Annotated in this window: 120 protein-coding genes (1 of these 120 running past the window's edge); 47 read left to right on the top strand and 73 right to left on the bottom strand. The window is 63.3% G+C overall.

Annotation, left to right across the window (positions count from 1 at the left end; translation table 11 throughout):
• From crcB (NLN62_RS03535) to NLN62_RS03560, 6 genes are all read left to right on the top strand, one after another.
• Positions 1–19, top strand: the final stretch of a protein-coding gene (gene crcB, locus NLN62_RS03535) for a fluoride efflux transporter CrcB (protein WP_027526526.1). 371 nt of this gene lie to the left of the window's left edge; the window shows 19 of its 390 coding nt (coding positions 372–390); its start codon lies beyond the left edge, outside the window; its stop codon occupies positions 17–19.
• 5 nt (positions 20–24) lie between these two features.
• Positions 25–453 (top strand): fluoride efflux transporter CrcB, encoded by a 429-nt coding sequence (gene crcB, locus NLN62_RS03540; protein ID WP_027526525.1) that lies wholly within the window; start codon positions 25–27, stop codon positions 451–453.
• Between the two features lie 2 nt (positions 454–455).
• Complete coding sequence (locus tag NLN62_RS03545) at positions 456–797, top strand: DUF190 domain-containing protein (RefSeq protein WP_027526524.1); 342 nt, start codon at positions 456–458, stop codon at positions 795–797.
• 40 nt (positions 798–837) lie between these two features.
• Positions 838–1,143 (top strand): ATP-dependent Clp protease adapter ClpS, encoded by a 306-nt coding sequence (gene clpS, locus NLN62_RS03550; protein ID WP_027526523.1) that lies wholly within the window; start codon positions 838–840, stop codon positions 1,141–1,143.
• An 85-nt stretch (positions 1,144–1,228) separates the two neighbouring features.
• The gene (locus NLN62_RS03555) at positions 1,229–1,999 is read left to right on the top strand and encodes a hypothetical protein (RefSeq protein ID WP_027526522.1); all 771 of its coding nucleotides are present in this window, start codon (positions 1,229–1,231) and stop codon (positions 1,997–1,999) included.
• A 248-nt stretch (positions 2,000–2,247) separates the two neighbouring features.
• Entirely contained in the window at positions 2,248–3,726 is a 1,479-nt protein-coding gene (locus NLN62_RS03560; protein WP_254107405.1) for an FAD-dependent monooxygenase, read from the top strand.
• 80 nt (positions 3,727–3,806) lie between these two features.
• On the opposite strand, the gene NLN62_RS03565 is transcribed toward NLN62_RS03560, so the two are convergent.
• On the bottom strand, positions 3,807–4,988 hold the full coding sequence (locus NLN62_RS03565) for a radical SAM protein (RefSeq protein ID WP_254107407.1): 1,182 nt from the start codon (positions 4,986–4,988) through the stop codon (positions 3,807–3,809).
• A gap of 181 nt (positions 4,989–5,169) precedes the next feature.
• Here NLN62_RS03565 and NLN62_RS03570 point away from each other — a divergent pair, with 181 nt between their 5' ends.
• Positions 5,170–5,445 (top strand): hypothetical protein, encoded by a 276-nt coding sequence (locus tag NLN62_RS03570; protein ID WP_156944672.1) that lies wholly within the window; start codon positions 5,170–5,172, stop codon positions 5,443–5,445.
• 34 nt (positions 5,446–5,479) lie between these two features.
• On the opposite strand, the gene NLN62_RS03575 is transcribed toward NLN62_RS03570, so the two are convergent.
• From NLN62_RS03575 to fabI, 7 genes are all read right to left on the bottom strand, one after another.
• Positions 5,480–5,836: an N-acetyltransferase gene (locus NLN62_RS03575; protein WP_245288180.1), complete on the bottom strand. Its 357-nt coding sequence runs from the start codon at positions 5,834–5,836 to the stop codon at positions 5,480–5,482.
• Between the two features lie 371 nt (positions 5,837–6,207).
• Positions 6,208–6,396 carry a hypothetical protein gene (locus NLN62_RS03580; RefSeq protein ID WP_254107408.1) on the bottom strand — a complete coding sequence of 63 codons (189 nt, stop codon included), beginning with the start codon at positions 6,394–6,396 and terminating at the stop codon, positions 6,208–6,210.
• 72 nt (positions 6,397–6,468) lie between these two features.
• Positions 6,469–6,672, bottom strand: a complete 204-nt coding sequence (locus NLN62_RS03585; protein ID WP_254107409.1) for a hypothetical protein — start codon at positions 6,670–6,672, stop codon at positions 6,469–6,471.
• Between the two features lie 190 nt (positions 6,673–6,862).
• Positions 6,863–8,059 (bottom strand): adenylate/guanylate cyclase domain-containing protein, encoded by a 1,197-nt coding sequence (locus NLN62_RS03590; RefSeq protein ID WP_027524407.1) that lies wholly within the window; start codon positions 8,057–8,059, stop codon positions 6,863–6,865.
• A gap of 230 nt (positions 8,060–8,289) precedes the next feature.
• The gene (aroC, locus tag NLN62_RS03595; protein WP_027524406.1) at positions 8,290–9,378 is read right to left on the bottom strand and encodes a chorismate synthase; all 1,089 of its coding nucleotides are present in this window, start codon (positions 9,376–9,378) and stop codon (positions 8,290–8,292) included.
• A 219-nt stretch (positions 9,379–9,597) separates the two neighbouring features.
• A complete protein-coding gene (locus NLN62_RS03600; protein ID WP_027524405.1) occupies positions 9,598–10,197 on the bottom strand; it encodes a histidine phosphatase family protein in 600 nt (199 codons plus the stop codon).
• Positions 10,198–10,210: 13 nt separating this feature from the next.
• A complete protein-coding gene (fabI, locus tag NLN62_RS03605) occupies positions 10,211–11,026 on the bottom strand; it encodes an enoyl-ACP reductase FabI (protein WP_254096997.1) in 816 nt (271 codons plus the stop codon).
• Positions 11,027–11,200: 174 nt separating this feature from the next.
• Between fabI and NLN62_RS03610 the strand changes: the two genes are divergently transcribed.
• Positions 11,201–11,689 carry a sigma-70 family RNA polymerase sigma factor gene (locus NLN62_RS03610; RefSeq protein ID WP_027524403.1) on the top strand — a complete coding sequence of 163 codons (489 nt, stop codon included), beginning with the start codon at positions 11,201–11,203 and terminating at the stop codon, positions 11,687–11,689.
• A 118-nt stretch (positions 11,690–11,807) separates the two neighbouring features.
• On the top strand, positions 11,808–12,578 hold the full coding sequence (locus NLN62_RS03615; RefSeq protein WP_027524402.1) for an anti-sigma factor: 771 nt from the start codon (positions 11,808–11,810) through the stop codon (positions 12,576–12,578).
• A 341-nt stretch (positions 12,579–12,919) separates the two neighbouring features.
• On the opposite strand, the gene NLN62_RS03620 is transcribed toward NLN62_RS03615, so the two are convergent.
• Both NLN62_RS03620 and NLN62_RS03625 read right to left on the bottom strand, forming a co-directional pair.
• On the bottom strand, positions 12,920–13,870 hold the full coding sequence (locus NLN62_RS03620) for a DnaJ C-terminal domain-containing protein (protein WP_027524401.1): 951 nt from the start codon (positions 13,868–13,870) through the stop codon (positions 12,920–12,922).
• Positions 13,871–13,982: 112 nt separating this feature from the next.
• Positions 13,983–14,396, bottom strand: a complete 414-nt coding sequence (locus NLN62_RS03625; protein ID WP_027524400.1) for an RT0821/Lpp0805 family surface protein — start codon at positions 14,394–14,396, stop codon at positions 13,983–13,985.
• 113 nt (positions 14,397–14,509) lie between these two features.
• Between NLN62_RS03625 and pdxH the strand changes: the two genes are divergently transcribed.
• From pdxH to NLN62_RS03640, 3 genes are read left to right on the top strand one after another with little or no spacing between them, the layout of a single operon-like run.
• Complete coding sequence (gene pdxH / locus NLN62_RS03630; RefSeq protein ID WP_027524399.1) at positions 14,510–15,151, top strand: pyridoxamine 5'-phosphate oxidase; 642 nt, start codon at positions 14,510–14,512, stop codon at positions 15,149–15,151.
• Between the two features lie 14 nt (positions 15,152–15,165).
• Complete coding sequence (locus NLN62_RS03635; protein ID WP_027524398.1) at positions 15,166–15,918, top strand: SDR family NAD(P)-dependent oxidoreductase; 753 nt, start codon at positions 15,166–15,168, stop codon at positions 15,916–15,918.
• A gap of 23 nt (positions 15,919–15,941) precedes the next feature.
• Positions 15,942–16,712 (top strand): class I SAM-dependent methyltransferase, encoded by a 771-nt coding sequence (locus NLN62_RS03640; protein ID WP_254107410.1) that lies wholly within the window; start codon positions 15,942–15,944, stop codon positions 16,710–16,712.
• A gap of 250 nt (positions 16,713–16,962) precedes the next feature.
• On the opposite strand, the gene NLN62_RS03645 is transcribed toward NLN62_RS03640, so the two are convergent.
• Positions 16,963–17,181 carry a hypothetical protein gene (locus NLN62_RS03645; protein ID WP_084801504.1) on the bottom strand — a complete coding sequence of 73 codons (219 nt, stop codon included), beginning with the start codon at positions 17,179–17,181 and terminating at the stop codon, positions 16,963–16,965.
• Between the two features lie 188 nt (positions 17,182–17,369).
• Positions 17,370–18,347, bottom strand: a complete 978-nt coding sequence (locus NLN62_RS03650) for a magnesium transporter CorA family protein (protein WP_027524396.1) — start codon at positions 18,345–18,347, stop codon at positions 17,370–17,372.
• A gap of 345 nt (positions 18,348–18,692) precedes the next feature.
• On the opposite strand from NLN62_RS03650, the gene NLN62_RS03655 reads away from it, so the two are divergent.
• On the top strand, positions 18,693–19,376 hold the full coding sequence (locus NLN62_RS03655) for a L,D-transpeptidase (protein WP_027524395.1): 684 nt from the start codon (positions 18,693–18,695) through the stop codon (positions 19,374–19,376).
• A gap of 34 nt (positions 19,377–19,410) precedes the next feature.
• On the opposite strand, the gene NLN62_RS03660 is transcribed toward NLN62_RS03655, so the two are convergent.
• Positions 19,411–20,502: an extensin family protein gene (locus NLN62_RS03660; protein ID WP_254107412.1), complete on the bottom strand. Its 1,092-nt coding sequence runs from the start codon at positions 20,500–20,502 to the stop codon at positions 19,411–19,413.
• Between the two features lie 64 nt (positions 20,503–20,566).
• On the opposite strand from NLN62_RS03660, the gene NLN62_RS03665 reads away from it, so the two are divergent.
• Positions 20,567–22,195 carry a fatty-acid--CoA ligase gene (locus tag NLN62_RS03665; protein ID WP_254107413.1) on the top strand — a complete coding sequence of 543 codons (1,629 nt, stop codon included), beginning with the start codon at positions 20,567–20,569 and terminating at the stop codon, positions 22,193–22,195.
• Positions 22,196–22,362: 167 nt separating this feature from the next.
• Here the strand turns inward: NLN62_RS03665 and NLN62_RS03670 are convergent, their stop codons facing one another.
• Positions 22,363–23,322 (bottom strand): hypothetical protein, encoded by a 960-nt coding sequence (locus tag NLN62_RS03670; RefSeq protein WP_254107415.1) that lies wholly within the window; start codon positions 23,320–23,322, stop codon positions 22,363–22,365.
• Between the two features lie 604 nt (positions 23,323–23,926).
• Positions 23,927–24,193: a hypothetical protein gene (locus tag NLN62_RS03675; protein WP_254107416.1), complete on the bottom strand. Its 267-nt coding sequence runs from the start codon at positions 24,191–24,193 to the stop codon at positions 23,927–23,929.
• 172 nt (positions 24,194–24,365) lie between these two features.
• On the opposite strand from NLN62_RS03675, the gene NLN62_RS03680 reads away from it, so the two are divergent.
• Complete coding sequence (locus NLN62_RS03680) at positions 24,366–25,220, top strand: DUF1499 domain-containing protein (RefSeq protein ID WP_254107417.1); 855 nt, start codon at positions 24,366–24,368, stop codon at positions 25,218–25,220.
• A gap of 123 nt (positions 25,221–25,343) precedes the next feature.
• Here NLN62_RS03680 and NLN62_RS03685 read toward each other — a convergent pair whose 3' ends face one another.
• From NLN62_RS03685 to NLN62_RS03700, 4 genes are all read right to left on the bottom strand, one after another.
• The gene (locus NLN62_RS03685) at positions 25,344–26,267 is read right to left on the bottom strand and encodes an MBL fold metallo-hydrolase (RefSeq protein ID WP_254107419.1); all 924 of its coding nucleotides are present in this window, start codon (positions 26,265–26,267) and stop codon (positions 25,344–25,346) included.
• Positions 26,268–26,332: 65 nt separating this feature from the next.
• The gene (locus tag NLN62_RS03690; RefSeq protein ID WP_027524388.1) at positions 26,333–27,547 is read right to left on the bottom strand and encodes an acyl-CoA dehydrogenase; all 1,215 of its coding nucleotides are present in this window, start codon (positions 27,545–27,547) and stop codon (positions 26,333–26,335) included.
• 123 nt (positions 27,548–27,670) lie between these two features.
• A complete protein-coding gene (gene ribB, locus NLN62_RS03695) occupies positions 27,671–28,747 on the bottom strand; it encodes a 3,4-dihydroxy-2-butanone-4-phosphate synthase (RefSeq protein ID WP_027524387.1) in 1,077 nt (358 codons plus the stop codon).
• Positions 28,748–28,917: 170 nt separating this feature from the next.
• The gene (locus NLN62_RS03700) at positions 28,918–30,642 is read right to left on the bottom strand and encodes a cation:proton antiporter (protein ID WP_027524386.1); all 1,725 of its coding nucleotides are present in this window, start codon (positions 30,640–30,642) and stop codon (positions 28,918–28,920) included.
• A 67-nt stretch (positions 30,643–30,709) separates the two neighbouring features.
• Between NLN62_RS03700 and NLN62_RS03705 the strand changes: the two genes are divergently transcribed.
• Positions 30,710–31,243: a DUF3124 domain-containing protein gene (locus NLN62_RS03705; RefSeq protein ID WP_198031798.1), complete on the top strand. Its 534-nt coding sequence runs from the start codon at positions 30,710–30,712 to the stop codon at positions 31,241–31,243.
• Between the two features lie 53 nt (positions 31,244–31,296).
• A complete protein-coding gene (locus NLN62_RS03710) occupies positions 31,297–32,532 on the top strand; it encodes a PLP-dependent aminotransferase family protein (RefSeq protein WP_027524384.1) in 1,236 nt (411 codons plus the stop codon).
• A 38-nt stretch (positions 32,533–32,570) separates the two neighbouring features.
• On the opposite strand, the gene hpaD is transcribed toward NLN62_RS03710, so the two are convergent.
• Together hpaD and NLN62_RS03720 are read right to left on the bottom strand one after the other, a co-directional pair.
• Positions 32,571–33,425: a 3,4-dihydroxyphenylacetate 2,3-dioxygenase gene (gene hpaD / locus NLN62_RS03715; protein ID WP_254107421.1), complete on the bottom strand. Its 855-nt coding sequence runs from the start codon at positions 33,423–33,425 to the stop codon at positions 32,571–32,573.
• Between the two features lie 18 nt (positions 33,426–33,443).
• A complete protein-coding gene (locus NLN62_RS03720) occupies positions 33,444–33,716 on the bottom strand; it encodes a helix-turn-helix domain-containing protein (protein WP_027524382.1) in 273 nt (90 codons plus the stop codon).
• Positions 33,717–33,874: 158 nt separating this feature from the next.
• Between NLN62_RS03720 and NLN62_RS03725 the strand changes: the two genes are divergently transcribed.
• Positions 33,875–34,336, top strand: coding sequence for a hypothetical protein (locus NLN62_RS03725; protein ID WP_254107422.1), 462 nt, complete (start codon positions 33,875–33,877; stop codon positions 34,334–34,336).
• Positions 34,337–34,443: 107 nt separating this feature from the next.
• Positions 34,444–34,668: a hypothetical protein gene (locus NLN62_RS03730; RefSeq protein WP_027524380.1), complete on the top strand. Its 225-nt coding sequence runs from the start codon at positions 34,444–34,446 to the stop codon at positions 34,666–34,668.
• A 162-nt stretch (positions 34,669–34,830) separates the two neighbouring features.
• Here the strand turns inward: NLN62_RS03730 and NLN62_RS03735 are convergent, their stop codons facing one another.
• The 13 genes from NLN62_RS03735 to NLN62_RS03795 all read right to left on the bottom strand — a co-directional run bounded on the left by NLN62_RS03735 (position 34,831) and on the right by NLN62_RS03795 (position 47,981).
• A complete protein-coding gene (locus NLN62_RS03735; RefSeq protein WP_254107423.1) occupies positions 34,831–35,664 on the bottom strand; it encodes an aldo/keto reductase in 834 nt (277 codons plus the stop codon).
• Between the two features lie 205 nt (positions 35,665–35,869).
• On the bottom strand, positions 35,870–37,444 hold the full coding sequence (locus NLN62_RS03740; RefSeq protein WP_254107424.1) for an alkaline phosphatase: 1,575 nt from the start codon (positions 37,442–37,444) through the stop codon (positions 35,870–35,872).
• A 212-nt stretch (positions 37,445–37,656) separates the two neighbouring features.
• A complete protein-coding gene (locus NLN62_RS03745) occupies positions 37,657–38,067 on the bottom strand; it encodes a hypothetical protein (RefSeq protein ID WP_254107425.1) in 411 nt (136 codons plus the stop codon).
• A 135-nt stretch (positions 38,068–38,202) separates the two neighbouring features.
• Positions 38,203–39,642: a M20/M25/M40 family metallo-hydrolase gene (locus tag NLN62_RS03750; protein WP_254107426.1), complete on the bottom strand. Its 1,440-nt coding sequence runs from the start codon at positions 39,640–39,642 to the stop codon at positions 38,203–38,205.
• Positions 39,643–39,738: 96 nt separating this feature from the next.
• Complete coding sequence (locus NLN62_RS03755) at positions 39,739–40,233, bottom strand: RidA family protein (RefSeq protein WP_254107427.1); 495 nt, start codon at positions 40,231–40,233, stop codon at positions 39,739–39,741.
• 23 nt (positions 40,234–40,256) lie between these two features.
• The gene (locus NLN62_RS03760) at positions 40,257–40,679 is read right to left on the bottom strand and encodes a cytochrome c (protein WP_063621730.1); all 423 of its coding nucleotides are present in this window, start codon (positions 40,677–40,679) and stop codon (positions 40,257–40,259) included.
• Positions 40,679–42,274 carry an NAD(P)/FAD-dependent oxidoreductase gene (locus NLN62_RS03765; protein ID WP_254107428.1) on the bottom strand — a complete coding sequence of 532 codons (1,596 nt, stop codon included), beginning with the start codon at positions 42,272–42,274 and terminating at the stop codon, positions 40,679–40,681. Before NLN62_RS03765 ends, NLN62_RS03760 begins: the two co-directional genes overlap by 1 nt.
• A 149-nt stretch (positions 42,275–42,423) precedes the next feature.
• Positions 42,424–43,425 carry a nitronate monooxygenase family protein gene (locus NLN62_RS03770; RefSeq protein WP_027524372.1) on the bottom strand — a complete coding sequence of 334 codons (1,002 nt, stop codon included), beginning with the start codon at positions 43,423–43,425 and terminating at the stop codon, positions 42,424–42,426.
• A 59-nt stretch (positions 43,426–43,484) separates the two neighbouring features.
• On the bottom strand, positions 43,485–44,222 hold the full coding sequence (locus NLN62_RS03775) for an SDR family oxidoreductase (protein ID WP_254107429.1): 738 nt from the start codon (positions 44,220–44,222) through the stop codon (positions 43,485–43,487).
• 210 nt (positions 44,223–44,432) lie between these two features.
• Positions 44,433–46,052: a DHA2 family efflux MFS transporter permease subunit gene (locus NLN62_RS03780; protein ID WP_254107430.1), complete on the bottom strand. Its 1,620-nt coding sequence runs from the start codon at positions 46,050–46,052 to the stop codon at positions 44,433–44,435.
• Positions 46,049–47,077 carry an HlyD family secretion protein gene (locus NLN62_RS03785; protein WP_371933096.1) on the bottom strand — a complete coding sequence of 343 codons (1,029 nt, stop codon included), beginning with the start codon at positions 47,075–47,077 and terminating at the stop codon, positions 46,049–46,051. Before NLN62_RS03785 ends, NLN62_RS03780 begins: the two co-directional genes overlap by 4 nt.
• A 352-nt stretch (positions 47,078–47,429) precedes the next feature.
• Entirely contained in the window at positions 47,430–47,588 is a 159-nt protein-coding gene (locus NLN62_RS03790) for a hypothetical protein (RefSeq protein ID WP_254107432.1), read from the bottom strand.
• A 33-nt stretch (positions 47,589–47,621) separates the two neighbouring features.
• Positions 47,622–47,981, bottom strand: coding sequence for a PRC-barrel domain-containing protein (locus tag NLN62_RS03795; protein ID WP_254107433.1), 360 nt, complete (start codon positions 47,979–47,981; stop codon positions 47,622–47,624).
• A 185-nt stretch (positions 47,982–48,166) separates the two neighbouring features.
• On the opposite strand from NLN62_RS03795, the gene NLN62_RS03800 reads away from it, so the two are divergent.
• From NLN62_RS03800 to NLN62_RS03815, 4 genes are all read left to right on the top strand, one after another.
• Complete coding sequence (locus tag NLN62_RS03800; protein ID WP_027524368.1) at positions 48,167–48,394, top strand: hypothetical protein; 228 nt, start codon at positions 48,167–48,169, stop codon at positions 48,392–48,394.
• A 74-nt stretch (positions 48,395–48,468) separates the two neighbouring features.
• On the top strand, positions 48,469–49,038 hold the full coding sequence (locus tag NLN62_RS03805) for a phosphatase PAP2 family protein (protein WP_254107434.1): 570 nt from the start codon (positions 48,469–48,471) through the stop codon (positions 49,036–49,038).
• Positions 49,035–49,382 (top strand): DUF3147 family protein, encoded by a 348-nt coding sequence (locus tag NLN62_RS03810; protein ID WP_254107435.1) that lies wholly within the window; start codon positions 49,035–49,037, stop codon positions 49,380–49,382. The genes NLN62_RS03805 and NLN62_RS03810 overlap by 4 nt, the downstream gene beginning before the upstream one ends.
• Positions 49,382–49,855, top strand: a complete 474-nt coding sequence (locus NLN62_RS03815) for a DUF3147 family protein (protein ID WP_254113331.1) — start codon at positions 49,382–49,384, stop codon at positions 49,853–49,855. Before NLN62_RS03810 ends, NLN62_RS03815 begins: the two co-directional genes overlap by 1 nt.
• On the opposite strand, the gene NLN62_RS03820 is transcribed toward NLN62_RS03815, so the two are convergent.
• The gene (locus NLN62_RS03820) at positions 49,844–50,041 is read right to left on the bottom strand and encodes a hypothetical protein (protein WP_254107436.1); all 198 of its coding nucleotides are present in this window, start codon (positions 50,039–50,041) and stop codon (positions 49,844–49,846) included. The two genes, NLN62_RS03815 and NLN62_RS03820, sit on opposite strands and share 12 nt — an antisense overlap.
• A 332-nt stretch (positions 50,042–50,373) precedes the next feature.
• Here NLN62_RS03820 and NLN62_RS03825 point away from each other — a divergent pair, with 332 nt between their 5' ends.
• Positions 50,374–50,622 (top strand): hypothetical protein, encoded by a 249-nt coding sequence (locus tag NLN62_RS03825; protein WP_027524365.1) that lies wholly within the window; start codon positions 50,374–50,376, stop codon positions 50,620–50,622.
• A 141-nt stretch (positions 50,623–50,763) separates the two neighbouring features.
• On the opposite strand, the gene NLN62_RS03830 is transcribed toward NLN62_RS03825, so the two are convergent.
• From NLN62_RS03830 to NLN62_RS03835, 3 genes are all read right to left on the bottom strand, one after another.
• Positions 50,764–50,970, bottom strand: a complete 207-nt coding sequence (locus tag NLN62_RS03830; protein ID WP_027524364.1) for a hypothetical protein — start codon at positions 50,968–50,970, stop codon at positions 50,764–50,766.
• Positions 50,971–51,066: 96 nt separating this feature from the next.
• On the bottom strand, positions 51,067–51,201 hold the full coding sequence (locus tag NLN62_RS52885) for a hypothetical protein (RefSeq protein WP_256375292.1): 135 nt from the start codon (positions 51,199–51,201) through the stop codon (positions 51,067–51,069).
• A 121-nt stretch (positions 51,202–51,322) separates the two neighbouring features.
• A complete protein-coding gene (locus NLN62_RS03835; RefSeq protein ID WP_027524363.1) occupies positions 51,323–51,520 on the bottom strand; it encodes a hypothetical protein in 198 nt (65 codons plus the stop codon).
• A gap of 95 nt (positions 51,521–51,615) precedes the next feature.
• On the opposite strand from NLN62_RS03835, the gene NLN62_RS03840 reads away from it, so the two are divergent.
• Positions 51,616–52,140 carry a DUF4142 domain-containing protein gene (locus NLN62_RS03840; protein ID WP_254107437.1) on the top strand — a complete coding sequence of 175 codons (525 nt, stop codon included), beginning with the start codon at positions 51,616–51,618 and terminating at the stop codon, positions 52,138–52,140.
• A 4-nt stretch (positions 52,141–52,144) separates the two neighbouring features.
• Here the strand turns inward: NLN62_RS03840 and NLN62_RS03845 are convergent, their stop codons facing one another.
• Complete coding sequence (locus NLN62_RS03845) at positions 52,145–52,435, bottom strand: hypothetical protein (protein WP_254107438.1); 291 nt, start codon at positions 52,433–52,435, stop codon at positions 52,145–52,147.
• Between the two features lie 285 nt (positions 52,436–52,720).
• Here NLN62_RS03845 and NLN62_RS03850 point away from each other — a divergent pair, with 285 nt between their 5' ends.
• Positions 52,721–59,008, top strand: a complete 6,288-nt coding sequence (locus NLN62_RS03850) for a HAMP domain-containing protein (protein WP_254107439.1) — start codon at positions 52,721–52,723, stop codon at positions 59,006–59,008.
• A gap of 13 nt (positions 59,009–59,021) precedes the next feature.
• Positions 59,022–60,509 carry an HWE histidine kinase domain-containing protein gene (locus tag NLN62_RS03855; RefSeq protein ID WP_027524359.1) on the top strand — a complete coding sequence of 496 codons (1,488 nt, stop codon included), beginning with the start codon at positions 59,022–59,024 and terminating at the stop codon, positions 60,507–60,509.
• Here the strand turns inward: NLN62_RS03855 and NLN62_RS03860 are convergent.
• Complete coding sequence (locus tag NLN62_RS03860) at positions 60,506–60,727, bottom strand: hypothetical protein (RefSeq protein WP_254107440.1); 222 nt, start codon at positions 60,725–60,727, stop codon at positions 60,506–60,508. The two genes, NLN62_RS03855 and NLN62_RS03860, sit on opposite strands and share 4 nt — an antisense overlap.
• Positions 60,728–60,887: 160 nt before the next feature.
• Between NLN62_RS03860 and NLN62_RS03865 the strand changes: the two genes are divergently transcribed.
• Positions 60,888–61,145, top strand: a complete 258-nt coding sequence (locus tag NLN62_RS03865; protein WP_027524357.1) for a hypothetical protein — start codon at positions 60,888–60,890, stop codon at positions 61,143–61,145.
• Between the two features lie 96 nt (positions 61,146–61,241).
• The gene (locus NLN62_RS03870) at positions 61,242–61,469 is read left to right on the top strand and encodes a hypothetical protein (RefSeq protein ID WP_027524356.1); all 228 of its coding nucleotides are present in this window, start codon (positions 61,242–61,244) and stop codon (positions 61,467–61,469) included.
• Between the two features lie 73 nt (positions 61,470–61,542).
• Here NLN62_RS03870 and NLN62_RS03875 read toward each other — a convergent pair whose 3' ends face one another.
• From NLN62_RS03875 to NLN62_RS03885, 3 genes are read right to left on the bottom strand one after another with little or no spacing between them, the layout of a single operon-like run.
• Positions 61,543–61,743 (bottom strand): hypothetical protein, encoded by a 201-nt coding sequence (locus NLN62_RS03875; RefSeq protein ID WP_027524355.1) that lies wholly within the window; start codon positions 61,741–61,743, stop codon positions 61,543–61,545.
• A 35-nt stretch (positions 61,744–61,778) separates the two neighbouring features.
• Positions 61,779–62,003, bottom strand: coding sequence for a hypothetical protein (locus NLN62_RS03880; protein ID WP_254107441.1), 225 nt, complete (start codon positions 62,001–62,003; stop codon positions 61,779–61,781).
• Between the two features lie 15 nt (positions 62,004–62,018).
• A complete protein-coding gene (locus NLN62_RS03885; protein ID WP_027524353.1) occupies positions 62,019–62,258 on the bottom strand; it encodes a hypothetical protein in 240 nt (79 codons plus the stop codon).
• A 115-nt stretch (positions 62,259–62,373) separates the two neighbouring features.
• Here NLN62_RS03885 and NLN62_RS03890 point away from each other — a divergent pair, with 115 nt between their 5' ends.
• Entirely contained in the window at positions 62,374–62,568 is a 195-nt protein-coding gene (locus NLN62_RS03890; RefSeq protein ID WP_027524352.1) for a DUF3072 domain-containing protein, read from the top strand.
• A gap of 9 nt (positions 62,569–62,577) precedes the next feature.
• Here the strand turns inward: NLN62_RS03890 and NLN62_RS03895 are convergent, their stop codons facing one another.
• Positions 62,578–62,781 (bottom strand): hypothetical protein, encoded by a 204-nt coding sequence (locus tag NLN62_RS03895; RefSeq protein WP_254107442.1) that lies wholly within the window; start codon positions 62,779–62,781, stop codon positions 62,578–62,580.
• Positions 62,782–63,069: 288 nt separating this feature from the next.
• On the opposite strand from NLN62_RS03895, the gene NLN62_RS03900 reads away from it, so the two are divergent.
• Positions 63,070–63,324 (top strand): DUF6496 domain-containing protein, encoded by a 255-nt coding sequence (locus tag NLN62_RS03900; RefSeq protein ID WP_254107443.1) that lies wholly within the window; start codon positions 63,070–63,072, stop codon positions 63,322–63,324.
• 58 nt (positions 63,325–63,382) lie between these two features.
• On the opposite strand, the gene NLN62_RS03905 is transcribed toward NLN62_RS03900, so the two are convergent.
• Complete coding sequence (locus tag NLN62_RS03905) at positions 63,383–63,745, bottom strand: hypothetical protein (RefSeq protein WP_035663003.1); 363 nt, start codon at positions 63,743–63,745, stop codon at positions 63,383–63,385.
• A 337-nt stretch (positions 63,746–64,082) separates the two neighbouring features.
• Here NLN62_RS03905 and NLN62_RS03910 point away from each other — a divergent pair, with 337 nt between their 5' ends.
• A complete protein-coding gene (locus tag NLN62_RS03910) occupies positions 64,083–64,361 on the top strand; it encodes a hypothetical protein (RefSeq protein ID WP_084801502.1) in 279 nt (92 codons plus the stop codon).
• A gap of 69 nt (positions 64,362–64,430) precedes the next feature.
• Here NLN62_RS03910 and NLN62_RS03915 read toward each other — a convergent pair whose 3' ends face one another.
• The gene (locus NLN62_RS03915; protein WP_254107444.1) at positions 64,431–65,993 is read right to left on the bottom strand and encodes a Do family serine endopeptidase; all 1,563 of its coding nucleotides are present in this window, start codon (positions 65,991–65,993) and stop codon (positions 64,431–64,433) included.
• 203 nt (positions 65,994–66,196) lie between these two features.
• Here NLN62_RS03915 and NLN62_RS03920 point away from each other — a divergent pair, with 203 nt between their 5' ends.
• On the top strand, positions 66,197–67,033 hold the full coding sequence (locus NLN62_RS03920; RefSeq protein WP_027524349.1) for a universal stress protein: 837 nt from the start codon (positions 66,197–66,199) through the stop codon (positions 67,031–67,033).
• A gap of 15 nt (positions 67,034–67,048) precedes the next feature.
• Here NLN62_RS03920 and NLN62_RS03925 read toward each other — a convergent pair whose 3' ends face one another.
• From NLN62_RS03925 to NLN62_RS03970, 10 genes are all read right to left on the bottom strand, one after another.
• Positions 67,049–67,261 (bottom strand): hypothetical protein, encoded by a 213-nt coding sequence (locus tag NLN62_RS03925; RefSeq protein ID WP_254107445.1) that lies wholly within the window; start codon positions 67,259–67,261, stop codon positions 67,049–67,051.
• A 490-nt stretch (positions 67,262–67,751) separates the two neighbouring features.
• A complete protein-coding gene (rpe, locus tag NLN62_RS03930) occupies positions 67,752–68,489 on the bottom strand; it encodes a ribulose-phosphate 3-epimerase (protein ID WP_027524347.1) in 738 nt (245 codons plus the stop codon).
• On the bottom strand, positions 68,486–69,412 hold the full coding sequence (gene cbbX / locus NLN62_RS03935; RefSeq protein ID WP_027524346.1) for a CbbX protein: 927 nt from the start codon (positions 69,410–69,412) through the stop codon (positions 68,486–68,488). The genes rpe and cbbX overlap by 4 nt, the downstream gene beginning before the upstream one ends.
• 100 nt (positions 69,413–69,512) lie before the next feature.
• Complete coding sequence (locus NLN62_RS03940; protein ID WP_254107447.1) at positions 69,513–69,920, bottom strand: ribulose bisphosphate carboxylase small subunit; 408 nt, start codon at positions 69,918–69,920, stop codon at positions 69,513–69,515.
• Positions 69,921–69,931: 11 nt separating this feature from the next.
• Positions 69,932–71,392 (bottom strand): form I ribulose bisphosphate carboxylase large subunit, encoded by a 1,461-nt coding sequence (locus tag NLN62_RS03945; protein ID WP_027524344.1) that lies wholly within the window; start codon positions 71,390–71,392, stop codon positions 69,932–69,934.
• A 36-nt stretch (positions 71,393–71,428) separates the two neighbouring features.
• Positions 71,429–72,514, bottom strand: a complete 1,086-nt coding sequence (fba, locus tag NLN62_RS03950) for a class II fructose-bisphosphate aldolase (protein ID WP_254107449.1) — start codon at positions 72,512–72,514, stop codon at positions 71,429–71,431.
• Positions 72,515–72,545: 31 nt separating this feature from the next.
• A complete protein-coding gene (gap, locus tag NLN62_RS03955; protein ID WP_254107451.1) occupies positions 72,546–73,553 on the bottom strand; it encodes a type I glyceraldehyde-3-phosphate dehydrogenase in 1,008 nt (335 codons plus the stop codon).
• The gene (gene tkt, locus NLN62_RS03960; protein WP_254107453.1) at positions 73,550–75,580 is read right to left on the bottom strand and encodes a transketolase; all 2,031 of its coding nucleotides are present in this window, start codon (positions 75,578–75,580) and stop codon (positions 73,550–73,552) included. The genes gap and tkt overlap by 4 nt, the downstream gene beginning before the upstream one ends.
• Positions 75,581–75,611: 31 nt before the next feature.
• Complete coding sequence (locus NLN62_RS03965; protein ID WP_027524340.1) at positions 75,612–76,487, bottom strand: phosphoribulokinase; 876 nt, start codon at positions 76,485–76,487, stop codon at positions 75,612–75,614.
• A 12-nt stretch (positions 76,488–76,499) separates the two neighbouring features.
• Positions 76,500–77,534 (bottom strand): class 1 fructose-bisphosphatase, encoded by a 1,035-nt coding sequence (locus NLN62_RS03970; protein ID WP_027524339.1) that lies wholly within the window; start codon positions 77,532–77,534, stop codon positions 76,500–76,502.
• 119 nt (positions 77,535–77,653) lie between these two features.
• On the opposite strand from NLN62_RS03970, the gene NLN62_RS03975 reads away from it, so the two are divergent.
• Both NLN62_RS03975 and NLN62_RS03980 read left to right on the top strand, forming a co-directional pair.
• The gene (locus NLN62_RS03975) at positions 77,654–78,625 is read left to right on the top strand and encodes a LysR family transcriptional regulator (protein ID WP_254107455.1); all 972 of its coding nucleotides are present in this window, start codon (positions 77,654–77,656) and stop codon (positions 78,623–78,625) included.
• Between the two features lie 448 nt (positions 78,626–79,073).
• Positions 79,074–80,357: a glycosyltransferase family 87 protein gene (locus NLN62_RS03980; protein ID WP_254107457.1), complete on the top strand. Its 1,284-nt coding sequence runs from the start codon at positions 79,074–79,076 to the stop codon at positions 80,355–80,357.
• Between the two features lie 165 nt (positions 80,358–80,522).
• Here the strand turns inward: NLN62_RS03980 and NLN62_RS03985 are convergent, their stop codons facing one another.
• From NLN62_RS03985 to NLN62_RS04015, 7 genes are all read right to left on the bottom strand, one after another.
• Complete coding sequence (locus tag NLN62_RS03985) at positions 80,523–80,939, bottom strand: DUF4118 domain-containing protein (protein WP_254107459.1); 417 nt, start codon at positions 80,937–80,939, stop codon at positions 80,523–80,525.
• Positions 80,940–81,096: 157 nt separating this feature from the next.
• A complete protein-coding gene (locus NLN62_RS03990; RefSeq protein ID WP_156944446.1) occupies positions 81,097–82,368 on the bottom strand; it encodes an MFS transporter in 1,272 nt (423 codons plus the stop codon).
• A 316-nt stretch (positions 82,369–82,684) separates the two neighbouring features.
• A complete protein-coding gene (locus tag NLN62_RS03995; RefSeq protein WP_254107461.1) occupies positions 82,685–84,043 on the bottom strand; it encodes a sigma-54 dependent transcriptional regulator in 1,359 nt (452 codons plus the stop codon).
• Entirely contained in the window at positions 84,040–85,839 is a 1,800-nt protein-coding gene (locus tag NLN62_RS04000; protein ID WP_254107463.1) for an ATP-binding protein, read from the bottom strand. The genes NLN62_RS03995 and NLN62_RS04000 overlap by 4 nt, the downstream gene beginning before the upstream one ends.
• Positions 85,840–86,035: 196 nt before the next feature.
• Complete coding sequence (locus tag NLN62_RS04005) at positions 86,036–86,257, bottom strand: hypothetical protein (protein WP_254107464.1); 222 nt, start codon at positions 86,255–86,257, stop codon at positions 86,036–86,038.
• A 123-nt stretch (positions 86,258–86,380) separates the two neighbouring features.
• A complete protein-coding gene (locus NLN62_RS04010) occupies positions 86,381–87,577 on the bottom strand; it encodes an MFS transporter (RefSeq protein ID WP_254107465.1) in 1,197 nt (398 codons plus the stop codon).
• Positions 87,578–87,626: 49 nt separating this feature from the next.
• A complete protein-coding gene (locus NLN62_RS04015) occupies positions 87,627–88,181 on the bottom strand; it encodes a TetR/AcrR family transcriptional regulator (RefSeq protein ID WP_254107466.1) in 555 nt (184 codons plus the stop codon).
• A gap of 206 nt (positions 88,182–88,387) precedes the next feature.
• Between NLN62_RS04015 and NLN62_RS04020 the strand changes: the two genes are divergently transcribed.
• From NLN62_RS04020 to NLN62_RS04030, 3 genes are all read left to right on the top strand, one after another.
• Complete coding sequence (locus tag NLN62_RS04020) at positions 88,388–89,404, top strand: TRAP transporter substrate-binding protein (RefSeq protein WP_254107467.1); 1,017 nt, start codon at positions 88,388–88,390, stop codon at positions 89,402–89,404.
• A 260-nt stretch (positions 89,405–89,664) separates the two neighbouring features.
• Entirely contained in the window at positions 89,665–89,976 is a 312-nt protein-coding gene (locus NLN62_RS04025) for a hypothetical protein (protein WP_254107468.1), read from the top strand.
• A 159-nt stretch (positions 89,977–90,135) separates the two neighbouring features.
• Positions 90,136–90,432 carry a hypothetical protein gene (locus NLN62_RS04030; protein WP_254107469.1) on the top strand — a complete coding sequence of 99 codons (297 nt, stop codon included), beginning with the start codon at positions 90,136–90,138 and terminating at the stop codon, positions 90,430–90,432.
• Positions 90,433–91,055: 623 nt separating this feature from the next.
• Here the strand turns inward: NLN62_RS04030 and NLN62_RS04035 are convergent.
• Positions 91,056–91,505, bottom strand: a complete 450-nt coding sequence (locus tag NLN62_RS04035) for a hypothetical protein (RefSeq protein WP_245288241.1) — start codon at positions 91,503–91,505, stop codon at positions 91,056–91,058.
• A gap of 1,505 nt (positions 91,506–93,010) precedes the next feature.
• Between NLN62_RS04035 and NLN62_RS04040 the strand changes: the two genes are divergently transcribed.
• Complete coding sequence (locus NLN62_RS04040; RefSeq protein WP_254107471.1) at positions 93,011–93,346, top strand: GYD domain-containing protein; 336 nt, start codon at positions 93,011–93,013, stop codon at positions 93,344–93,346.
• A gap of 1,831 nt (positions 93,347–95,177) precedes the next feature.
• Here NLN62_RS04040 and NLN62_RS04045 read toward each other — a convergent pair.
• Both NLN62_RS04045 and NLN62_RS04050 read right to left on the bottom strand, forming a co-directional pair.
• Complete coding sequence (locus NLN62_RS04045; RefSeq protein WP_254113332.1) at positions 95,178–95,804, bottom strand: phytochelatin synthase family protein; 627 nt, start codon at positions 95,802–95,804, stop codon at positions 95,178–95,180.
• Positions 95,805–95,947: 143 nt separating this feature from the next.
• The gene (locus NLN62_RS04050) at positions 95,948–97,720 is read right to left on the bottom strand and encodes an adenylate/guanylate cyclase domain-containing protein (protein ID WP_254107473.1); all 1,773 of its coding nucleotides are present in this window, start codon (positions 97,718–97,720) and stop codon (positions 95,948–95,950) included.
• Positions 97,721–98,112: 392 nt separating this feature from the next.
• Between NLN62_RS04050 and NLN62_RS04060 the strand changes: the two genes are divergently transcribed.
• The 5 genes from NLN62_RS04060 to NLN62_RS04080 all read left to right on the top strand — a co-directional run bounded on the left by NLN62_RS04060 (position 98,113) and on the right by NLN62_RS04080 (position 101,346).
• On the top strand, positions 98,113–98,529 hold the full coding sequence (locus NLN62_RS04060; RefSeq protein ID WP_254107475.1) for a hypothetical protein: 417 nt from the start codon (positions 98,113–98,115) through the stop codon (positions 98,527–98,529).
• A 686-nt stretch (positions 98,530–99,215) separates the two neighbouring features.
• Positions 99,216–99,779, top strand: a complete 564-nt coding sequence (locus tag NLN62_RS04065; protein ID WP_254107477.1) for a hemerythrin domain-containing protein — start codon at positions 99,216–99,218, stop codon at positions 99,777–99,779.
• A gap of 151 nt (positions 99,780–99,930) precedes the next feature.
• Positions 99,931–100,221 (top strand): hypothetical protein, encoded by a 291-nt coding sequence (locus tag NLN62_RS04070; protein ID WP_254107479.1) that lies wholly within the window; start codon positions 99,931–99,933, stop codon positions 100,219–100,221.
• A 112-nt stretch (positions 100,222–100,333) separates the two neighbouring features.
• The gene (locus NLN62_RS04075) at positions 100,334–100,915 is read left to right on the top strand and encodes an Hsp20/alpha crystallin family protein (RefSeq protein WP_254107480.1); all 582 of its coding nucleotides are present in this window, start codon (positions 100,334–100,336) and stop codon (positions 100,913–100,915) included.
• A gap of 191 nt (positions 100,916–101,106) precedes the next feature.
• Positions 101,107–101,346 carry a hypothetical protein gene (locus tag NLN62_RS04080; protein WP_254107481.1) on the top strand — a complete coding sequence of 80 codons (240 nt, stop codon included), beginning with the start codon at positions 101,107–101,109 and terminating at the stop codon, positions 101,344–101,346.
• A 172-nt stretch (positions 101,347–101,518) separates the two neighbouring features.
• Here the strand turns inward: NLN62_RS04080 and NLN62_RS04085 are convergent, their stop codons facing one another.
• The 4 genes from NLN62_RS04085 to NLN62_RS04100 are packed head-to-tail and all read right to left on the bottom strand — an operon-like array spanning position 101,519 to position 107,725.
• The gene (locus NLN62_RS04085; RefSeq protein ID WP_254107482.1) at positions 101,519–104,665 is read right to left on the bottom strand and encodes an efflux RND transporter permease subunit; all 3,147 of its coding nucleotides are present in this window, start codon (positions 104,663–104,665) and stop codon (positions 101,519–101,521) included.
• On the bottom strand, positions 104,662–105,735 hold the full coding sequence (locus tag NLN62_RS04090; RefSeq protein ID WP_254107483.1) for an efflux RND transporter periplasmic adaptor subunit: 1,074 nt from the start codon (positions 105,733–105,735) through the stop codon (positions 104,662–104,664). The genes NLN62_RS04085 and NLN62_RS04090 overlap by 4 nt, the downstream gene beginning before the upstream one ends.
• Positions 105,735–106,856 carry an efflux RND transporter periplasmic adaptor subunit gene (locus NLN62_RS04095; RefSeq protein WP_371932910.1) on the bottom strand — a complete coding sequence of 374 codons (1,122 nt, stop codon included), beginning with the start codon at positions 106,854–106,856 and terminating at the stop codon, positions 105,735–105,737. The genes NLN62_RS04090 and NLN62_RS04095 overlap by 1 nt, the downstream gene beginning before the upstream one ends.
• Positions 106,853–107,725, bottom strand: coding sequence for a sensor histidine kinase (locus tag NLN62_RS04100; protein WP_254107485.1), 873 nt, complete (start codon positions 107,723–107,725; stop codon positions 106,853–106,855). Before NLN62_RS04100 ends, NLN62_RS04095 begins: the two co-directional genes overlap by 4 nt.
• Positions 107,726–107,932: 207 nt before the next feature.
• Between NLN62_RS04100 and NLN62_RS04105 the strand changes: the two genes are divergently transcribed.
• The gene (locus tag NLN62_RS04105; protein ID WP_254107486.1) at positions 107,933–108,595 is read left to right on the top strand and encodes a TetR/AcrR family transcriptional regulator; all 663 of its coding nucleotides are present in this window, start codon (positions 107,933–107,935) and stop codon (positions 108,593–108,595) included.
• A 13-nt stretch (positions 108,596–108,608) separates the two neighbouring features.
• Here the strand turns inward: NLN62_RS04105 and NLN62_RS04110 are convergent, their stop codons facing one another.
• The 3 genes from NLN62_RS04110 to NLN62_RS04120 all read right to left on the bottom strand — a co-directional run bounded on the left by NLN62_RS04110 (position 108,609) and on the right by NLN62_RS04120 (position 110,064).
• Positions 108,609–109,265: a TetR/AcrR family transcriptional regulator gene (locus NLN62_RS04110; RefSeq protein ID WP_256576079.1), complete on the bottom strand. Its 657-nt coding sequence runs from the start codon at positions 109,263–109,265 to the stop codon at positions 108,609–108,611.
• A gap of 11 nt (positions 109,266–109,276) precedes the next feature.
• Positions 109,277–109,705: a hypothetical protein gene (locus tag NLN62_RS04115; protein WP_254107488.1), complete on the bottom strand. Its 429-nt coding sequence runs from the start codon at positions 109,703–109,705 to the stop codon at positions 109,277–109,279.
• 101 nt (positions 109,706–109,806) lie between these two features.
• Entirely contained in the window at positions 109,807–110,064 is a 258-nt protein-coding gene (locus tag NLN62_RS04120) for a hypothetical protein (RefSeq protein ID WP_254107489.1), read from the bottom strand.
• Between the two features lie 174 nt (positions 110,065–110,238).
• Between NLN62_RS04120 and NLN62_RS04125 the strand changes: the two genes are divergently transcribed.
• Positions 110,239–110,445 (top strand): hypothetical protein, encoded by a 207-nt coding sequence (locus tag NLN62_RS04125; RefSeq protein WP_254107490.1) that lies wholly within the window; start codon positions 110,239–110,241, stop codon positions 110,443–110,445.
• Positions 110,442–110,600: a hypothetical protein gene (locus tag NLN62_RS04130; protein ID WP_254107491.1), complete on the top strand. Its 159-nt coding sequence runs from the start codon at positions 110,442–110,444 to the stop codon at positions 110,598–110,600. The genes NLN62_RS04125 and NLN62_RS04130 overlap by 4 nt, the downstream gene beginning before the upstream one ends.
• Positions 110,601–110,744 lie beyond the last annotated feature (144 nt).

Here is a 110,744-nt window from a genome sequence, read left to right on the forward strand (position 1 = left end):
GGACAGGCTCGGAGGCTAGAGGCGATGACCACCCTCACCTCCAAGGACCGCTGGCGCACTGCGGTGCTTTACGCCTGGGTCGCCGCCGGCAGCATCATCGGCGGGCTCGCGCGCTATTTCGTCGGTCTCCTGCTCGACACCGGCCCCGGCTTTCCCTTCGCGACGCTGTTCATCAACGCCACGGGATCCCTGATCATCGGCTTCTATGCGACGCTCACCGGCCCCGACGGCCGCGTGCTGGCGCGCCCTGAGCACCGGCAGTTCGTGATGACCGGCTTCTGCGGCGGCTACACCACCTTCTCGACCTTCAGCCTCGAGACGTTCCGCCTGTTCCATGGCGGCATGAAGTATACCGCGCTGGCCTACATCGCCACCTCGCTCATCTGCTGGCTGGTGTCGGTCTGGCTCGGCCATATGATGGCCGGCCGCTACAACCGCTTGAAAAGGAGCTGATCATGCAGATTCCCCATCAGGCAGTCCTGCTCCGCATCTTCATCGGCGAGAACGATCATTTCGACGGCAAGCCGCTCTATGAAGCGATCGTGATGAGCGCGCGCGAACGGCACCTTGCGGGCGCTACCGTGCTGCGCGGCCCGATGGGATACGGCAAATCGAGCCGGCTGCACACCTCGAAAATCCTGCGCCTCTCGGAGGATCTGCCGCTGGTGATCGAGATCGTCGACAGCGAGGACAACATCAACGCATTCCTGCCCATCCTGGATGGCATGATGTCGAGCGGGCTGATCACCTTGGAGAAGGTGCAGGTCCTCCAATATGGTGAGAAGGCCGCGCCCTAAGCGCCCGCGGCTGGAACCCCAGACGTTCCTCGGAGGCGGAATGAACGACACCGTCACCAAGCCTAAACCTAAGACGAAGACCAAGGTCGAGCGGCCGCGGCTACACAAGGTGATCCTGCTCAACGACGACTTCACGCCGCGCGATTTCGTCACCCTGGTGCTGAAGGCCGAATTCCGCATGACCGCGGATCAGGCGTACAAGGTCATGATCACTGCGCACAAGCTGGGCGCCTGCGTGGTCGCCGTCTTCACCAAGGACGTCGCCGAGACCAAGGCGACGCGCGCCACCGACGCCGGCCGCGCCAAGGGCTATCCGCTGCTGTTCACTACCGAGCCCGAGGAATAGAGCGCGCCAGTCTGCCGCACGCATTTGCGTCAATTTTACCGATCGGCGCTACCACAGGTTCAATCTCCTGTGGCAGCACCATGCGATGACAATCGCACTGCGCAAGCAACTCGAGCTCCGGCCCGCCCGCCCCGAGACCTCGTTCGGCCCCTTCAAGCTTCTGCATGCCCTGCCCTGGCTGATCCTGGCGGCCGCCATGCGGGTGATCGCGTTCGGCGGCGGCCCTGCGGCGCTGCCGGCGACGATCGTTTCCGACTTGTCGGTGCTGCTGGCCTTCTTTGCGACAGCGCAGCGCTCGATCGAATCCGCCGGCGGTAAATCCTCCCTCGGCGAGCTGACGATGGGTGAGCAGTTCAAGCTCTCTTTCGCGATCTTCTGGCGGATCACGCTCCTGATGATCGCCGTGTCCATCGGCACCGAGGCAATCGGCTATGGCGCATGGTCGCGGCACCTGATGGCCGGGCTCGACGGCATGGCTTTCGACCAGTTCACCCACGTCGGACGGTTCTGGAGCGCATTGATCGCCACACTGGTGCTCCTCATCATCGTCCATGCCGAACGCAACGACGGCGAGATCGCGCTGTTTGCCGCGATTGCCGAGTTCGCGCGGCGTGGGCTGTGGCTCGGAGCCGCCGTGATCGTGCTCGGCGTGGTCAACATCGCACTTTTCTATGGGCAGGAGCTGGTTCGCAGCGCGATCTGGAATTTCTGGCAGACCTCGTCAGCGAGCCAGTTCATCAAGAACCTGATCTATTTCGTCTTCATCTTCAGCTTCGCCATGCTGCGGCTATGGATCACCCTGACGATCCTGACACTCGGCTTGAAGCAGTCGCATATACATAGGGATCGCAGTTAGTTGCAGCGCCCAGTTAAAGGTGCGCGATAATCTGAAGCGCACCGATTAGCGCCCGGACCCAGGCCTGACGGCCGAGGGGCAGAAAGACGCCTCGATAACGATCCGGGAAAAACCGCTCTGTCGCGGACGGACGGAGGACGGCAACACCGCTCCTCCCAGCTTGATATGTAGCTTGCAAGGGGCTTGCTTCAAGACCCCGACCATCCCGTAGAACCGCCGACCCAAGACCAAATCTACGGGAGCACGGAATGACTGAATTGCTGTCGACCAGGCATGCGGTGATGATCGTCGGAGCAGGCCCGACGGGATTGATGCTGGGCGGCGAGTTGGCGTTGGCGGGTATCGACGTCGCCATCGTCGAGCGGCGGGTCAGCCAGGACCTCATCGGCTCGCGCGCGGGCGGATTGCATGCACGCACCATTGAGGTGCTCGATCAACGCGGACTGGCCGACCGGTTCCTTGCACAGGGCCAGGTGGCGCAAATTGCGGGCTTCGCCTGGATCCGACTGGACATCAGCGACTTTCCGAGCCGACACCCCTACGGGCTCGCGCTGCAGCAAAACCAGATCGAGCGCATCCTCGCCGACTGGGTCGATGAAATGGAGGTACCGATCTATCGCGGACGCGAGGTGACTGACATCTCGCAAGACGAGACCGGCGTCGACGTCGCGCTCGCCGATGGTTGTTCGCTGCGGGCGGATTATCTCGTCGGGTGCGACGGCGGACGCAGCGCGATCCGGAAGAGTGCCGGCATCGATTTCCCCGGCTGGGACCCGACGATCAGTTGCCTGCTCGCCGAGATCGAGACAGCCAAAGAGCCGCAATGGGGCCTTCGCCGCGATGACAGGGGCATCCATGGCCTCTCTCGCCTGGAGAACGGCACGGTGCGCGTTATGGTAACCGAACGGCACGTCGGACAAACGGCTGAGCCCACGCTGCGCGATCTCAGCGAGGCGCTCATCGCGGTCTATGGCACCGACTACGGAATCCACAATCCCACCTCGATCTCCAGATTCACGGACATGACGCGGCAGGCGTCATCCTACCGGAGCGGACGGGTCCTGCTGGCCGGCGATGCCGCACATGTCCATCCGCCGATGGGTGGACAGGGCCTCCAGATCGGCGTGCAGGACGCGGTGAATCTGGGATGGAAGCTTGCCCAGGTGATGAACGGCACCTCCCCGGAAACTCTCCTCGACACCTATCATTCCGAACGCCACCCGGTCGCCGCGCGCGTCCTGCACAACACGATGGCGCAGACCGCGCTGCTCCGCCACGACGACCGCATCGAGGCGTTGCGCGAGGTCGTGTCCGGGCTGCTCGGTATGGACGAGCCGCGCAAGCGGGTCGCCGCGATGATGTCGGGTCTCGACGTTCGCTACGATCTCGGCGAGGGACATCCGCTGCTCGGACGCCGTATGCCCGATCTCGATCTCGTTACAGCGAGGGGTCCGCTACGGGTCTTCGGTCTTCTGCACGATGCACGACCGGTTCTGCTCAATTTCGGTGAGCCCATCGGCCTCGACATCGCGCCGTGGCGCGATCGAGTTCAGACGATCGATGCAAGGTGCGCCGCGACTTGGGAGCTTCCGGTGATCGGCGCTGTAGCGGCGCCCGACGCCGCACTGGTTCGGCCTGACGGCCATGTGGCGTGGGTGGGCGACCGGACGCGGTCAGGGCTCGCCGACGCGCTCACCACATGGTTCGGACCGCCCGCTGCGGCGTAGTGTGGGCTTCCGTGTCCCAAAGCGCGATGACCAGGCAATCACGCACTTTCCAACTCTGCTCTCACGGTTCGCGCGGTCCGTTAGGTGCCTGCCAACGTGTCGCGCACATTGATGCGGCCGCCGTCCGGCTTGCTGACATAGAGATGGCCCTCCAGTACCGACTGCATGTTCTCAAACATCGCATAGAGATCGTCGCAATAGACCGACGGATTGTCGTAGCCGTTCTTCCTGGAGAAACGATGCGGAAGATAACCTCCTCCGCAGGCGTTCATGAACTTGCATTGGCGACACTTCGCGCAAAGATTGATTGACGCATCGCGCGCGGCTTTCCAGCGAGGCTCATTCCTGACCTCGTCGATCGCATGATCGAAGATGTTGAACTTGGTGTTGGTGAAGCCGTCGCCTGCAATCCGCAGCACATCGTGGGCCTCCACGGTGCCATCGGTCATGACGGTGCAAAGCTCGACGGGTTTGTGGCCCACGCCCTCGGTCGGCGAATTGTTGCCGAGCAGGGCCGTAATCATGTCGGAAACGATGCGGATATTGGTCGTCGGCCTCGTGCGATTTGCCTCCAGCCACAGTTCGAATAGGCCCTTGTAGAACGCCGCAATGGACGGTGGCCTCTCATCCAGCGTCGCATCGGGGATCATGATATCGTAGTTGGAGATTCCACACGCGGCGAAAAAATCGGCGTATTGCTGCGGCGCGTAAGCGGGATTGCAGACTGCCAGGGCAATGACGCCGATGTCGCGCGATACCAGCATGCGCGCGGCACGTTCCACGGCGGCATGGGTGCCCGTACCCTGAAACGTCCTGCGATGGAGGTCGTGAATATGTGCCGGCCCGTCCAGGCTGATCGCAACCGAAATGTTGCGGGCCTCGAAGCAGGCCAGCCATTCGTCATCGATCAACACGCCGTTGGTCGTGACCGCGATGGGTATGTCGCAGCCAGTCCGTGATGAAATGCCTTCGCAGGCCTCGGCAAAGCGGTGGAAGTTCTCGACGCCCCACAGCAACGGCTCGCCGCCGTGCAGAATGATGGGAAAATCGACGAGGGAGTATCTGACGACGTGCTCCTTGATGCGTTGCAGCAATCGATGCTGCACGTCAGGGCTCATCAGCTTGGGCTTGCTATAAACGGACGCGTCGCGGAACCAGTAACAATAGGAGCAGTCGATATTGCATCTCGTTGCGACCTTGACCAGCAACTGCGTGATCGGCTGATCCTCGAAGGCGGCACAATCTGAACTGTCAGCCGACATGCCGATACCGCGACGGGCTTGGAGGAACTACCTAGTACCCTCGAACAAATCCCCCTCGGCGGAACGCGCCCACGCCGGGAGCGTATCCCCCTCTGCGAAAGGCGCCAGCATTTGGCCCTTTGGCAAAACCTCCTCGTCTGAAAGCAGCCTGGGTCACTACGGGTTCGCCGGAGACAACGCCTTGCTCCGCACCCTGCCCGCGCAGATCGTTCAGCAATGCGCCGATGCCCTGATGATCGCTCTGAATTGTTGCGCCTGGCCCATGCAGCTGTATGAGGCTCGCCAAAACCTTCAGGGTCGTAATCGGCATGGCCGTGCTCCTCTTTTCGCGACGCAGTGCAGGATCGAACGAAAGGCCGGCATATCGGACCGGCTGAGCAACGACAAACAGTATACCTTTCCTGCTGCAACGGCAATGTGTCGAGGCGGGCGGCCGGACTTCTCTGAAACAGACTGAGTACGCGTCCTAAGCCACCACCACCGGCGCTTCCTCAGCCTGCCCTCAAACGCGCTGCGGCTTCGGGCCAATGGACGCGCAGGACAGTCTTTCCGCCCGCAGCGGGAATTCTGGAACTGTGCTTCTCTACGACGCGGCCACCAAGCCGTTCATAGAAACGAACGCCGCCTATGTTCGCCTCGAAGACCCACAAGTGCAATCCGGCGCCAGTCGCCATTGACGAGAGTTGAGCGGCGGCGGCACGAAAGAGCTGCTCACCTATTCCTTGACCGCGAGCCTGCGGGCGAACGTGAAGATTGCCTATCAGACTTCCCCAAACAGGATCGACATCACAATAGCTACCGACAAAGGCCTGCACGCGCCCGGCCAGGTCACAGGCAACGTTGATCAACTGCGTTGCGGAACGATCGCGCAGCCGTTTCGACCAGACCGCGAGCCGGTCGGCTTCGATGCCGCCGCTCAGAAATTTCGGCGCAAGGTCGGCATACGCGTCACGCCAGTTTGAGACGTGAATCGCAGCGATGCGCGCAGCGTCCTCCTACAGCGGCTCTCGGACGTCAAGCTGATCCCGGATCATTCGAAGACGCGCCTGTGGGCGACTTGGCCGACCAGGGTGCTCACGCCTAACGGGGATTGATCCAGTCCCTGTCGCGCCGCCGGCAGTGGGCGTGCGGGCAGAAGTGCGCGCAAAAAAACCCACCACGGGAGCAGCCCGGGCGGGCATTCCCGATGGCGGGGGGCTTTATTGCAAACCGAAGTCTGTTAGTGCGATTGGAAACCCAAGTTTGTTAGACCACCATTGATCAGGTTCACAGCGTCACCGCCGACAGCCACAGCGGCCTGCACGGGAGCGTTGATCTGTGTGATGACCTGGGGGGCTACGGTGATAGGTCCGATAAAATCGCCGCCAGACACCGCCTCGACTTCCATCTCCGTCAGTTCACGGATCATGACTTGCCTCCTTAGGAGAAAAGCCCGCACACCCCTCGGGAGCAGCCCGTGGAGTGTGCGGGCATTGCCGACTTAGCTGATGGATCCAGCCTGGACCCCGGTGTTCGACTGAGGGCCGGCCACCTGGACAACGGAGCCGCCGATAGCAACACCGGTCTGGTTGAGCGAGTTGTTCTGAAGAAGAGTCTGGGTCAACGTCGGGATCGAGATCGAAGCAACGTTGACAGTACCGCCAGCCACCGCCTCGAGGTCCGTATCGATGAGTTCACGCATCATGATGATTTATCCAAAGAGTTTGTATCTGTGAACAACATCTGGCTCGAAGCGAGCCAGTGCCTCACTGCTCGTGTAGATGCCTGAGGACGGATTTTTTATCTGTGACAGAAATCACGTGGCGCCTCGGTAGCGGCTCGAATAAGGATATCGCTCAAGTGATGCTCTCCGCTCGCATTCGCGCCCGAACGCCCTAAGCCATCACCACCGGCGCTTCCTCAGCCAGCCCGTACACGCGCTGCGCCTTGGAAAACCCCGCAATCGGAAACTCGCCAAGCTCGTTCCACTCGGTACCACACGCGCGCACGAAACCTTCGGAGGCCACCACCGTCCGCCCCATGCGGCCGGCGATCTTCTCCAGTCGCGCGGCGAGATTCACCGCAGGGCCGATGCAGGTGAAGTCGAGACGGTTGCCGCCGCCGATATTGCCGTAGAGGATGTTGCCGACATGCAGCGCGACGCCGAAGCGGAAGCGCTCGATCGCCTTGCCGACCGGAAATGCCAGCGCATCGACGCTGCAGCGTGACTCACGCGCGGCCTCGAGCACGCGCGCGCAGACGTAGTTCGCATCCCCAATATATTCGTCGATCGGAAACACCGCGAGCAGGCCGTCGCCCATGAACTTCAGCACCTCGCCGCCATGGGCGCGGATCGAGGCGACCTGGCAGTCGAAATAATGGTTGAGGATCTCCACGACGGTCTCGGCCGGCAGCCGGTCCGACAACGCGGTGAAGCCCCGCAGGTCCGACAGCCAGATCACCGCCTGCATGGTGTCGGTGTGGCCGCGGCGGATCTGGCCGCCCATGATGCGCTCGCCGGCGCGATTGCCGACATAGGTGTCGAGCAGCGTCGTGGCAGTGCGGCGCAGCGTGATGATCTCGGTAAGGCGCGTCAGAGGCTTCGTCAACGCGCGCAGCGCCGCGACCTGCGCATCACTGAAGCCGCCGGGTTGTTTGGTGGTCCAGGTCATCGCGTGGACGGTATCGTCGAGGAAGCGCAGCGGCGTCGCAACGTAATCTGTGGCGCCTTCCTGCTTGAGATCCTGCAGAAACGGAAAGCGCTCGACGTCGCTGGGGTTGTCGGGACTGCCGCGCACCTCGAGGCCCTGGTTGAAGACGAGGCTGAGCGGGCTCTTCTTGAATTCCGGCGTCTCCTGGATCTCGAAATCCACCGTGCCGATCTCGACCTCGGGTGCGCCTTGCCGCCAGATGAAATTGCGGCCGTAGATTTCGGGGTGCAGCGTGCGGATGAAAACGCCGACCCGCCACAGCGGCAGGCCGGCCGCGACCATGCGCTCGCAGCATTGGGACACAAGCTGGCTCGGCATCGGCGCGGAGCGCGCGCCGTCAATCAGCCAGTCGGTGATGGCGCTGATTTCGGATGCATCCATGGCCGACAGTTTGCTGACGAAGCTTTCGCCGCGTCAAGCTGCGCGAGCGGCCGACGTTACAAGACCCTCATGGTGAGGAGCGCGGAACGCGCGTTACCGGACGATGCTCCGCATCGCCGCGCGAACCACGAAGGCCCGGATATCGCCCGCGGCCATCCTTCGAGACGCCCGCGTATCGCGGGCTCCTCAGGATGAGGGTGGAGCGCGTGTGACACAATAGAACTAGAGAATTAGCGTCCGACCTGCCCGCGGTCGCGCAAGAAGTGGTCGGCGAGCACGCATGCCATCATGGCCTCGCCGACGGGAACCGCGCGGATGCCGACGCAGGGATCGTGGCGGCCCTTCGTGAAGATCTCGGTGTCGGCGCCCTTGCGATCGACGGTCAGGCGCGGCTGCAAGATCGACGAGGTCGGCTTCACCGCAAAACGCACTACCACAGGCTGCCCCGTGGAGATGCCGCCCAAGACGCCACCGGCATTATTGGACAGGAAGCGCGTTCCGTCATTGCCGGTTCGCATCTCGTCGGCGTTCTCTTCGCCGGTGAGTTCGGCGGCGCCAAAGCCTGCGCCGATCTCGACGCCCTTCACCGCGTTGATGGTCATCATCGCAGCTGCGAGATCGGAATCGAGCTTTGCATAGATCGGCGCGCCCAATCCTGCCGGCACGCCCTCGGCCACCACCTCGATGACGGCACCGATCGAGGAGCCGCTCTTGCGGATGCCGTCGAGATAGCTCTCGAAGAATGCCGCCTTGTCCTTGTCCGGACAGAAGAACGGATTTTTTGCGATCTCGTCCCAGTCCCATTTGTCGCGGTCGATCTTGTGCGGACCGATCTGCACCAGCGCGCCGCGCACGGTCACGCCGGGCACCACCTTACGCGCGATCGCGCCTGCGGCGACCCGCATCGCGGTCTCGCGCGCCGAGGAGCGCCCGCCGCCGCGATAGTCGCGCAAGCCGTATTTGGCCTCGTAGGTGAAGTCGGCGTGGCCCGGACGAAACTTGTCCTTGATCTCGGAATAATCCTTCGAGCGCTGATCTGTGTTCTCGATCAGAAGCCCGATCGGCGTGCCCGTCGTCACCTGCTCGCCGGTCTCCGGATGCGCCATCACGCCGGAGAGGATTTTCACCTGGTCCGGCTCCTGGCGCTGGGTCGTGAAGCGCGACTGACCGGGCCGGCGGCGATCAAGGTCGCGCTGGATGTCGGCGTCATTGAGCGGGATCAGCGGCGGACAGCCGTCGACCACGCAGCCGATCGCCACCCCATGGCTCTCGCCGAAGGTGGTGACACGGAACATGTGGCCGAAGGTGTTGAAGGACATCGCTGCTCGCTGGATCGGTTCCGGCGTGTGGTAACGCGCCCTCGAAGAGGGGTCAAATGGCGCCTCGTAACCGCGGCGCGGGACGGTCACAACCGCCTATTAGCTACTTTGCATGGGGTTGTTTTGCGACTTTTTGCCCGGAACCCGAAAAGCCGGATATGCCCTCCGGGCGCCCCCGCCGGCGGTTGCCCCGTTACCCGCCAACCGGGGGCACCCCCGTTAACTATGCTTCTCCAGGCGGCCGTCGCGGAACACGTACACCACGCCCTGCTCGATATAGAGCTCGGCGGCGCTCGCCGGCGTCTCCAGCCCGAGCGTCACCATCAGGGCACGCGCGGTGCCGCCATGGGCGACCGCGACCGTGTCGGTCCGGAGCTGGTCATACCATTCGCGCATGCGGGCCTGGACGTCGGCATAGGTCTCGCCGTCCGAGGGCGCCACTGTCCACTTGTCGACCAGGCGCCTCGCGTAGACCTCGGGATCGGCGGCCTCGCTCTCCGGCAGCGTCAGTCCCTCCCAGGCGCCGTAGCCGATCTCGCGCAGGCGATCGTCGAGCGAATAGTCGGCAATCGGCAGGCCGAGCTTGCCGCGCACGAGCTCCATGGTCATGCGCGCGCGCCCGAGCGGGCTCGAGACATAGGGCAGCGAAGCCTTGTCGCGGCCCTCGCGCGCAAAGAGATCGGCGAGGATGCGGGCGGCCTGCACGGCCTGGCCGCGGCCGCGCGCGTTCAGCGGGATGTCCTGCGTGCCTTGAAGACGCCCGAGCGCATTCCACTCGGTTTCGCCGTGGCGAAGGTAGTAGATCGTGAGCGCTGGCATTGTCGGACGGGAGTTAGTCCTTCCCGCCCAGCGCCATATCCGGCGCATCCGGCCGCTTCATGCCGAGCACATGGTAGCCGGAATCGACGTGATGCACCTCGCCGGTGACGCCGCGCGACAGGTCAGACAGGAGATAGAGCGCGCTGCCGCCGACGTCCTCGGTCGTCACGTTGCGCCGCATCGGCGCGTTGACCTCGTTCCATTTCAGGATGTAGCGGAAATCGCCGATGCCCGAGGCGGCCAGCGTCTTGATCGGCCCCGCCGAGATCGCGTTGACGCGGATGTTCTTCTCGCCGAGATCGGCGGCGAGATAGCGCACGCTGGCCTCCAGCGCGGCCTTTGCCACACCCATGATGTTGTAATGCGGCATCCATTTCTCGGCGCCGTAATAGGACAGCGTGATGATCGAGCCGCCGTCGGTCATCAGCTTCTCGGCGCGCTGCGCGACCGCGGTCAGCGAGTAGCAGGAGATCAGCATCGACTTGGTGAAGTTCTCCTGCGTGGTGTCGACATAGCGGCCGTCGAGCTGCTCGCCATAGGCGATCGCGTGCACCACGAAGTCGATCTTGCCCCACTTCTCCTGCACGACCGCGAACGCCGCATCGATGGTCGCAGCGTCCGTGACGTCGCAATGGCCGAGCACCAGGCCGCCGATCTCGGCGGCAAGCGGCTCGACCCGCTTCTTCAGCGCGTCGCCCTGATACGTGAATGCGAGTTCGGCGCCGGCGGCGTGGCATGCCTTGGCGATGCCCCAGGCGATCGAGCGGTTGTTGGCAACGCCGAGGATCACCCCACGCTTGCCCTGCATCAGACCCGAATTCTGCGCCATGCCTGTCATCCAATCGAGCTGGTTCTTGAGGTCTGGAGGTACACCAGCCCTCCCCTGCGGTACAGTCCTAATCCGCGGCGTTAACGCTGTTTCGGTTGCCGGAATAGCCGTTCCATTCGGGTGTTATGATCAGTGAAGGCGCTCGCGCCGAAGGTGAAGGACAATCGAGGCGGCATGAGCGCGTTTCGCCAGAGTGTTGAAGCCATGATCCCGGCGCTTCGGCGCTATGCTCGTGCGCTCGCACGCGACGCCGACATCGCCGACGATCTGGTGCAGGACACGCTGGTCCGGGCGCTGCGCTCGGAGCGGCTGTTTCTCGGGGGCGACGTCAGGAGCTGGCTCTACACGATCCTGACCAACCTCAACAAGAACCGTCGCCGCTCGCTCGCGAGGCGGCCGCAGTTCATGCAGCTCTCCGAGAACAATCCCGACGCCAGCGGGACGGAGGCGGAAGGGCGGGACATCGAGAAGGCACTGGCGACGCTGGTGGAGGAGCAGCGCTCGGTGCTGCTGCTCGTGATGCTGGAAGGCCTTAGCTACCGCGAGGTCGCCGACATCCAGGGTGTCCCGATAGGGACGGTGATGTCACGCCTTGCGCGCGCCCGGGCCCACATCAAGGCGGCGCTGGAGGGCGAGCGGCCGGCACTGAGAAGAGTGAAATGATGGCAGGGTCCAAGCAAAGGTCCATGCATCGGAAATTCGGCGCCCTGTGCACGCAGCAGAGGCGAATGGATTTGAACGGCGAACGATATTCCGGGCCGACGAGCCAGAGACGAACGATATGAGCGACCGCAAGATTTCCGTGACCGAGGACGAATTACACGCCTATGTCGACGGCGAGCTGCCGGCCGAGCGCCGTGCCGACGTCGAGGCCTGGCTTGCCGCTCACCCCGAAGAGGCCGAGCGGGTGAACTCCTGGCGCGCGATGGCCGAGTTGCTGCACGCCCGCTATGACACCGTAGCACAGGAGCCGGTGCCGAGGCGCCTGGAGCTCGAGCGGCTGGTGCAGCGCCCCAGGCAATGGCTCTATGGCGCAGCGGCGGCAGCCCTGCTGGCATTCGTGGCCGGCGGCGCGGTCGGCTGGGTGGCGCACGGCGCCGCCAACACGCCCTCGACCTTCCAGAGCTTCACCGAGGATGCGCTCGACGCCCACCGCCTCTATGTCGTCGAGGTTCGCCACCCCGTCGAGGTCCCAGGCAACGAGCGCGACCATCTCCAGGCCTGGCTGACCAAACGCTGCGGCTGGACGGTGTTCGCGCCGAACCTCGAGGCGAGCGGGCTCAAGCTCGTCGGCGGCCGGCTGCTGCCGGGGCCGAACGGCCCGGCCTCCTTCCTGATGTACGAGGGCGCCTCCGGGGAGCGGTTCACGATCTACAGCGCCAAGACCGAGACCGGCGAGACGCAGATGCGCTACACCGCGATGAACAAGGATGGCGCCTTGTTCTGGGCCGACCGCGGCGTCGGCTACGTCGTGAGCGGCGGCGGCGACCGCGACCGGCTCACCAAGGTGGCGCGCGCGGTCTACGACCAGGCGGAGAAAAACGGCTCCTAGACAACGCGCAAGCGCGTTCGCCAAGATTCGGTCATCGAAAATTTGGAATCAGGACATCGACGCGTCTCATTATCGCACCGGATGATCACGCGAAAATGAGAGGCGTTCGATCCGCCGATCGGCGCAGGCGGCCTCGATTGGGGTTTTTGGTACCGCGCTGGTCCCCCTCTCGAGGCCGCACTCTTTTCGCGGCTGCATTGCGGCAGCCGGCACGCCGGACACGATAGCGTCGAAGTGCTACCGCGCTCCATGCGTCTATTGGAGCATTACCTGCTGGGAAAATGCTCTCTGCGAGCGCACGATCCGTTCCGACGAGCGCGCCCGCTCGTCCCGATCATGCGTTAGCCGAGCACACTACGCGGATTGTAGGGGTGCTGGTCCCGCCACTTTTGCATCAATGCTTCAAGCTCGGCATCGTTCCCGTCCGGCAGCATGATGCGGGTGGTGACGAAGAGGTCGCCGGTCCCACCCGATTTCGGCAGGCCCTTGCCCTTCAGCCGGAAAGTCCGGCCGCTCGAGGTGTTTTTCGGGATCGTCAGTTCGACCGCATTGCCGAGCGTCGGCACACGGACCTTGCCGCCCAGCACCGCCTCATAGAGCGTGACCGGCAGATCGATCCGCAAGTCGGCGCCGTCGACCTTGAAGAACGGATGCGGGCCAATCGTGACGGTGATGAGCAGGTCACCCGGCGGATGGCCTGGCGCGGTCTCGCCCTGCCCCTTCAGCCGGATCTGCTGGCCGCTGGTGACGCCGGCCGGAATCTTGACGTTGAGCTCCTTGCCGGTCGGCAGCCGGACGCGCTTGTCCCCGCCATTGACCGCCTCCTCCAGCGACACCGTCATGGCGACGTTGAGGTCGAGATCGACCCCGACCCCGCCGGTATCGAACTCGAACTGGGGTCCGCCGCCACCGGCCCGCGCACCGCGCGCCGCGCCGCCGAACATGCTGTTGAGAATGTCCTCGAACGCGCCTCCACCCGGACCGCCGCCGGAGCGGAATGAATATTCGAAGCCGCCGGGGCCGGCGCGCCCGCGCGGGCCCCCGCCGCCCGGAAAGCCCTGGAAGCGCGGCTTGCCCTCGGCGTCGATCTCGCCGCGATCGAACTGCTTGCGCTTGTCCTCGTCACCGAGGATCTCGTTCGCAGTGTTGATCTCGGCGAAGCGCTCGGCTGCCTTCGGGTCGTTCTTGTTGCTGTCGGGATGATGCTTCTTGGCGAGCTTGCGATAGGCGCTCTTGATCGCGGCAGCGTTGGCGCTCCGCGGCACCCCCAAGACCTCATAGGGGTCGCGCATCCGTCACGTCTCCCTTCACGGAAATCGATAGTGTCAAAAGGGCTCCCCGCCCCACATGTCAATCATCTGGGGTGCCCGTGGCATTTTTGCAACTAGGGTCGCTGAGCGAATCCTAGCTCCGCCATGGCTTTAGCGTATGAATCTCCCAACGGCCATGGCCGCTCTGGCAGCCGGAGCCCTGGAGCCAGTTTTCGGTCCGGCCGTTGACGTAGCTCGCCAGGAAATCCCGGCATTTGCGGCCGTCCTCGGCGGCGTAGGACTGTGCGATCGGGGTCACTGAGCCGCGTGCACCGGTCTCCGGATTTTCCCAGTGCTGGCTGGCATCCTTGTCGCCCTGGCTCAGCACGTCGGAGGCCGCGTTGCGGGCGAAGGCGAGATCGCCCTCGGTCGGCGCCTGATCCTTGGTGATCGAGCCGGTGACATCGCCCTCGCCCATCTTGGCGAACGGCCCTTTGGCAAGGGCGCCGCCGTCACTGCGGGAGAGGCTACAGCCGCCCGTGCCGAGCCCGATTAGAATCATTGTCATGACAAGGCTGGAGGGCCGGATCGCCGATAGGCCAACGCTGCCCCATGCCCTATATAGGGCAGAAGCGGACGACAACACGCTTTGGGCCGCGGAACGCAACTCGGACTCCAGACATGACCGATACGAGCTCGATGAAACACCAGACACCCTTAACATCCGGTGATTTCACCGCCGCGGACGAACCGTTCGCGCTGTTCGAGGCCTGGCTGAACGAGGCGATCAAGAGCGAGCCGAACGATCCCAACGCCATGGCGCTCTCGACCGTCGACACGGAGGGCCTGCCCGACGTGCGCATGGTGCTGATGAAAGGCTTCGATTCCGACGGATTCGTCTTCTACAGCCACATCGCGAGCCAGAAGGGCCGCGAACTCGCCGCAAATCCTAAGGCCGCGTTACTTTTTCACTGGAAGTCGCTGCGCCGGCAGGTGCGCATCCGCGGCAACGTGACGCCGGTGACCGACGCCGAAGCCGACGCCTATTTCGCCACGCGCCCAAAGCAGGCGCAGATCGGCGCCTGGGCGAGCAAGCAGTCGCAGCCGCTGGAGAGCCGCTTCGCCTTCGAGCAGGCGATTGCCAAGGTCGCCGCCAGATACGTCATCGGCGAGGTGCCGCGGCCGCCGGGCTGGAGCGGCTGGCGCATCACACCCTTGCGTATCGAGTTCTGGCACGACCGCCCATTCCGCTTGCACGATCGCATCGAATTTCGCCGTGACGCGGCGGGCCAGCCATGGTCCAAGACGCGGATGTATCCCTGAGCCGAAAGATCTCAATGCCGCATTCATCCAACGCGCCGCGCCGCACGCTGCTCCTGACCGGGGCGAGCCGCGGCATCGGCCACGCCACCGTGATCCGCTTCTCCTCGGCCGGTTGGCGCGTCATCACCTGCTCGCGGCATGCGTTTCCGGAAGACTGTCCGTGGGACGCCGGCCCCGAGGATCACATCCAGGTCGACCTCGCCGATCCCGAGGACACGTCGCGCGCGATCAATGAGATCCGCCGCCGCCTCGAAGGCGGCACGCTGCATGCGCTCGTCAACAACGCCGCAATCTCACCGAAGGGCCCCGGCGGCTCCAGGCTCGGCTCGGTCGATACCGACCTCGACACCTGGACGCACGTCTTCCACGTCAACTTCTTCGCGCCGATCATGATCGCGCGCGGGCTGATCGAGGAGTTGAAGGCGGCGAAGGGATCGGTGGTGAACGTCACCTCGATCGCCGGCTCGCGCGTGCATCCCTTTGCGGGGGCGGCCTACGCCACCTCGAAGGCCGCGCTTGCCGCGCTGACGCGCGAGATGGCCTCCGACTTCGGCCGCGTCGGCGTGCGCGTCAACGCAATTGCGCCGGGCGAGATCGACACCTCGATCCTGTCGCCGGGCACCGAGAAGATCGTCGACCAGCAGATCCCGATGCACCGCCTCGGCACGCCCGACGAGGTCGCCAAGATCATCTACGTGCTGTGCACGGAGACGTCGTCCTACGTGAACGGCGCCGAGATCCACATCAACGGCGGCCAGCACGTGTAGGTGAGGAAAGCCGCGGACGAGCGATGGGTCGGTTCGCAACTACGGCGGCGCTCTACGAGAACCTGCGGCCGCCTTATCCGCCGGAATTCTTTCGGAGTGTCGCCGGGAGGCTCGCCCTCAGCGCGCGATCCGCGCTGATCGATCTCGGCACCGGGCCCGGGCTATTGGCGCTCGGCTTTGCGCCCTATGTCGGCCGCATCGTTGGTGTCGACCCGGAACCGGACATGCTCGATGCCGCACGGCGTGCGGCCGCGCGCGCCGGCCGGAATCTCAGCCTGATCGAGAGCACGGCCGAGATGCTTCCCGCCGACATCGGTGCCTTCGATATCGTAACGATCGGGCGCGCGCTGCACTGGATGGATCGCAACGCCTCGCTTGCACTGTTCGAGCGGCTGGTCGCGCCGGATGGTGTGATCGCTGTCTGCGCATCGTTCTCCAGTCGCGACGGCCGCAATCCCTGGCTCGATGAGTACAATGCTGTCCGCCGCAACTGGTCGCCGACCCGCCTCTGGGAGGAGGCCAGCCGCGGCGAGCGAACGCATCGCGACCTGCCGGCCTTCTTCCGCGGCAGCGCGTTTCGCCCGATGGACGAGATCAGGGTCGAAACGCGACACGAGATCAGCGTGCATGACCTGGCGCGGCGCGTGCTCACCTTTTCCTCGTCATCGCCCGAAGCATTGGGTGACAATGTCGAGGCCATGCTGCGCGATGTCGAACAGCACTTGGCTCCCTTCAGCCGAGACGGCGTGATCACCGAGACGCTGCTATCCGTGGCCGAGATAGTGAGGCGCTAAAGCATGATCCGGAAAAGTGTGAAGCGGTTTTCCCTCGCGACAAACGCGGAACGCGTTTGCGCGGAGATCATGCTCAAACAACAGCCTGAAGCGCGATGACGATTCATCCTTATCTCATCGCGCTTTAAGGGCGCTGGAATTGCGCGACGATGCGGCGGGTTCTCGGGAACGATCCGTGTTTGCAAACGGAAGCAAGGCAATCCAGACAAAGCCGCCGCAGGACCTGGATTGCCTTTACCCCTCCCGTTTCTCAATCGGCACGAATCCGACGCGATGTCTCGCGTAGCCGCGGAGCGGCTACATTGAACGCAGTCGAGCAGTCGTCGTCGTTCTCACCGTCGAGCAGCGGAGCACCACAGTGCCGGCACAACCGTGCCGACATCGACGACGCCTTGCCGTTCGCCAGGACCTGACGATAGCTCGCCAGATCGATGACGTTGCGGGGCGTCGTTATGCGTTTTTCAACCATGGCTGTTCCTCGCGGCTTACCCGCTGCTTATCGCAGACAAGTTTCGCCCAAACGTTCAGCCCAACGCTCAAATTTTAGCTGAGAAAATGAGGCAGAGATTGTGACCCAGATGCTGTCTACGCAGCGCCACATTTCACAACGCGCGTTCACTGTCTCTCTGCGAGCCATGTAACAGTTCGGTAGCCATCTCACAGCCACTTCTTCCACTTGAAAATCCAGTACGGAACGATCGCGGCGGCGAGCATCATCACCAGCGCCATCGGATAGCCGTGCGCCCATTCGAGCTCCGGCATCGCCTTGAAGTTCATGCCGTAAATCGACGCGATCAGCGTCGGCGGCATGAGGACCACGGCCATCACCGAGAACAGCTTGATGATGTTGTTCTGCTCGAGATTGACGACGCCGAGCATGGCGTCCAGCACGAAAGTGATCTTGTTCGAGAGATAGGAGGCATGGTCGGTCAGCGATGCCACGTCGCGCTGCATGGTCTTGAGCTGCTCGCGCATGTCCTTGGACCATTTCACGCCTTCCACGATGGCCGACAGGAACGTGACGACGCGGCCGATCGACACCAGGCTCTCACGGACCTTCGAGGTCAGGTCGCCCTTGCGGCCGATCGCGATCAGGATCTGGGAATATTGCTTGGCGTGACCGTGGCGCTCGCTCTCGGGCTCGAAGATGTCGTGCGAGACCTGGTCGATGTCGGCGCCGCAGCGTTCCAGAATGTCAGCGCAGCGGTCGATCACGGCGTCCAGGAGTTCCATCAGCACCATCTCGCCGGTAATGACGGGGGTGCAGGAGCGGGCGAGCTTGGCCTCGACCAGCGCGAAGGGCTTGGGCAGGTCGTAACGCACCGTCACCAGGCGATGGTCGCCGAGGATGAAGGTCACTGCCGTGGTCCGGGGCATGTCGGTATCTGAGTGGCACATCAGAGTCGCCGTCATGTAGCGCGCGCCGTTCTCGATATAGAGGCGGCTGGAGATCTCGATCTCCTGCATGTCCTCCCGGGTCGGGATCGCGATCCCCGCCAGCCGCTCCACCGCCTTGTCCTCGGTCGCGGTCGGATTGAACAGGTCGATCCACACCGCATTCTCCGGCAGTATCGAGAGGTCTTCGACGACGGCCTTCTTCAGGGAGGACTCGGAGGGAACGAACACCGAAAACATGAACTACTCCAATGGGGGACCGAAAAGGCGGGCTCACGGCCCTTAGCGCGATTCTGACAGGTGCAGGATGACAATCACATTAACGGAGCGTTCGCATTTATGGCCGGCCGGTGGCGCAACCGTGGCATGGAATCGACAGCTGGGCATTTCTTGCCCAAAAATCGGCCCAGAGCCTCAAAACTTGCGGCAAAAAAGCCACAGCTTGGGCCTTGCAGCGCGGGATAAAGCCCTAAAAGCTGGAATTGTGGCAGGTTTCAACCGATAATAGGTCCATCGGAATCGTGGAACTTGGGCAGCAAGCTCAGGGTCTGCGCATGGGTATTTGTTTCGATTGGAACCAAGCCAATGTCGTCGCTGAAAGTTAAGTTGGGTATTCTGGCCGCCGGTTTGATGCTGTCGGGCTGCATGCAGGCCACGCATTTCGAGGCGACCGATACCAAGGCCTTCAAGCCGAAGGACAAGGAACTCCTTGCCAAGATTCGGTACGAAAACACCCCCGTCGCAGAGCCGTTCCGCCGCGCCATCGTCGAATACCACCGCAAGGAGTCGCCGGGCTCGATCGTGGTCGATTCCGACAATCATTACCTCTACTACGTGATGGATGGCGGCAAGGCGATCCGCTACGGCATCACCGTCGGCGAAGAGGCCATGGCCTGGTCGGGCATCGCCAAGATCGGCAGCATGACCGAATGGCCGGCCTGGCATCCGACCCCCGGCGAAATCTCGCGCCTCGGCGTGCCGACCTATGTGGCGCCGGGTCCTGACAATCCGATGGGCTCCCGCGCGATGTATCTCTACTCGGGCGGCAAGGACACGCTGTTCCGCATCCACGGTACCAACCAGCCTGAATATATCGGTGCCTCGATTTCCTCGGGCTGCATCCGCCTGACCAACGAGGACGCGATCGACCTCTACAACCGCGTCAAGGTCGGCACCATCGTGGTCGTGCTCGAGCCGAAACACGGCGACTCCCCGTACAATTCGCAGCTCGCCCTTCGCGGCGGCGGCAACAGCACTTCACAGTACTGAGCTTTCCTGAGGCTTTCGAAGAAGCGCCGGCTCGCTACCGGCGCTTTTTTGTTGCCGGCTTCCGGGGCGCTTGGGTGGCGCCAGCAGGCGCGCCGGATTTCGCCGCATCACCCTGCTCCGCCCCCTCCTTGATCTCCTCCGACCTGGCATCCGGCTTGGCATCCGATTTGGCCGCCACCTCGCGTGGCGGGGCTTCCTCCGGTCGCTCGGCCGGCAGCAGCGGGGCGACCTGCGGCAACGGATCCCAGACGTTCCACTGGCAGATCCGGTAGTCGTTGCGGCGCTGCATCAGATCGAGATGGATGTGGTCCTCGTGATACCAGTCCGATCCCGGCCCCAGCACGGTTGAAAAGCGCGAGCAGACCGAATGCAGCACGCGCTCGCGCAGCTCCCGCGGCACGGTGCGGTCGGTCAGCCCGATCGACTGCCCGTTGGCAAGCTTGAATGCGCGCACGTCGAGCGCGTTGGCGCGGCCGTGCTCGGACAGCATGGCGCCGACGATGCGATTGCGGCCGCGGCACTCGAAGGAATCGAAATTGTCGAGGTCGCTGATGATGCTCCCGAGGCTCGCGGCAAGCGGCGCCACGTCAGAGCGGACCCAGTCGGCAAGGGCCGATGCCATGCCGCAGCGAAGGATCGCGGCAGGCTTGACCTGCACCTTGCGCTTGTCCGGCAGCACGATCGCCTCGAGCCGCACCAGATCCTCGCCGCCGCAGCCGCCCGGGCCATGAATGTCGGGGATCGAGGGCGCAATTGCGATCTCCTCCGTGAGGGCGAGGCGGCAGGCGGAGGCCTGCTTCTCTGGTGGGGCCGCTGGTCCGGCCGGTTTGTCGGCGGCAGGTTTTTCTTCGGCCGCCGGCCGCCCCAGTGCAGGCTTGGCCACTTCCTTGGGCGCATCCTCCGGGCGCGGTCTCGGCAAGGGAATTTTGGCCGGAATCCTGGCTGGATGAACGGTGCCGCGAGGTCGCGGCGGACCGAAGCCGAACAGGTCGAGCGGCGCGGGATATTTCCGCGCCTCGGCAGGCGCAAGCGACAGCCCCAGCACGACGGTAACCATTGCCGCGCCGGCGGACATATAGCCGCGACAAGACCATTTGCGGCAAAAGTCCGGCAGGCTAAAATTCATGACAATTCTTTGGCCCAGAGCTGAGAGCGATAACAAGTCCAGCCATACTCGGAGGAACGTCGGAATGCTTGGTTTGATGCAAGATTGGCCCCTGCTCTGCCACCGGATCATCGAACACGCCGCCAGGATTCATGGCAAGCAGGAGGTCGTCACCCGCTCGGTCGAAGGACCGATCCATCGCACCAACTATGCCGAAATCCACGCGCGCGCCCTGAAAGTTTCGCAGATGCTGGAGCGCGACGGCATCAAGCTCGGCGACCGCGTCGCCACGATCGCCTGGAATACCTGGCGCCACCTCGAGGTCTGGTACGGCATCATGGGCATCGGCGCCATCTGCCATACTATCAATCCCCGCCTTTTCCCCGAGCAGATCGCCTGGATCATCAACCATGCGCAGGACCGCATCGTGATGACCGACATCACCTTCGTTCCGATCCTGGAGAAGCTCGCCGACAAGCTGGGAAGCGTCGAGCGCTACGTCGTCCTCACCGACAAGGCGCATATGCCGCAGACCACGTTGAAGAACGCGGTCGCCTATGAGGAGTGGATCGCGAAGGCCGACGGCAAGTTCGCATGGAAGGATTTTGACGAGAACACGGCCGCCGCCATGTGCTACACCTCCGGCACGACGGGCGATCCGAAGGGCGTGTTGTATTCGCATCGCTCCAACGTGCTGCACGCCCTGATGGCCAACAATGTCGATGCGCTCGGCACCAGCGCCTCCGAGACAATGCTGCCGGTGGTGCCGCTGTTCCATGCCAACAGCTGGGGCATCGCCTTCTCCGCGCCTTCGCAGGGCACCAAGCTGGTGATGCCCGGCGCCAAGCTCGACGGCGCCTCGGTCTACGAGCTGCTCGAGACCGAGAAGGTGACGCACACCGCAGGCGTTCCGACCGTGTGGCTGATGCTGCTCCAGCACATGGCCGCCAACAATCTGAAGCTGCCCCATCTGAAGATGGTGATCTGCGGCGGCTCGGCGATGCCGCGCTCGATGATCAAGGCCTTCCTCGACATGGGCTCAAACGTGCGTCACGCCTGGGGCATGACCGAGATGAGCCCGATCGGCACCGTCGCGGCGCTGAAGCCGCCGTTCAGCGCCGCGACCGGCGATGCGCGGCTCGACGTGCTCCAGATGCAGGGCTATGCGCCGTTCGCCGTGCAGATGAAGATCACCGACGATTCCGGCAAGGAACTGCCCTGGGACGGCAAGACCTTTGGTCGCCTGAAGGTCTCGGGTCCCGCTGTCGCCAAGGCCTATTACCGGGTCGATGCCAACATCCTCGACGAGGAGGGCTTCTTTGACACCGGTGACGTCTCGATCATCGACGAGGACGGCTATATGCGGATCACCGATCGCTCCAAGGACGTGATCAAGTCCGGCGGCGAGTGGATCTCCTCGATCGACCTCGAGAACCTCGCGGTCGGCCACCCCGCCGTCGCGGAGGCCGCAGTGATCGGCGTCTACCATCCCAAATGGGACGAGCGTCCGCTTCTGATCGTGCAGCTCAAGCAGGGCCAGCAGGCCACGCGCGAGGACATCCTGAAGTTCATGGACGGCAAGATCGCCAAATGGTGGATGCCCGACGATGTCGCCTTCGTCGACGGCATCCCGCATACCGCCACGGGCAAGATCCTGAAGACCGCACTGCGCGACCAGTTCAAGGATTATCGCTTCCCGAACGCTGCGGCATGACCGGAATAGCTTGCCGCAGGACCTGTTCGGTCCTGCGGTTGCGAATTCGCTTCACCTCCCCCGCTTGCGGGGAAGCTCGGTTTTGCCTGCCTGGCCGGTGCTCTTCTGCCATTTTGAAGCTCCGGAGGGTCGAGATTGACAGGCACGCGCGACGCACGGTGCTGGGATCAGCGGGTGGGCGTGAGCGCATCAAGCTGTCGCTGCGCCTCGGGATCACCCCATTCTTTTGCTCTCTGGTACCAGTTGCGGGCCTGCGCGAGATCCGCGAGCGGGCCACTGGCGCCCAACTGCTTGAGCACGGTCGGATCGTAGGTCCTGGCCACCAGCAGCGCTGCGCGCGCGTCTCCTCCTTCAGCTGCGCGCAGCAGCAGTAGCCTCGCCGCCGAGACATCGGCGCTGGTGAGCAAATCCTGTCCACGTTTGACGAGTCCAGAAATTTCCTTCGGATCCAGGTTGCGCACAGCTTCGGTCTGCGGCGGTGGAGAGAGCACCAAGGAGCGCGCCGGCGGGACGGCCGTGACGGCTGTTGACGGCTGCGGAACGACACTGGCAGCGGCTTTCCAGGAAAGTCGGCTCGAGCCAACCACGAGCACTGCGCCGTTGCTGTCACGCAATTCTGCCATCGCGACCATCTGGCCGACGAAACCGTCTGGCGGAATGACCGACACGGCGGAAATTTCCGACGCGGGCACGCGCCATTCGTTGGCGACGCGCTTGCCAGACGTCAATCGTGCATCCGCTAGCAGTCCGTTGATGGCAACGATAGCGCCCGAAGGGGGAGCACCCACGCGCATCCCGAGCGGCAAGGGGACGTTGGCGGGCCCGCTGCTGTCCTCCAGCGCAAGGGTCGCGAGCTGCTTGCGTTGCTGTGCAGGACCGATCGCGCCTTTCACCGATTGCCAAAGCGACGAGATCGATGTGGCGTCGTTCGATTGAACTCCGGGCCTTTGCGATGCCGGGATGACCATGACGAGAATGAGCGCGGCACCTCCCGCAACGGCTGCCGCGATCGCGAACCTGACCACTACGCTGAGCAGCGCGCGCCTTCCCGAGTTACGGAGGGCGGTCGGCACCTCGATCGGCTCCATCGCCTCGTGCATGGCTTGGGCCGCGGCTTTGGAGAACACGTCCGAATGGTCACGACGACGCGGGTTGCCGGGCGATGGAAAGGGCGGGCCATCGGCCGATGGATGTTCCGTGGACCGTCTCGGCGCCCCCGTCGGCTGCACCGCCCGCTCGCGCGGGCTGCGTGGCGCGTAGTACATCGGATCGTGCGGATCGATATGGCTTTCGTCCGGTCCACCACTCATACTGAACACTCGCCCTGATGAGACTGCCACCAGCCGCGGTGGTCGGCACCGGCTACGCAGTTTGCGATCCTTGCAGCTCATGAGGCGCAACCGCGCACATCCGGTCAGCCTTTGCTGCAAAACCGGGAGAGCTGAGGTCACTCTTGCAACGTTTCCGGCTGACGCCCGCCGTCGTTCCCTTGCCGTTGTTCTTTTTTGAATTGCCGTTCGCGGAAGTCCCTTTCGCCGGGACGGTCCCTTGCTTGGGCGGTTCCAACAACTTGCGGTAGAGCCTTGGGGCGAAATTGCGACCGAGTCAATCTACAACTAAAGATCATTTAGATTGAATGGTTAATCAACTAAGTTGCAGAATTGCGCCTGTTCTCTGCCATATCGCCTGCAAATCCTGCGGAATCGCTGGGGCCGCGTCGTCTTCGAACGCTCACAATTGCGAGCAGCGAGAGCCCGCCTCCCGCCGGCTGAAGAACATCCGCCGCTCCTTCACGATAGGCACGAGCTGGTTGCGGTCGCGCAATGTGCCGCACAGGCCCTTCGCAATGGCCTTGAATAGGCGCGTCTCCGCATAGGGCGTCCCGTTGCGATCCTCGATCGCCCAGCGCTGGAAATTGAGCGCGTTGGTGTTGTCGGAGGCATGGACGAGGCGCGACCCGACGCCGCTCGGCGTCGAGCCTCCCCCGCGAACAGCCATACACGATTGGTGGTTTGCGGAGGCCGATGGTTCGACCACCGCACAAGGATCCGGAACGGGAGATAAAGGTGGGGGATAAACCGCTTCACAGGCCTGCGGAAAATGCGCTAGGTCAGCTTGCTCCCGTCGCCCGTGCCCCGCAACCGGCGACTGACATCGGTGATGGAACAGCATGGCCCGCAGGTTTTCCGCTCCCTACCAGTCGGAGCCCGTGTCCGGGCTCGCCAGCTGGGCGCGCAATCTGGCCGTGTTCGCGGTGGTGGCGGTCCTGGTCTCGATCATCATCGTCCGCTTCGGCTTTCTGGAGATCAAGCCGGCGCTGGCGACCTTCTTCGGCGGGCTTGCGATCGCGGTGCTCTCCATCCTGTTCGGGCTCGCGGGCTTTGCGGCAATCTGGCAGAACGGCTCGCGCGGAATGGCGCGCATCCTGTTCGCCTTCCTGATCAATGCGCTGATCCTCGCCTATCCCGCCTATCTTGCCTTTCAATACCGTAGGCTGCCGGCGATCCACGACATCACCACCGATCCGATCGACCCGCCGCGCTTCGAGGCCTTGGCGCGCCTTCGCACCGGCGACGGCGCCAATCCGGCCGTCTATGCCGGCCTCTATTCGGCCGAGCAGCAGCGCCATTTCTATCCGGACATCGAGCCGATCGAGCTCGAGATTTCCGTCGACCGGGCCTACGCGCTATCGCTCCAGATCGCCAACAAGCGAAAGTGGCTGATCATCGACGAGCGTCCGCCGCAGCCGCCGCGCCGCATCGGCCGCATCGAGGCGGTGGCCCGCACGCCGATCATGGGTTTCCGAGAGGATATCTCGATCCGCATTGTGCCTGATGGCGACGATTCCCGTGTCGATATCCGTTCGGCCTCGCGCTATTTCGACAGCGACCTCGGCAGCAATGCCGCGCGCGTCAGCAAATTCATCGACGACCTCAACACCGCGGCCGACGCCGATGCGCTGAAGCCGGTGAAGAAGGCGCCGGTCGTCCCGGTCAAGCCGCCTGCGAAGACGGTGAAGAAATAGCCCTTCCGTCATTAAGGGGCGCGCCGTCAGGCGCGAACCCCAATGCGCATGTGCGCATTGTGGAATCGCGCCACAATCTCCAGATTCCGGGTTCGATGCTTCGCATCGCCCCGGAATGACGGATCAGGCGGCCGCCATCCTGTACGTCCCCGTGATCACGGGATCGCCGTCCGTCGCCACAACACCACGGGTGACGAGGTCCTCCAGATGCGCCAGCACGGAATAGCCGGCCGCTGTCGTGAGCCTCGGATCGATACCGATATAGATCGCGCGCACCATGGTCGGGATGTCGGCCTCGCCCTTGGCGAGGCGATGCAGGATCGAGGCTTCGCGCGCCTTGCGGTGCCGGATCAGGAAGCGCACATAGCGCGGCCCCTCGGGAATCTCGGCACCGTGGCCGGAGAAATAGAGTTCCTCCTCGCGCGCAGCGAGCCGGTCGAGCGAGTCCATGTAGTCGATCATCGAGCCATCGGGCGGAGCCACGATCGAGGTCGACCAGCCCATCACGTGATCGCCGACGAAGCTGAACTTCCGTTCGGGCCAGGCAAACGCAAGATGGTTGGCGGTGTGGCCCGGTGTCGCGACGGCTTCCAGCCGCCAGCCTGAGCCTTCGATGACGTCGCCATGGGCAACCGTCACGTCGGGCGTGAAGTCGCGGTCGGCGCCCGATTCCGGATTGTGCTTCTCGCTCTCGAAGCGCGGGCGCGAGGCGCGATGCGGGCCTTCGGCATAGACGGTCGCGCCGGTCGCCTGCTTGATGCGGCCGGTGTTCGGCGAATGATCGCGATGGGTATGAGTGACCAGGATGTGGGTCACGGTCTCACCTCTGACGGCATCGAGCAGCGCTGCCGCATGGGCCTCGTTGTCCGGACCTGGATCGATGATCGCAACCCTGCCCTGGCCCACGATGTAGCTGACCGTGCCGGTGAAGGTGAACGGGCTCGGATTGTTGCAGAGCACGCGGCGCACGCCGGGACGGACTTCCTCGACGACGCCGGGCTTCAGCGGAAAATTGCGGTTGAACGGGACGTCGTCGTTGTCGGACATGGTCTTTTCTTTGACGTCATTCCGGGGCGGCTGCAGGGCCGAACCCGGAATGACGGAACTCTAAATCAGAAAAACGCCTGAATCCCCGTAATCGCGCGGCCGAGGATCAGGGCGTGGACGTCGTGCGTGCCCTCGTAGGTGTTGACCGTCTCGAGGTTATGGACGTGGCGCATCACATGGTACTCGATCGAGATGCCGTTGCCGCCATGCATGTCGCGCGCGACGCGAGCGATGTCGAGCGCCTTGCCGCAATTGTTGCGCTTGACGATCGAGATCATCTCGGGCGCGAACTTGCCTTCGTCCATCAGGCGGCCGACGCGCAGGCTTGCCTGGAGGCCCAGCGCGATCTCGGTCTCCATGTCCGCGAGCTTCTTCTGCACGAGCTGGGTCGCGGCCAGCGGCTTGCCGAACTGCTTGCGGTCGAGCGTGTATTGCCGGGCGCGGTGCATGCAGTCCTCGGCCGCGCCCAGGGCGCCCCAGGAGATGCCGTAGCGGGCGCGATTGAGGCAGCCGAACGGGCCCTTCAGGCCGGACACGTTGGGCAGCAGCGCGCTCTCGGGCACCACGACGCCGTCCATCACGACCTCGCCGGTGATGGAGGCGCGCAATGACAGCTTGCCGCCGATCTTCGGCGCGGAGAGACCCTTCATGCCCTTCTCCAGCACGAAGCCGCGGATCTGGTTGTCGTGCTCGGCCGACTTCGCCCAGACCACGAACACGTCGGCGATCGGCGCATTCGAGATCCACATCTTGCTGCCGGTGAGGCGATAGCCGTCCGAGACCTTCTCGGCGCGGGTCTTCATGCCGGCCGGATCGGAACCGGCGTCAGGCTCGGTGAGGCCGAAGCAGCCGACCCACTCGCCGCTGGCAAGCTTCGGCAGGTACTTCTTGCGCTGGTTCTCGTCGCCATAGGCGTAGATCGGATACATCACCAGCGAGGACTGCACCGAGTTCATCGAACGGTAGCCGGAATCGACCCGCTCGATCTCGCGGGCGACGAGGCCGTAGGCGACATAGCCCGCATTGGCACAGCCATATTCCTCCGGCAGCGTAATGCCGATCAGGCCGAGTTCGCCCATCTCGTTAAAGATCTCGCGATCGGTCTTCTCTTCGAGATAAGCCTTGGTCACCCGCGGCAGCAGCTTGTCCTGGGCGTAGGCTCGCGCCGTGTCGCGCACCATGCGTTCGTCTTCGGTGAGCTGCTCGTCGAGCAGGAACGGATCGTCCCACTGGAAAGAAGCCGCAGCCGGCTTGTCCTTGGCCTGAGGGCGCACACTCATGAAACGTCCTTTCGCGTCTGGTTCCGTCTAATTGACCGTTAAATTAAAGCGCCGCAGCGCCAGTTGCAATTGCGTCCTGGTTTCGGTCGTTCCGGCGTGGCGGGCGCACGGAACGACTGTGCGTCAGGTCTCGAGCTGCTCGTTGGCGACGATCTCGATGCCGAAGCCGGAGAGGCCCTTATAGTCATGCACCGAAGACGTCAGATGCCGGATCGAGGTGACACCGAGATCGCGCAGGATCTGCGCGCCGACGCCGACCTCGCGCCACTGCCTGTTGCGGTCGGCCTCCGCCGTCGACTCGTCCGGCAAGGGCTCTACGGGAACGCCGGCGGCGCCGTCGCGCAGGTAGACCAGGACGCCGCGGCCGGCCTTCTTGAAATGATCGAGCACAAGCTGCATGCGCTTGTGGCCGGTGAAGATGTCCTTGACGATGTTCGGCTTATGGAAGCGCGTCAGCACGTTCTTGCCGTCGCCGACGCCGTTGTAGACGAAGGCGACATGGGCGATGGAATCGAAGGGCGAGCGGTAGGCATAGCCCTGCAACGGCCCGATCGGACTTTCGGTCACGAAGGTCGCAACTCGCTCGATCAGCTTTTCGCGCGCCTGGCGGTATGCGATCAGGTCGGCAATCGTGACATGCTTGAGCTTGTGCCGGGCGGCAAACTGCGCGACCTGCTCGCCCTTCATCACGCTGCCATCGTCGTTCATCAGCTCGCTGATGACACCGACGGGCGGCAGGCCGGAGAGCTTGCAGAGGTCGACGGCCGCCTCGGTATGACCGGAGCGCAGCAGCACGCCACCATCCTTGGCGATCAGCGGAAAGATGTGGCCGGGACGAGCGAAATCGCCGGCGCCGACATTGGGATTGGCGAGCGCGCGGCAACAGGAGGCGCGCTCCTCGGCCGAGATGCCGGTGCCGCCGTCGGGCTTGTAGTCGATCGAGACCGTGAAGGCCGTGGTGTGCGCGGAGTCGTTGTGGGCGACCATTGGATCGAGCCGCAGGCGGCGCGCGTCCTCCGTGGTGACCGGCGCGCAGACGATGCCCGAGGTATGGCGGATGATGAACGCCATTTTATCGGCGGTGCAGAGCGAGGCGGCGACGATCAGATCGCCCTCGCCTTCCCGGTCCTCGTCATCGGTGACGACGACGAGCTCACCCTTGGCAAAGGCCTGCAAGACTTCCTGTACGGTATCGGGCATGTCCAATCTCTGGCTATGGTGGCCGGAGGCTTAGCCGGACTTCGATCCGGGCGCTAGTGTCCCGGACGCAACCGCTTATGCCTTCGCTAGGTCCCGCCAGCACCCGGCTTGCACCGGAAATACCAGAGATATAGGCCCTACCCGGCCGCGTTGAAGGCCGCCGAGCGAGCCTATGGCAGCACTTCGCGACGCTCGCTCAATCGCAGGTCAAGCTCCGTCCGCTTATCCTCCAGAAGGCCGGCTTGAGCCGCCTCGATGACCGTGAACAGCTCATGCGCATCGCTGAGGCGGGTAACGGTGACATAGTTGGCGCCCGCCGCGTAGAGCTCGCCGACGTCGGACAACAGATCGGCGGTGGCCACGACCAGGGCGCTCGGGTTGAGCGCGCGGACGTGACGGACCAGCTTCTCGTTGGTGGCCCCCTTCAACAGCGCATCAGGCACGCTGAGGATGATCACCTCGGACTTGCCGACGCCGGCATGGACGAGCGTGTCGACGTTGCTGATGTCGCCGTAGATGACGTGCAGGCCGCGCGAAAGCAGCGTCCGGTACACATTGGGATTGAAATCGACGACCGTGATCTGCTCGAGCAGCACCGGCGCCTGCCGCTCGATCTCCGCGAGCAGCGCGCTCGCCGCGCGGAAAAAGCCGAGGATAACGATCCGCCGCGCCTCGCCATGGCCGCCCACGTGTCCCTCCTCGGCGTGAGCGTGATCGAGGTCGCGCAGGCCGAACCGCTTCAAGGGCCCGATCGCCCAGCGCGTGATCTCGTCGCTCCTCACCATCACGAAGGTCGAGAGCACGGCCAGCACCACGAAGGCGAAGGAGGCGGCATTGGCGGTCTCCTGGGCGATGTGGTTGTCGGTGACGCCGGTCTGGATCACGACCAGCGAGAACTCGCTGATCTGCGCTAGGTTGATCGCCGGCAACAGGCTCGCGCGCAGGCCCTGCTGCATCAGGTAGAGCGGCACGAAGGTGGTCACCAGCCGGCTCACGACCGTGAAGAGCGCGATCATCAGGGCAAGCCCGATCACGGACATGTTCGGCACCGGAATGGTCATGCCGAGCGCGACGAAGAACAGCGTGATGAAGAAATCGCGCAAGGTGGTGACCTTGGCGGTGACGTCGAGCGCATAGGGAAAGGTCGAGAGCGAGACGCCGGCGATCAGCGCACCCATCTCGCGCGACAGCGACAGCCGCTCGGCGGTCTCGGCGACCAGGAAGCACCAGGCGAGCGCGCCCAGAAGGATCAGCTCCGGGCGGCGGGCGATCTGGTGGAACAGGCGCGGCAGCACGAAGCGGCTGACGAGGAGCGCGGCCGTGACGAGCACTGCGACGCGCACGATCGAGAGCAGGATGACGCTCACTTGCAGATCGGCAAGGCTCGGCTGCACGGCGAGGAACAGGATGGCGAAGATGTCCTGGAGCACCAGGATGCCAAGGGTGATGCGGCCGGGCAGCGTGTCCAGCTCACGCTTCTCATAGAGCACCTTGACGATGATGACCGTGCTCGAGAGTGCGCAGGCGACGCAAAGATAGAGCGCATCGAAATGACCGCCGCCGAGTGTCAGGCCGATAGCGGCGAAGAACGAGATGCCGAGCAGGCAGCCGCCGAGGAGCTGGCCGCCGGCCGCGAACAGGATCACCCGTCCCGCCCGCACGATCTTCTTCAGATCGATCTCGAGCCCGATCATGAACAACATGAAGATCAGGCCGAGTTCGGAAATGACGCTGATCGATTCCTGCGACTTGACCCAGCCGACGCCGAATGGACCTATGCAGAAGCCAGCGATAAGGTAGGCCAGGATCAGCGGCTGGCGGGAGAAATGGGCCAAAAGCCCAAGCATCCAAGCGAACAAAATACAAAGAGTGATATCGCCAATGAGTTCGTGCATCTCAAAGCAGTCCTTTTTGCCGCACCCTAGAGGCGCGGTGCAGCGCGGCAAACGAGCAATTCGTCACATGCCAATCGTCCTGTCGATCGTGCTCGCATTGATAGGCGGCGTGCTCGGCGTGGTGCTGCCTGCTGTGGCACAGCCGAAGGTCAATATCGAACAGGGTTTTGCCGATTCGCTGACGGCGATGCCGAAGGAGGAACTCGCCGTCTCCGGCGGCTTCTACGTGCCGGCCTATTCCAGCGTCGCGATGAGCCAGGGCAAGCTGCGCGTCGACTTCTCGGTGACGCTGAGCGTCCACAATGCGTCGGAAACGCTCCCCCTGGTGCTCAAGCGGATCGCCTATTTCGACACCACCGGCAAGATGATCGAGAGCTATCTGAAATCGCCGGTCGCGCTGAAGCCGCTCGCGACGGTCTCCGTCGTCATCCCGACCGAGGACGTGCGCGGCGGGACCGGAGCCAACTTCATCGTCGACTGGACCGCAGCGAGCGAGATCGCCGAGCCCGTGGTCGAGGCCTTGATGGTTGGCGGCGTCGCCAATGCGCATTACGCTTTCATCAGCCAGGGCCGCCCGACCCGGACGGTCGGCAAGAAGTAACAGGCCGGCCGGCGCAATGCCGGCTGGCTCAACAAAAACAGAGGAAACTGCCCATGACTGCCAGCTTCGACTTCGCGCCCCTGTTCCCGCCGGGGCTGCCGGCTCCTTCTGCGCGCTGGACCGGGCTTGCCAAATACAGCTTCGTCGGCGGCAACAATGATTCCGAGCAGGTGCCGGTCGATGACCTGATCGCGGCGGTCGATGCGGTGCTCCGGCGCGAGGGCCGCAACCTCGCCACTTACGGACTGGCGCATGGTCCGCAGGGTTACCTGCCGTTACGCGAATTCCTGACCGCGAAGCTGAAACGCGATGCTGGCATCAAATGTACGGTCGACGATCTCCTGATCGTCTCGGGCTCCTTGCAGGCACTCGACCTTGTCAACCATACGCTGCTTGCGCGCGGCGATACCGTGATCGTCGAGCAGGAAACCTATCAGGGCGCGCTGAACCGCCTGACGCGGCTCGGCGTGAATACGGTCGGCGTTCCCCTCGACGGCGAGGGGATGCGCATGGACGCTTTGGCGTCCGCGCTTGCCGACCTGAGGAGCCGCGGCATCCAGCCGAAATACATCTACACCATCCCGACAGTGCAGAACCCGACCGGCAGCATCATGCCGGAAAGCCGCCGCGCCGAGCTGTTGCGGCTTGCGGCCGAGTACGCTGTCCCGATCTTCGAGGATGATTGCTATGCCGACCTCGTCTGGTCAGGAGAACGGCCGCCGGCCATCCACGCGATGAGCGGCAAGGGCGGTGTCATCCATATTGGATCATTCTCCAAATCGATCGCGCCGGCGCTGCGCGTCGGTTTCATCGTCGCGCCCTGGGAGGTGATGTCGCGGATGCTCGCGCTGAAGACGGACGCCGGATCCGGCGCGCTGGAGCAGATGGTGCTCGCCGAATATTGCCGACCGCATTTCGCGACCCACGTGCCCGCGCTGACGCGCGCGCTGCGCACCAAGCTCGACACGCTGATGGAAGCGCTGAATGAGCAGTTCGGAACCGCTGCCGAGTTCGAGGAGCCCAAAGGCGGCATCTTCCTCTGGGTGAAGTTGCCCGACGATGTCGACACGCTCAAGCTCTACCAGGCCGCGCTCGCGGCCGGCGTCTCGATCAATCCGGGTCCGGAATGGTCGACCAGCAAGGGCTATTCGGGTTCTCGGCTGCGGCTGTGCTTTGCCAGCCCCACGCACCAGCAGATCCGCGACGGCGTCACCGTGCTCGCCGAGGTCTGCCGCAGGGAGTTCGGCGTGCCGGCGCGAATCGCGAATGTCGAGAAGGCGCGCGCCTGAGCGCTTGGAAAGAACTCCTGGACTGAACTCCTGGAGTTTCACGCCTCGACGTGAAACTCCACGTTCACCTGCCCGCTGCCGGACGACGGGAAGTACTCGCAGAGCTGTTCGGACGCGCCGCGATAGTCGTACCAGCCGAGCGCCGCAAACAGCATGATGGTGTCGGCCATGCCGCCCTCGCCGTTACACTTGATAGCATAGTCCGGAAGCATGTCGAGGAATTCGCGGTAGCGACGCTGCTGCCAGAGCTCGAGCACGCGCAGATCGACCTGACGATTGAACTCGCTGGCGACCGACGTCCACGCTTCCGTACCCAGCTTCTTATTCGGCCAGAGCCGGTGCGACAGCGAACCGCTGGCAAGAACCGCAATCCGTTTGCCCGAATCTTCGATCGCTTGGCGCGTCGCTTCGCCGAGAACCCGGCTCTCCTCGAGCGAGGTGAACAGCGGCGAGGCAATCGAGACCACTTTCGCCCAGCCGCCTGCGTTCAGGTAGTGCATCGGAACGATGGTGCCGTATTCGAGCCCGAGGCTCGCAATCCTGTGCGCGATGACGTTGAGCCCGCCTTCGGCCGCCCTGCCCGCGATCGCCTGGGCGAGTACGGTGTCTCCCGGCAGGTCATAGCGCAGATCCTGGATCATCTGCGGCGCCTCGTGACTGGTAAACGAGCCGCGATGCTGCGCATTGGCGTTGATGTGGTAGCCGAAATTGGAAAGCCAGTGGGTATCGAACACCACGAAGCTGGTAACACCGCGCTCTTTCGCCCGTCGCCCGAGCTCGCGCAGCGAATTGACGGCGCCTTCGCGCGCCGCGCGCAACGGGCTGCCGGGCGCTTCCGACAGCATCAGCGACGGAACATGGGTCACCTTGGCCGCAAGCACGAGCTGACCCATGGCGATGACCTCTTAGCGTCAGGCCGCCTGTGCCTGGCTGCCATGGATCGCGGAGGCCAGCCGCAACAAGAGGACGATCGAAACGTTGCCCTTGCCGGCCTCGATCTGCGCGATGTAGCGCTCGGAAATTCCCGACCTGCGCGCGAGCTCCCGCCGCGACAGCTCGCAGCGCATGCGCGATGAGCGCACCCGCTCGCCGAGCTCCGCCAGGAATTCGGTCTCGGAGTATGGCGGCACAGCAGTGCCGCCCGGCAGCGCTTCGCCCGCAAAATCGGTGACTTCATCCAGCATTGATCTATCCACGATCGCCTCCCGAAGCTGGCATTATGGCGCAGCTTCGGGTCCGCTCATTGACGCGGATCAAATAGCGGTACGATTGCCGACCGGCGTGGACGACTAGGCTGGAAATGCTAAACTTCGCTCTCGTTCGAGGCGGGGCTCCTGAAGACATGATGCTTTGTTTGAACCGCTGCGCGCTGGCCGCGATGGTCTGGCTTGTGCTCGTATCCACAGCCGGCGCCGAGACGCTGGCGGCGACGATCGTCAATTGGGGGCTGCTCGGCTCCTGGGCGATCGATTGCTCGCTCCCGCCCGACCGCGACAAGGGTGCAGTGCTCACCTACGAAGTCAGGCCGGACGGCCGCGTGATGTACCGCCGCAACTTCGGTGATGCCAGGGACGAGAACGAGGTGGTGGCGGCCTCGACCGATGCGGACGGCCTGCTCAACATCATGGTGTTCTTTCCAGCGCTGCATCAAACGCGCGAATTCGGCCTCGCGCTACAGAAGGACGGCAGCCTGCGCGCGATCTACAATCGCGGCGAGCGCAGCGACTACACCATCCGCGATGGCACGTTCGTCAAGACCGGCGCTCCGACGCCTGCGCAGCACCGCTGCGGCAACAGCACGTGAGCGCGCGTAAGCGAAGCTGAACAGACGTTCAGAATTCTCCTTACAGTTCCTCCGGAACGTTCGCGCGCGTGCGCGGTTTAAATTGGCGTTCATTGGAGGAGGACATCATGAGGAAGCTTGGCTATGTCGTCGCGGCTCTCGGCGCGCTTGCGATCGTGGCACCGACGGTGGCGAGCGCCGAGACGGTGGTGATCAAGAAGCACCATTACGGCCCCTACGGCGCCCGGGCCGAATTCCGCGAGCACCGTGACTACGGCATGCATCGTGGCTGGCATCATCACGGCGACAGGGTCGTCGTGATCAAGCGCGGTCATCGCCACTACGACTACTGATGCGCACGCTGAAATGGCCCCGACGGGGCCATTTCTTTGCATGCGCGGATAGACACCGACACTAGAGCATGATCCGGATAAGTGTGAAGCGGTTTTCCGAAAAGATCATGCTCAAACAACAACCTAAAGCGCGATGACGATTCGGCCCAATCTCATCGCGCTTTAGTCCCACACCGGCGCGAAACTGGCATTGACGCAGCGCCTGTCCTTCGGCAGCGCCGCGATTTTTCTGCGATCGTCGTCATCGAGCGTGATCTTCAGCGCGTCGAGATTGGCCTGCTGGCTCTCTCGCCGTGATGCCTTCGGAATCGCAGCGACCCCTTTCTGATCGAGCAGCCACTTCAGCGCGACCTGCGCCGCGGTCGCATTGTGCTTGCGGCCGATCTCGCCCAAAACCGCATCAGAGGCGATACGTCCCTGCGCGAGCGGGCAATAAGCAACCAGCGGAATCGATTTTGCGGTGAGATAGTCGATGACCTTCGATTGATCGAGCATCACGTGATATTCGATCTGGTTGCAGGCGATCGGCGCCCTGATCTCCTCGACCGCGAGCTTGAGCAGCGCGGTGTTGAAATTGGCGACGCCGATGGCGCGGGTGCGGCCCTCTTCCTTCAGCTTCATCAGCGTCTCGAAAACCGCAGGCCAGTTCGCATTGCGCGACGGCCAGTGCACGAGATAGAGGTCGACGTGGTCGAGCCGAAGCTTGTTCAGGCTGGCGTCAGAAGCGCGGCGGATCGCGTCCGGTGCAAGGTTCTCGTGCCAGACCTTCGTCGTGACGTGCAGTTCGCCGCGCGGCACGCCGGCGGCGGCGATCGCCGCACCGATCGGCTCCTCATTGGCGTACATTTCGGCGGTGTCGATGTGGCGATAACCGAGCGACAGCGCACTTTCGACCGCGGCGCGGCAGGCATCGCCCTGCATGCGGAACGTGCCGAGGCCGAGCTTGGGCATGCTCATGCCGTGGATTGTCAGATTTTTGATTTTCAGATTTTCCATGGAGACACTCCTGACGAATTCCAGCCCGCCGGATGCGCCCGGCAAAGGCCGCGCAAGCAGAGTTTTCAGTGGTGGAAGAGCGATGGCGGGGTGAGCATTATAGCGAGCCGATCGCGGAGCAGCCAATCAAGAACCGGTTAGCGTGTCCGCTGGTTCACTTCGTCATGCCCAGTCTTGTCCCGGGCATGACGACTCCGCGCTCCATTTACGAATGCTGTGCCACCACAGCGGGCCGCACTTGCGGCCGCGGGAGGATGTTGACCGACCAGAGGTCGCGATTGTCGACGTCCTTCAGCGTCACGGTCATGACCTCCGTGCCGCCATCAATGTCGACGCAGCCGAAGAACTGGAGCCCGAAGCAAGGCGCAAGGTTCTCGCCCTGCTCGGCGCTACAACCGCGCTGGTACATCGCGACGGGTCCAAAGGTGTTGTCGAGCTCGCCCGGCCCCCAGGTGCCGGCATGGAGGGGACCTGAGACGAATTCCCAGAACGGCTCGAAATCTGAGAACACCGCGCGGTTGGGATCGTAGTAATGCGCGGCGGTGTAGTGCATGTCAGCGGTGAGCCAGACAGTGTTGCGCACGCCGGCGCGCCTGATGAAGGAGAGCAGGTCCGCGATCTCGTGCTCGCGCCGATCGGGCGGACCATCGCCGAGCGCGACGGCATCGAGGCTGATCAGGCCGATCGGCAGGTCGGCCGCGATCACCTTCCAGGTCGCGCGCGAAGCGGCGAGCTCCCGCTTCAGCCAGGCAAGCTGATCACGGCCCAGGATCCAGCCGTCGTGCTCCTCGCCCTTGTTCCAGGTGCCGTCGCGATAGCTGCGCATGTCGATCATGAAGACGTCGAGCAGCGGTCCGTAGGCAATTTTCCGATAAATGCGGCCTTGCTGCTGCCGGATCTCGCGAATCGGCATGAAGTCGAAAAACGCACGCCTCGCGCGCGCGACCAGGCGTGAGGTGCCGTCGGCATCAAAACCGGTCTCATCGACGCTGCCATAGGGCGACCAGTCGTTGGTGACCTCGTGGTCGTCCCATTGCGCGAACATCGGCACCTCCGCATGGAAGGCGCGGAAATTCTCGTCGAGGTGATTGTATTTGTAATTGCCGCGGAACTGCGCCAGCGTGTGCGCGACTTCCGATTTCTCTTCGGTGACGAGGTTGCGCCAGATCTTGCCGTTCGGCAGCTTCAACTCGGCAGGAATGGTGCAGTCGGCATAGATGTGGTCGCCGGAATGGATGAAGAAATCCGGACGGTTGTCGAGCATGGTACGATAGCTGCGCATGCCGCCGCGAGACGTATCGATGCCCCATCCTTGCCCGGCGGTATCGCCGGACCATACGAACGAGATCGACTGGCCTGCGGCCGGCGCAGTGCGGAAATGTCCGGTACGCGTCTCGCCGGCAACGCCGGTCGCGATGTCGTCGAAGCGCACGCGGTAGAAGATGTCCTGTCCGGGCGGCAGGTCACGCAGCAGCACCTTTGAGGTGAAGTCGGCGTCTGGCAGCGCGTCAGTGGTTGCCGTGCACAGGATCGTCTTGAAGCTTTCGGCTGTGGCACATTCGACCCGCATCCGCGCAGGCCGGTCGGCGCGCGCCCAGATGACGGCAGAGCCTTCGGACACGTCGCCCGACTGAATGCCGCCTGCGATCAGCGGACGATCGGCGGCGCGGCTGAGATATGGTTTGGCGCGAGAGCCGAGACCAGCGAGCGCGAGGGAGGATGTGGAGCGGACCAGAAACTGCCGCCGGGTCCATGCGCGCGAGGCGCGGAGCGTTGCCATTCAGGAAACCTTCGTCGAATCGCGACGAAAGGTGCCTGTGCTCCTTGACTCCAGGCCGACGGTTTTTTGACTCCGCGCCTACCGTTTTGCGACGGGCGGATGACGCCTAATTATTTGAGCATGATCTCCGCGCAAACGCGTTCCGCGTTTGTCGCGAGGGAAAACCGCTTCACACTTTGCGCTAGCGCGGCCCTTCGGGTCCGGATCATGCTCTAATGTTTCCAGTTGCAGATGCCGCCCGACCTGCACGGCCAGGTCTGGATGCGCGTGTCCATCGCCTGCGCGTCCAGCGGATTCGCGTGCCGATGCGCAAGCCTGGTGCGGGCAGCGCCACGCGGTTGCGCCCTCTTCGCGTGAGCAACCCGCGGCTCCGGCGCCTTCACGTGCTCGGTCACGACCGCCTTCGGCGTGACGTCAGGCACGGCGCGCGCCGCATCACTTCGTGCTTCCACCTGGACCGGCGCGAATTGCGTCGCAGGGCCGAGCCGCTTCGGCGACAGCACCGCCTTGGAGAGATCGAGGCCGAGATATTCGTCAGGCTTGTAGTCGTCAGCCATCGCCGCGCTGCTGCATGCGAGCATGAGCGCGGTGGCGAGGCCGAACGATGCGCTTTTCAGGACCAAGAGACGCCTCCTGAAATTCAATTAAGGGCAATTTTACCCTTATTTAGGAGGCGCGAGGCGGATTTCCAGCGGCAGATTGTCATCAGGGTTACCAGCTACCGAAGCCGATCCCCGATTCACAAGCCTTTCGCAGGCTCAGGAACCGCCTGCCAGCGTTTTGACGAGCCGATGAAGGTACTCTTGTCCCTTGTAGAACGACGCCACGGGAACACGCTCGTCCTTGCCGTGGATGCGGTTCTCCCCGATGTCGATCGCCATGCCGGAATGGCCGTAGGTCGGGATGCCCGCATTGCGCAGGTAGCTGCCGTCGGTGGCGCCGGAACTCATGACCGGGAGCACGATGGCGCCGGGGAAGAATTCGCCCGAGAGCTTTTCGATCGCGCCCATGATCTCCTCGTGCAGCTCGCTGGGCGCGCTGATGACCGCCGTATCGATCTGCGTCAGCTTGATGTCGGGATCCGCCAGCACCTGCTCCAGCGTCGCCTTGACCTCCTCGACCGGCTCGCCCGGCATGATGCGGCAATTGACCTTGGCACTCGCCGACTGCGGCAGCGCGTTGATGGCATGCCCGCCCTGCAGCATGGTCGCAACGCAGGTGGTGCGGAGCTGAGCGTTGTAGACGGGGTTCGCAGCGAGCCGCACGAAAGACAGCGCCGCCGGATCGGGCTTGTCGGACATCACGGCGCGCATGTCGGCTGCGGTCTGGTCGTTCTCGAACTGCGCGCTCTTCTCGAAATAGCCGCGCGTGGTGGCGTTCAGCTTGGGCGGGAAGTTGAACTTGGACAGGCGCACGAGGCCTTCGGCGAGCTTGTAGATCGCGTTGCTCTTGCGCGGTACCGAGCTGTGGCCGCCGGGATCGGTGACGTCGAGCTGGAAGCTGACGGGGATCTTTTCGCTGGTCTGGACGCCGACGCGGATCGGCTTGCCGTCCTTCAGGCCAACGCCGGCGCCCTCGTTGAGCGCGAACTCGGCGTCGATGAGGTCCCGCTTGTTCTTGATCAGCCACTGGATGCCGAGACCGTCGCGGTCGAAGATCTCCTCGTCCGTCTCCAGCGCGACAATGATGTCGCGGTCGGGCTTATAGCCCTCCTGCTTGAACCGAATCAGGCTGGTGATGAAGGCGGACGCCATGTGCTTGTCGTCGGCCGTGCCGCGACCGTAGTAGTAGCCATCCTTCTCGGTGAACTTGAACGGATCGACCGACCAGTCCTCGCGCAGCGCCGGCACGACGTCGAGATGCGCGACCAGCAGGATCGGCTTGCGCGCACCGCTCCCGTGCAGGCGGGCGACCAGGTTGCCCTTGCGCGGCGCGGGCGAGAAGACCTGCACGTCCGAATCGGGAAAGCCCGCCGCCTTCAGCCGCGTCGCCATCGCTTCGGCCGCGCGCGCGGTGTCGCCGGTCGCGGTGGTGGTGTCGATCTCGACGAGCTCCTTGTAGACGTCGTGGGAGAGCTGTTGCTGCGGGCTCAGGCCTTCGGCAGCAACCGCCCCGCAGGTGAGCAGCAAGGCCGCGACAGCCGTCGAGAGTAGAGCCTTCCTGCACGAGATATTATTCTTGGTGATCGTCCTCTTCATCGCGTGCTCCCGAAATGCGGCCTCGCTGAATTCAGACAGCGGAAGGCGCGCTTTGGCAAGCGAGATCGTTCTGCCGTTTTTGCAACCGCCCCCGGCCTATTTCGCGTCCTTGACAGCGATCACCTCGATCTCGACCAGGAAGCCGGGATTGGCGAGCGCGGCGACGCCGACCACCGAGCGGGCCGGCAGGTTGGGCTGGCTGCCGCCGAAGAACTGGGTGTAGCCCTCCATGAAGGCCTTGAAGTCCATCGGTGCCGACGCATTGTGCACCAGGAAGACCTGCATCTTCACCACGTCGCCCATGGTGAGGCCGAGCCCCTCCAAAATGCCCTTGATGCGGTTGAGCACGCCGACCGTCTGTGTCTTGCTGTCGCCATAGGCCTCCCGGCTTTGCGGATCGGCATCCTTGTTGGCGACCGGCGGCACCTGGCCGCTGACATAATAGGTCGTGGCATTGCCGGTGACTTGCACGGCCTGCGCGATCGGAAAGGTCGAGTTCGGAATGGGATGCCGGATGACCTCGGCGTGAGTCGTGCCCGCATGGGCAATCGCAAGCAATGCGCCAATGACGGCGGCGGTTCTGAAATTCATTGGTTCCCCCTCTTGCCGGGACGTCAGCGACGCGCGTCCCTCACCTCGTTCGCCGTCACTGCATCATCGTAAGCATTGCCGAAATGCGTGCGCAGATAATTCACGACGGCAGCGATCTGCGCGTCCGTCATCATCTCGCCGAACGGCGGCATGGCGCGCCGGCCGTTGAGCACGAGATAGACGGGATAGCCGCGTGCTTCCAGATTCTTGTCGGCGACGAGCGACGGATAGACGCCGGCGCCGGAGGCCCCACCGGCATCAGGCATGTGGCAGCCCTGGCAGACATTGGTGAACAGCTCCTCGCCCGTGGTCTCCGCAAAATTGAAGCCCGAGCTGAAGATGCGGTTTTCGGGGCCGTCATGCGCCCGCGCGGTTGCCGACAGCATCATGACTGCCGACAAGGCAAGCCGCACCGGCCATCGCACCCGTCGAAAGCCCTGACCCATCACGTCCTCACCACGCGGTCATGCAGCCGCGCAATCGCATCGAGCGCGGAGAGGATCGCGCCCTCCTGCCAGGCTGGAAGCGCGGAGGCGTGCTCGCCCGCGAGCGCGATGCGGCCGTCGATCTGGCAGAGGTTGTTGTAATGCGCGGCGCGCGCCTCGTCGCTCCAGTCGCCGGCGCAACCGAGCACGAAGGGCACCCGATGCCAGGCGACCGCGATGCCGTTTTCGAATTCGCTCTTGTATTGCGGGTGAATGACGGCGCCGAACTCGACGGCGCGCGCGACCCGCTCGGCCGGCGACATCGCGGTGAATTCGTAGGAGTTCGGACCGTCGAACAGATAGGCGCCGAGCAGGACACCGCGCCCGGCGCGGTTGTAGTCGTAATTGGGATAGGCGATCTGGCGGATCGGCAGGTCGGTGTAGCTGATGCCGCCATAGATCGCCTCGTCCTCCTCCCAGAATCGGCGCTTGAATTGCAGTCCGATCTTCACGGACGCGGCATAGGGAACGGCATCGATCGCCGATTTCATGGCGGCGCTGACGTCGAGCGGCAACTGGCTCAGGATCGTCAGCGGGATGGTGCAGACGCACCAGTCGGCGTGCACCTGCTGCACCGCGCCAGGATTCTTGGCATCGACATAGCTGACGGTGACGCCGCGCGGGTCCTGCTGGATCTGCGTCACCTTGGCGTTGTAGCGGATGAGATCGCCGACCTCCTTGGCAAAGGCCTTGCCGATCATGTCCATGCCGCCAACCGGCTGAAACATTGTGGTCTGGAAATTGTAATGCGCAAAGCCGCGCAAATAACGCCAGAGCCGCGACTTCAGCACCTCCGACAGACCAACCGGCTCGCTCGGCTCCGGCATCGCCGTCAATCCGCCGCCAGGATCCTTGGTGTAGCCGCGAAATTCCGCCGAGATCAGATTGGCCTTGTAACCATAGCCATTGTCGAGCGCGCCCCAGGAGCGCAGCGCCTGGAGCAGGATCTCCTGGTCCTCCTTCGACACGGTCTCGTCGAGCTTGCCCTGCTGCGTCACCTTTGCGAGCAGCTCGGCGATCTGGCCCTGGAAATCCGCCTTCACGGCGCGCAGGCGCTGCGGTTTGCCGCCGAAGGCGCGCACCGAATGCAGCAAAGCGTTGTGATTGAGCTGATTGAACGGCTCGAGCGCGATGCCCAGGCGCCTGCAATAATCGAGCAGCGCGCGGTGATGATAGGGAATACGCCACGGCCCCGGATTGAGATAGAGACCATCCTCGAACTCGCACACCTGCTTGTGGCCGCCGAGCTCGGTGAAGGCATCGCCGCCCCGCAGCGTCCAGTTGCGGCCGCCGGGGCGAGCGTTGAATTCAAGGATCTGGACAGTGTACCCGGCCTTGCGTAGCTCGAGCGCCGCGGTCATACCGGCAAGGCCCGCGCCAAGCACGAGCACGGAGGCGCCTCTGGGATCGCCTTCGAGCCGAATCGGGCCCTTGTAGCGCGACTCCGACGCGAGCCCGAGGCTCGTCATCGCATGATACATGGCCGCGCTGCCGGCCACCGTACCGATCAGCGCAAGAAGATCACGTCGCCTGACGGTCACGGGTTCGCTTTGCATGGCGTTACGGGAGAGGGCCCAGTCCTGAGCCGTCAGCAAACAGCACACCGCGGAGCGAGGCAACACACGCGTTGTTGATCGGCGCGCCGTCGCGCGGCGCGATGAGGATGCTGATTGCGATCCTCATCGTTTTAGCCGCAAATACGACGTCACGCGACCTTGCGCGCCGCCGCCTTGCCGTCGAGGAAGCCCATCAACCTGCCGCGGATGATCTCGTCCGCCTCTCTCATGATGCGATCGACGAGTTCCTTGCACGAGGGGATGTCGTTGATGAGGCCTGCGACCATCCCGCAGCTCCAGGCGCCGGCATCCATCTCGCCCTCGATCATGATTCTGGGATAGACGCCCGCGACCTGGTCGTGGATGTCGTCGATCTTCAGCTTTTCGCCCTTCTCGCGCTCGATCTCGAGTAGGCGATCGACATTGGCGTTCGTGAGCACCCGCTCGGTGTTGCGCAGCGCGCGCATGATCAGGCGGGTATCGAGCTCGGTCGCCGCGACCAGCGCGTTCTTGACGTTCTGGTGCACCGGCGCCTCCTTGGTGGCGATGAAGCGCGTGCCCATGTTCATGCCGCTGGCGCCGAGCGAAAGTGCTGCGACGAGGCTGCGCCCGTCGGCCATGCCGCCGGAGGCGACGAAGGGAATCGTCAACTCCTCCGCCGCGCGCGGCAGCAGGATCATGTTGGGGATGTCGTCTTCGCCGGGATGACCGCCGCATTCAAAGCCGTCGACGCTGACCGCATCGCAGCCGATCCGCTCGGCCTTCAGCGAGTGGCGCACCGAGGTGCATTTGTGGATCACCTTGACGCCGGCCGCTTTCAGCGCAGGCATGTATTGTTCCGGGCTGCGGCCTGCAGTCTCCACGATTCTCACGCCACCCTCGACGATCGCGGCGATGTATTCCGGATAGGGCGGCGCCGAGAAGGTCGGCAGAAAAGTGAGGTTCACGCCGAACGGCTTGTCGGTCATCTCGCGGCAGCGCGCGATCTCCTTGGCGAGCAGCTCCGGCGTCCTCTGGGTGAGCCCGGTGATGATGCCGAGCCCGCCGGCGTTGGAGACTGCGGAGGCGAGCTCGGCAAACCCGACAAAATGCATGCCGCCCTGGATGATCGGGTGCTCGATGCCGAACAGTTCGGTGATCGCGGTCTTCACGTAGGCGTCCTCCCTGATGGTTTGTCTGGCGCGAGTTTAGCCGTAGATCTGCGCCACGGTCACCATTTCTCTCCGAAGGGGCGGATCTCCATCTCGAAGGTCCAGGCGCTCTTGGGCTGCTGATAGAGCTGCCAATAGGATTCCGCGACGGAGGCTGGCGGCATCAGGAGGTCGGGATTGTCGAGCGCGTCGGGGCCGAGCGCTTCGAGGCGGCGCTGCCGCACCCATTCGGTATCGACGCCGGAATCGATGATGAGATGCGCGACGTGGATGTTCTTCGGCCCCAACTCGCGGGCCATCGCCTGGGCGACGGCGCGCAGGCCGAACTTGGCGCTGGCAAAAGCCGCATAGCCGCTGCCGCCACGCAAGGACGCCGTCGCGCCCGTGAAGAAGATATTGCCGCCGCCGCGCGCCAGCATCAGCCGCGCCGCCTCTCGTCCCGCCAGGAAGCCGGAATAGCAGGCCATCTCCCAGACCTTCCGGAACACCCGTTCGGTGGTCTCGAGGATCGGAAAATTGACGTTGGCGCCGACGTTGAAGATGCAGACTTCTAGCGGCGCGTGCTTGTCGGCGTCGTTGAGGAAGGAAATGATCTCCTCCTCCTTGCGCGCATCGAGCGAGCGGGCGTGGATCTCGCCGCCGGCCGCCTCAACGTCCCTTACCAGCGGCGCGAGCTTGTCGCCATTGCGACGGCCGGCGAAGACGGTGAAGCCTTCAGATGCGAACTTCTTGGCGATCTCAGCGCCGATGTAGTCACCGGCGCCGACGATGGCAGCCGTGGCGTTTCGCTTGGACAAGGTCGCCTCCTCCTGTGGGCCGCGCCGCGGCGGTGTCGACCGCCCACGCGATGGGCCATTGGGTGATATTGAGGTCGAGGCTATAGTTCTAAAATAGAACTGTCAAATTCTCGCTGTACCGGCTATGGATTAGGCCAAAATGTCCTGATCTTTCAGATAGGTTCTTTTTTCAGACTTATAGCGTTGGACCTTGCGAACCTGGCAAAGCAATCAATGCCCGTGGGCCGGAGCGTGCAGGTCGATCGGGCGAAGGATCGCAGCGACGGGAATCATCAGGACGGCGATGATCGCGAGCATCCAGAACACGTCGATATAGGCAAGGAAGTCGACCTGCTGCTGCAAGGTCCTGCCGACCCAGGCGATCGCCTGCGAGGCCGCATCCGATGCGTTCGAGCCCTGTGCCTGGAAGAACCGCGTCATCGCGTCCATGCTCTGCTGATAGCCGAGATCCGACGGCGCGAGATGCTCGATCAGCCGGCTCTGATGGAATTGCTGGCGCTGCGCCAGGATGGTCTGCGCGAGCGCGACGCCCACAGAGCCGCCGATGTTGCGCGCGACGTTGATGAGGGCAGAGGCCTGGTTGGTCTTGTCCGGCGGCATGCCGTCATAGGACGCCGTCGTCACCGGCAGGAACAGGAAGGGCAGACCGAGCGCGAGCAGGATGCGCGCCATCGCCGCATAGCCATAGGTGATGTCGCCGTTGATTCCGGTGAGATGCCACATCGCGACGGCGCAGATGGCCGCGCCCGTCATGATGAGATATTTCGGCTGCACCATGCCGACCAGGCGCCCGACCACCGGCATCAGAACCAGCGTTGCGACGCCGCCGGGCGACAGAGCGAGGCCCGCAAGCATCGCCGTGTAGTTCAGCTCGGTCTGCAGAAGCTGCGGAATGAGCTGTGTCGTCGAGATCAGCACCGCGCCGGTACCCAGCATTACCACGAAGCAAGCGCCGAACTGTCGCCGCCCGAGCAGACGGATGTCGACGATGGGATCCTCGCGCGTCAATTCCCATGGGATCAGCGCGAGCAGGCAAAATGCGGAAAGACACGCGAAGACAACGATCATGGTCGATCCGAACCAGTCGTTGCGCTGGCCCTCATCGAGCACGAATTCGAGCGAACCGAGACCGATCGCGACAAGAATGAAGCCGACATAGTCGACACGCAGCCCCTTGGCGAGCAGCTTCCCCCTCTCCTCTTCAGCACCCGACGGCTCCTTGACCAGCGTGCCGACCAGGAACAGCGAGATGAGGCCCATCGGCACGTTGATCAAGAACACCCAGTGCCAGGAATAGGTATCGGTGATCCAGCCGCCGAGCGTCGGGCCGATCACCGGCGCGACCACGACCGCGACGCCATAGATCGCAAACGCCTGCCCGCGCTTGTGCGGCGGAAAGGAGTCGGCAAGGATCGCCTGCTCGCTGGTCGCCATGCCACCGCCGCCGAGACCCTGTAGGATGCGGAACAGCACCAGAGCCTCGAGACTCCAGGCGAAGCCGCAGAGCAGCGATGCCGCCGAGAAAGTCGCAACGCACATCATGTAGAAGCGCTTGCGGCCGATCACTGTCGAGAGCCAGCCCGAGATCGAGAGCACGATGGCGTTGGCGACGAGGTAGCTCGTGATGACGTAGGTGCTCTCGTCGAGGCCGACCGCGAGCCCGCCGGCGATGTGGCGCAGCGAGACGTTCGCGATGGTGGTGTCGAGCACCTCCATGAAGGTGGCGATGGAGACCACAAAGGCGATCAGATAGGGATTGTGTCCGCCCGCCGCGGAGCGCTCCGGCGACCAGCCGCCCGCCGCCGCGGCGCCCTGCGTGATGTCGGTCATCGCACCTTCGTCCAGGGCACGACCGACATGCCCGGCCCCACCGGCAGATCGGCCGGCCAGCTATCGACCACGATCTTCACGGGCACGCGCTGCACCACCTTGACGTAATTGCCGGTCGCGTTTTCCGCCGGCAGCAGGCTGAACGCCGTGCCGGAGCCCGGCTGCACCGACGCGACGCGACCGGTGAGCTTGCGGTCGGGATAGGCGTCGATGCGGATCTCGACGGACTGGCCGGGCCGCATCTCCTTGAGCTGCGTTTCCTTGTAGTTCGCGACGATCCAGACATCGTCGGGCACGAACATCATCAGGCTCTGCCCCGGCGTAACGTAGGTGCCCTTGGCACCGCTGAGCTTGACGACGCGCCCCGGCTGCGCTGCGAGCACGCTGGTGTAGTCGACGTTCAGCCTGGCCTGATCACGCTGCGCCTCGGACTGCTTCGCTTGCGCCTTCGCACCTTCGAGCTGCGCCTCAAGCGTCTTGATGCCGAGCTCGGCGCTGGCTACCGCAGTCTTCGCGCGCTCGGTGTTGGCCTGCTGCGCCTGAAGGTCGGAGTGGGTCTGCTGCGCGCGCTGGACCGTACCGGCGCCCTTCTGGACGAGATCCTGCGCCCGCGCATCCTCTTCCTGTGCAAACTTGAGCTGTGCCTGGGCCTGATCGAGCTGGGCCTTGGCCTGGTTGATCTGTTCCTTCTGGGACTCGATCTGGGCCTCGACATTGCCGATATTGGCCTGTGAGGCCGCGACCTGCGCCTCGGCCTGGTCGAGCGCGATCCGATAGTCGCGCTCGTCGATCCGCGCTAGCAGATCGCCAGCGTTGACGTGCTGGTTGTCGGTGACTGGGACGTCGGCAACGTAGCCGCCGACCTTCGAGGCGACGGAAAAGCTGCGCGCAGCGATGAAGGCATCGTCGGTCGATTCATAGTGGCGGATGGTCAGCCAGTAGACGAGGCCGGACACGAGCACTGCGATCAGGACAAGGGCACCCGCGGTCGCAATCAGCCAGTGTTCGCGCAGGCGGTCGCGCAACGAGGTTGCACGCGATGCATCGGACGCCTCGTGAACCTCGTTCGAGGCGTCCTGGGGAGCGTCCTTGCGCGGGGGCTGCTGCGGCTGTTCCGCGGATGGCCCACGCTCTCGTGTTTGAGCATCCACGATTCAGTACCTCGATTAGTTCAGATGCATCGACAGCTCGTTCGCATTGCACGCGTACAACCGCTGCCATGCCCCGGCTTGACTGGGGCATCCAGTACGCCGTGGCCCATCCGCGAAGCCACAACCGTCTCTGGAATACTGGGTCGCCCGGTCGAGGCCGGGCGATGACACCGACAATGTGGCGCGCGCTTTCGCTCGAGGGGTCGAACTCCCCGCCCTCACACACTCACTGTGTCTTGCTCTCGTGCCACTTCTCCAGATCGGGCTTCGCCTCGCCCGACCTCTGTTCCTTCTCCGGATTGCCCTTCCATGGCTTGTCCGTCTGTGCATGCGATCCCCAGTCGTTTTGCTGCCGGGGATCGTCCGTGGGCTTTTCCTTGCTCATCGGAAACTCCTGCTCGATAGCGCGACGGGTGCTCTAGACAATCGGCATGCCGTAATAGGCGTTCAGCGCACGAACCTTGGCGTCGTCGCTCCAGTTCCACTCGGCCGCCTCGCCATAATGCGGGGCGTTGCGCAGTTCATTGGCGGTGATGCCGGTAACGTAGCCGCCGAGGTCGGTATCGTATTTCAGTGACTGCCAGGGCAGTGGATAGTGATCGTGGCCGAGCCCGAGGAACCCGCCGAAGCCGAGCACGGCGTAGGACACCCTGCCGCTCCTCTTGTCGATCATGACGCGCTCGATCGAACCGATCTTGTTGTGGTCGACGCCATAGACCGAAGTCCCCTCGACCTTGTCGCTACCGATCAGCGTGCCTGTTTCGCTTTGATCCATCATGGTGAGATCTCCGTTGAGACTCGCTCTTGCGGATCAACCAAGCCGCGAAACGATCGTTCCGGCGCTCTCGCCACGTGTTCCCCGCCGGACCTGGAACAACGCTGAAAAACAGCAGTTTTCCAGGTAGAATTCGAGGCACCGCGCGCCAAGTGCTCGAATCCATCCTGCCTGGCAAGGAGTGAGACATGAGCGATTTTCGCGACATCCAGCATGGCATCAACGATCCCGTCGGCGGCGTCGACGTGAAACGGCGGATCAACAACAACGAGACCCCGCATGAGCGGGCGCAGCGCTACGCCGACGTCCGCGCGATGCCGAGCGCCCAAGAGAACGAACCGTTCCTGCCCGAACGGCTGCGGCGGCCGCCGACCAGGCCGCTCAACCCGCGCACCGGCCGCAATCCGACCGACTAGTCGCAGACACGGAACTTCCCTCGTGCCTTGGCTTTACAAGATCGACACGGTGCACCCTCGCCGACCGAACAACGATGGCACTCGTTACAGTCAAGCCGACCCGGATCGATATCGCGATCGCCGATGAAATCGCCGCTCATGCCAACCCGGGCATGGAAGAAACCGCGGAGGCCCTCACTTGGGGCGCCGACGAGCACGTTCTGCTGGCGCTCGCCGCCGCCGGCTGGCTCTACGCCTGGACGCGACGTCCAGCAGCGCGACCGGTTGCCAACCACGTGCTTGCGGTGTCGCTCGTGACGGCAGTGCTGCCGCATATTCTGAAATCGTTCTTCGATCAGACCAGGCCGGATAGGCTCACCGTCCGCGGCCATCGGCAGGGCATTCCGATATCGGGGCGATCGCACGACGCCTTTCCATCCGGACATGCCGTTCACATGGGTGCGCTTGCCTCCGCAGCCGGCCTGTTGCCGCGCGGTCCGCGCCGCGCCTTTCGCGCCGTTGCCATCGGACTGTCGCTGACGCGCATCGTACTGCTGGCGCATTGGGCGAGCGACGTCGTGGCCGGCTTTGCGCTCGGCGCCGCGGTCGAGCGGCTGTTGAGACCGCGCGCGCTCGTGAAGCGCAATGCGCGGGTACGGCCGTGACCGAGCACATCCTACGCTTCATCGCGGGCGGCCTGATCGTGTCCGCCTTCGCGATCCTGAGCGACATGCTGCGGCCGAAGAGCTTTGCTGGCCTGTTCGGCGCCGCGCCCGCGGTCGCACTGGCGACGCTCGGCATTGCTGTCGCCCAGCATGGCGCGACTTACGCCGCTGCCGAAAGCTGGACGATGATCTATGGCTCCGTTGCGCTCGCCTGCTACAGCTTCGTCGTGTGCCAACTACTGATGCGTTGGCGCATGGCGGCGCTGTCCGCAACGATCGTCTCGTTCGCGGCCTGGCTCGCTGTCGCGTTCGGCCTGCTGGCGAGCTTCGGAGGATCCACGTGATGCCCGTCAAGCTGTCACTGTCGTCTCTGAAGCAGACGCATTGGCACGAATATCTCATCCGTTTCGTGCTCGGTGGTGCCGCGACTGTTCTGGCCGGTCTCATCGGCAAGCAATTCGGCACGTCCGTTGGCGGCCTGTTCCTCGCACTTCCCGCAATCTTCTGTGCCAGCGCCACGCTGATCGATCGCCACGAACGCCGCAAGAAGGAGAGGGTTGCACTGAACGGCGGGAGGCGCGGCCCGCAGGCTGCCGCGCTCGATGCCGCAGGCCCGGGATTGGGAAGCATCGGCCTCGCAGCCTTCGCAGCCGTATTCTACCTCACGATCCCGGCAAGCGTCGCAGTAGCCTTTGCAGTTGCGCTGGTCGCGTGGGGAACCGTCGCCGTGTCGATGTGGTGGCTGCGTCGCAAGCTGCGCGTCGTGCGCCATCAGAGGCAGCACGACCACGCATCGGCCAACCGGCTAGCGTCGTAGCGACAGAAACTCGTGCATCTCGGCGGCGGCCTGAAGCTGCTCGAGACGCGCCACAAGCAGCTCGCGCTGCCGCCCATCCTGCAGTTTTGCACCCTGCAATTTTGCGAGCTCGCCTTCGAGCCGAAGTCGGTGCTCTTCAAGCCGTTGCTCGAACGTGTGGGGATCAGAACGTTTCCGTTTCCGCATCGCGACCTCGTGGGGGTTGCAGGCCCGGGCTATTGGCCCAGCGATCGAGTTGCTCAATCACCCTCCGATGACTCGGCCGGCGCGGCTCCGGCGCCTCCGGCTCTTCGGACAGTTTGCGCGGCAATCTGACCTGATCGGGCATCGTGTCTCTCCAGTTCTTGGAGCGATATTGAGTTTCAGTATGAACCTCTGCAGTTGCCCCGCAATTACATAAGTTATTGATTTTCCGTGATATTTTCACTCATTTGGTGACATTTGAGGAGCTTGCGGAACCCGCACCGAGTTGGTTCGTTGAGTAAACTACTCACCTTGCCAACTTTGAGTGGCTGAACATGAACGATCTTCGCGCCGAGCGACTGCAGGTCATGCTCTCGCCTGAAGAACTGAGTGCAGTCGACGATTTCCGCTTCCGCCACCGCATGCCGACACGCGCCGCCGCGGTGCGCGAACTTCTCAAGCTTGGTCTCGCCCGTGCCGGCATCGATGGGCTGGCGGGCGTCAAGTCGAGCGACTATGGCGTGTTCGGTCGCGGCCCCGAGGGCCACACGCCGGGCGCAGCCGACGGCGACGCCGAGGATTGAACGCAATTGGGAGAGCACAACAGCAAACGACCCCGGCACGGGGGTGCCAGGGCCGTCCTTGGAGATTGCTTCCGGCCCACCGGGGTATGAAGCCGCAAGCAATCCACTTACGCGTCCGAGATGGATTCGTTCCTCTGAATCTCAACCGGTCGGGGGCGTGCCGGAATCATCTGGCGTCATGCCCGAGCCCGGAGTCTTGTCCTGATCATTCAGCTCGGGATCGCGCGTTGCTTCCTTCGACGGCGAGCCCTTCGCACCGGATTTGTGCACGGTCTGCGCGCGCTGCTTGTCGCGTGGCTGCTCCTCGGCGCGCTTGTCGCGAACGATGCCATGGTTGGAATACGTCATGGTTGCACTTCCCGCTTTTCGTCTGTCTTCAAGACGCTTACGCGCCACAACCGCAATGGTTCCGGATCAGCGGGGAATCCGGAAGGTCAAGCGCGCCTAGCTGCGCGCATGCTGCGCGACCGGCGGCGACGAATGCGCCAAATGGACTTGCCGCAGCGTCGTTACCGTCGCGAAGGTGGCGGAAATACCAAACGCCATGATGAGGACGAACAGAGCCAGACGGGGAGCCATTGCAATCCTCCTGCTGAAAGGAACAAACGCGGTTTGTTGCGACCTTTCATCGGATCATCGTCAGTTGGTCGCGCATTGTCCGTGAGCGGTCTCACACGAGGGCTCACGAACGCGAGAGCGGCTATGATGTCTGCTTCTTTTGCGGCACGCGTTGGGCGACGGGCGGGATTTCGCCGTCGAGCCAGTCCTGTTCCTCGGCCAGCGCCGACCAGGCTTCCGCCATCCGCTGGTAGCGTTTGAAGGCGGGTTGCCCTTCGGCCCGCTCGGCGAGATGCAGGCAGTTCTCGGCGTTTTCCCTGAAGATATCAGATTGCTTCATGTCAAAGAGTTGGGAAGCCACGGTGCTGCGCGCAACCGCCCTTACCGGATCGTAATGTCGCGGGAACTTCGGCGTAAGCCCGCCATTGACGATCCATGCGCATCATCGTCGCCACCGTCCTGTTGCTCATGAGCACCGCTGTACTCGCCGACAACAGCGGCGAGCGAACATGGGCCGGGCACGATTCCGTGCGCACGCCGACGGCAACCGATGTCATCAGCGGTCTTTATGCGTTCGGGCGATTCCAGCAAGGCCTGCTCGAGAGCGCCGACCTTAGGGGCAATCAGGAGATCAAGACCCTCGCGATCTCGCGGGCCGACGACGCAGCCAAGCGCGACAAGGCGCTGAAGCGAATCCAGCAAGCGATCGGCGCCGAGCCCGACGTTCGCAAAACCTCGACCGCGGACGCCGCACTCACCGGTCCCGACGACTCCGAAGGGCCGGCCTATGTCAGGCAATTCTACGCGGCGCAGGTCGCCGAATATGAAGAGACCATCGCCCTGCTCGAGCGCTATCTGCGAGCACCCGACAATGACGCGCTCAGCGCCTTCGCGCGCGAGCAGTTGCCTATCCTGCGATCGCAGCTCCGCGACGCCGCGCGCACGATGGCCGACAAGTAGGCACTCACCGTTCGGGATGATGCTGCTCGCTCTCCGGCTTCACGATACGATTGCTCTCGGGCATCTTGTCCCTGCCCCGGTCGCCATTGTCGTCCCGGCCGCCCGAGGTAGATGTGCCGCTGCCGCTCCGGCTTGGCCGCGTCGCAGCCCCCGTCGTCAGCGCGGAGCCGGGCGTGGCCGAGCTCGCCGCCGGATCACCGGTGACGGCCCCACGGCCGCTCGGTGCACCGTTCTGCGCATAGGCCCCGCCGGCGATCAGCAAGGTGGCAGCGATGGCTACGGTTACTATTCTCATAATGGCTCCTTCTCTTCGCGGGCTAACCGGAGGTCGCGCGCTCCGTTCCGAACGACCCGTCACCGCCGTTCCGCATCTGGAACGGTCCTCGCAAGGCAAAGAAAAAATTCCTGAATCGGATGGAACCCTGTTCCCGCCGCTGCGTTGTTTCGGCCGGGCTGAGCGAGGCAGGTTCCAATTTTTCATGCTCCAATGGTGCGGCTTGATTTGGAATTTCGCTGACGTTCTATTTCCAAGACTGCGTACTAGCTTTGGATTCGGATACGCACTTGCGGGGGGAATGACATGAGCGATCTCGATCCCGGACCGGTTTCGCAATCTGGTCGCCGCGTCCCCAAACGAAAAGTGAATGGCACTCCGGAAGCCGACTCCCGGCAGGAGTTGCTACTTGCATTGCAAGCCATGCGCAGCGGCGATTTCTCCGTGCGCATGAGCGGCGACTATCTCGGCATCGACGGCAAGATCGCCGACACCTTCAACGAGATCATCGCCGCCAACCAGCGCATGGCACAGCAGCTCGAGCTGGTCGGCCAGGTGGTGGGTCGCGAGGGCAAGACCCGCCAGCGCGTGAAGTTCGGGCTTGCGAGCGGCTCGTGGGCGGACATGGAAGGCTCGGTCAACACGTTGATCGACGATCTCCTGTGGCCGACGCGTGAGGTGACGCGCGCGGTCGCGGCGGTGGCGCAAGGCGACCTGCTGCAAACTGTCAAGCTCGACGTCGACGGCCGCCCCTTGCGCGGCGAATTCCTGCAATCGGCGACCATCGTCAACACCATGATCAAGCAGCTCGGCGTGTTCACCTCCGAGGTGACGCGCGTGGCTCGCGAGGTCGGCACCGAAGGCAAACTCGGCGGCCAGGCCCAGGTGCCGGAAGTGACCGGCGTCTGGAAGGATTTGACCGAGAGTGTCAACTCGATGGCGAACAACCTGACAAACCAGGTGCGCAACCTCGCAGAGGTGACGATCGCGGTGGCCAATGGCGACCTCTCCAAGAAGATCACGGTCGACGTCCGCGGCGAGATCTTGCAGCTCAAGGAAGCCATCAACACGATGGTGGACCAGCTTCGTTCCTTCGCCTCGGAAGTGACGCGCGTGGCGCGCGAGGTCGGCACCGACGGCAAGCTCGGCGGCCAGGCCATCGTGCCCGGCGTCGCCGGCACCTGGAAGGACCTGACCGACTCCGTCAACGCGATGTGCGGCAACCTGACCGCACAGGTGCGCAACATCGCCCACGTGACGACGGCGGTGGCGCGCGGCGACCTGTCCCGCAAGATCACCGTGGACGTGCGCGGCGAAATTCTGGAGCTGAAGGACACCATCAACACCATGGTGGACCAGCTCAACTCCTTTGCATCCGAAGTGACGCGCGTCGCGCGTGAGGTCGGCACCGAAGGCAAGCTCGGCGGCCAGGCCCAGGTGCCTGGTGTGGCCGGCACCTGGAAGGACCTCACCGACAACGTCAACTTCATGGCCTCGAACCTGACGGCGCAGGTCCGCAACATCGCCGACGTCGCGACCGCGATCGCGAGCGGCGACCTCTCCAAGAAGATCACGGTGAACGTGTCGGGCGAGATCCTTCAGCTCAAGGAAACGCTCAACACCATGGTCGACCAGCTCAACGCGTTCGCCGGCGAAGTGACGCGCGTGGCGCGCGAAGTCGGTACCGAAGGCCGGCTCGGCGGCCAGGCCAACGTGCTGGGCGTCGCCGGCACCTGGAAGGACCTGACGGAGAGCGTCAACTCGATGGCGTCGAACCTCACCGCCCAGGTCCGCAATATCGCCGAGGTGACGACGGCGGTCGCGAACGGCGACTTGTCGAAGAAGATCACCGTGGATGTGCGCGGCGAAATCCTGGAGCTGAAGGACACCATCAATACCATGGTGGACCAGCTCAACGCGTTCGCCGGCGAAGTGACGCGCGTGGCGCGCGAGGTCGGCACCGAAGGCAAGCTCGGCGGTCAGGCTCAGGTGCGTGGCGTCGCCGGCACCTGGAAGGACTTGACAGACTCGGTCAACTCGATGGCCTCGAACCTGACCGGCCAAGTCCGCAACATCGCCGAGGTCGCGACCGCTGTGGCCAAGGGCGACCTGTCGAAGAAGATCACCGTGAACGTGTCGGGCGAGATCCTTCAGCTCAAGGAAACGCTCAACACCATGGTCGACCAGCTCAACGCCTTCGCCGGTGAAGTCACGCGCGTCGCGCGTGAGGTCGGCACCGAAGGCAAGCTCGGCGGCCAGGCTAACGTGCTCGGCGTCGCCGGCACCTGGAAGGACCTCACCGAGAGCGTGAACTCGATGGCGGGCAACCTCACCGCCCAAGTGCGCAACATCGCCGAGGTGGCGACTGCCATCGCAGGCGGCGACCTCTCGCGCAAGATCACCGTCGACGTGCGCGGCGAGATCCTTCAGCTCAAGGACACGCTGAACACGATGGTCGACCAGCTCAACCGCTTCGCGGGCGAGGTGACGCGCGTGGCGCGCGAGGTTGGCACCGAAGGCCGTCTCGGCGGCCAGGCCAACGTGCCCGGCGTCGCCGGAACCTGGAAGGACCTCACCGATAGCGTGAACTCGATGGCGGGCAACCTCACCGCCCAAGTCCGCAACATCGCCGAAGTGACGACTGCCGTGGCGCGCGGCGACTTGTCCCGCAAAATCACCGTCGACGTGCGCGGCGAAATCCTCGAGCTGAAGAACACCATCAACACCATGGTGGACCAGCTCAATGCCTTCGCATCGGAAGTGACGCGTGTCGCGCGCGAGGTCGGCACCGAAGGCAAGCTCGGCGGCCAGGCGCAAGTGCCTGAAGTTGCCGGCACCTGGAAGGACCTCACCGACAACGTCAACTTCATGGCGTCCAACCTGACCGCGCAGGTCCGCAACATCGCCGAGGTGGCGACTGCGATCGCGGGCGGTGACCTTTCGAAGAAGATCACGGTCGACGTCCGCGGCGAGATCCTGCTGCTGAAGGACACGCTGAACACGATGGTCGAGCAGCTCCGCTCCTTCGCTGCCGAAGTGACGCGCGTGGCGCGCGAAGTCGGGACCGAGGGGCGGCTCGGCGGTCAGGCCGTGGTGCCCGGCGTCGGCGGCACCTGGAAGGACCTCACCGACAATGTCAACTTGCTCGCCGCAAACCTCACCACGCAGGTGCGCAACATCGCCGAGGTCACGACTGCCGTGGCGCGCGGCGACCTGTCCCGCAAGATCACCGTCGACGTGAAGGGCGAGATCCTCGAGCTGAAGAACACCATCAACACCATGGTGGACCAGCTCAACGCCTTCGCCGGCGAGGTCACGCGCGTGGCGCGTGAGGTCGGCACCGAAGGCAAGCTCGGCGGCCAGGCCCAGGTGCCCGGCGTCGCCGGCACCTGGAAGGACCTCACCGACACCGTGAACTTCATGGCGGCGAACCTCACCGAGCAGGTGCGCGGCATCGTCAAGGTCGTGACCGCGGTCGCCAACGGCGACCTCAAGCAGAACCTCACCGTGAAGTCGAAGGGCGAAGTCGCCGCTCTCGGCGACACCATCAACAACATGACCGAGACGCTCGCGACCTTCGCCGACCAGGTGACGTCGGTGGCGCGCGAGGTCGGGGTCGAGGGACGCCTTGGCGGCCAGGCCAACGTGCCGGGCGCCGCCGGCACCTGGAAGGACCTCACCGGCAACGTCAACCTGCTGGCAGCGAACCTCACCTCGCAGGTGCGCGCCATCGCGGAGGTCGCAACTGCCGTGACCAAGGGCGACCTGACCCGGTCGATTCAGGTCGATGCCCGCGGCGAGGTCGCGGAGCTGAAAGACAACATCAACACCATGATCACCAATCTGCGTCTCACCACGGACGTGAACACCGAGCAGGATTGGCTGAAGACGAACCTCGCCAAATTCACCAACATGCTCCAGGGCCAGCGCGACCTCACCACCGTCGGCCGTCTCCTGCTCTCCGAGCTGTCGCCGCTGGTGAACGCCCATACCGGCGTGATCTACCAGATCGAGAACGAGGACAGCCCGCAGCTCCGCCTGCTTGCCTCCTATGCCGGCGACGGTGCCTATCCCTATCCGCAGGTGCTGCAATTCGGTGACGGTCTCGCCGGGCAATGTGCCCTCGACAAGCGCCCGCGCGTGGTTGCGGACATCCCGACCGACGTGGTGCCGATCAACTCGGCGCTGTTGCGCGCGGTGCCGAAGAACCTGGTGGTACTGCCGGTGCTGTTCGAGAGCCAGGTCAAGGCGGTCATCGAGCTCGCCTCGCTCGCCTCATTCACGACCTCGCAAATGACGTTCCTGGAGCAGCTCACGGACTCCATCGGCATCGTGCTCAACTCGATCGAGGCGACGATGCAGACCGAAGGCCTGCTCAAGCAGTCGCAGCAGCTCGCCGGCGAGCTCCAGGCCCAGCAGCGCGAGTTGCGGCAGACCAACGATCAGCTCGAGCAGAAGGCGCAGCAGCTCGCCGAACGCAACGTGGAAGTCGAGCGCAAGAACCAGGAGATCGAACAGGCCCGCCGCGCGCTGGAGGAAAAAGCGACCGAGCTCGCGCTGACCTCGAAGTACAAGTCCGAATTCCTCGCCAATATGAGCCACGAACTGCGCACGCCGCTGAACTCGATCCTGATCCTCGGCCAGCAGCTCACCGACAATCCGGATGGCAACCTCTCGGCCAAGCAAGTCGAGTTCGCCCGCACGATCCACGGTGCCGGCACTGATCTGTTGAACCTGATCAGCGACATTCTCGATCTTTCCAAGATCGAGTCCGGCACGGTGACCGTCGACGCGGAGGAGATCTTGACCGCGAACCTGCTGGAGACCGTCGGACGTCCGTTCCGGCACGAGGCGGAGAACCGTAACCTGTCCTTCAACGTCGAAGTCGATCCGAACCTCGCCCGCAGCATCGTCACCGACTCCAAGCGGCTGCAACAGGTGCTGAAGAACCTGTTGTCGAATGCCTTCAAGTTCACGGCCGACGGCGGCGTACGACTGAAGGTCGCCTGCGCGCTAGGCGGCTGGACGCCGGATCATCCCGTGCTCAACGCTGCGCCGGCAGTGATCGCGTTCGAGGTCACCGATACGGGCATCGGCATTCCCCTGGAGAAGCAGAAGCTGATCTTCGAGGCCTTCCAGCAGGCCGACGCCGGCACCAGCCGCAAATATGGCGGCACCGGCCTTGGGCTCGCCATCAGCCGCGAGCTCGCAAGCCTGCTCGGCGGCGAGATCCACCTGCGCAGCGCGACCGGCAAGGGTTCCACCTTCACGCTGTACCTGCCGCTCAAATATTCAGGACCGACACTCGCGCCACGGACCGCGCCCGCGGCCAACCAGCCGCCCGCGCTCCAGGTGCAGGCAACTGCGCCCGAGCGCGTCATCGAGCAACTGCCCGACGACCGGCTCAATCTCGAACCGGGGGATACCATTCTGCTGATCGTCGAGGACGATCCGCATTACGCTCGCGTGCTGGTCGATCTCGCCCGCGACAAGGGTTTCAAGGTGCTGGTCGCGGCACGCGGCGCTGAAGCCCTGGAGCTCGCCAAGCAATATCAACCGACGGCGGTGTCGCTCGACGTCTTTCTGCCGGACATGCTGGGCTGGACGGTGCTAAGCCAGCTCAAACACAATCCGCTGACCCGCCACATCCCCGTTCAGATCATCACGCTGGACGAGGATCGCCAGCACGCGCTCGCCCGCGGCGCTTTCTCCTTCATCAACAAGCCGACCACGACCGAGGGCGTCTCCGCCGCGCTGACCCAGATCAAGGAATATGCAAGGCCGCGGCGCAAGCGGCTCCTCATCGTCGAGGACAACGAGGCGGAGCAGCTCTCGATCCGCGAGCTGCTGCATCATGACGACATCGAGATCGTGGCGACCGAAACCGGTGCCGGCGCGCTCTCGACGCTGCGCGACGCTCCTTACGACTGCGTGGTGCTGGACCTGCGTCTGCCGGACATGAGCGGCTTCGAGGTGCTGGACCAGATCCGCAGCGACGAGGCACTGTCGAACATTCCGGTCGTGGTCTTCACCGGTCGAGAACTATCGGCCGAAGAGGATGCCGAGCTCCACACCATGGCGCGCAGCATCGTGGTCAAGGGCGTGGAGTCGCCCGAACGCCTGCTCGACGAGACCGCCCTGTTCCTGCACCGGGTGATCACCGAGCTGCCGACCGAAAAGCAGCGCATGCTGGAGAAGCTGAACAGTTCCGACGAGGACCTGATCGGCAAGACCGCGCTGCTCGTCGACGACGATGCCCGCAACATCTTCGCGCTGTCGAGCGTGCTGGAACGGCGCGGCATGAAGGTGCTGACCGCCACCACCGGCCGCGAGGCAGTGGCGCTCGTGCAGTCCAATCCGGATATCGCGATCGTGCTGATGGACATCATGATGCCGCAGATGGATGGCTATCAGACCATCGGCGTGATCCGGGAGAACCCGGCCTTTTTGCGCCTGCCGATCATCGCGCTGACTGCGAAAGCGATGAAGGGCGACCGGGAGAAATGTCTGGAAGCGGGCGCTTCCGACTATCTCGCCAAACCCGTCAACACCGATCAATTGCTGCTTGCGATCCGCATGTGGCTGCATCGCTGAGTGGGATCCGAGTATGGACCACGAAAAGGTCAACATTCTCCTTGTCGACGACCAGCCGGCCAAGCTGCTCGCCTATGAGGTGATCCTGAAGGACCTCGGCGAGAACCTCGTGATCGCCTCGTCCGGTCGCGAGGCACTGGAGATTTTGCTGAAGAGCGAAATCGCGGTGATCCTGGTCGACGTCTGCATGCCCGAGCTCGACGGCTTCGAGCTCGCGGCGATGATCCGCGAGCATCCGCGTTTCCAGAAGATCGCGATGATCTTTATCTCGGCAATCCAGGTGTCCGACATCGATCGCCTGCGCGGCTACGAGATGGGCGCGGTCGACTACGTTCCGGTGCCGGTGGTGCCGGAGGTGCTGCGCGCCAAGATCAAGGTATTCGCCGAGCTCTATCGCAAGACACGCGAGCTCGAGCGGCTGAACCAGGAGCTGGAGGATCGCGTTCGCGCACGCACCGCCGAGCTCGAAAGCTCCACCGCCAAGCTGCTCGAGAGCGAGCAGCGGCGCAGCATGGCGATCGCCGCCGGCAAGATGGGATCCTGGGACTGGGACTGGATCAACGGCGACTGGATGTGGGACGAAGGCCAGTATCGCATCTTCGGCGTCAGCCCGGAGACCTTCGACGTCACCTCGGCCAACGTGCAGGCGCTGCTGCACCCCGACGATGTCGATCAATTCCGCAAGGCGATCGCCGAATTCAACACGGGCGCGCGCGCCTATGAAGCCGAATTCCGCATTCAGCGGCCGGATGGTGAGGTGCGCTGGTGTGTCGGAACGGCGGCGGCAACGCTGGACGGAAACGGTCGCGTGGTGCGGGTGAGCGGCGTCACGGTCGACATCACCGAGCGCAAGCGCGCCGAGGAGCGGCAGAACCTGCTCGCCCGCGAAGTCGATCACCGCGCCAAGAACGCCCTGGCACTCGCGCAATCAATCGTCCGGCTGACCCGCGCCGACGACGTCAAGACCTACGTCAATGCCGTCGAAGGACGCATCAATGCGCTGGCACGCGTGCACACCATTCTGTCGCTGTCGAGCTGGCAAGGCGCCGAGATCAGCAAGCTGATCGAGGAGGAGCTCGCGCCCTATTCGCTCGGCGGCCAGATCCGTCTATCGGGTCCCGAAGTGCAGCTCGTGCCTGCTACCGCGCAAACGCTGGCGCTGGCGCTGCACGAGCTGTTCACCAATTCGGCCAAATACGGTGCGCTGTCGACGCGGTCGGGGAGGCTTGCGATCGGCTGGGAGGTGAATGGCGAGATGCTCGCGCTGACCTGGGAGGAATCCGGAGGGCCGCTGGTCAGGCAGCCGAAGGCGCGCGGCTTCGGCACCAAGAGCTTGCTCGCGAGCGTAGAGTCCCAGCTCGGCGGACAGGCGCAATTCGATTGGCGCGCCGAGGGTCTGCTGTGCCGCCTCGAAGTGCCCCTGACGCGAAAGGCGACACTGCCGGCGGCCGAAAATTTCGACGCTGCGATCGCCGGCGAATTGCAGCGCGCCTCAGGCTAGCGGCGGGCGCGCACCCTTACCGCCTGCATCTGCAACGGCGCATCCGCGATGCGCCCCTCGAGCCAGGCTTCGCTCCGTTCCAGATCGCGCAAGGCCATCGCATAGCTTCGCGCTGCGCGCTGCTCCGCGCCACGCGGCAGCGTGCGCGCCTTGCGCAACATTTCCGCCGCCGCGTTGCGATAGGCAAGCGAGCGGTACAGAAAGATCACCTTTCCCATGATCGAGCTTTCCATGTCGTTGCTTCAGTCTCGATCCTCTCAGACCTCGCATGAACGCCAGCTGAAGATCGCGCACTATGAATATTTGTTCAGGAAGATGCGGTGTTCGAGGAACTCGCGATGATCCGGTGCGTTTTCAGGATGATTGTCGAGGACGGCAATGCGAGCGCGAAAATCGCCACGTTTGGTTTCGACGGCAGGCGCCATCACGTTGATGACGCAGGCGATGATGGGTGCGGCCCTCGGGCTTATCTTTGGCCTCGCGCTGGTGCTCATCAATCCTGCCGTTGCGGCGCTGCTCAAGGCTGGCGGAAGCCCGACCATTTTCGTGTTCGTCATCACGCTCGTGACGAGCTTTGCGATCGGCGCAACGCTGACGGGCGCCGTGTTCGTTTTGATGGATGACAAGGAAACTTGAAGCACGCGCAACGGCGCATGTCGCGCTCGCGCTGGAACTCTCGCACCCAATCGCTGTTGGCTCCCTGCGTCAATTTAACTCAAGGGAGTTCCGCGCATGAAGAAGACCCATCTCGGCTTAGCCGTAATCGTGGCAGCCGGCCTCGCCGCCGCGCCGTTTGCCGCCGAGGCGATGTCCAACAAGACCAAGCATCATAAGTCCATGACGTCGTCGCAGACCACGACCGGTGCGAACATGAAGTCCAGCGGCGGTGCCGCCAATCCCTCGAGCCAGGGCAATGTCGGCCCGGGCACCAATCAAGCCGGCAGCATGCCCAGCAAGTGAGCCCATTTACGCCTTTGAGAAGCCCCGCGCGCCGCGGGGCTTTCTTCTTGATCGGCGGATGCGAGCGACGCCGCTAGCGCCACATCGTCGGCGCGCGGTTGAGCGCATCGCGGCCAGCTCGCCTGAGGTCGTCGGCCGAGCAGCACCCCATCCGGATCATCTCGAGAACTGTCGCGGCGACGCGCTCGCGCGCGGCCGTCTCGGATGTGGGGATGTCCGTGCAGACCTCATCAAGAACCGCGCGCAACAGAGCTGTCGTCTCGGTATCCGACATCGGAAGGCTCCGGCACGTCGCGTGACGTGTCTGACTTAGCCGCGTCGGATGTCAGGAATGTTAAGGCCGGATCGGTCCTGCGCTGCGCTTTGCGGCTCGCGCTTCACGAGCGTTTCGAGCATCGCGCGCTTGCGCGCGATCAAAAGCTGGGCTGCGGCATCGTCGAGGCCGGCACGCTGCAACTGGCGGATGGCCGACCCAAGTTCGAGGATCTCGGCGCGCAGTTTCAGAATCCGGTACGCGTCCGGGTCCTCATCCACGGCGAGCCCCCGGCTTCACCGGCGCACGGCCATGTGGGCCGCTTTGTGACCGTTCTTCTTGGGATCGTTCTTGACGTTCGCGCGGAGACTCATCCGCTCGCCAATATTGGGCAGGAGATCGCCGCCGCCGGCCGCCTTCCAGTCAGCGATCAGCCGCTTCATGTCCTGGCGCAGTCCGAGCAATCGAAGCGCGCTTTCGTTGCAATCGCGATCACGGTTGACGAGGTCGCGCACCGACGCCTCAAGGTCCACCATCTCGGACCTTAATGTACTGATTTTACGACGAATTTCATTAATTCTGTTGTCCATGGCTTGTTAGAACAAAATAAGAACATATAGTCAAGTCACGATTCAGGGATGGAGAGTGGAAATGCGAGTGGAAGGTAAATACGACGCCAAGGATTTCCTCGCCGCGCAGATGACGCGGGCCCAGGTCCTGCGGCTGCGGCGGCTGAGCGAGGAGGCCTATCAGCCAAGCCAGTATGCGAGGGATCTCAGCTTCGACGAGGCAGCAAAGCGCATCCAGGCGCTGGAGGCCGAGATCGAGCTTGCCAACTCGTTCTGAGGTGCCGGATCACTTCCGCGCAAAGGCTTCCTTGAGGAAACAGAGCCCGTCATAGGTGAGCCGCGCCTCGCCGGTCTCGCCTCTGGCAATCTCTGATTCGAGGAAGGTCTCGAGCTCAGGGAGGGTGCGTTCGAATTTGTCGCGCGCGCCCATCATCTCGCAGGTCTCGCGGATGCGTTCGATCGGCTTGTCGAGGATATTGATCGTGACCATGGCGAACAATTCGCGCTGCTGCCAGTCCGTTCCGCGCGGGGTGATTTTGTTCTCAGTCGCGCGTCAGCCACCGGCAGTCACGCGTGTCGTTGTCGCTATTGAGGAATCCTGTCACCGCGTCCGGCTAAAGCGCGATGAGATTGGGCTGAATCGTCATCGCGCTTTAGGTTATTGTTTGAGCATGATCTTTTCGGAAAACCGCTTCACACTTTTCCGGATCATGCTCTAGGCAAGTGACAAGGAACCATGCGCAGGCGAAAGCGGTTCTCTCGCGATGGGAGGATGCTCATGGCACGCAAGGCAAAGAAACGGCGCTATTCGAGGAGCTCCGGCAAGGATGTCGAAAGCGAGATGCGCCGCTACAAGAAAGGCACGGCCAAGAGCGGTCGTGGCGGACGCGGTGGTCGCGTGAAGAGCCGCAAGCAGGCGATCGCAATCGGCCTGTCAAAGGCGCGCAAGAAGGGCAAGAAGGTCCCGAAGAAGAAGAAGACGTCGAAGCGCAAGGGCTCGAAGAAGAAGTCGAGCAAGAAGCGCTCCCGGTGAGACGAAATTCGGTGGCGCGCGAAGCTCCCGTGCGCCGCCCAAGGTCGATACGTGTCCTTTAGATCATGGTGCCGGGCATGAAGCAGCGGATCGAAATCCCGAACGCAGTCTTCACGGGCCATACCATGGTTCGCCCGGCCCGATTGGGCTCGGTGATGACGGCCTCATCGGGCACCTCGACCCACTGACCGTCGATGCGCACGCGATAGTGCCCCCCATACGATTCCCAATCGGGGTCAGCGACCGCCACGCCATCGGCATCTGAGCAACATGGACCGAGGTGGCTGCGCAGGCTGTCGAACCATGGCTTGAGCGGGGAATCCGTATAACGTCCGTCGTCGCGACCCAGCGCACTTTGGGTGCAGAGCACAAGCGGCACCAGCAGTAACGCGCCCCTGCTGAAGGCCTTCAATCGATCCATCGTTGGCACCGATTCCTGACGAGGTCCGGTTCCACAAAGCGGCCCCCCCTCTTGGAGTTCCGCTGATGCAACCATCCTCGCCCGTCGAGCCGCAAAAGGCGACTCACGACCTGCTTGAGTGAATGTGAATTTTTGGGCCGAACCCTGTCCGCAACAGATCCGTTAACGCGAATGTTATCGGGCGGTGCCGGCTTATCCCCTCAAATGGACGGCTCTCCGCAGGTTCGCGCGACCGTCGCGGAACGCGGGCCAATCTCCGGATGAAACTCGTGACGTTCCCGAAACGGTTGTCCGCGGCAGGTGTTGACCTGCCGTGTGAAGACAACGGAGACAGCACATGAACTGGAAACGATTGGCCGCAGCCGCAGTCCTCACCACCGCAATGGCGGCGCCTGCATTGGCGCAGGAGCCTCACGCGCGATCGATGAGCGCAAGGCACCATGGGCAGGTTTACTATCATGAGGGCTCAGGCTTTTGGCCGGGCGACGTAGCCGCCGGCGTGGTCGGCGGCGCGATCGGAACGGCAGGCGCGATTGCGACCGCACCGTTCCGCGGCGGGTATTGCGAACCCGGCATGACCTATATAGGCCCAGACGGCTTGCGACACCGCTGTTAGTAAGCACAGCCGATACGAAAGAGGCGGCCGCGAGGCCGCCTCTTTTATTGTTGCGTGATCTCTCTTTGCTTAGGCGAGCGGCACCGCGACGAACTTCGTCGCCTCCGCGCTCTTCACCTGCAGCAGCACGCTGCGCTTGCCAGCGGATTTCGCCTGCTTCAACTCAGTCCGGACGTCATCGATGCTGGCGACGGCTTTGCCGCCGACATTGAGGATGACATCTCCGGTCTGGATGCCGCGGCTTGCCGCCGGGCCTTCCGGATCAACGGAGGTGACGACGACACCCTTCTGGCCCGCGCCCTGCACGTCGCCGGCCGGTGCGAGGCTGAGGCCGAGACGCGGCGTTCCGGCGGCCGACTGACCTTCGTCCGCCTTGTCATTCGCCTTCCCATTCGCCTTGGCCTGACGCTCGTTCGGGAGCTCGCCGAGGTTCACGCTCACGGTCTTGCTCTCGCCCTTGTGCCAGACGTCGAGCTTCACCGAGCTGCCCGGCGCCATCGTGCCGATGGTACGGGCGAGATCGCGGGAGTCCTTGATCGCGGTGCCATTGACGGCGGTGATGACGTCACCGGCCTCGATTCCGGCCTTGGACGCCGGGCTGTTGTCCTGCGGGGTATCGACGATCGCGCCGCGGGCTTCCTTCAGCCCGAGGCTGTCGGCGATATCAGCCGTCACCGGCTGCACCTGGACGCCGAGCCAGCCACGCGTGACCGAGCCGTTGTCCTTGAGCTGGGCGACGACGAGCTTTGCGGTGTTGGCCGGGATGTCGAATCCGATGCCGACCGAGCCGCCGGACGGCGAGAAGATCGCGGTATTCACGCCGATCACGTTGCCGTTCATGTCGAAGGCGGGACCGCCGGAATTACCCTTGTTGATGGGCGCGTCGATCTGGATGTAGTCGTCATAGGGGCCGGCGCCGATGTCGCGGCCGTTGGCCGAGACGATACCCGCCGTCACCGTGCCGCCGAGGCCGAACGGATTACCGACGGCAACCACCCAGTCGCCGATCCGCGGGCGCTGCTCGGAGAATTTTACGAACGGAAAATCCTTCTTGCCGTCGACCTTGATCAACGCGAGGTCGGTCTTCGGATCGGTGCCGACGACCTTGGCCGTGTAGATCGTACCGTCGTCCGCCGTCACCTGCACGGACTGGGCGTGGTCGACGACGTGATTGTTGGTCACCGCATAGCCGTCGGCCGAGATGAAGAAGCCCGAGCCTTCGCCGGTGATCACGCGGTGGCGCTGCGGCATGCCGTTGGGCATTTGCTGCATGCCCTTCGGCAGGCGGAAGCCGAACTCCTTCGGGAACTGATCGAAAGGTGAATCCTCATCCGAATCCATCCGGTTTTGCTGCAGCATCGCATTCTTGTCGGTCTGGTCGATCTTGACGCGCACCGAGATCACGGCGGGCTTCACCTTGGCCACCAGATCGGCAAAACCGGGTGGGGTCGGCGTCGTCTCGGCGGCGAGCGCTGGCGAGGTGAAGGACGCGCCGGCAAACGGCGAGTATCCGTTCGAAGCACCGGCAAGCACGGCAACGCCGAGCGCGGCCACGGTACCGAGCAGCGCGAGGCGCCGGGGTTTCAGGATCGCACGCGGCCTGGCGGAATCGGGATTGATGTGATCGTTCATGTCGAAATGTCCATGTTGGTAGCAGTCGCCTTGCGCCCAACATTGACGACACAACATTACGACGTCCCGTCCACGCGATTAATTCTTGGCAAAGAAAGCTGCGACGAGCAGCCGCGGGTGACGGCGCTTGATGCAGGTCAACGCACATCGAGGGATCGGTGAAAAATTACGGCGTGGAAATGATCTCCGCCGGAGGCGCCGTCATGATCAAGGACATTCTCGTCCACATCCCGACCGAACGACCCATGCGCCCGGTCATCGATGGCTCGGTGTCGCTCGCCGCCGGCTTCAACGCTCATCTCGATGCGGTCTCGGTCGGCTATGTCGCAACCAGCACGGCCTATGTGATGGAAGGCGGCGCGGCCGTGGCCGCGGTGTTCGAGATGGAGCGCGAACGAGCGACGGAGCGCGCCGAGACGGCGCTCGCTGTATTCGAGACGGAAGCCGGGCATGCCGGCATTTCCCATAGCTGCCACCCGGTCGGTGCGATCCCGGCGGACGCGATCGACATGGTCGGCGCGATGGCACGGCTCCACGATCTCAGCGTCGTGCTGCAGCCCGATGCAGATCATGGATCCTTCGACAGCGACCTGCCGCAGGAGATTCTGTTCCAGGCGGGCGGACCGGTGCTGTTCCTGCCACATATCTTCCGCGGCACCTTCAAGACACGGCGAATCGGCATCGCCTGGGATGGCAGCCGCGTTGCGGCGCGCGCAGTGCGCGACGCGATGCCGTTCCTGTCGCGGGCCGCGGAGATCGTCATCATGACGGTGAACGAGGCGACGTCAGCGCCGGGCGCGGCTCCGGCGGATCAGCTTGCAAGACATCTGGCGCGGCTCGGGCTGGAAGCCCGCATCGTCAGCCTGTCGGCGAGCCGCGCCGACATTCAGCCGACGATCCTGTCGCTCGCGGCCGACGAGAGCCTCGATCTGCTGGTGATGGGCGGCTATGGCCATTCGCGCTTGCAAGAGCGCGTGCTAGGCGGCGTCACCCGCGCGATGCTGCAAACTATGACGATCCCGACGCTGATGTCGCATTAGCGCGAACTTTGCGCTTCACGCGGCGGCAGTGTGCTGCCACTCTGCCGGGGTTGCTGCGTCGTCAGCGCCTTGCGTATTGCAGGCGTCGAAGTGAGCCTTCAGCTCCGCTTCGGCGAGATGTTCGAAATGCTCGGCCTGGCCGAGAAGATCCCAGCTCTGCAGGGGTCGATATGCCGCCTGCTGACGGCACAAGGACGCCAGAGCACGGTACCGACGCACGTTCTCCATGAGAATCTCCCACCTTGGCTACGCCCGGCTTATTTCGCCGGTTTGCGTCACACTGATTGCACTCGTGCGAAACATTTGCTGCGTGGACCACTCTTTCCTTGAAAGAGTTAACGCGGACATCGGCCCGTTGGCATTGCCCTGGGTCAAACTTTGGGGAAAGTTTCGCCGAGACTGTATTTTGATCATGCCACAAAGTTGCGGCATCTGTGGGGCAAGTCACAGCCAAATGCAGCAATTTTGGCTATGAGTTCCTCCGTATGGCCGCAAACAAGGTAACGGCGGTACACGGGTGCTGCGACAGGCACGCAGCTCGCGACTTCTCGAGCCGCACGGAACCGGAACCGGCGGCTTTTTCATTTGGAGCGGTGATGGCCGTGACGGCGCTGTTGCAGCGCGGCGATCGCGTCTATCGCATCCAAATACCTTTCCATCACGTGGATGCCCGACCAAGTAGCCCTGCATCGCCCCGAAGGCGTCGCGTGACCCGCGGTTATCGAACCAATTCGCTCTCGCCAGCCCGCGCCAGCGAAGCCGAACCCAATTGCAGCTTCGGAACCCGGCCAGCTTGCGCAGCAACGCGGATCGCGGCGATGTTGTTCGCGTAGTCGGCGCTGCCGTTGCCGCGGAACACCGCCGATCCCGCCACCAGCGTATCCGCGCCGGCAGCCGCAACGGCGGCCGCGTTGTCGCGCGTGACGCCGCCATCGACCTCGAGCCGGATCGGCCGGTCGCCGATCATCGCGCGGATGCGCTGGATCTTCGTAATCTGCGATCCGAGGAACGATTGCCCGCCGAAGCCCGGATTGACCGTCATCACAAGGATGAGGTCGACGCGATCGAGCACATATTCGATAGCTGATTCCGGCGTTGCCGGGCACAGGCTCACGCCGGCCTTCTTGCCGAGCGCCCGGATTGCCTGCAAGGAGCGATCGAGATGCGGCCCCGCTTCGGCATGGACCGTGATGATGTCGGCACCGGCTTTCGCGAAAGCTTCGAGATAGGGATCCGCCGGCGCGATCATCAGATGGACGTCGAACGTCTTGCTCGTAAACGGCCTGATCGCCTTGATCACGTCGGCACCGAAACTGATATTGGGTACAAAATGCCCGTCCATCACGTCGCAATGGATCCAGTCGGCGCCGGCCGCATCCATCGCAGCGATCTCTTCCCCGAGCCTCGCGAAATTCGCCGCCAGGATCGACGGCGCAATGATGATTTCCCTTGTCATGGCTTTGCGCTCCGCGCGTCAGATCCGCCGCTGAACACGCGGCTGGCCAGCACGTCCGAGGAATCGATGGTCTCGAGGTCCGCGACCCCCAGCATGCGGTCGAGATCGGCAACCAGCCGGTCGGCCTGGCGCAACCGGATGCGGTCGACGGCGTTGCGGATCGAGCGCGCATTTGAGAAGAACGGCTGCGTTCGGCGCAACGCGATATACTTTTCGAAAGCCTCGCGCGCGGCAGTCGAGAAGCGATATCCCCGCTCCTGCAACATCAAGTCCGCAATAAAGAGCAATTCCTGTTCGGAATAGTCGGGAAATTCGATGTGGTGGGCGATGCGCGAGCGGAAGCCTGGATTGGAGGCAAAGAAATTCGTCATCCGCTCGCCATACCCGGCGAGGATGACCACGAGGTCCTCACGTTGGTTCTCCATCACCTGGAGCAGGATCTCGATCGCCTCCTGGCCGTAGTCGCGCTCATTGTCGGGCCGGTGCAGGTAGTAGGCCTCGTCGATGAACAGCACGCCGCCCATCGCCTTCTTCAATATCTCCTTGGTCTTCGGCGCAGTATGGCCGATATATTGCCCGACGAGATCGTCGCGCGTTACCGAGATCACCTGCCCGCGCCGCACGAAGCCGAGACCGTGAAGGATCTTTGCCATGCGCAGCGCGACTGTGGTCTTGCCGGTGCCGGGATTGCCGGTGAAGGACATGTGCAAGGTCGGCGGCGCGGCGACGAGGCCCGCACGCTGCCGTATCCGCTCGATGAGGAGGAGCGAGGCGATCTGACGCACGCGGTTCTTGACCGGCTTCAACCCGATCAGCTCCTGATCGAGCTCGCGCAGCGTCTCGGTGATTCCTGCGGCTTCAGCCTCCTTGCGGAGATCGAATGCGGCTTCACTGGTCTCTGTCTTTTGCGGCACATCAAGCATAGGCATCTCGAAGAAAGGGGCTTCGCCGCGAACAGGCGGCGAAGCAGTTGTCCGCCAAGGGAGCGGAGCAGGGAGAGCTCCGCGCGGAAACGAATGCTGTCTAGGCCGAAGCGTGCTCAACCGGCTTGCGGACGGTGGTGTACCGGATCGCGCGTCCTGCAACCTCCTGCCGCACCAGCTCGAATTCAGCCTCCTGCTTCGGCCGGTTCACGAGGAACGAGATCCGCACCGATTCCCAGCCATGGCTGGAATCGAAGCCACTTATGCGGATGTAACGATCGCCATACACCCTGCGGCATTCGGCGAGCTCCATCATCACACCGGCGGCGTCGGCAAGATCGAACATCGGCAGGCCCCACATCTCCCAATAGGTGTTGCGGGGATGCGGATCGTCGGTGAACTCGATATTCACGGCCCAGCCGTTGGCGAGGCAGTACTGCACCTGCTTGTAGATCTGATCGTCGGTGAGATCAGGCAGGAAGGAAAAACACCCTTGCGTCAACTTCATCTCATGTCTCCTCAAACGGATTCCAGCGCGGTCGGCACGAAGTCCGGCGTGTCGGTGGATTGGTAGTTGAAGGTGACGTCCTTCCAGACGTCGAGCGCGGCCTTCAGCGGCGTGCAAGTCTGTGCCGCCTTGGCCAGGATCTCCGGCCCTTCATGGACGTAGTCGCGACCCTCGTTGCGGGCGAGGATCATCGCTTCCAGCGCCACGCGGTTGGCTGTCGCGCCCGCCGCAATCCCCATGGGATGACCAATCGTGCCGCCGCCGAATTGCAGCACGACGTCCTCACCCAGCAAATCGAGGAGCTGGTGCATCTGGCCGGCATGAATGCCGCCGGAAGCGACCGGCATCATCTTGTTCAGGCTCGCCCAGGGTTGGTCAAAGAACAGGCCGTGCTCGAGCCTCAATGGGTTGAAGTCCTCGCGGCAGACGTCGTAATAGCCGCGCGTGGTGTTGGGGTCGCCCTCGAGCTTGCCGACCACCGTGCCGGCATGGATGTGGTCGACACCGGCAAGCCTCATCCACTTGGCGATGACGCGGAACGACACACCGTGACTCTTCTGCCGCGTATAGGTCGAGTGACCGGCGCGGTGCAGATGCAGGATCATGTCGTTGCGGCGCGCCCATTTCGCCATGGATTGGATCGCGGTGTAGCCGATCACGAGGTCGATCATGACGATGACCGAGCCGAGCTCCTTGGCGAACTCCGCGCGCTCATACATGTCCTCCATCGTCGCGGCGGTGACGTTGAGGTACGTGCCCTTCACCTCGCCCGAGGCGGCCTGCGCGCGGTTGACAGCCTCCATGCAGTAGAGGAAGCGGTCACGCCAATGCATGAAGGGCTGCGAGTTGATGTTCTCGTCGTCCTTGGTGAAGTCGAGCCCACCTTTCAACGCCTCATAGACGACGCGGCCATAATTGCGGCCCGAGAGACCGAGCTTCGGCTTCACCGTTGCCCCTAACAGCGGCCGGCCGAACTTGTCGAGGCGTTCGCGCTCGACCACGATGCCGGTTGCGGGCCCCTGGAACGTCTTCACATAGGCGACCGGGAAGCGCATGTCCTCGAGCCGCAAGGCCTTCAGCGGCTTGAAGCCGAAGACGTTGCCGATGATCGAGGCCGAGAGGTTCGCGATCGAGCCCGGCTCGAACAGGTCGAGGTCGTAGGCAATATAGGCGAAATACGAGCCCGGCGTGCCCGGCACCGGATCGACGCGATAGCACTTGGCGCGATATTTCTCCGCCGCGGTCAGACGATCGGTCCACACCACCGTCCAGGTCGCGGTCGAGGATTCGCCGGCCACCGCCGCCGAAGCCTCGATCGGGTCGACGCCCTCCTGCGGCGTCACGCGGAACAGCGCGATGACGTCAGTGTCCTTCGGCACATAGTCGGGCTCCCAATAACCCATGCGCTTGTATTCCATGACGCCCGAGCGATAGCGCTCTTTGCCGCGAACCGTGCCTGCATGTGCGTTCATGTCTCTCTCCTGTTCTTCTCTCTGCTCTTTGATTGATCAGGCCGCGACGGATTCGCGGGTGTCGATGCGCGGGTCCAGTTCGCCGGCACGGTACCGCCGCGCCATCTCGCTCATGGGAATGACCTTGATCTTGCTGGCGTGGCCTGAGGTGCCGAACTGCTCGAAGCGCTCTCGGCAGAGGTCGCGCATCGCGTCCATGGCAGGCTTCAGGAATTTGCGCGGGTCGAACTCAGAGCGCGCTTGCGCGGCCACTTTCCGGAACACCGCGGTCATCGCCAGGCGGCAGTCGGTGTCGATGTTGACCTTGCGCACGCCGCTCTTGATGCCGCGAACGATCTCCTCCACCGGTACACCCCAGGTCTGCGGCATCTCGCCGCCGAACTGGTTGAACATGTCCTGAAGCGGCTGCGGCACCGAAGAAGATCCGTGCATGACAAGATGCGTATTCGGCAGCCGGCGGTGGATCTCCTCGACCACCCGCATCGCCAGGATGTCGCCATCCGGCTTGCGGCTGAACTTGTAGGCGCCGTGTGAGGTGCCCATCGCGATCGCCAGCGCATCGACCTTGGTGGCGCGGACGAAATCGACGGCCTGGTCGGGATCGGTCAGCAACTGGTCGTGGCCGACCTTGCCCTCGACGCCGTGACTGTCCTCCTGCTCGCCGCCGCCATGCTCGAGCGAGCCCAGCACGCCGAGCTCGCCTTCGACGGAGGCGCCGACCCAGTGCGCGAGGTCGACGACGCGGCGAGTGATGGCGACGTTGTAGTCGTAGTCGGCGGCTGTCTTGGCGTCGGCCTTGAGCGAGCCGTCCATCATGACGGAGGTAAAGCCATGGGCGATTGCACTGGCGCAGGTCGCCTCGTCATTACCGTGGTCCTGGTGCATGCAGAGCGGGATGTCCGGATAGGTCCGCTCCAGTGCGTCGATCATGTGCGAGAGCATGAGGTCGCCGGCATAGCTGCGCGCGCCGCGCGAGGCCTGGATGATGACGGGCGCATCGACCTCGGCCGCCGCCTGCATGATCGCGAGGCCCTGCTCCATGTTGTTGATGTTGAACGCCGGAACGGCATAGCCGTGGTGAGCTGCGTGATCCAGCAGTTGCCGAAGGGTAATGCGTGCCAAGGGACGTCTCCGTTCGTTTCTATCTTTCAGTTCAGATCAGCCGGCCCATCGCCGCCGCAGTGTCGGCCATGCGATTGGAAAAGCCCCATTCGTTGTCGTACCAGCTCATCACCCGCACCAGATTTCCGTCCATGACCCTGGTCTGATCGAGATGGACGATGCTGGAACGTGGGTCGTGGTTGAAGTCGGTCGAGACGTTGGGCGCGTCGGTGACGCCGAGGATGCCCTTGAGCCAGCCGTTCGCCGCGGCCTGCACCGCATCGTTGATTTCCTTCGCAGTCGTCGCGCGCCTGGCGACGAACTTGAAGTCGACTGCTGAGACATTCGGCGTCGGCACGCGGATCGCCACGCCGTCGAGCTTGCCCTTGAGCTCCGGAAGGACCAGGCCTACCGCCTTGGCCGCGCCGGTCGAGGTTGGGATCATCGACAGCGCCGCGGCACGAGCGCGGTAGAGGTCCTTGTGGAATGTGTCGAGCGTCGGTTGATCCCCCGTGTAGGAGTGGATCGTGGTCATAAATCCCTTCTCGATTCCGACGGTCTTGTCCAGCACCTGGGCGAGCGGCGCCAGGCAGTTGGTCGAGCACGAGGCGTTGGAGACCACGACGTGATCGCCTGTCAGCTTGAGATGGTTGACGCCGAACACGACGGTGAGGTCGACCTCGCTCGCAGGCGCCGAGACCAGCACGCGCTTGGCGCCGGCCTGAAGATGCGCAGCCGCCTTGTCGCGCGAGGTGAAGAGGCCGGTGCATTCGAGCGCGATGTCGACACCGAGCGCGCGATGCGGAAGCTGCGAGGGATCCTTGACCGCGGTCACCTTGATCGGGCCACGACCTATGTCGATGGCATCGCCGTCGACCCTGACTTCGCCCGGGAAGCGGCCATGGACGGAGTCATACCGGAGCAGATGCGCATTGGTTTCGACCGGCCCGAGGTCGTTGATGGATACCACCTCGATGTCATTGCGACGCGACTCGGCGATCGCGCGCAGGACGTTGCGGCCGATCCGACCAAATCCGTTGATGGCGACACGCAAGCTCATGCTGCTTTCCCTTCGTTCCGACGTGCGACCGAGCACCTTGCCGCTTCCGCAACCCTCTGCGGTGTGATGCCGAATTCGCGGTACAGCACTGGCGCCGGTGCAGAGGCGCCGAAGCCACGCATGCCGACGAATTCACCGTCCGCGCCGATCCAGCGCGGCCAGTCGCCGAGGACGGCGGCTTCGACGCCAACACGCGGCGCGGTGCCCAGCACGGCGGCGCGGTACCCCTCCTGCTGCTCCTCGAATAGCGCGAAGCAGGGCGCGGAGACGACGGCAGCGCGGATGTGCTCGGTCGCGAGCAGGCGTGCGGCCTCGATCGCGATCGAAACCTCCGAGCCAGTTGCGATCAGCGTCACGTCGCGGCCGCCGTCAGGCGCGACGACGAGATAGCCGCCGCGCGCAACACGGTTCGTGCCGCGTGCATCGCTGCGGAAGGTCGGCAGCGCCTGACGCGACAGGCACAGCACGGAGGGACGCGTGGTCGCTTCCAGCGCGCAGTCCCAGGCCTCCAGCGTCTCCACGGCGTCGGCGGGACGAAACACCAGCAGATTTGGAATCACGCGGAGCGCAGCGAGATGCTCGACCGGCTGGTGCGTCGGACCGTCCTCGCCAAGACCGATGGAGTCGTGGGTCATGACATGGATGACACGCAGCCGCATCAGGGCCGCAAGCCGGATCGCCGGCCGGCTGTAGTCGGAGAAGGCCAGGAACGTGCCGCCATAGGGGATGAAGCCGCCGTGCAGCGCGATGCCGTTCATCGCCGCCGCCATGCCGTGCTCGCGGATGCCGTAATGGATGTAGTCGCCGGCAAATCGGCCGCGCGTGACAGGAACCTGCGTCTTCGCATGCGTCAGGTTGGAATGGGTCAAATCGGCCGAGCCGCCGACGAGGCCCGGGATTGACGACGCGATGCCGTCGAGCACCTGTTGCGAGGCCTGCCGCGTCGCAAGCTTCGGACGCTCGGTGGCAAAGCGCTCGCGCAATTTCGACGACGCCTGGGCATAGGCGCTCGGCAGGGCCAAAACCTTGCCCTCGACGAACAGCTCGCGCTGCGCTGGGCTCGCGCACTCATAGCGATCGAGCCAGGCGAGACGGTCGACCTGCCCGCGTTGTCCGATCATGCGCCACGCCTTCATGATCGGAATCGGCACCACGAAGGGCTGATAATCCCAACCGAGATTCCGCCGCGCAGCCGCCGTCTGCTCGGTGCCGAGCGGCGCACCATGTGCCTTCTCGGTGCCCTGACGGTCGGGCGCGCCGTAGCCGATGATGGTGCGGCAGGCGATCAGCGACGGCCTTGCGGTTTCGCGCTCTTCCGCGATCGCTTGTGCGACCGCTTCCGGATCATGTCCGTCGACGCGGCGCACCGACCAGCCGGAGGCGGCGAAGCGCGCGAGCTGGTCGTCCGAGGTCGCAAGCGAGGTCGGCCCGTCGATGGAAATGCCATTGTCGTCGAACAGCACGATCAGGCGGCCGAGCTGGAGATGACCGGCAAGGGAGATCGCCTCCTGGCTGATGCCTTCCATCAGGCAGCCGTCGCCGGCGATCACGTAGGTGAAGTGATCGACCAGGCCATCGCCATGCTGCGCATTCGCCATGCGCTCGGCGAGCGCCATGCCAACCGCGGTCGCGATCCCCTGCCCGAGCGGACCCGTGGTGGTCTCGACGCCCGGCGTGTGGCCATATTCCGGATGACCCGGCGTCTTCGAGCCCCATTGCCGGAAGGCCTTGATGTCGTCGAGGCTGACTGCGCCGCCAGTGAGATAGAGCAGCGCGTAGAGCAGCATCGAGCCGTGGCCGGCCGACAGCACGAAGCGATCGCGGTCCGGCCAATTGGGATGCGCCGCGTCGAATTTGAGGAAGCGCGAGAACAGCACGGTCGCGACATCGGCCATGCCCATGGGCAGGCCGGGATGGCCGGACTGCGATTGTTCGATGGCGTCGACCGCGAGGAAACGGACGGCGTTGGCGAGATCGGCATGGCTGACCGCATTGAGGTCGGCTTCGGCATGAACCGAGATGTTCATCGGATCCTCCCGTTGTTGTCGTTGTTGTGCGTCACTTCATGCTTCGCTTGCGCTCGATGAGCTGCATGATCAAAGGCGTCAGGATGAGCTGCATCGCGAGATCGAGCTTGGCGCCAGGACAGACGATCGAATTTGCACGCGACATGAAGCTGTGCGGCAGCATCGAGAGCAGATAGGGGAAGTCGATGCCGCGCGGATTCTTGAAACGGATCACGACCATCGATTCGTCCGGCGTCGGGATCCAGCGCGCGATGAAGGGATTGGACGTGTCGACCGTCGGCACGCGCTGGAAATTGATGTCGGTCTCGGTGAATTGCGGGCAGATGTAGTGGATGTAGTCGGGCATCCGCCGCAGGATGGTGTCGGTGACGGCCTCGGTCGAATAGCCCCGCGCGCTGCGGTCACGGTGCAGCTTCTGGATCCACTCAAGATTGATGACCGGCACGACGCCAATCTTCAGGTCGGCATAGCGCGCGACGTTGACCTTGTCGGTGACCACGGCACCGTGCAAGCCCTCATAGAACAGAAGGTCCGAATTCTCCGGCAGCCGCTCCCATTCGGTGAAGGTGCCGGGAGGCGCGCCATGCAGCGCGGACTCTTCGGTGTCGTGGATGTAGTGGCGCGTCACCGCGGTGCCGGTCTCGCCATAGTCGCGGAACGCCCGCTCCAGCTCCTCGAACAGATTGGTCTCGGGGCTGAAATGGCTGAAATGCTTGTTGCCGCGCTCGGCTTCCTTCGCCATCTGCGTACGCATCTCGGCGCGGTCGTAGCGGTGGAACGCATCGCCCTCGATGTAGACGGCATTGACGCGCTCGCGGAAGAAGATCTGCTCAAAGGTCTTCTTGACCGAGGTGGTGCCGGCGCCGGAGGAACCGGTGATCGAGATGATCGGATGCTTCCTGGACATGCGTCACCTCCTTCAGAGCCGGAAGAAGCCGCGCCGCGCGAACAGCGGCGCCGACACGCTCGCGACCAGTAACGGATCGCAATGCAGTTCCTCGACGCGCCGCACCTCGTGGTGCGAGCCCATGATCAACGGCACGCGCTGGTGCAGATTGTGCGCGGCGAGATCGAGGATGCGCTCGCGCCCGGTGGAAGCCGCCCCACCCGCCTGCTCCATGATGAAGGCCATCGGATGCGCCTCGTAGGTCAGGCGCAGGCGGCCGTCGCCGTAACCGGGACGCGCATCGGAGGGATAGAGGAACACACCGCCGCGAGTCAGGATTCGGTAGGCTTCCGCGACGAGTGAGCCGACCCAGCGCATGTTGAAATTGCGGTTCGCCGGACCGTCGACGCCGGCGAGGCATTCGTCGACGAAGGCGCGTACCGGCGCGTCCCAGTGCCGGCGGTTAGAGGCGTTGATCGCGAACTCGTCGGCCGTCTCGGGGATCTGCACGCCGCGCCGCGCCAGGCGGAAAGAGCGCGCGCGGTCCAGCGTGAAGACGTCAACGCCATCGCCGAGCGTCAACACCAGCGAGGTCTGCGGACCGTAGGTGACGAACCCCGCCGCAAGCTGGGCCGAGCCGCGCTGGTGGAAGGCGAGGCCAAGATCATCGGGGGCGGGCAGGATCGAGAAGATCGTGCCGACGGTCATGTTGATGTCGATGTTGGAGGAGCCGTCGAGCGGATCGATCGCGACGCAGGTTTTTGCCGTGCGGTCGACGATCTGCGGCTCGCGCATCTCCTCCGATGCGAGTGCAGCGATCGGCGCTTTGCCGAGGCAGCGGCGCAGGATTGCATCCGCCCGCAGGTCGAGGTCGCGCTGCAGATCGCCGTCGCTGTTGCAGCCGGTGGTCAGACCCGAGGCATCGGACAACTGGCCGGTGCCTGTGAGGTCGGCGATTTCGATCGCGGCGGAAGCAATGGCATCGACTGCGGCTGCCACGGCCAGCGCCTCCGGCACGGTTTCAGAATACCGTTGAAGATAGTCGTTCAGCCTGAGTTGCCCGGTCATCTTGCGTCCATCCCCTCGTGGCCGCCGCTATCCTTGTTCCCGGGTTGGGGAGTGGAGCGGCTGGTCCCAGCACGAAGAAATTGACAGAGCCGGCCTAATAAGGAAAATTTCTATTCATAATGAGCGCCAAAGAATTTTCTTATAATAGCCACCCGGCGACCCAGCTACGGCATCTGACGATCCGGCAGCTCCGGTCGCTCGCAGCGCTGTCGGCCAAGGGCAGCGTGACGGCTGCCTCGACGCATCTCGGGCTGACGCAGCCGGCGGTCACCCAGCAACTCCGGCAATTGCAGGATCTAGCGGGACTGCCTCTGGTGCAGCGGACCGGCGACGGCATGTTGCTGACGGAAGCGGGCAAGGAGGTGCTGGCGCTCGCCGATCGCGTCGAAGCCGCGATCGCGGATTGCCAGGGCGCGCTCGATCTTCTGGCGGGGCGAACCGGCGGCACGGTGCACCTCGGCGCGGTCTCGACCGCAAAATACTTCGTGCCGCACGCCATCGCGGCGTTCTCGCAGCGCTATCCGAAGATCGAGATCAAGCTGACCATCGGCAATCGCGAGGATATCCGCGAGGCCATGCACGGCTACGATCTCGATTTTGCGGTGATGGGTCGGCCACCGGCCGACGTCACGGTCGACGTCCGCCAGCTGGGGCGCAACCCGCACATCATCGTCGCGCGCAAGGGGCATTGGCTGGAGAAGGATTCCGGCCTCAACCTGACCGACCTCGTGCACGAGACTTTCCTCACGCGCGAGCCTGGATCCGGCACGCGGACGCTGATGGAAGGCATGTTCCAGAAGTCGGATCTCGAGCCGATCATCGGCATGGAGATGAGCAGCAACGAGACCATCAAGCAGGCGGTGATCGCAGGCCTGGGCATCGCCTTCATCTCCGCGCACACGGTCGCGCACGAGCTCGCCGAAGGCCGTCTCATTATCCTCGACGTCGCGGGCCTGCCCATCGTCCGGCAATGGTACGTGATCCGCCGCAGCGACAAGGTGCTGCTGCCACCGGCGCAGGCGATGTTTGATTTTCTGGGCTCGGAGGGTTCGAACTACCTGCCTGACGTGCCGGAATTGCGCGGACGCTGACCGACGCATCGAAGCTCGGTCGAACGTCAGCTCATCAGCTTCATGATCAGCGCCGCTGCCAGCACGCAGATGATCTGCAGCAAGCGCTCGGTTGTGAAGATCCTGTTGAAGGTCGTCACCCGCGATTCGCCTCTCGCCCTGCTAGCACGGCTTTACCGATGCGACGATCCTCGTGCAACGGAATGGATCCGCTTGGTGCTGGAACGCGCGTTCGCCGTATGCGGAACTGCGCGCCATTCGAGAACGCACTCGAGGATTTCATGAAAGCTCTTATGGAGTTGTTAATCCTAAATGCTACCCCCCGTGCAGCGATAGCTCCATAGCAACTCTCGGATGTATTTCTCTTAATGGTTTTCCTGCACCAAGGTGCAACGTACAGCTGCAGCACTCAAGCGCGAGGCTGGCGACCGGTACGAACCTGTCAATTCTGCCAGAAGGCTGTCAATTCATGTTCGCCAAGACGCTGGAGCTGGCGCAATCCTCGGAAGCCAAACGGACGATGTACACGCGCCTCGTTCTCGGGGCGGTGACGATCGGCGTTCTCGCCAAGACCATATGGTTCGCCCGGATCGGGCCGCTGCAACAGCGCGGTCTCGTCGATTTCGACGATTTCCACATCGTCGCGCAGAGGGTCTGGCTCGGCGATGTCCACCAGGCCTATCAGCTCGACAAGCTCTTCCAGATGCAGCGTGAGATGTTCGGTGCCACGAACTTCCTGCCTTGGACCTATCCGCCGCAATTCAACGTGCTGATTGCGCCCCTCGCGCTGTTGCCGATCGGGCTCGCTTATTTCCTGTTCACGGCCGCCACGCTCGCCTTCTTCCTCGTGACGCTGCGGGCGATCGCAGGGCGAGCCTTCGCGCTGGTGCTGGTGGTGATGTTTCCCGCGCTTGCCGTCACCCTCTCCTGCGGACAAAACGGATTCTTGACCGCAGGATTGATCGGCCTGATCTGCCTCAATGTCGAGAAACGCGACGCCTCAGGACAGGTGTTCGCAGGTCTCGCGCTCGCGGCAATGGTGATCAAGCCGCATCTGGCGGTCGCGATGGCAGTCTATCTTCTGATCACGCGCCGCTGGGTGACGCTTTTGACCGCCGCCATCGGCGTGCTGGCGAGCTCGGTTCTGTGCACGCTGCTGTTCGGTCCGCAGATCTGGCCCGCGCTCTTCGACGCCGTCAGGGCTTCGGCGAGCTATCTGGAGCGCGGCAGCTATCCGCTGTTCCGCATGATTTCCTCGTATGCCGCCCTGCATACGCTGGGCGTCGCCCCAGCGCTCGCGTTCTGGGGGCAAGCGATCTGCGCCGGCCTTGCGTTGCTTGCGATTGGCGTTGCGGTGGCCCGCAAGCTGTCGCCGCGCACCGCGCTCGGCGTCGCCGCGCTGGTGTCGGTGATGATCAGCCCCTACGCCTATGATTACGATCTCCCGATCGTGGGCATCGGTTTGGCGCTGCTGATTCCTGACCTCACCAGAGCGGCGAGTTCCGCCGAGCGGGGCATCATTTACGCGCTTATCCTCGTTGCCGGCGCTTACGGGATGCTGGAGACGGCGGGTCTGAAAGTGTCGCAAGGCGCGCACCACGCGGTGAAGCATCAGATGATCCCCGCCGTCGGCGCTTTCGCCGTGGTCCTGCTCCTCGCCCTCATCCTTCGCATTCTGCTAAGGCGTTGCCACGACACGCAGGGGACTCAGGACCAGAGCGCCGTGCTGCACAACGCGGGTCACCCGCTTTGATCGAACTTTATGAAGGTCGGTATGGGGTCCTCGAGTCGGCCGTCCAGCTTAACAAAGTTCTTCGGATGCCGATCGAGACGATCCACACATCGGACTTCATGTCGTGGCCATCGCGAGCACTGCGCTCGCGACCATGTTCATAAAGTCATATCTGCGCGAATGCCGTTATGAATTCGGCGCGACCGTCTTGTCGGTTGCCTTGAGGCCGCCGCCGTTGACGATCGTCACGGTAAGACGACAGAGATCGGCAAGGCCGATCAACAGCACGCTGAACAGGAAGAACAAATTGATGTCATGCGCGTCCGTACGCGTCAGCGGGCCGAACTCGAAGAAGGGCGGCATGAAGGCCCACCAGACCAGCGGAACGGTGAGCAGGATGGCGAACACCGCCGCAGGCGCTCCCGCGACGATCCCCACGATGAAAACGGCCGGCAGGAACGCGGCAAAATAGAGCTGGGCGCCAAAGAGAGCGCAGGCGCCCTGGAAGCCGGCCGAAGCCACCAGCACAATGAAGGCGAACCCAAAGGCCTGCCAGGACCACGGCTGTATCTTCGGTCCAGAGAACGTTCCCGGGCGGCTCATTGGAAATCCCCTTTTGCGCCGCGAACGCGGCTGAGGTTCCAAGCAAGGCTAGCACACCTGTTCGGGGCCCGCGATAGTTGTGCATTGCGAAATGAGCGGTACCAGGTCGTGGTAAATGGCCACCGCCGGCGTGTGCTGCCATGCGGTGGCCAGCAGCCTATTCGTGCCGGTCCATCGCAGAGCTGCTCTTGGTATCCCGCATCGTGAGATAGACGAGCAGCGACACCGCGATGCAGCCCGTGAGATAGTAGTAGAACCAGCTTTCGTGCCCGATCGACTTGAACCACAGCGCAATCGATTCCGCGGTGCCGCCAAAGATCGAGACGGTCAGCGCATAGGGCACGCCCACGCCGGTTGCGCGCACGCTGGTCGGAAACAGCTCCGCCTTCACCACCGCGTTGATCGCGGTATAGCCGGACACGATCATCCACGCGGCCGCGATCAGCAGGAAGGCGGTCAGCGCGTCGTGCGCGGCCTGGAGCGTCGTCAGGAGCGGAATGGTGAACAGCGTACCGGATACGCCGAAGCCGATCAGAAGCCATTTGCGCCCGATGCGATCGGAGATCGCGCCGTAGATCGGCTGCAGCACCATCGCGAAGACGAGGCTTCCCGCCGTCACCATCGTGGTCTGGTCGTCGCTGAGCTTGACCGAGAGACGGAGGAATTTCTGCATGTAGGTGGTGTAGGTGTAGAATGCCGCAGTCCCGCCCATGGTGAGGCCGACCACCAGCAGCAGCTCGCGCGGATAGTTGAGGAGCGCTCGGAGGGAGCTGGTCTTCTTCACCACCGCCTGGCTGTTCTTGAACGCCTCGGTCTCGTGCAGGTTGCTGCGCATCAACGCGGCGACGACCGCGAGCACTGCGCCGAAGGCGAATGGCACGCGCCAGCCCCAGGTGCGGATCTCCTCGGTCGACAGGAACACCTTCTGCAACAGCAGCAGCACCAAGATGGCGCAGAGCTGGCCGCCGATCAGCGTCACGTACTGGAAGCTGGAATAGAAGCCGCGGTTCTTCTCGTCGGCGACCTCACTGAGATAGGTGGCGCTGGTGCCGTATTCGCCGCCGAGACTGAGGCCTTGCAGGATGCGCGCGAGACCGAGGATGACCGGCGCAGCAAGCCCGATCGAGGCATAGGTCGGCGTCACCGCAATGATCAGCGAGCCGAAGCACATCATCACGACGGAGAGCGTCAGCGCGTTGCGCCGGCCGTAGCGATCGGCGAGATGGCCGAACAGCCAGCCGCCGAGCGGCCGCACCAAAAAGCCGGCGGCGAACAGCAGCGCCGCATTGAGCTGCTGCACCACCTCGTCGCCGTCGGGGAAGAATGCCTTGGCGAAATAGAGCGCGAACGCCGCATAGGCGTAAAAATCGTACCACTCGACGAGATTGCCGACCGAACCGACGAAGATCGCGCGCAGCCGGCGCCTCATGTCGGCGCCCGCGCGCGGGTCGGCGCCCGGTGCGGTGAAATCGGTGATCGAGGCTTCCTGTGAACTCATGACGTCCTCCAACGCGTTTGCCCGTGGGGACGGTCCGCTCACTTGTTGGCTCGCGAGTTGGCGCCGTCCCGGCTTCCGCCTCTGTCAGCAACGGCCGTGCCAGCCGCGATCGATGAGCAGAGCGGCCGGATTCGCGCGTTTTCGCAAGCTTTCTGCGGGGACAGTTCGGGCTGGCGAGAATTCATCGGCGGAAATCCGCCGACGCGCGCGAGGTAATCGGCGGATTTCCGCCGATCATGCTGCTCGCTCAGCCGTCCTTCCGACCAGGCCGCGCCAGCGCATATTTCGTCATCTTCTCGTTCAGCGTCCGGCGGGGAATGCCGAGCTCCTCGGTGACGGCGGCGATCGAGCCGTCATGCTCGCGCAGGCTTGCCTCGATCAGCGCCCGCTCATAGGCCGCGACGCGTCCGGCGAGCGTCCGCTGCGGCGCGCCCGGCTCGCCACGTCGCAGGATCTCGGCGACGCTGCGACCGGTCGCCGCCAAGCCCAGTGCATAGCGCTCGGCGACGTTCCTCAGTTCGCGCACGTTGCCGGGCCAGTGATGGGCAAGCAGCGCGTCGAGATCACCGGCCCGGAGCGGCGTCAGCGTGCGGCCGGCGCTCTTTGCGGCGGCAGCGGCAAAGTGCTCGAACAGCAGCAGCACGTCATTGCCGCGATCGCGCAGCGCCGGCAGGTCGATCTCGGCGGCGGCGAGACGGAAATAGAGGTCGGAGCGGAAGCGGCCGTCGCGGCTGTCGGCGGCAAGATCGCCCTTGGCGGCCGCAATCACCCGGACATCGACCGGAAGCAGCTTGTTCGATCCGACACGCTCGATGGTGCGCTCCTGGAGTGCACGCAGGATCTTGGCCTGGAACGGTAGCGGCATGCTCTCGATCTCGTCGAGCAGCAGCGTGCCGCCATTGGCATGCTCGAACTTGCCGATGCGTGGCCCGCGCGCGCCGGTGAAGGCGCCGGCCTCGTGGCCGAACAGCTCGCTCTCGAACAGCTCGGCCGGGATCGCCGCGCAGTTCACGGCAACGAACGGCGCCTTCGCACGAGGCCCGAAATCATGCAGCGCCCGTGCGACCAGCTCCTTGCCCGTCCCGGTCTCGCCGGTGACGATGACGTCGCGGTCATGGGCGGCAAGCTCCAGAACGCTTGCGCGCAAGCCAGCCATCGGCTTCGACACACCGATCAGCCGGGCTTCGATCGCGCCAGCCGCAGCAAGACGGCCTTCGAGCTCGCCGAGTTGCAGTTTCAATTGCCTCCGCTCGACCGCGCGGGAGATCACGGCGGAAAGCTGTTCCGGATCATAGGGCTTTTGCAGGAAGTCATAGGCGCCCTCGCGCATCGCGGCGACCGCGAGCGGCACGTCACCATGGGCGGTCAGCAGCACCACGGGAAGATCGGGATCGGCGCGGTGGATCGCCCGCATCAGCTCGAGCCCCGACGTCTGCGGCATGCGGAAATCGCTCAGCACGACGTCAGGCGCACGCTGCTTCAGCAGCACCATCGCCTCGTCGGCGCCGGCTGCGACCCGCACCGTGAAGCCACCGAGCTCCAGCCACTGCCGCACCGAATTGCGGACGATCTCCTCATCGTCGACGACGAGCACAGCACCGCTCATGCGTGCAGCTCCGACTTGGCCGACGACATGCCGGCCTCGACGAGCGGAATGATCACCTTGAACGTCGATCCCTGGCCCGGCACGCTCTCCACCAGGATGTCTCCTCCGAATTCCCGGACAATCCCGTACGAGATCGAGAGCCCCAGGCCAAGCCCCTCGCCGATCTCCTTGGTGGTAAAGAACGGGTCGAACAGGGATTTCATATGCTCGGGCGCGATTCCCTTGCCGGTATCGCTGATCGCGATCACGGCCACGCCCTCCCGCCCTTCGAGCACGACGCCGAGGATACGCCGCTCGCGCCCCTGCATCGCATCGATCGCGTTCGACAGCAGGTTGACCAGGACCTGCTCGAGGCGAACGGGATTGGCAAAACCATGCACCGGCTCCGTGCCAAGGGCGCGCACGACCTCGATACCGTCGTTGTTGATGCGGTATTGCAGCAGGCGGAGCGCATTGTCGACGACGGCTGCGAGCGCGACGGCGCTGCGCGCGCTGGTTTCCTTGCGCGCGAACATCCGTAGGTGCGAGATCAGCGCCATCATGCGCTCCGCGACTGCGGACATCAGGTCGAGATTGGCCGCCGCACGCTCGACCTCGTTGCGGCGAAGCAGGACGCGGCTGCTTGCCACATAGGTGATCAGCGCCGCGAGCGGCTGGTTGATCTCGTGCGCGACGCCGGCCAGCGCCTGGCCGAGGCTTGCGAGCTTGGCGCTTTGCACGAGGTTCTCGTGGGTCCGACGCAGCTCCTCTGTCCGCTCGGCGACGCGCTGCTCCAGCGCGTCATGCGCCTCGAGCTTGGCGCGGATCACCTGGCGCCGCTGATCGGCAACCATGATGCCCATCAAGAGCGCGATGAGCGCAAAGACGCAGGCGGTAGCGATTGTCGCTGCATGACGCCGAGCATCGACCACATCGGAAAACAAAAGCAGCTTCCAGCCGTGATCGAGCGGCCGGACCTCAAGGGTGTATTCGCCAAGCTCCGCGCCGTCGCGCCCACGTGCACGGCCGATCTGGACGCCTTCGCGGTTGCCGCCGGGAACGAAGACCGGCTCCGCATCGATCGCCTGGCCGAACTGCCGCGCCGCACTCAGCTCCGCGACGTGGTCCGCGCGGATTTGCGTCAGCGGGTGATATTTCCACTCCTGGCGGCTGGCGAGGAAGATCACGCCATGCTCGTCGGCCATGGCGATGAGATCGCCGGCGCGGGCCCAGTCGGTCTCGAGCGGGCTGAGATCGATCTTGACCACGGCAACGCCGAGGATCTTGCCGCCCTCCTCGATGCGATGCGAGAGGAAATAGCCGGGCTGCCCGGTGGTGGCGCCGACGGCATAGTAGTGCCCCTCGCCGGTCAGCATCGCGTCCTGGAAATAGGGGCGGAAGGCGTAGTTCTGCCCGACGAAGCTCGACGCACCGTCGAAATTGCTGGCGGCGAGCGCAAGGCCCGTGCTGTCGAGCACGAAGAGCTCTGCTGAGCCTGCCTTCTGATCCAGTGATTGCAGATAGCGATTGGCGGCCACGATCGCCGCCGCATCGCCGGGATTGCGATAGAGCTCGCGGATCGGATCGGCGAGCGAGAGGACCGCCGGCAGATAACGGTAGCGCGCGACGGTAGCATCGAAGCTGCTGGCGATCAGCGTGAGCCGGTCGTTGGCTTCGCGCTGCATGCGCGCGAAATCTGCGTCCAGAGCGACAACGTAGGTCAACCAGCCTGCCGCTGCGACCGTGGCGAGCGCGAGCGCGCCGATCAGCGAACGCCGCATGGAGGCAGGATGAACAGGCTGCACCAGGATTCCCATATCCGCAGGCTCTTCGATCAGCCGGCACGGTAATTATGGGCGCGCATGATGCAGGTGTGCAACACCGGCGTCAGGTTAGTCTTCGGACGCCGCAGGGCATCAAATGGTTAATGCTGTGCGGCTCATCCAAAAGGTCGAAAACAACCCCATGCAAAGTAGAAACCGGCGCTTGCGGCCGGGTGCGGCGACCTTGGCCTCATGCCGCCATCAGTTCCAGACCGGCTTGCGCAGGCCCGGACCAGCGACGATCACCGCCGGCGAAGTAAGCCTCGAGCTCCGCCAGCGCGCGGGATTCCCACTCGCTCGCCTGCTCCAGCAGAGACCAGCTCTGACGCGGCCGAAACGCGGCGGTCTGGCGGTGCAGTGACGCGATCGCCCGATAGCGCCGTACGTTCTCCAGGATGGCTTTCCCGTCCATATCGAAAACTCCCCAATTCCCATTCGCTGGGCCAAAGGTGCGCCAGAACCTTTTTCGATTCGTTAGCGGCGGACAGAGAGACGGCGGATAGTTTCCGAATCCTTGCCCGTGCTGCCAAGTACCTCACTCGAAGGCAGCGTAGATCAACGCCGCGGCCGGCAGCGCAAAGCCGATCGAGGATGCGAGCGTCCAGCCGCCATGCGCAAAGGCAAAGCCGCCAAGCGCGGAGCCCGCGGCACCGGCCGTGAAGAACGTCGCCATATAGAGGCCGTTGAGACGGCTGCGGTGCTCCGGGCCGAGCGCGAAGATCGTGCGAAAGCCGAGGACGACATTGCCCTGCACGCCGAAATCGATCGCGATCGCCGCGATGACGAGGCAAGCGAGATTCAGCGTAGAGCCGGCGGCGCCGATATGCGTAATCAGAAAAGCGGCCGCGACCAGCAGCATGGCAGCGCGCGTCGCGCCGCGGCTATATCCGCGATCGGCAATCCGTCCGGCAATCGGCGCGGCCACCGCACCGGCGACGCCAGCGAGCGCGAACAACGCGATGCCGCGCTGGGACAAGCCGAACGCAGGGCTCGCCAGCAGAAGCGGCGTCACGGTCCAGAACAGGCTGAACGCGCCGAACAGGAAGGCTTGATACAGCGCACGACGGCGCAGGACCGGCGTCGTCCGCACCAGATGCGGCATCGATCCTAGCAGCTGGAGATAGTGCAGCCGCACCACCGGCATGCGCTTCGGCAACGTGCGCCACAGCACACCGGCGAGCGCAATCATGAGCACGGTCAAGCCCGAGAAGACGGCATGCCACGAGGCGATCGACGTCAGGAAGCTCGAAACCGGCCGCGCCAGCATGATGCCGAGCATCAGGCCGGTCGAGACATTGCCGACAACGCGTCCGCGCGTCGCTGCCGGCGCAAGGTGCGCAGCATAGGGAATGATGATCTGGACCGCGACCGAGCCGAGCCCGATGAACAGTGCGGCGACGAGAAACGGCAAGGCCTGTGTCGCGCAGGCGGCGGCCAATAATGCAGCGGCGCCAAGACCGATAACGGAGCAGATCAGCGTGCGGTTTTCGACGAGATCACCGAGCGGGACGATCAACAGGAGCCCGACGCCATAGCCGACTTGCGTCATGGTGACGATCAGGCCCGCAGCGTCGTGCGAAAGGCCGAGCGCCGTGCTGATCGGCCCAATCAGCGGCTGCGCATAGTAGATGTTCGCCGCGACCATGCCGCAGGCGGCGGCAAGCAGAATGGTCAGGCGTCGCGAAACGGCGCCCTCGTCGGGCGCGGTTTCGATCGTGGCGTTCATCGTCATCACACACTCCATATATAGGAAACGTTTATTTCCTAATTAGGCAAACAAATCAGGCGAGCAGCTTCATCGCGACCGTAACGATGCGCCCGCCATCGAGCGGCAGCCGCGCCTTTCCGACCACGCGAAGTCCTTGCGTCATGCAGATCATCAGGCGCGCGGTATCGTCGGGATCGACGCGAGCGGGGACCGAGCCATCGGCCTGCCCCTCGCGAATGAGGCCGGCGATGAAACCTTCGTTGCTCTTCAGCTGGGCCGCGACGCGCGACGCGATTTCCGGATCGCGCGCGGCCAGCTCGACTGCGCTGCCAACGACGAGGCAGCCGCGCCGTCCTTCGCTGCCCTGGGACGCTTCGACATAGGAGAGCAGCACGTTGCGCAGGCGGTCGCGCCCGCAGGTGCCTTCCGCGGCGGCGCGCCGGATTTCGTGCTGGCGAAGCGCCGTGTAGCGCTCGAACGCGGCGAGGAACACCGCACGCTTGTCAGGGAATGCCTTGTAGATGCTGCCTGTCGCGAGCTCCATCGCCTCGGTCAGATCGCCGATCGAGGTCGCGTGATAGCCGCGCTCGCGAAACACCCGCACCGCCCTGTCGAGCGCCACGTCCATGTCGAACTCCCGCGGCCGGCCGCGCGGACGGGAGATGGGCTGCAATCCTCGCGTGTTCCTTCGCATCTGTACACAATAGGGAACATTCATTTCCAAATCAAGATTGCCTTTGTCGTTTGACACCCTGGCCGTCATTCGCGATTTTCGCGGCAAGATCGTCGCAGACGATATCATGCAACATCAAAGATCTCGTTGGAGGAGAGGCTGTGACCCTGACCCGCCGGCACGCCCTGCAAGCGCTGTCCGCCCTGCCCGCTGCCGGCCTCGCCGGTGCCGTGCCGCGCGTCGCCCGCGCTGCCGAGTTCGCGCTGACATACGGCAACAACCTGCCGCTCAGTCATCCGCTCAACATCCGCGCGCAGGAGGCCGCCGACCGCGTCGCAAAGGAGACCGGCGGCCGCGTCGAGATCACGATCTTCCCGAACAACCAGCTCGGCGGCGATACCGACATGCTGACCCAGGTGCGCAGCGGCGCCATCACCTTTTTCACGCCGTCGGCGCTGGTCGTGGCGACGCTGGCCCAGGTGGCCGCGATCAATGCGGTCGGCTTCGCCTTTGCCGACTACGACCAGGTGTGGAAGGCGATGGACGGCGCGCTCGGCGCCCATGTCCGCGCGGCGATGGCGAAGGTCGGCCTCCATGCGTTCGAGAAGATGTGGGACAATGGTTTTCGCCAGATCACGAGCGGCATGAGGCCGATCGAGGACGCCAAGGACATGCACGGATTGAAGATCCGCGTGCCCGTCAGCCCGCTCAGCATCTCCATGTTCAAGGCGCTCTCGGCCTCGCCCACCAGCCTGCAATTCAGCGAGGTCTACTCGTCGCTCCAGACCCGCATCGTCGATGCGCAGGAAAATCCGCTGCCGATCATCCAGATCGCAAAACTCTACGAGGTGCAGAAATACTGCGCCATCAGCAACCACATCTGGGACGGTTTCTGGTTCGTCGCCAACGGCCGCGCCTGGCAGCGGTTGCCCGCGGATCTTCAGGCCGTCGTCGCCAGGGCCATCAACGATGCCGGCCTCAAGCAGCGTGACGACATGAAGGCGTTCAACGCGACGGTGCAATCGGTTCTTCAGAGCAACGGCCTGACATTCACCAGGCCCGCGCTCGACGGTTTCCGCGCCAAGCTGCGCGAGGCCGGGTTCTACGGCGAATGGAAGACACGGTTCGGCAATGAGGCCTGGGGACTGCTCGAAAGCGCCGCCGGCAAGCTCGCCTGATGACGATCGCCGAGCACCCGATATCCGGTGATTTGCGTGACGCGGATACCCGCTGATCTGCATGATTGCCGCTCGCAGTGAGGAACCAACCGGCCGCTCCACGATTTCCCCCTCGAAAGACGAGGAGAGCAACATGGCCAGACATTTGACACGCGCACGCCTCGCGCGCGGCATCGCCGGCGCGGTTTCGGCCCTGATTCTCTGCGCAGCGGCGGTCTTCACCATCGCGCGCCACTTCGCGGCGTAACGGAGGCGTTCACATGACGTCCGACCCCGAGGAGTCGGTCCGGCTACAAGGCTACGGCGAGATGACGCTGCGCACCGCGCTCGCCACTGTGATGGCGCTGCCGGCGCGCGACCGTTCGGACGCCGCCATCTACCGTGTCCGCGACGCTTCAAAGCTCACGCCGCGTGAAATCGGAATGCTTGCATCGGAATGGGGTATTTGGCCGACAGGCGAGAGCGGCACTGGCCAACACTGGCCGGACATCGTCCGCGGCATGGTGCGCGAAGCACCGCTGCCATCGTTGCTGGTGGCCTTTCTGCTCGGCTTGCTGGTGGCACGCAGATGATGGCGCGCGCCCGCTAAGTCACACTCATGTAAACGGGATCACGATATTCCCTGAAACCCACGAAACCCCTCATAGCTCGCGAAATCGCGACCGCTCGTTGAGGAACGGCTGTTAGCGGCAGGGATTGGTCCCCTGTCAAACCGAGACATGGAGACAACCATGACGCGTATGAAACTTGTGAGCGCGGCCGCACTGATGGCCACGATTTTGCCGCTCGCGACTGCAAGCCCCAGCCTCGCCGCGGGACGCGGTCCGGGCTGGTGTACCCCATCGAGTGAAAACGCCGTCGGCGCGGCAGGCCCGGCAATGAGTGGCGGCCAGTTGATGGCGGGTGTCGGCCAATGCCGTCGCCTCGGAAGCTGGCACCACACCAATGCCTATGGATATTGGGGCCCGGGTTATGGATACGCCGAGCCTGGCTGGGGCGCGCCGGTCTACGGGCCGGATGAATACTGACGCCTCAACTCTGTAGTGCGAGATTACAGCAGCGCGGTCGATCCCGGCCGCGCTGCTTGCATTTTGGAGGAGCGCGACCGGAGCAAGGACCTAAGCGTTGTGCGCGAGGCGCGCTGGCCGTGGCAGGCGTCGGCGAGAATCCGCCAGCCATGCCGACCCGGCAGCCTGCTCTGCCCACCCAAATCCGCCGTGGACCGACCTTCAAAATCCGTGCAAAAAGGTCTTGCGAGGCGGGGCGATCTTTCGCCCAAACCTCTGCAAAACGTCGACTTTTGGAAGAAATGGTCGGAGTGGCAGGATTCGAACCTGCGACCCCTGCGTCCCGAACGCAGTGAACATGTTCCAAGTTGTTGATTTTTCTCGCCGTGGCCTCTGTTTCCGTCCCGTTTTGTTCACGGTCATATCACCCAATTCGTTGCGATATCGTTGCGCGCCCCCGCTGCGAGAACAGCTTTGCTTCGGCACCGATGGCATTGACGAAGTGAGGCTTGTGCTAGAGCGCCTCGGCTTCCTTGCGTCGTCTTTGAGAGAGGCCCGACAGCTTCACCTGGCGAACTTTCGGTCATCACGCCTTTGACCCGGAGGCCCAGCCGTGGCCCACCTCAGAGAGATCCAAAGTTGACCTAGCATTTGGCGAAGATCCCGACGCCTGAAGAGGCGTCCCAGTTAGGAAGCATTCGCCCGTACTCGCTGCCGGGCGGCGCGCCGTCGCTCGCGGCGTTCGCGATCGCGCCGGCTCCTCTCGACCGGGAATTGCAGGGCCCCCCTGACGAACGGGACTGGCCCCGCGTAATTTCTGCGTTTACCTCGTCTGCAGCGGCAGGGCGTGCTTCCATGAGCGCCAATACAGCGCGCCCTTTATCGGTGATCCGCCACCCACCGTTCAGGCGATCGACTAGACCTTGAGAAAAGATACCTAGATCCGGCACACGCGATACTGGGCGTTTGGTACGCTCGCTCCAGTCGCTGCCGCTGGTGGCTAAAATCGCCATATCGCGCTTGAGATCGGCCATCACGGCGAAACCGCCGGGATGGCTCACCAAAATCTTCAGGACGGTGACCTGAAAATTCACCTCGGCCTCTTGCTGGCTGCCTGTTTTCACACCGAAGACAAGCAGTGGTTCGCCGCCGCTCCGTGGCAATTACTGCCGTACGATCTTCACGAAAATAAAACCCGCCCGAAGGCGGGTTGTGCAGAGTGGAACGACCAAAATCAGTCAGCGGAGCACATCTCTCCAGTGCTCCTCTGCAAGCTGGTCCTCCCTATGCCCACAGTGAGTTGGCTTAGATCCGCCGATGCCTCAACTATGCGTGGTTTTTGGCGCGGTGTCAGAATCGCGATCTGATTGGGAGAAGCGGGCATGCCGGCCAACATTAGCTGTGGCGTAGCCGAAGTCTCCTCAACGTGGGCCGCTCCCAGCACTGCTACTTGGGTTCGGGAGATCGGGAAGCCCGTCACTTCGAAAGCCGGAAAGCGCAAAGTGCACGCGCCGGCTTGATGGAGCGCCGCACCTGCTACGGAGGCGACGGCGGTTGCGATCAAGAATAGATTTCTCATGATAATACCCCACTGAAATAGAGAGATATTTTCACCACGAATTCCACAGTCACCATAGTTCTAGGTCAGCGACGCATATGTGAACTCGCTCACTAGCCGCGCCGAATTCTGTTTGCGCAATCACTTTGTTGCGGAGTGCGGTGACCCCGATGGAAATGCCCCGCCCCAAGGCAGGGGAAGAACGGAAAGCTCCAAATATTGGGCGGGGCAAGTATGCTCAATCAAAGGCGGCAGTTAGTAAAACTGTCGCCGGATGAGATGTTAGGGTCACCAATTGGCGTGGTCTGCCCGATAGGCAACGTTCACGGAAAGAATTTCAGGACAGCGCCCCGGACAGTAATTTTCCGCGACTCGAGACGAGTGCGACGACGTTGAATAGAAAAGAGCAATCAGTGAAACACAGGCGTGTAACGGCTTCGGTTTTGCGAGAGTTCAGCAGCCGGGTTGGAAAACAACCCAGCAGCACTGCATTTTCCGACTCAACGAAGCGCGATTCCGTCTCTCAAGGGGGAGTTCGGGCAGACAAATACGGACGGACACCGGGGACCTAAGTCTCCACCGGCGATAGCCAGTGGGCCCACCGCACGCCGAGGCCCCCAGTAATTGATATTCTGCAAGCCCGCGTCGGCGCCGCTTTGATGGCGGCATGCGTAGACCTGTCCGCCCCGAGAACCGCACACCGCCGCCCGGTCACCGCCCGCTCAAAATAATCTTCGGCGAGATGCGCGAGATGGACGTGCGTGGCGTCCTGGTCTATTGCGCTGAATATCGTTGCAGTCATTTGGTGTCGCTCATAGCCGATCGCTTTCCGGACTAGGTGCGGTTGTCGGACGTCGAGCAGCGGTTCGTCTGTCGCGCCGCTCCGGCAAGGGGGACCGCCGGACATCATTGTCGGCGGGATGGAATCGGGCGACGCGATAGATGGGAATATCGCTGGTTGGATTGATCCATCTCAATAATCCTCCTGAGCCCGCCCCTAAAATTTCCGCGTCAATGCGCTCACAAACAATGGAGGGCATTATGATCAGGCTGGTCACACGTGGTTGCTTCACCGAGAGTTATGCCAAGGGATTGGTTAGCGCACCCGAGGACAGAGAGCCGGCTGTGCGCAAGCTGATTGAGGGTGCTGGTGGCGAGCTTATCAGCTTTTACTTCACGACCGGCGACAGCGACTTCATGGTCATTTCTGAGGCTAAAGAGTCCGAATCCATCATCGCCGCAATGTTGGCAGCGGTGGCGGCGGGCACAATATCTGACGTGAAAACATCAAGAGCTTGGACCGGAGCGGAATTCAAAGCGGTGGCCGAAAGGGCTTCCAAAGCAGCTAGCCATTATCGGGCTCCCGGCAAGAGCTAAGAGATACATTGCCACCAGACGATCTTCTGTCCGATTATTGAGCCGTGCTTCGTCTGCCAGTCCTGCGGCAGGCGCGGCACGACTTCGCTACCTACCTGCCGAGTGAACACCGGTGGCGCATCAATTTTGAATACCCTCGATGCGATGGCCTCGGTGGTGACTTCCGACGAGGCAATGAGTGTCTCGACGTGGACTTCGCACAAGCTGGCTCCCACTTTCGGCTCGCCAGAAACTAGCTGGCGGGCCCTGGATTGATCGCCCCAGCCGCCAGCGATGCGTCAACAACCACTGCCGGTTGCGCTTCCGCGCGATCGGCGCCGTCGCTTCATGCTCCAGGATCAATCACTTTCCAACGGCGACCCAATAGGTCGCGATCTCGCGCGAGGAGTTACCTGGCTTTCGATAGTTAGGTATTACCGACCGAAGTGGAGGCCGTTCTACGTCCTGCCTCGGAGTGCGAAGCTCGATGCGAACTTCCGGTCGTCGCCGGCTTAGGGATTCGGAGCCGCCGTTTGCATCTCATGTCCCGGACTGAAACCGGATGCGCCGGGAAGCCCGGACGGCGTGCTTGAGGATGCGGCTTGCATCTCGTGCCCTGGGCTGAAGCCGGACGCGCCGGGATGCCCGGAGGGCGTGCTTGAAGATACCGCCTGCATCTCGTGTCCCGGGCTGAAGCCGGATGCGCCGGGATGACCGGAGGACGTGCTTGAAGATGCCGCCTGCATCTCGTGTCCCGGACTGAAGCCGGACGCGCCGGGATGGCCGGAGGACGTGCTTGAAGATGCCGCTTGCATCTCATGCCCTGGGCTGAACCCCGATGCGCCGGGATGCCCGGCATGGTTTGATGAACCGTGATGCCCGCTATGCGAGTGCGAGCCGGAAAACACCGCTGAAAACGCCGCTTGTATCGCGTGTCCCAGGCTGAGGCTTGATGCGCCGTGATGCGCGCCATGCGACTGCGGGCTTGAGAACACCGATTGCATCGCGTGCCCTGGAGCAGCGGTCGATGCCGAACTGCCGTGGCCACCACCAACGCCACCATGCCCCCCACCCACGCCGCCGCCATGTCCCCCACCCATACCGGATCCACCAACGCCAGCTCCTACCCCGCCACCTGCTCCCGCTCCGGCACCACCGCCACCACCACCGCCACCGCCACCGCCACCGCCACCGCCGCCAGCGAGCAGCGGCCCAGACGCTGCGATCAACAATGCCGGTATTGCGGTTACTGCAAGAAGCTTTGCCACCCTCGTCACGTTGATCTCCTCTTCGCCTTCAATTCCGCGTCTAGCTCCCAGGCTACACTGCGGGGCTCGGCGGTAGTTGAAAGTCGAGCGCGCGACCAATGTTCCGCACAAAAAGTCAGCGAATAAGGCGAACAGGCGCGCACGCCGTTTTCTGCGCAGACTGTGACCAGAACGGCACATCTACCCGAGCGGCCCTCCCCGACGAGATCACACCGCGCACTTCCGACGGCTCTAAGTCGTGTTCGATCACGCCCCGTCCAGGCGTGCTCGTGGGGTTGCTCTCCCCGGGCGAGTATTCGGCATCGACAGCGACGAGGCGGCGAAAGGTGCCCGCAGGTACCGCGTGATCATGGGGACCGATGGTCTGTTATTGGCCCCGTCTACGCAAATGCGGGCGCTATCGGGACCGAAGCAGACCTCGATTGGTAGCGAGAACTCAGTCGCGAATGACCCGATGCCGAAGTCGAGCCTGTTCGCTTACATCAAGGGGGTTCCTCGGCTGCGTCCGCCGCGGATGACCCACTCCGACTCTTCGAGACCGGGACGTCACACGTCAGAGCGCGTCTTCTCGGTCGAGCGGGCAGTTACTCGATCAGCAACATGCCACGCTTCTTATCCCCATCCCGCGTATTCATTGCATCGAACAAGCGCGTGCGCTCCACAAGCCATGGACGGTAATCGCGATTGACGTCCAGCACGAAAACCAGATCCTCGTTTTCGAGATATCCGCCTATTGGAGAGTGATGGCCACCCCCCGCTCCAAAGATCATCTTCCGATCGAAATTAATGATGTATCGGTGCGCTGGATCATTGGAGCGCTTCAGATGTTCTCGGAATTCTTCTGCGCTCATGTCCCGAAGTACGGTCACGCTGCGATGTGTCTTAGCGCGCGCGAGACCAGCAAGCTCATCTAACGTCAGGCCCATTACGCAGAAGCCAGTCCAGCAAAGGCCCGTTCCGGCCAAAACGGACCTCTCGCTTGTGGCATCCTCGCCGAACGACCGAAACACGTTGGCTAGACTGGAGGGGCCGCACAGAGAAACGTTGGACTGCCAAGAAACCTCATGCCCAAATGATGCGGCAGCCGGCAACTTCCACGCGCGTTCGACAGCATCATCTGCGTGGATCACCGATAGCTCAATTGCCTCTGGGCTGACCTTTGTCTGGCTTACGACGAATTCCACACCGCCCAAGGCGAGGACGGTCGCCATTGCGGCGGCGAGGGCGACCGTCCAAACCTTGGTTTTCAATTTCATGGCGGCGCGAGCTCTGATACGAATAATTTTCGGCTTGAAACAATCGTCGATAAGCTCAACGCTTGGATACATCAGTTTGCTGGACGACCCAACGACTGTCACCGTAAGTTGGGCACGCCGGCCCGGCGCAAGCCATCTGCGAGATGTTCCCGGTTCTTCATATCAAGGTAAGGGGTCGTAATATCGAACAGCTGCTGCAGATCCGCCGGCCGGGAGATGAAATCATGCAGTAACGGCCGGGCTTCCTCAACCTGTCCAAGTTGGCCCAAGCTTGCGAGAAGGGTCCTGAGCCACGGGTATAAACGGCGTGTGTTGGTCGCAAGCTGACAATAATGGACCGCCTCTTCGTAATTCTCCTGGTGATAATGAGCCAGCGCGACTGTGCCGAGAAAGTTGCCGGCTTGAGGATCGTTCGGGCTCAGACGGAGGAAGCGCAGCAGAGGGTCGAGAGCTTCTTTGAAGTGTCCGATATAGACCCGAACCAGGCCAAGGCTGAAGAACCCGAGCGCGAAATTCGGGTTGAGGTCGATCGAACGCTGCGCCTCCCCAAGCGCCTGCGCGTGCATTCGCATCACCAGACTGGTCCAGCACAACGCGTAGTGGCAGTAGGGATCGCGGTCATCGATCGCAACCGAGTGCGCCGCAGCGGCATAAGCCTCAGATGCGACCCTTGCAAGATCGCTGGTCCAGCCGTTCCAAACCCGGCTGTTCAGCGTGCGTGCAAGTGCCATGTGTGCCTGGGCGAGAGTCGGATCGAGCCTGATCGCCCGCCGTAACAGAGCAACGGCCTTGTCCTGGTCGTCGGGAGTGATTTGTGAAAAATGCCACATCGCGCGCATGCAGCAGTCGAACGCATCCAGGTTGTCGACGCTCTTGCGAAAGGCTCGTCTGCCTTCGATCAGCAGCATCTCCGGCTCGATCGCGCCGACCACGCTCTGAGCGATCTCGTCCTGTACGGCAAAAATGTCGACCATGTCGCGGTCGAACCGCTCGGCCCACAGGTGGTTTCCGGTTTCGGCTTCGATTAGCTGAGCCGTAATCCGGACCCGTTGACCGGCCCGTCTTACGCTCCCCTCGAGGATGTACCGCACGCCAAGCTCGCGAGCAACCTGCTTCACGTCGACGGCGCGCCCCTTGTAAACGATCGTCGAATTTCGCGCGATGACAAAGAACCAGCGGTGATGAGACAGAGCGGTGATGATGTCTTCCGTAATGCCGTCGGCAAAATACTCCTGCTCGGGATCGCCGCTCATGTTCGAGAAAGGCAGCACCGAAATCGATGGCTTGTCCGGAAGCGTAAGCTCGCCACCCAAAACGCCCGTAGCCGCCGGATGTTGGAGCCGCCAGTCCACAGAATAGACCGAAACCGGACGACTAATGTTCTTAAGCGATCGTTGCCCGATGGACATGAGGGGAAAGGTCAGCTTGCCTTCGATCTGATCGCGGACCGTACCAGAGATGCAAATTCCGCCCGGGTCGGCAACACCTTGCAACCGAGCAGCAACATTTACTCCGTCGCCGAGCAAGTTGTCGTTGTCCACCATCACGTCGCCCAGATTGACGCCAATTCGGAAATCCATCCTCTGGTCGCCGGAAAGATCGGCGTTGTGGCGAGCAAGCGCGCGCTGGATGGCGACTGCGGCGCGCACGGCCTGCACTGGGCTGCTGAACTCTGCAATCATACTGTCGCCGGCGGATCCGAAAATGCGCCCCGCATGTTCAGATATGAGGTCGGATATCGTGCGACGGTATGCGTTTAGGATCCGCAGGGTCGCTTCCTCGTCCGCCGCCATGAGGCGACTATAGCCGGCAACATCCGCTGCCAGAATCGCAGCTAAGCGCCTCGTGATCAGTGGGATGCCCATGGTCATCCCCGCACTCCGAACCATACCAGTTTAGCCGATGTGGACGGCAGGGTAAAAGCGAGTATTGGCCCGATGCCCTCGCACTTTAACCAAACAGGGACGCATCTCGCCAAGTTGCGGCGAGCTTCGGACGCCGCCTCCTCACTTCGGAAAAACGAAGTTTGAGCCGTGCGAATGTGCAATTAGCATTGCGAATTTTGGGACACCGGGGTGTGCGTGCCTCCGCCCGTCTGCGCGCTCACGATAAGAACATCAGCCGATACCGACGACTTCTCAAGACCAACATGTCAGATCTTGAGCGCCGATTCTTGGAACCGCGCCTGAGTGAGGAAAGATTGGGCGTTGAGCGCCTTGCCCATCCTGCTTTCCCGCGCCCTATAGATCGTGAGCTATGATCAGTGAGCCTCGCTTGGGGCATTGGTCATTCTGGTGCGCAGGCGGTCGGCGCAGACGCGCCCAACACGATCCAGCCGGGTATCTTCTTCGGCAAGGGGTTCGGGGATCTCCCTGATGCGCTGTCTTGGCTGCGCCCATTCGCCATTACGGGCGCTATTGTCGATGAAGTCCCGGTTGGCTCATCTGCGGCCAGCGCGCTTGCGCCTAATTCGACAACCGGCAGGTTCGATACCGTCTTCGCCCCCGGCGTCGAAACGCTCCATTGGGGCTTCTCGATCCAATACAGCGGTTTGATGGTGGTCCTCCCAAAGAGGAGCCGCTCAACCAGTTCGTGCCCCTCGTCGAGTTCCGGTTTGATAGCCCGCGTGGGCAATACACAGCCGCAACTGCGAACCCTGGCTTCGCTTATGTTGCCGTGACGTGGCAAGTCGCTGCCGAAGCTATTGTGCCGCTAAACCGGGCGGGTGGAAACGGGATGGGCTTCCGTGCACAACTGCTGTTCTTCCTTGACGACTTGATGCCATCAGTGTTTAGGAAGCCGCTGCTGAGCAATCACCCTAAGCGAAGTCAGATCGCGTGGTCGTAGCCGAACGGCTCAGGCTACTGGCAATTGTATGAGTTTTCACGAGCCGATTGAGCGTAACAACAACTTCCGCTTTAGAACCCGGTTTTCAAATCGCTTTTATTGGGAATTTCTCAAAATCGGTGATGAGCGGAGGACCCTACAAGGCAGTTTTGCGGCCAGGGCCGGAATTCGAATCTGGCCGACTACTTCCGCTCGCTGAAGTGAAGCCGCGGGCGTCGCTGGACACCTTCAGCTTGTCCGAGCGGGTTTCCTCGGGCCCCGCGCGCCAAGGGAGGCAATGCCGCGAGCACGGAGAACCAATGGAAAAGCTAGACCCGGCTGAGTCAGAGGTCGTAGGTCTGGAATACTAACGCTTATACACGCCATTGGGACTCGGCCGCGGATCAGCGGCTTGCCGGCAGCACTTCCGGGGGACACTCATTCGCCGCATCCTGATTGTGACCGGATTTGATCTGCCGCAATGCAAATCTGGGTCAGAGGACCATTCTTTAGAAGTGGTTCACTCTGTGGAGTGTTGCCATGATAATTGAACGCCTATCCGGAGAGCATCACAATATTCAGAAGCTGCTCGCCATCCTCGAGCGGGAACTTGAGGTATTCGACCGCGGAGATCGCCCCGACTACGAGGTCATTCGCGCGGTGATCAGCTATTTCGAAGTCTACCCGACGGTCGATCACCATCCCCAGGAAGACCTCGTCTTTGCCAAGCTCAGAACGCGCGATCCTTCTGCGGCTGCGAAAATCGGCGATCTCGCTCGCGAACACCTGAAGGGCGCCGAACGCTTGCGCCGCGTCGCTCACGCGATTGACAGCGTGCTCGCGGATCGCGAAGTCCTTCGCCAAAATGTGGATGCCATTGTTCGCGATTTCATCGACCAAGAGCGCCGTCACATGATGATGGAAGATCGCGATTTCTTTCCCGCTGCGCTTAAGGCACTCAAGCCTCAGGATTGGACCGAGATCGCTTCGGCTGTAACCAGTCGTAAGGATCCGCTGTTCAGTGATGTTGCCGAAGTGCGGTTTGAAGCACTACGCGCACACATCTTGCGGCTGGAGCAAGAGGCTGAAGCCGAACGAAAGTAGCCGCGTTTTCCTGGTTAGGGGGGAGCTTGACAGCGAGTACGTCGCGGTCGAACCCGACCGAATGCAGGGAGGGCGAAGAATTTCAGAGGTCGCGACGGGCGAGGAACGTCCGGCGGCGGCTCGGACGATAGTGTTTGGGAGGAGACCGCTAGTGCTAGGCGCCACCTCCAACGACAATCTAAAGGCGCTCGTGCGCGACGCGCTGTTGACGACGCGCGCTACAGTGATCTGCCCGTTCCATCCAGACGTGATCGTCCGGGTTGGGGATGACGCCGCCGAGACCCATGCCTATTACCGCGCTAGAAACATGATCGAGAGCGACGGCACGAGCTCGGACCACGAGGATTTGATGGACGAGATTGCTCGCCAACTCTCAGATGCAGCGGACGGCGTGTGTCCTCGATGTGCACACCTAACTGACTCCCATGGATGGTGCGTGTGAGATGCTCTGTGAACGATTCCTGGGCACACCCCCGTTTTTGCTTCCAAAGCGTCACCTACTTTCCGGATTTTCTCGGACTGTGGGGGCCCGTTTATCAGGAAGCACGGATGGTTTGAGCTGGATCAAGGACCCTCACAGTTATCAGGAAGACGATACGACCGATATTTTCTCTAGCCGATGGAAAGAACAGATGAGTCTTCCGAGATTGTGGGGCCAAGAACTGGATCCATTCCGAATGATGCGGCGCGAAATGGAAAACGTGTTTCGTGCGTTCGATCCGAAACCGTCTCCCGGTATTGGCGCCGGCGTGCCGGCAATCAGTGTAGCGGAAACAAATGATGCCTTTGAAGTGACCGCCGAACTTCCTGGCGTCGACGAGAAAGATATCAACGTTAGCGTGGTCGAAAACCAGTTGGTCATTTCGGGCGAGAAAAAGGTGGAGAGTACCAAAGAGGAGAAGGACTGGCACATCGAGGAGCGGAGCTATGGCTCGTTCTATCGATCCATGTTCTTGCCTTTCGAGCCGGAAGAGGGAGCCGTCGCAGCTCATTTCGACAAGGGCGTACTCCATCTCTTGATCAAGAAGCCTGCCAAGGCGCTGAAGAGCGCCAAGACAATTCCCGTCAAGACGGGCGCTCCGCCAAGCCTAAACCCTGCATCGAGCACGGCCACCGTACCTAATAAGGCTGCTTAGTCCTCAACGATCGTCATAAGAGACCGGGGACCCGAACTTTATGCTAGTTCAGGTCCCCGGAGTTTAGCGAATTTGTGCAGGCACTTGCTCCGCGATTCGCTAAGTCACAGGGTCGGCAGAACGCAACAATCGCCAAGCGCAGCCGCTGCCCCAGAGGGCTCCGCTCCCGGGTCTCAAGGAGGACCGACGTCGTGGAGCGGGAATTCGACCTCATCGTCTATGGCGCGACGGGTTACACGGGCCGTCTCATCGCCGAATATCTGGCAAGGTCCTATCGCGGCGAGGATGCTCCGTGCTGGGCGATCGCGGGACGCTCGACCGACAAGCTCCAGAAGGTGCGCGCCGACATCAGCACACCGGACGATTTGCCGTTGGTCAAGGCGGATGCCGACGAGCCGGCCAGCCTGCGATGTGCGAGCGTGCAGCCGTGATAATCACGACGGTCTGGCCTTATCAGCTCCACGCGGCTCCGAGCTTGTGGCGGCCTGCGCGGCCACGGGCACGGCCTATGTTAAACTGTGCGGCGAAGGCTGCGCTTGGTCTGGCCGCCGGGAAACCCTTAGCACGAGGAGTGACTTGCAGGACATAAATGCTTTCCTTGTTTTAAGCTTGTGTTTCGAGAACCGGCATAGGCGCGTCGTGCTCTGAGATCCCTTCACGCGTGTTGCGTGCCAAATCCACGGGCCCGTGCGGCAGTTCGTGATTGTCTTGCTCGGGGTGAATCCGGAACCACGCCACATACAGCGCCGGCAGGAACAAGAGTGTCAGCAGCGTACCGACGATGATGCCGCCCATCATCGCGTAAGCCATAGGGCCCCAGAAAATCTCGCGCGCGATTGGAATCAATGCGAGACTTGCAGCCGCCGCGGTCAATAGAATTGGCCGCATGCGATGCTCGGTCGCCTCCTTCACCGCTTCCCAGGCTGGTCGTCCCTCCTTTTTCAAATCTTCGATCTGCACGATCAGGATCACCGAGTTGCGGATCAGAATGCCGATCAGCGCCAAAACACCAAGGATGGCGACGAAGCCGAGCGGCGCACCGCTCGGAAGCATCGCCATGACGACGCCGATGAGCGCGAGCGGCGCAACGGCAAACACCAGGAACAGCCGGGAGAAGCTCTGTAGCTGGACCATCAGCACGGTGGCCATGACGAACAGCATGAGCGGGACGACTGCAATGATTGGCGCCTGGCTTTTGGCGCTTTCTTCGACGGAGCCGCCGATCTTCACCGAATAGCCTGCCGGCAGCTCCTTGGTGAACTCGGCCACCTTCGGAATGAGCTGGTCCACAATCGTCTTCGGCTGGACGTTGCTGACGACAGCCGCCTTCAAAGTGATGGTTGGAATCCGCGCGCGTCGCCAGATCGTTGGCTGTTCGAGTTCATAGCGTAAATTGGCCACGGCGCCGAGCGGCACCGACTGCCCGCCGAGGCCGGTCAACTGCAGATCGCGGAGCGTATCGATCGAGGCACGTTCTGCCGCGGTGGCGCGTCCGGTGACGTTGACGAGATAGATGCTATCGCGCACCTGCGTGATCGGCGAGCCATCAAGTACGGAATTCAGGGTCGTGGCAATGTCTTCCGACGTCACCCCGAGCTGGCGCGCCTTGTCCTGGAGGACGTCGACCTTGACGACGCGGGCAGGCTCCATCCAGTCGAACACCACGTTGCCAAGATCGGGACTGCTCCGGACGATGCCGGCGAGCTTCTGCGAGAGTTCGCGGACTTTGGCGATATCGGGCCCGCTCAGGCGATACTGAACCGGACGTCCCACGGGCGGCCCGACCTCCAGCAGCTTGACGTAGGTGTCGGTCCCCGGAAACGTTTTCTTCAGATAGTCCTCGAACTCGGCCTTGATCTTGTCGCGCGCCTTGATGCCGCCCTTGGTCACGATGACCTGCTGTCCGAACCAGGTGTTTGCAGTCTGCAAGTCGAAGGACAGCACGAACCGCGGGGCTCCAACGCCAACATAAGTCGACCAGTGATCGACGGAAGCGTTGCCCTGCAACTGCTCGCGCTCAAAGCGAGCCATCTGCGCATTGGTGTTGGTGATCGAGGCGTTCTGCGGCAGGTTCCAATCAATCACTAGCTCGGCACGATCCGATGACGGAAAGAACTGCTGCTGCACGAACTGCAGACCCACCATGGCGACCAGGAAAGCCGCAACCGTCACCGCAATGGTGCTCCAGCGGTGGTGCATGCAGAACAGAAGCAGGCGCGCGAACATTTGCGCGACGCGGCCCTTCTGCTCGTGATGACCCTTCATCTTCGCAGGCAGGATCGTGACGCCGAGCAATGGCGTGAACAACACCGCAACAATCCACGACACGAGCAGAGAGACCGCAATCACCACGAAGAGGGTGAAGGTGAACTCGCCGGCATTGCTGCTGTTGAGCCCGATGGGGATGAACCCGGCCACGGTGACCAGCGTTCCGGTCAGCATCGGAAACGCGGTCGACGTATAGACATGGGTTGCCGCCTTTTCGAGGGGATCGCCGACCTCGAGCCGCGCCACCATCATTTCGACGGCGATCATGGCGTCGTCGACCAGGAGGCCGAGGGCGATGATTAGCGCACCCAGCGAAATACGCTGCAGGGAGATGCCGGAATAAGCCATCACCACGAACGTGATGGCAAGCACCAGCGGAATGGCGATGGCGACCACGAGTCCGGCGCGCAAACCGAGACTCAGGAAGCTGATGACGAGCACGATGATCACGGCCTCGAACAACGCCTCCGTGAAGCCGGAGACGGCATGCTCGACCACCACCGGCTGATCGGCGACCAGGTGCACGGCGACCCCGATCGGCAGGTCGGCAATGATCTTCGTCATCTCCTCCTTCAGTGCCTCGCCGAAATGCAGCAGGTTCGCGCCGGACTTCATGCCGATCGCGAGCGCGATCGCAGGCTGGCCGTTGTACCTGAACAGGGTCTGTGGCGGATCGGCGTAGCCGCGCGTAATGGTCGCAACGTCCGTCAGCGGAAAGAAGCGATCGTTGATGCGCAGATTGACCGCCCTCAGGCTCGCCTCGGAGGTGAACTGACCATTAACGCGGACGCTGATCCGCTCCGGTCCCTCCTGGAACACGCCAGATGGCGCGACTGCGTTCTGCCCCTGCAGCGAGTTCATGATCGAGTGAACGTCGAGGCCGAGAGCCGCAACCTTTCGGGTAGAGAATTCGAGATAGATCACCTCGTCCTGTGCGCCGAGAATGTCGACCTTGCCGACATCAGGCACGGTCAGCACCTTGGCTCGGATATCCTCGACCTCATCGCGGAGCTGTCGCTGGCTCAAGCCGTCGCTGGTGAAGGCGTAGATGTTGCCAAACACGTCGCCAAAGCGATCATTGAAACCGGGTCCGATCACGCCTTGCGGGAAGTCGCCCTTGATGTCCGCGATCATGTTGCGGACTCGGACCCAGGTGGGCTTCACATCCGCCGCTTTGGTGCTGTCGCGCAAGTAGACGAAGACGGTGGTCTGGCCTGCGACCGTCACGCTCTTGGTGTAGTCGAGCGATTCCAGCTCTTCCAACTTCTTCTCGATCCGGTCTGTGACCTGGCGTGTCATCTCCTCGGGTGTGGCGCCGGGCCACTGGACCTGGATCACCATGGTCTTGATGGTGAAATCAGGATCTTCCTGCCGCCCGAGCTGGAGGTAGGCAAAAAGGCCTGCCGCCATGAAGGCAATCATGAAATACCAGACGAGCGAGCGATGGCCGAGCGCCCAGTCGGAAAGGTTGAACGACTTCATGGTTTCTGATCCTGTTCGATACGGACTTGCTGTCCCGAGTTGAGGCTGTGGACGCCGGCAGTAACGACGCGCGCGCCGGGAGCAAGTCCGGCGATGATGCGAATTCCGCTTGGGTCGGCGATGCCATCGATTTTCTGCAGCGACACGGTGCTAGCGGGCTGATCGACCACCCAGACGAAATTGGCGCCGTCCTTGGCGAGCACGGCCGATGCGGGCAGGCGCAGGATCGGGGTCTGATCCTTGCCCAGCTTTACCGTGACGGTTGCGCCGAGACGAAAGCTTTCCGGGGGGTTGTCGAGCCCAATCCGAACTCGCCGCAGGCGCGTCACCGGATCGGCCTGCGGCGCGATTTCGCGAACCCTGCCTTCGACCTGAACCGCTGGAAGGAGTTGCAGGCTGACGGTGAACGGCAGACCGATTTCGAGCGGAGCAGGAAGATCCTCGCCGATATCGACGACGGCTTCGCGGATTTCGGGCCTTGCGACCGTGACCACGCTTTGGCCGGGGGAGACCACCTGGCCGACTTCCGCGCCGACTGCGGTGACGACGCCACCGAAGTCGGCCTTGATCTGCGCATATCCGAGTTGCTCGATCGCCTTGGTCAGGTTCGCTTGTTCGTGCGCGACGGTTGCTTCGGCACCGGCGCGGGCCTGCTCGGCATTGTCCAGCGTCTGCCTGGTGGTCGCATCGCTGGTGATGAGCGTGCGCTGCCGCTCCTCCGTCGCTTTTGCCGTTGCAAGCTGCGCCTGGGCCTTCGCAAGCTGCGCTCTTGCCAAGCGGACGGCAAGGTCGAGAGCCGTGGGATCGAGGGCGCCGACAATCTGGCCTTCGCTGACGAGATCGCCGACATAGACGGGACGCGAGGTCAGCCGTCCGAGCACGCGGAAGCCGAGATTGGTCTTGTAGCGGGGCTCTACGACGCCGACGGCAACCGTCCGATCTCCGTGGTTCGGCTCAACGAGCATTGAGAGCACGGGTCGAACCGGCTCCGGCGCCTTCGTCTCCTCATGACACCCGGCGAGCAGCAATGCCGGCGCCAGCGTGCCGGCGATCATGACCTGGATCTTCATTACCGGTCTCCTTCAAAGGTCACAAGCTGGCCAACGCTCAATAGCTTGCCGCCGTCGATCACGACGCGTTCGCCGGGCTCGAGCCCCGCCTTGATCAACACCTCGCCCGCCTCGTAGCCACCGAACGTTACCGGCTTCAGCGACGCGGTTCGCGTCGAGGCGTCGACGGTCCAGACGGCGGCCTCCTCGCCCGCCGCCATCAATGCGCTCCAGGGCAGCGCAATCTGCTGCTGCGGCACGGCCCTCACCGTTCCTGCGATGGCGCTGCCGAGCGTCATCGCGGCCGGCGGATCCGGGATCGACACCTTGACGCGGATAGTGGAGCTCTTCGCGTCAACGGCCGGAGAGACTTCCCTGACCTGCCCGATCGCCGTCAGGCTTGGATCGGAGAGCAGCGCCAGCACGACGTTGCGGCTGGCGGTCTGGCCAAGGAAGGCGGATTCGTAGACGTCGAAGACGGCATCCCGCTCTCCGTCGTGCGCCAGCGAGAATACGGGTTGCGCCGCCGGCACCACTTGGCCGACCTCCAGGTTGCGTGCGGTGATGACGCCCTCCGCCTCGGCGCGCAATGTGGTATAGCCAAGCGCGTCCCTCGACGTGCCAAGCTGCGCTTTTGCCGCCTCCAACTCGCTTTCCGCAGCTCGCAAGCCTTCCTGTGCCTGATCGTAGACCGTGCGGGTGGTGAAGCCGCTTGCGATCAGCGCTTTCTGCCGCTCGAAGGTAGCTTTCGCCACACGCAATTGAGCTTCCGCGGACGCCACTGCCGCAGTCGCGGCATCGACATCGGCCTGCTGCTCCGCCGGATCGATAAGCGCCAGGACCTCGCCTGCGTTAACGTGCGCGCCGACATCGACCATGCGCGCAATCACGCGGCCACTGATGCGGAACGAGAGATCGGCATGGAAGCGCGCCTGGACCTCGCCGGTCAACGTGAGGGAGGCCTGCCGTTCCCGCGGCTGCACGACCGCCGTGCGGACAATCGCTGCGCGGCTGCTCGTCGGTGCGGCGTGGTCATTGCAGCCGCCCAGCGCGGTTGCGACAAGCGCGACCGCCACGACGAGAGCCTTCGACGCACCTCGAGATCGAAGGTTGCGGGTATTATTGGAAGCCTGGAATGTCATGGCGCGTCCGTGCGATGGGAAGGTGACAACAACTCGCCCAGCACATCAGGGGCCTGGCGCGGAACAGCCAATTCGCCCCCGTGCTGGCGAGAAAGTTTCGGTTCGGGTTGGCTTGCAACAATGCAGCTGCCGTGATCGGGAGTGATCGCTCTTGCAACGAGCTTTGTGGCAATCGAAGCAATCGCTCGCGTCCGGCGCCGGGGCTTCACCTGGCGCGTCGCAATCGTCGAGTTCGCCCTTCGCTCGCGCTCGGTCAGCGGGAAGGATAGGACGACCGACGTGAACTCCGCGCCGAACCCCTGCTCGATTCGACCACCGAGGGCTCTGGCAAGGTCCTTGGCAATTCGCAATTCACGGTCCGAGGCGTCCCGCGCGGACCGCGAGCCGTTATCCACGATCACGCAATTCGCCAGGGCACCGATGCGCGTCAGCTTGATCTTGATCTGTCCGGCACGCCCGTCGAAACAGGCGTGCCTTGCAGCATGGGTCACGAGTTCATGGACGATCAGGCCAATCCGCCAGCAACGTTCCGGTTGAAGCGCGAGAGACTGGGTTGCAAATGCAAGCCGAATGTCCATTCGATCCAGGAGCGCCCTTCGCATGGCGCAGCCCAGTTTGCGGACATAGGTCGCCGTTTGGAGTAGCGTCTCGCCTCCCGGCATCGCCAGCGCCCGGTGCACGTCGGCGTAGCCATGCAGCAGTTCGACGACGTCGCTTAAGGCATGCTTGGCCTCCGGTCCGTCGACTCGGATGGCCGCGGCAGAGACCAAGCTAATGGCCGAGGCTACTCCATTGGAGACCCTGTGATGCAGCTCGCGCAGCAGGGCACCTTCCTGCAAAGCCGGCGGGTCTGGGGTGAACACAGTCACGACAATCTCCACAATCGGTTCGGATGATCGGGCCGAACGCCTACCCTTTGCGCCCCCGACCATCCGGAGCAGCCGCCGATGCCGCCAGGGAAACGGCCGCAGCACCTAAATATACTAAACCGTATATTTTCTTTTTCTTGCCTTTTTCCAACACCCGTGTCAAGTCGGAAGCAGACGCGCACAGCCTCGTGATTGGGAGATCGACACGTGAAGAAGACCAACAGCCCGAAGCGGGGCCGGCCGCCCAAGGATCTTGCCGGCGACGCGCAGACCCGCATTCTCGATGCGGCCCAGCAGCTGTTTCTCGAGAAGGGCTATCGAAGCGCCAGCATCGACGACATTTCCGAGATGGCTCCCGCGAGCAAGCCGACGATCTATGCCCACTTCCCCGGCAAGGAAGCGCTGTTCGCGGCGGTCGTAGCCCGCACCATTAGCGGGTTGACGGATTTCGAGGGCTTCACTCCTGAAGGCCGCACGCTCCATGACAAGCTCATGAGCCTTGGCACGGCAATCGTGGAAAGGGTGATTGAGGAATCCCTTGGCATGGTTCGCGCCACGATTGCCGAGGCGCAGCGCTTCCCAGAGTTGAGCCGCAACGTGCACGACGCCGCGCGAGATCGCTCCGTAAGCGCCGTTTCCCGGCTTTTGAGCGAAGCAACCCAGAGGCTCTCGCGCTCACCCAAAGGTCCCTTTAGCGGGAAGCGAAGCCTCGTCACCGCTCAGATCTTCCTGGATTTGATTCTGCTTCCGATGCTGTTTCGGTCTCTGGTGGGCGAACCACCGAAAGACTTGAAAAAGGAGCTGCCCACTTTCATGCGCGAACGCGTCGGCTTTTTTCTCGCAGCTTGTGAGGCAGACTGGACGCCATGAGCCGGCAGGCCGATTAGCTCTGGTAGACCGTCGCTCGACGTAGATCAGGCTGCACATCCACCAATTGGAGGGGCATTCCGTAGCGGAGCGCGCCCATGCAAAACTTCATCATATCTTCGAAGGTTGGCCGGACCGTCAACGATCTGGTCTGTGACGGGTTGACATAGGTATCCATCGCTTTCAGCAAACAGCATGTCAGCACCGTCGGACTGCCCGGTCGAAGCTCACCGCTGGCTTGTCCAGCAACGATGATGGACCGCACCACTCCGTGGACCTTGTCGGCGTAGGCAAGAGTAACCGGCCAATTGGCAGCCACCGCAGCAGCCACCAGTTCGTGCAATCTGGTGTCGTTCGCCGCCCGAAATTCATGCACTTGCGACCATGCCTTTAAGGTACCGCCTAGCCGCTGCAAAACCGAGGCATCCCTGCGAACCGCTGTTGCAGCTGCCATGAGTGTCTCCTCCAGCAGTTCCGCTACGACGGCCTCTTCAAGGGCTCGCCTTGAGACAAAGAACCGATAGACGTTGGCCGAAGACATCGATGCTCCTCGCGCGACATCGGCCACCGTTGTCTTCCTGTATCCGAAGTCGCGGTATGAACAAACCGCCGCATCAATGATGCGTCGATGCGGACTAGACGAACTGTTCCGAGGCGCTGGCTGTCGTTTCATCACGTCTGGCCTCAGCGGGACGGAATGATCTGCAGTTCGCGCCTGCAAGCTTCTCCGAACTCTCGCAACGGGTCCATCTCTTCCATGAAACTGGGCAAGTCGACGAATGATCTGTTCGGGGCAAGGTAGGCTTCGACGATCAGACGGCCTACCCGCTCTGCCGCGCGAACCACCTCATCGCTGGACAAGATACGCATGCGACCAATCAGCGCGTACAGATGCACGAGCGCAGGGATCTCGGATCGGTCGCTGACGAGCGCGTCGGCGTAAAGTCGCGAGGCCTCCTCGATAAAGCTACGATACAGCTTTTCGCGCTTCGAGAAGGCATGGGCATGGTGGCGCTCGCGCAGGGCCCGGCGCCTTGTCATCCACCCGCTGATGATTGTCGAGACTGCCCCAAAAGCTGAGCCGCCGAAGGCGGCCAAGGCAGGAACATACATTGTACTCATGGCGCTCATCCTTGTTTGGTGCCCGACAGGACCGAGAATCGCGGCGACTTTGCCGAGAAACGGTCTATCCGCCGCTTCGGGCACACGTCTCACTATCTGGCTTTAACCGCGGCAGCGGCCGCACCCTGCTCGAACACCGATCGGCAGGCCTCGCTGAGATCCGACTTTCGTTGCCTCAGACAGGTCTCTACCCGCGTCGGGTCTGGGATGTAGCTGGCGCATAATCGGAACGCGTCCGGGGTACAGGCTGCCCTCTGCTCGGGCGTCCCGCGCTCTTCCTGTGCGAAGGCACCTGCGCTGTTGAGCGAGGCCAGCACCACCACGGTGCAAACGAAGGCGGACTTGAACATAGCGAACCTTTCCCTGCTTCACGCAGCCATTTTCGATCGAGAAGCGCAGCCTCAGGCTCCGCAATCCCCGCCATCCCTCGCCCGAACACACGCTTGTGAGTTTGCTCACTTGACAGGCACGGGGGCGCGGGCTGTATATGCACTATACGGTATAGTGTATTTAGGAGCTCGGAAATGTCAACCTTGTTGTTGTCGCTTGCGAGGGAAAATCCCTGGCCGGGACTTGCGGTCGCGTCCCTCAACCTCATGGTCGCGCTGTTTCTCGTAGGTGTGAGCCTGCTGCTGGGTATCGCGATTTCACTACTCGCCTGCGTACATGCGCTCGTCGACCGCGAGCCGCCAGCCTTGGCAGACGCTGGCAAACGGAGGGCCGTCGCATGACATCGGCGCTACTGCTCGTCCGCGATTGCATCATCTGCGGGGTCACCCTCTGGCTGGCACCGGTCGAATGCGTATTCGACATGATCGAGTCAGAGCTCGTGCGCAGGGGAGTGGAGCTCGAGGACGTCGACGAAGTTGCGCGGCACGCTGCCTGACGATTACGGCCCAGATCCCACATGCTGAACTACACTGTAGTCTTCGACGTCATCCAAACCGATCCGACCAGCGGACGTGAAATCTGGACGGGGCTCACGGGCACTCGATCGGCTCTCGCGCGCGATGGATGCACGATCGACCCG

It is taken from the genome of Bradyrhizobium sp. CCGUVB23, assembly GCF_024199885.1.
Classification (GTDB): domain Bacteria; phylum Pseudomonadota; class Alphaproteobacteria; order Rhizobiales; family Xanthobacteraceae; genus Bradyrhizobium.

Bases quoted from the DNA above. Each gene is read 5' to 3' on its own strand.
- NLN62_RS03555 (WP_027526522.1), top strand. From the start codon at position 1,229: ATGACAATCGCACTGCGCAAGCAACTCGAGCTCCGGCCCGCCCGCCCC.
- NLN62_RS03660 (WP_254107412.1), bottom strand. From the start codon at position 20,502: ATGAATTTTAGCCTGCCGGACTTTTGCCGCAAATGGTCTTGTCGCGGC.
- NLN62_RS04040 (WP_254107471.1), top strand. From the start codon at position 93,011: ATGATCAGGCTGGTCACACGTGGTTGCTTCACCGAGAGTTATGCCAAG.
- NLN62_RS03965 (WP_027524340.1), bottom strand. From the start codon at position 76,487: ATGTCCAGGAAGCATCCGATCATCTCGATCACCGGTTCCTCCGGCGCC.
- crcB (WP_027526525.1), top strand. From the start codon at position 25: ATGACCACCCTCACCTCCAAGGACCGCTGGCGCACTGCGGTGCTTTAC.
- NLN62_RS03740 (WP_254107424.1), bottom strand. From the start codon at position 37,444: ATGGCAACGCTCCGCGCCTCGCGCGCATGGACCCGGCGGCAGTTTCTG.
- NLN62_RS03920 (WP_027524349.1), top strand. From the start codon at position 66,197: ATGATCAAGGACATTCTCGTCCACATCCCGACCGAACGACCCATGCGC.
- NLN62_RS03995 (WP_254107461.1), bottom strand. From the start codon at position 84,043: ATGAGCGGTGCTGTGCTCGTCGTCGACGATGAGGAGATCGTCCGCAAT.
- NLN62_RS04010 (WP_254107465.1), bottom strand. From the start codon at position 87,577: ATGACGATGAACGCCACGATCGAAACCGCGCCCGACGAGGGCGCCGTT.
- NLN62_RS52885 (WP_256375292.1), bottom strand. From the start codon at position 51,201: ATGGCTCCCCGTCTGGCTCTGTTCGTCCTCATCATGGCGTTTGGTATT.
- NLN62_RS03875 (WP_027524355.1), bottom strand. From the start codon at position 61,743: ATGTCGGATACCGAGACGACAGCTCTGTTGCGCGCGGTTCTTGATGAG.
- NLN62_RS03665 (WP_254107413.1), top strand. From the start codon at position 20,567: ATGCTTGGTTTGATGCAAGATTGGCCCCTGCTCTGCCACCGGATCATC.
- NLN62_RS03805 (WP_254107434.1), top strand. From the start codon at position 48,469: ATGGCACTCGTTACAGTCAAGCCGACCCGGATCGATATCGCGATCGCC.
- NLN62_RS03545 (WP_027526524.1), top strand. From the start codon at position 456: ATGCAGATTCCCCATCAGGCAGTCCTGCTCCGCATCTTCATCGGCGAG.
- NLN62_RS03780 (WP_254107430.1), bottom strand. From the start codon at position 46,052: ATGACCGACATCACGCAGGGCGCCGCGGCGGCGGGCGGCTGGTCGCCG.
- NLN62_RS03885 (WP_027524353.1), bottom strand. From the start codon at position 62,258: ATGGTGGACCTTGAGGCGTCGGTGCGCGACCTCGTCAACCGTGATCGC.
- NLN62_RS03580 (WP_254107408.1), bottom strand. From the start codon at position 6,396: ATGATCCGTGAACTGACGGAGATGGAAGTCGAGGCGGTGTCTGGCGGC.
- NLN62_RS03835 (WP_027524363.1), bottom strand. From the start codon at position 51,520: ATGAAGCAATCTGATATCTTCAGGGAAAACGCCGAGAACTGCCTGCAT.
- NLN62_RS04065 (WP_254107477.1), top strand. From the start codon at position 99,216: ATGATAATTGAACGCCTATCCGGAGAGCATCACAATATTCAGAAGCTG.
- NLN62_RS04095 (WP_371932910.1), bottom strand. From the start codon at position 106,856: ATGACATTCCAGGCTTCCAATAATACCCGCAACCTTCGATCTCGAGGT.
- NLN62_RS04045 (WP_254113332.1), bottom strand. From the start codon at position 95,804: ATGGCGACCGTCCTCGCCTTGGGCGGTGTGGAATTCGTCGTAAGCCAG.
- NLN62_RS03945 (WP_027524344.1), bottom strand. From the start codon at position 71,392: ATGAACGCACATGCAGGCACGGTTCGCGGCAAAGAGCGCTATCGCTCG.
- NLN62_RS04000 (WP_254107463.1), bottom strand. From the start codon at position 85,839: ATGGGAATCCTGGTGCAGCCTGTTCATCCTGCCTCCATGCGGCGTTCG.
- NLN62_RS04090 (WP_254107483.1), bottom strand. From the start codon at position 105,735: ATGAAGATCCAGGTCATGATCGCCGGCACGCTGGCGCCGGCATTGCTG.
- NLN62_RS03790 (WP_254107432.1), bottom strand. From the start codon at position 47,588: ATGAGCAAGGAAAAGCCCACGGACGATCCCCGGCAGCAAAACGACTGG.
- NLN62_RS03615 (WP_027524402.1), top strand. From the start codon at position 11,808: ATGAGCGACCGCAAGATTTCCGTGACCGAGGACGAATTACACGCCTAT.
- NLN62_RS04130 (WP_254107491.1), top strand. From the start codon at position 110,442: ATGACATCGGCGCTACTGCTCGTCCGCGATTGCATCATCTGCGGGGTC.
- NLN62_RS03795 (WP_254107433.1), bottom strand. From the start codon at position 47,981: ATGATGGATCAAAGCGAAACAGGCACGCTGATCGGTAGCGACAAGGTC.
- NLN62_RS03985 (WP_254107459.1), bottom strand. From the start codon at position 80,939: ATGAGCCGCCCGGGAACGTTCTCTGGACCGAAGATACAGCCGTGGTCC.
- NLN62_RS04085 (WP_254107482.1), bottom strand. From the start codon at position 104,665: ATGAAGTCGTTCAACCTTTCCGACTGGGCGCTCGGCCATCGCTCGCTC.
- NLN62_RS03755 (WP_254107427.1), bottom strand. From the start codon at position 40,233: ATGAATTTCAGAACCGCCGCCGTCATTGGCGCATTGCTTGCGATTGCC.
- gap (WP_254107451.1), bottom strand. From the start codon at position 73,553: ATGAGCTTGCGTGTCGCCATCAACGGATTTGGTCGGATCGGCCGCAAC.
- NLN62_RS03625 (WP_027524400.1), bottom strand. From the start codon at position 14,396: ATGACAATGATTCTAATCGGGCTCGGCACGGGCGGCTGTAGCCTCTCC.
- NLN62_RS03825 (WP_027524365.1), top strand. From the start codon at position 50,374: ATGAACGATCTTCGCGCCGAGCGACTGCAGGTCATGCTCTCGCCTGAA.
- cbbX (WP_027524346.1), bottom strand. From the start codon at position 69,412: ATGCTTGATGTGCCGCAAAAGACAGAGACCAGTGAAGCCGCATTCGAT.
- aroC (WP_027524406.1), bottom strand. From the start codon at position 9,378: ATGTCCTTCAACACCTTCGGCCACATGTTCCGTGTCACCACCTTCGGC.
- NLN62_RS03655 (WP_027524395.1), top strand. From the start codon at position 18,693: ATGTCGTCGCTGAAAGTTAAGTTGGGTATTCTGGCCGCCGGTTTGATG.
- NLN62_RS03565 (WP_254107407.1), bottom strand. From the start codon at position 4,988: ATGTCGGCTGACAGTTCAGATTGTGCCGCCTTCGAGGATCAGCCGATC.
- NLN62_RS03800 (WP_027524368.1), top strand. From the start codon at position 48,167: ATGAGCGATTTTCGCGACATCCAGCATGGCATCAACGATCCCGTCGGC.
- hpaD (WP_254107421.1), bottom strand. From the start codon at position 33,425: ATGGGTCAGCTCGTGCTTGCGGCCAAGGTGACCCATGTTCCGTCGCTG.
- NLN62_RS03915 (WP_254107444.1), bottom strand. From the start codon at position 65,993: ATGAACGATCACATCAATCCCGATTCCGCCAGGCCGCGTGCGATCCTG.
- NLN62_RS03900 (WP_254107443.1), top strand. From the start codon at position 63,070: ATGGCACGCAAGGCAAAGAAACGGCGCTATTCGAGGAGCTCCGGCAAG.
- rpe (WP_027524347.1), bottom strand. From the start codon at position 68,489: ATGACAAGGGAAATCATCATTGCGCCGTCGATCCTGGCGGCGAATTTC.
- NLN62_RS03925 (WP_254107445.1), bottom strand. From the start codon at position 67,261: ATGGAGAACGTGCGTCGGTACCGTGCTCTGGCGTCCTTGTGCCGTCAG.
- tkt (WP_254107453.1), bottom strand. From the start codon at position 75,580: ATGAACATCTCGGTTCATGCCGAAGCCGACCTCAATGCGGTCAGCCAT.
- NLN62_RS03765 (WP_254107428.1), bottom strand. From the start codon at position 42,274: ATGCAAAGCGAACCCGTGACCGTCAGGCGACGTGATCTTCTTGCGCTG.
- pdxH (WP_027524399.1), top strand. From the start codon at position 14,510: ATGACCGATACGAGCTCGATGAAACACCAGACACCCTTAACATCCGGT.
- NLN62_RS03650 (WP_027524396.1), bottom strand. From the start codon at position 18,347: ATGTTTTCGGTGTTCGTTCCCTCCGAGTCCTCCCTGAAGAAGGCCGTC.
- NLN62_RS03705 (WP_198031798.1), top strand. From the start codon at position 30,710: ATGCCAATCGTCCTGTCGATCGTGCTCGCATTGATAGGCGGCGTGCTC.
- NLN62_RS03760 (WP_063621730.1), bottom strand. From the start codon at position 40,679: ATGGGTCAGGGCTTTCGACGGGTGCGATGGCCGGTGCGGCTTGCCTTG.
- NLN62_RS03905 (WP_035663003.1), bottom strand. From the start codon at position 63,745: ATGGATCGATTGAAGGCCTTCAGCAGGGGCGCGTTACTGCTGGTGCCG.
- NLN62_RS03620 (WP_027524401.1), bottom strand. From the start codon at position 13,870: ATGCGCGACCCCTATGAGGTCTTGGGGGTGCCGCGGAGCGCCAACGCT.
- NLN62_RS03675 (WP_254107416.1), bottom strand. From the start codon at position 24,193: ATGGCTGTTCGCGGGGGAGGCTCGACGCCGAGCGGCGTCGGGTCGCGC.
- NLN62_RS03980 (WP_254107457.1), top strand. From the start codon at position 79,074: ATGTTCGCCAAGACGCTGGAGCTGGCGCAATCCTCGGAAGCCAAACGG.
- NLN62_RS03635 (WP_027524398.1), top strand. From the start codon at position 15,166: ATGCCGCATTCATCCAACGCGCCGCGCCGCACGCTGCTCCTGACCGGG.
- NLN62_RS04005 (WP_254107464.1), bottom strand. From the start codon at position 86,257: ATGGACGGGAAAGCCATCCTGGAGAACGTACGGCGCTATCGGGCGATC.
- NLN62_RS03690 (WP_027524388.1), bottom strand. From the start codon at position 27,547: ATGAGTGTGCGCCCTCAGGCCAAGGACAAGCCGGCTGCGGCTTCTTTC.
- NLN62_RS03820 (WP_254107436.1), bottom strand. From the start codon at position 50,041: ATGCGGAAACGGAAACGTTCTGATCCCCACACGTTCGAGCAACGGCTT.
- NLN62_RS03600 (WP_027524405.1), bottom strand. From the start codon at position 10,197: ATGCCAGCGCTCACGATCTACTACCTTCGCCACGGCGAAACCGAGTGG.
- NLN62_RS03865 (WP_027524357.1), top strand. From the start codon at position 60,888: ATGCGAGCGCGAAAATCGCCACGTTTGGTTTCGACGGCAGGCGCCATC.
- NLN62_RS03640 (WP_254107410.1), top strand. From the start codon at position 15,942: ATGGGTCGGTTCGCAACTACGGCGGCGCTCTACGAGAACCTGCGGCCG.
- NLN62_RS03910 (WP_084801502.1), top strand. From the start codon at position 64,083: ATGAACTGGAAACGATTGGCCGCAGCCGCAGTCCTCACCACCGCAATG.
- NLN62_RS03720 (WP_027524382.1), bottom strand. From the start codon at position 33,716: ATGCTGGATGAAGTCACCGATTTTGCGGGCGAAGCGCTGCCGGGCGGC.
- NLN62_RS04110 (WP_256576079.1), bottom strand. From the start codon at position 109,265: ATGAAACGACAGCCAGCGCCTCGGAACAGTTCGTCTAGTCCGCATCGA.
- NLN62_RS03725 (WP_254107422.1), top strand. From the start codon at position 33,875: ATGATGCTTTGTTTGAACCGCTGCGCGCTGGCCGCGATGGTCTGGCTT.
- NLN62_RS03750 (WP_254107426.1), bottom strand. From the start codon at position 39,642: ATGAAGAGGACGATCACCAAGAATAATATCTCGTGCAGGAAGGCTCTA.
- NLN62_RS03870 (WP_027524356.1), top strand. From the start codon at position 61,242: ATGAAGAAGACCCATCTCGGCTTAGCCGTAATCGTGGCAGCCGGCCTC.
- fabI (WP_254096997.1), bottom strand. From the start codon at position 11,026: ATGGCGCAGAATTCGGGTCTGATGCAGGGCAAGCGTGGGGTGATCCTC.
- ribB (WP_027524387.1), bottom strand. From the start codon at position 28,747: ATGCCCGATACCGTACAGGAAGTCTTGCAGGCCTTTGCCAAGGGTGAG.
- NLN62_RS03845 (WP_254107438.1), bottom strand. From the start codon at position 52,435: ATGAGAATAGTAACCGTAGCCATCGCTGCCACCTTGCTGATCGCCGGC.
- NLN62_RS03710 (WP_027524384.1), top strand. From the start codon at position 31,297: ATGACTGCCAGCTTCGACTTCGCGCCCCTGTTCCCGCCGGGGCTGCCG.
- NLN62_RS04125 (WP_254107490.1), top strand. From the start codon at position 110,239: ATGTCAACCTTGTTGTTGTCGCTTGCGAGGGAAAATCCCTGGCCGGGA.
- NLN62_RS04115 (WP_254107488.1), bottom strand. From the start codon at position 109,705: ATGTATGTTCCTGCCTTGGCCGCCTTCGGCGGCTCAGCTTTTGGGGCA.
- NLN62_RS03890 (WP_027524352.1), top strand. From the start codon at position 62,374: ATGCGAGTGGAAGGTAAATACGACGCCAAGGATTTCCTCGCCGCGCAG.
- NLN62_RS03895 (WP_254107442.1), bottom strand. From the start codon at position 62,781: ATGGTCACGATCAATATCCTCGACAAGCCGATCGAACGCATCCGCGAG.
- NLN62_RS04015 (WP_254107466.1), bottom strand. From the start codon at position 88,181: ATGGACGTGGCGCTCGACAGGGCGGTGCGGGTGTTTCGCGAGCGCGGC.
- NLN62_RS04030 (WP_254107469.1), top strand. From the start codon at position 90,136: ATGACGCGTATGAAACTTGTGAGCGCGGCCGCACTGATGGCCACGATT.
- clpS (WP_027526523.1), top strand. From the start codon at position 838: ATGAACGACACCGTCACCAAGCCTAAACCTAAGACGAAGACCAAGGTC.
- NLN62_RS03850 (WP_254107439.1), top strand. From the start codon at position 52,721: ATGAGCGATCTCGATCCCGGACCGGTTTCGCAATCTGGTCGCCGCGTC.
- NLN62_RS03860 (WP_254107440.1), bottom strand. From the start codon at position 60,727: ATGGGAAAGGTGATCTTTCTGTACCGCTCGCTTGCCTATCGCAACGCG.
- NLN62_RS03990 (WP_156944446.1), bottom strand. From the start codon at position 82,368: ATGAGGCGCCGGCTGCGCGCGATCTTCGTCGGTTCGGTCGGCAATCTC.
- NLN62_RS03840 (WP_254107437.1), top strand. From the start codon at position 51,616: ATGCGCATCATCGTCGCCACCGTCCTGTTGCTCATGAGCACCGCTGTA.
- NLN62_RS03585 (WP_254107409.1), bottom strand. From the start codon at position 6,672: ATGATGCGTGAACTCATCGATACGGACCTCGAGGCGGTGGCTGGCGGT.
- NLN62_RS03610 (WP_027524403.1), top strand. From the start codon at position 11,201: ATGAGCGCGTTTCGCCAGAGTGTTGAAGCCATGATCCCGGCGCTTCGG.
- NLN62_RS03735 (WP_254107423.1), bottom strand. From the start codon at position 35,664: ATGGAAAATCTGAAAATCAAAAATCTGACAATCCACGGCATGAGCATG.
- NLN62_RS04120 (WP_254107489.1), bottom strand. From the start codon at position 110,064: ATGTTCAAGTCCGCCTTCGTTTGCACCGTGGTGGTGCTGGCCTCGCTC.
- NLN62_RS03855 (WP_027524359.1), top strand. From the start codon at position 59,022: ATGGACCACGAAAAGGTCAACATTCTCCTTGTCGACGACCAGCCGGCC.
- NLN62_RS03680 (WP_254107417.1), top strand. From the start codon at position 24,366: ATGGCCCGCAGGTTTTCCGCTCCCTACCAGTCGGAGCCCGTGTCCGGG.
- NLN62_RS03645 (WP_084801504.1), bottom strand. From the start codon at position 17,181: ATGGTTGAAAAACGCATAACGACGCCCCGCAACGTCATCGATCTGGCG.
- NLN62_RS03940 (WP_254107447.1), bottom strand. From the start codon at position 69,920: ATGAAGTTGACGCAAGGGTGTTTTTCCTTCCTGCCTGATCTCACCGAC.
- NLN62_RS03970 (WP_027524339.1), bottom strand. From the start codon at position 77,534: ATGACCGGGCAACTCAGGCTGAACGACTATCTTCAACGGTATTCTGAA.
- NLN62_RS03730 (WP_027524380.1), top strand. From the start codon at position 34,444: ATGAGGAAGCTTGGCTATGTCGTCGCGGCTCTCGGCGCGCTTGCGATC.
- NLN62_RS04025 (WP_254107468.1), top strand. From the start codon at position 89,665: ATGACGTCCGACCCCGAGGAGTCGGTCCGGCTACAAGGCTACGGCGAG.
- NLN62_RS03560 (WP_254107405.1), top strand. From the start codon at position 2,248: ATGACTGAATTGCTGTCGACCAGGCATGCGGTGATGATCGTCGGAGCA.
- NLN62_RS03700 (WP_027524386.1), bottom strand. From the start codon at position 30,642: ATGCACGAACTCATTGGCGATATCACTCTTTGTATTTTGTTCGCTTGG.
- NLN62_RS03685 (WP_254107419.1), bottom strand. From the start codon at position 26,267: ATGTCCGACAACGACGACGTCCCGTTCAACCGCAATTTTCCGCTGAAG.
- NLN62_RS03815 (WP_254113331.1), top strand. From the start codon at position 49,382: ATGCCCGTCAAGCTGTCACTGTCGTCTCTGAAGCAGACGCATTGGCAC.
- NLN62_RS04050 (WP_254107473.1), bottom strand. From the start codon at position 97,720: ATGACCATGGGCATCCCACTGATCACGAGGCGCTTAGCTGCGATTCTG.
- NLN62_RS03975 (WP_254107455.1), top strand. From the start codon at position 77,654: ATGAGCGCCAAAGAATTTTCTTATAATAGCCACCCGGCGACCCAGCTA.
- NLN62_RS03590 (WP_027524407.1), bottom strand. From the start codon at position 8,059: ATGGATGCATCCGAAATCAGCGCCATCACCGACTGGCTGATTGACGGC.
- NLN62_RS03830 (WP_027524364.1), bottom strand. From the start codon at position 50,970: ATGACGTATTCCAACCATGGCATCGTTCGCGACAAGCGCGCCGAGGAG.